The organism is Dickeya lacustris (genome assembly GCF_029635795.1).
Classification (GTDB): domain Bacteria; phylum Pseudomonadota; class Gammaproteobacteria; order Enterobacterales; family Enterobacteriaceae; genus Dickeya; species Dickeya lacustris.
Genome location: NZ_CP114280.1, coordinates 3,975,256 through 4,090,598, shown reverse-complemented (window position 1 = coordinate 4,090,598; position 115,343 = coordinate 3,975,256). Strand labels below are relative to the sequence as shown.

The following is a 115,343-nucleotide window of genomic DNA, read 5'->3' as shown; positions in this document are numbered from 1 at the left end:
CGAGTAAAAAGTTTAGCGTAAAATGATGGAATCAGCCTGTTTACCCGTAGCCAAGGTAACGCACTACCACCGCCACCTCTTCCGATGATATCGCTTTAGCGCACGCACCGTAACTGTTTTTTGTGTCAACCGCAGCCCAAACATTGACATACAATAACGACGCCAACCCAATGCTCTCTCGATTTTACTTAGACGAAACAGCTGCACGGTGATACTGCTACACCTGTCTTTTATGACGCAAGGTAGACATACCAGAGCAACGCATGGTGAGCACGATGCCAACGACACTAACAAAAAATATGCATTTTCTGCTATGGCACAGAGGTTCGCTAAAAATGGGGGCATGATTTCACGCGGCTATTGCTGCTATTTAGGTATTGGGCATCATCCTAAACAACATATTGCGAAGCGTAATGTCCTGCACAGTCTCCTATCATTTTCAAACAATAAGAAAAATCCACTATGGCAGTAAAAGAGCGCAAATTAGCCTATGATGAAAGTGCCGTCACGCGGGTCAGCACCCTTTACCGGCGAGTCGTTTACCGGCAGCACATCCGCGCGCTTTAACAAGGTAATGTGAGGACGGCTCATCAGCATCGATGTGTCACCCATAGACAAAGGAGATCGCGATATGGCAGGCAGTAAAAAGAAAAAAAGCCCGATTGGCCTGGATGTACAGCAATCTGAGAAGATTGCCGCCAAATTGAATACATTGTTGGCCAACTACCAGATTCTGTATATGAACGTACGCGGGTATCACTGGAATATTTCCGGCGCGGCATTTTTCGAATTGCACGCGAAGTTTGAGGAAATCTACAACGAGTTACTGTTGAAGATTGACGAACTGGCAGAACGCATTCTGGCGCTTGGCGGGCAGCCACTGCATGCCTATAGCGACTACCTGAAGGTCGCTGACATTCAGGAAGATGTAAATGCCACTGAGGGTAAAAAAACACTGGAAGGGTTGCTGGCAGGTTACGCCATATTACTGCAACAACAGCGAGAACTCCTGCCACTTGCTGCAGAAGCCAGCGATGAAGGTACGGCGTCCCTGATGACGGACTACATCAAGGAACAAGAAAAACAGATTTGGATGTTTAACGCTTATCTGAAATAACCCTCACGCTCCGGCTCTCTCTGTGGAGTAGAGCCGGCCCCGCTACTCTTTCACCACTAACGTTTCCATCACTAATAACGCCTGTTGTTCTCATCCAATGTAACTTGCAGGTGCTGATAACCTAGTTAGCGCCATCAGTAACAGACTTACACACCATAATACTTATTATCCCACCGCGAAGTTTAAATAAACACCAAACAAAGTTTTTATTTTTACTCTTTTATATTTTCACTAAATCAATACTCAACAAAAAACCCGTTGCGGTTTTACTTTTATTTCCCGTCTCTATAATCGCGGCAATTGATACAAACAGCCGGGGTGAGAACATAGCGAAAACATCGCTTCCCTCTGAGAGAATTGAGACTTATCCGAACGAGGAAATATATTAAATATATTTCTTATTTTATGGCTAAAGATATATGGTAAGAGAAAAATGGAAAACACATCTGCACTATCAGTTTTTTATCACTTATTAAACGGGAATTTCCTTGGCAAGAAAATCTGGTATAAAACTGATATTAAAGCCAAATTTTTTTTACGATCGTTGTTCATGCCATCAGTGACCCTGACGTATTTGCGCCATCTGATCAATAGCCCATCGATGCGCAGAGCCGTTCTGGTTCAGCCGGTACTACCGAGCAAGATTCATCGCCCTTATCTCTATGCCAGTTTGCGCGCGCATAGCCGGGCTGATGCCATTTGCGCTCATTACCACTTTGTCGATTCATTGGCTAACCCATTTCTTAAACAGGCGCTACTCAGTCAGGATGAATATTGTCTTGCGCGTTTTAGTGGTAAGAATAATGAGAATTTCTCGATTATTTGCAGCACCTCTCGTTACGATAAAGAAGGTGAAGCCACATTACGTATTCGCTTCAATGATATGGTGTTAGCCTCACTCACTTTTTCCGTACTGAACTATCAAAATATTCGCACAATTATCATCGGCGGCCTGCAAGGAAAGGGCAACGACCAAACGCGGGAATTAATTAAAGAGGCGTCAAAAGCCTGCTTTGGTTTATTTCCCAAACGGTTATTACTAGAAAGTTTGCTGACGCTTGCTAACCTGAATGGTATCAACACCGTGTTAGCGGTCGGCGATGAAAACCACGTTTATCAAAATCTACGCTATTGCCATCGCAAGCATAACGTTCGCTTTTCCAGTTACAGCGAATTCTGGTTGTCCGTCAGCGCCAATAAACGCGAATGTGGGCTGTATCAAATCCCAACCCATATCCCTCGAAAAACACCTGAGGAACTCCCAAGCCGCAAACGCGCACAATACCAGCGTCGCTATCAGTTACTTGATGAAATCGGCCAGCAGATCCAACAAACGCTCGGCCATGCCACTACTAGCGATACCTTGCCAGCACCAACAACCGCCAGCACGATGTTGCACCGACTGGCAAGTTGACTCACCAGGCCGGGGTTAACCCCCGGCTAAAATTGGCTGTCTGTCCGGCGTTGGCTGGCATACCGTACACCCTCGTCCGCGCGCCTTGGCCTGATACAACGCCACATCAGCGGCTTTCAGCCACCCCTGATAATCGGCAAACCCTGGCTGGAATTGCACAATGCCTACACTTATCCCCACGCGCAATAGCGGAGCCTGCTGCAACTGCATGCTAATCACATGCTCACGTAAGCGCTGGATGATGCGCTCGGCCTCAAGGGCGGATGTCTGCGGCAACACCATACCAAACTCATCACCGCCAAAACGCCCGATAATATCGGATTGACGCAGCACCGATTTCATCCCGTCACTCAGCATTAAAATGACATCATCACCCACACGGTGGCCAAAACTGTCATTAATGCCCTTAAAATGATCGACATCCAACAGCGCGAGCGAAGCCACATGTTGATGTTTTACACACTGTTCAAACTGATCCTTCAGACGTTGTTCCCAATGGAGGCGGTTGTACAGCCGCGTCATGCCATCATGAATACTCATCTCACGCAGTTGCTGTTTATGTTCGGCAAGTTTGATAGCGGTACGATACGTCACCAGCCCAACCGATATGGGGTAAATAAATAGCATTGGCAGGCAGAAATAGACCTGTTCTGGCGTGGTGGCAAACAAAGGATGCCCCCCTCTTAACCAGAACGCGACCCAGGCACTCGCCCCCTGAATCAGCAGACCGTGTGAGAAAAGCCGCACGCCGCCTGCGGCAATATTGTTCATTCCCATCATCGATACAATCAAAACCGATGGCAGAGCATTAAACCCCATCATACCTATCCACACGCCGCCCATGCAGGCATCCAAACGCAGATTACCAAACTCAAATCGTTTAGGGTCACGGGCACGGCAGGATAAGTAAAACGCGAGATGGGGCCAAATAAAACCGTTAAAAAACAGCACGCCCCATAGCCATAACGGCAAGGCGTGTGTGTTCAATGCTGCTGCAACATAAAAGAAACCTAACCCAAGGCCAATCGTTCTTGGTACATAAACCCGTCGGGCAAATGCCAGACCAGAGCGACGCTTATCAATATTGAGTGCAGGTGAAAAAGGCACGCCATTCTCCTTTTTAATAATTCTTATTTAAGGAACGTGCGTTTATTATTCCAAATAATTAGCCTGATAGCCTTATAAAGATGAGATTTTTCTCGTTGATAGCAAGGTGGCGTCATAGTGCCGCCACTCATCATCAACAGCGCTTGAACCGAATAAGAGCCATCGCTCGGGCCAAATAGCGGGAGGGAACCAAACAAGAAATGTTGCGGATGTTGCGGTTTTGGCCGCTTAAGGATGTTCCTGAATACCGGGGGTTTTCTGCTCGCCATAATGCAATCCTCCCGGAGCCGCGCCGTGACCACCATGTCCTCCCCCTGGCCCGCCAAACGGCGGAGGAAAGAGACACCCATTCAGGGTGGTTATCAGTGCCACGACACAGGCCAGCCGTATACTTTTTTTCATCTTTTACCTCGATATCAATATATGCGGCATCATAAAAAAGCCGCCAGCTGACAACAAGAGGCTGAAAAATAAAAAAACCTTTATTTACATAGAATTATATTCATTACATGGCGTTTTCGGTTGGCTTTCGGTTTCTTTACGGCCTGATGTTTTCTTCGGTTTACCCAAGGGATATCGCCACAACGCATCACACAACGGCATGCATACATAGCACAAATATAAAGGCGGGAATGTCTGGAGGAAAAGCCGCCTGGCAGAGCCAAGCGGCGAAGCGTGCAAGTCATCTGATTAGCCCAAACGGCTTGCTTGTATCAGCTTCAGAGCGATTATTCCAACCATTCCGTATGGAATACGCCTTCTTTATCGATACGCTTATACGTGTGCGCACCAAAGTAATCGCGCTGGGCCTGGATAAGGTTAGCGGGCAACACAGCAGAACGGTAGCTGTCGTAGTAGGCAATCGCCGCAGAGAACGTCGGCGTAGGAATACCTTGTTGCACCGCGTAAGAAACCACATCGCGCAGTGCCTGTTGATATTCATCGGCTATCTGGCGGAAATACGGCGCCAGCAGCAGATTGGCTATCTCTGCATTCTCGGTGTAGGCATCAGTAATTTTCTGCAAGAATTGAGCACGAATGATACAGCCTGCGCGGAAAATTCTGGCAATTTCGCCGTAGTTCAGGCTCCAGTTATTTTCATCAGACGCCGCTTTTAACTGAGAGAAGCCTTGCGCATAGGAAACAATTTTCCCCAGATACAACGCACGACGAACCTTCTCAACGAACTCAGCTTTATCACCACCGAACGCCTGCGCTACCGGGCCGCTCAATACGCCAGAGGCGGCAACGCGCTGGCTTTTAAGCGAGGAGAGGTAACGTGCAAACACGGATTCCGTGATCAGTGATAACGGTTCACCCAAGTCCAGTGAGCTCTGGCTTGTCCACTTACCGGTGCCTTTGTTGGCGGCCTCATCCAGAATCACATCAACCAGGAATTTGCCTTCCTCATCCTTCTTGGTGAAGATATCGGCAGTAATCTCAATCAGATAGCTACTGAGTTCGCCTTTGTTCCACTCAGCAAAGGTGCTTGCCAGCTCTTCGTTGGAGAAGCCCAGCGCCTGCTTGAGCAGTGCATACGCTTCTGCAATTAGCTGCATGTCGCCGTACTCAATACCGTTGTGAACCATTTTCACATAGTGGCCGGCACCATCAGCGCCAATGTAGGCCACGCAAGGTTCACCTTCAGCGCGAGCGGCAATTTTCTCCAGAATCGGCGCAACCAGTTCATAGGCTTCTTTCTGTCCGCCCGGCATAATTGATGGGCCTTTCAATGCGCCCTCTTCACCGCCTGAAACCCCAGTACCAATGAAGTTAAACCCTTCAGCCGACAATTCGCGGTTACGGCGAATGGTATCTTTGTAGAATGTATTACCGCCATCGATCAGGATGTCGCCCTTCTCCAGATAGGGCTTCAGGGATTCAATGGTCTTATCTGTCGCTTCCCCAGCTTTTACCATCAGCAGAATACGGCGTGGTTTTTCCAGCGAGTTTACGAACTCCTCGACGCTATAGCATGGCACCAATTTTTTGCCCGGATTCTCTGCAACCACCTCATCCGTTTTATCTGCAGAACGGTTAAAGATGGAAACCGTATAACCACGGCTTTCAATGTTCAGGGCCAGATTGCGGCCCATCACCGCCATACCGACAACGCCAATTTGCTGTTTGGACATTAAAGCAACTCCTGTCTGAAGGTTATCCGCCCGAGGCTATGTTCGCCACAGGCCATAAAAAGCAGGCTGACATGGTAACTCAGCTAACGCTGGGTGAATAGTGATTGGTGCAACAGGCGCACAGGTCGGAGTTTATAAACGATGATAGCCGCCGTAACCGATCGTTTTACCGGTAACAGCAGACACTCTTTATCGCACAGGAGCAGAAAGACGAGCAGGGAAAATCGCTCAAACCAGAAAAGAACAGAAACCCATAAACTATCGGCCTGACTGTAGCGAACAGGCAGGCCGATAGAATGATAAAAACAGCAATCTCAATGCACTAAATGGTCACATTTAAGCGTGGTACTTCTGCAAGAGCGAGGCTATCTTGGTTTTGAACGCGCCACCGAATTCCGGGTTACGCAGCCCGTAAGACACGAACGCCTGCACATAGCCCATCTTACGGCCACAGTTAAAGCTGCGCCCGGCCATTTGCACCGCATCAACCGGCTGGGTTTTGATCAGTTCAGCAATCGCATCTGTCAGCTGAATACGGCCCCAGGCACCCGGTAGAATTTTGTCCAAAATTGGCCAGGCATCTGCCGAGAGCACGTAACGCCCTACCGCAGAGAGGTCCGAACCTTCGACAGGGGCCAGTTCGGGTTTCTCAATCATTGAGACAATCGCCGCTGCATCCCCTTCTTGCGTCAACGGTTTTTCGCATTCAACAATGGAATACTCCGGCAACACTTCGTATGGACGATGTTTGACCAGCACCTGGCTGTGGCCGGTTGCCTCAAAACGGGCAATCAACTGGGCCAGATTGGCTTTTGACGGATCGGCTGAATGCTCGTCGATGACCACATCCGGTAACACGACGACAAACGGCGCATCGCCAATAATCGGACGCGCGCACGATACTGCATGCCCTAATCCAAGCGTCTGCCCCTGGCGAACGTTCATTATCGTCACCCCCGGCGGACAAATAGACTGCACTTCCGCCAGCAATTGACGCTTGGCACGCTCTTCCAGCAACGACTCCAATTCAAATGACGTATCGAAGTGGTTTTCAATCGCGTTTTTAGAGGCATGTGTTACCAACACAATTTCTTTAATTCCAGCGCTGACACACTCGTTGACGATTTTTTCAATTACCGGGCGATCAACCAACGGAAGCATCTCTTTAGGGATCGCTTTAGTAACCGGTAATAAATTCATCCCTAAACCGGCAACGGGAATAATCGCTTTTAATGCTGTCATGTGTATTCTCTCAAAAACATGCTACTTATCATCAAGGTAAAGAGTGCGCCTTACCAATGATGCTTCGGATGCAGACGGCCTTTAATATGTCACGATGGTTATGTCGCCATAGCGTATATCACCATAGCGACTAGATTACACTTAATCGGCCCCAAAGAGATCGCGGGTATAGACTTTTTCCATTACATCAGACAATTCTGGTGCCATACGGTTCGACAAAATCACATCAGACGTCTGTTTAAAGGTGTCTAAATCATGGATTACCCGTGAACGGAAAAATTCAGACTCGTTCAGCGCAGGTTCATAAACCACCACATCAATCCCTTTGGCTTTGATGCGTTTCATTACCCCCTGAATAGCAGAAGCACGGAAATTATCGGAACCGGTTTTCATGACCAGCCGGTAAATGCCGACCACTTTAGGGTTTCGCTTAATCACCGAATCTGCGATGAAATCTTTGCGTGTAGTGTTCGCATCAACAATCGCGCGAATCAGGTTATTGGGCACCGACTCATAATTCGCCAACAGTTGCTTGGTATCCTTAGGTAAACAGTAACCACCATAGCCAAATGATGGGTTGTTATAGTGTTGGCCGATGCGTGGGTCGAGCCCTACGCCTTCAATAATTTGTTTACTGTCAAGGCCTAACGTTTGTGCATACGTATCCAGCTCGTTGAAATACGCCACCCGCATCGCCAGATAGGTATTCGCAAACAGTTTGATTGCCTCAGCCTCTGTTGAGTCCGTAAACAGCACCGGAATCGATGTTTTAATCGCGCCTTCAATCAACAAATTAGCAAAGCATTCGGCGCGTTCTGAACGCTCGCCGACCACGATACGCGACGGGTAGAGATTGTCATAAAGGGCGCGGCCCTCACGCAGAAACTCGGGCGAGAAAATAATATTCTGGCAATTGAATTGCTCTCTCACCTGCTGGGTATAGCCTACGGGAATCGTGGATTTGATGATCATCACCGCATTCGGGTTTACCGCCAACACCTTGGCGATAACAGCCTCTACCGAGCGGGTATTAAAGTAATTGTTTTTCGGATCGTAATCTGTCGGTGTGGCAATAATGACAAAATCTGCGTCACGATAGGCAGCATCTGCATCCAGCGTAGCGCGAAAATTCAGCGCCGGATTGCGCAGGTACTCCTCAATTTCCTTATCGACAATCGGCGACACGCCTTGGTTGAGCCGTTCCACCTTTTCCGCGATGATATCCACCGCAACCACTTCATTATGCTGTGCTAACAGCATCGCGTTGGATAACCCAACATACCCCGTACCCGCAATTGCAATTTTCATCATCTGTTCACATTTATCCTACGAGGTACCCTGTCGTACCCGTCACAGAACAATGGCAGAAACGCAGGAATATGCGCTGCGCGTGCCATCTGGCCGTTGTATGTCCGCCATGCGCACATGGTCGGCACATTATATTCACACCTGATACCTGAATATTTACACCTGATAAAAGTCCCGATACCAGTCAACAAAAGCGCGCACGCCTTGCTCAACCCCAACTCGCGGACGATAACCCGTTAGCGTAAACAGATCCTGAGTATCTGCATATGTCTGGTAAACATCACCGGCCTGCATTGGCATAAAGTTCTTGATTGCTTCTATACCAAGCGCATTCTCAAGCGCCGTCACAAAATCCATTAGCCTCACAGGGCTGCCATGACCGATATTGTAAAGGCGATAAGGCGCGGAGCTGGTGGCCGGCGAGCCAGACTCTACCGTCCATCCTGCAACCGGTTCAGGCAGTCTATCCATCACGCGTAATACGCCTTCGACAATATCGGTGACATAAGTAAAGTCACGCCACATATCGCCTTGATTATAAATATCAATCGGCTCACCGGCTAACATCCGCCGGGTGAACTTAAACAGCGCCATATCTGGCCGCCCCCAAGGGCCGTACACCGTGAAAAAACGTAGTCCGGTGGTTGGCAGCCCATAAAGATGCGAATACGCATGCGCCATCAGTTCATTGGATTTTTTAGTCGCGGCATACAGTGAGATTGGGTGATCGGTTGAATCAGTCGGCGCGAATGGCGTTTTACTATTCAGGCCATACACCGAGCTTGATGACGCATAAATCAGATGCCCAACACCGTGATGACGGCAGCCTTCCAGCACATTTAAGTGCCCTATCAGGTTGCCTTCGGCATACACCATCGGATTTTCCAGTGAGTAAACGCACCCCGGCCTGAGCGGCCAGATGAATCACGCGGTCAAATTTTTCCGCCGCAAACAGCGCTCCCATCACCTGGCTATCCGCAATATCGATGCGTTCGAAACGAAAACCAGGCAACTCACGCAGCCGGGCCAGACGCGCCTCCTTGAGGGATACCTCATAATAACTATTGAGGTTATCGATCCCCACCACGGTATGTCCGGCCGCACAAAGCGACTGACAGGCATAGAAACCGATAAAGCCGACCGCGCCGGTAACAAGAACTTTCATTCAGCAACTCTTCATGTGACGTCAATGGCGCAGATGATACCATTCACGATAGGAATTCAGCACCCGCAAAGCATCGAAAACATGCCAAGGGTGACAGAACTATCCTCAATTCTAAGACAACAAATACCATCTTTACGCTATTTTCTTCTCTGGCAATAAGGAGATATACCCCAAATAATGCGAGTTGCAGGACAACACGCTCGCGCGTTGAACAACGCCATGCGTTGGCCCTTTGGCAAGCCTTGTCACGCCGCCCACACACCTGCAACGTGAAGTATGACGAGGATAGACATATTGATGACGGATAAAGCGCCATTGTCAGGCGAAGTTATGCCGTCTCCCGCAAAAACGGCGCTCAACTTGATATCCATCAATCCCACTGAGGCGCGTTATGGTTGAACGCCATCGCCCCTGATAGGCTATAGCGTTCTTAATCTGAAGATATGGGTGAGTTCTGCGTATGGAATGGATTGCCGATCCAACCATCTGGGCCGGTTTGGCAACACTGGTGGTGTTGGAGCTGGTTTTAGGCATTGATAATCTGGTTTTCATCGCTATTTTGGCTGAAAAACTGCCGCCGCAATCCAGAGACCGGGCTCGGGTAGTTGGCCTGCTACTGGCATTATTGATGCGTTTTGTTTTACTTTCATCGATTTCATGGCTGGTGTCGCTCACCCACCCGCTGTTCATTTTTCATCACCACCCATTCAGTGCCAGGGATGTGATAATACTGATTGGCGGTGTTTTTCTACTCTTCAAAGCCACGGTAGAATTGAATGAACGGCTCGAAGGTAAAGACGAGCCGCAACACGCACAGCGCAAAGGGGCACGCTTCTGGCCGGTTGTCGCCCAGATTGTCGTATTGGATGCCATCTTTTCACTCGACTCGGTGATAACGGCTGTTGGCATGACGGAACACCTGCCGGTGATGATGGCGGCTGTCACAGTGGCTATAAGCCTGATGTTATTGGCCAGCAAACCACTGACACGTTTCGTTAGCGCTCACCCAACCATTGTTATTTTATGCCTCAGCTTTCTACTGATGATAGGTTTCAGCCTGGTGGCTGACGCCTTCGGCTACCCCATACCCAAGGGGTATCTCTACGCCGCTATCGGTTTCTCCATCATGATAGAAATGCTCAATCAAACCGCGCAATTCAACCGCCGTCGATTCCTCTCCTCCGTGATGCCCCTGCGTCAGCGTACGGCTGAAGCCGTGCTGCGGCTACTTCGGGGGGAGCATGAGAAAACCGAATCAGAGCATGAAGCCAGCCACCGCGCGGCGACGTCTTTCGATAATCACACCCAGCCGGTCTTTAATCGTCAGGAACAGCGCATGATAGAGCGGGTGCTTGGTATGTCACAGCGATCCGTGAGCAGTATTATGACAACACGCCACGACATCGAGCATGTAGACGTCAACCTTCCAGCGGCGCAATTCTATTCGCTTATTGAAAAAAATCAGCACACCCGATTGGTGATTGTCGATAACCCGGTATCAGATGAACCACTAGGCGTCGTGCATGTCATTGACCTTTTACGCCAACAGCTACAAGGGCTGCCGCTGGATTTACGGGCGCTCATCCGCCAGCCACTGGTCTTTCCAGAACAACTCTCTTTGCTTTCTGCACTGGAGCAATTCCGTGAAGCCCATACGCATTTTGCCTTTGTCGCAGATGAATTCGGCTCAATAGAAGGCATTGTCACCCTGAGCGATGTCATGGAAACCATTGCAGGAAATCTGCCGCTCGAAGGTGAAGAGCTCGATGCCCGTCACGATATTCAGGAAACGGCAGATGGCGCGTTTATCGCGAATGGCTATCTTCCCGTAGAAGATTTACTCATGTATGTACCGCTACAACTGAGCGAAAAGCGCGAATATCACACGTTAGCGGGTTTAATCATGGAGTTGGCGCAGAAAATCCCGCAAAAGGGGGACGAAGTGCGCATTGACAATACCTTGTTCAGGGTATTGAGCGTAGAGAGTCACCGTATCACGAAGGTACTGATCACACATATTGCCGAATCACCGACCGACTACGAAGTGTGAATGTGTGAATGTGTGAATGTGTGAATGTGTGAATGCACTGTGTCGAAAACACGCGCCCGTACCCTACGAATTACCGAGATACGGGCGCGCTTAACCCAACCGTTAATCTGCTTTCGGCGCAGGGGTGATTTTTTCACTCCAGTCATTGAGGCGTTTTTTCACCTCATCCTGCAAACGCTTACGCAGCAACTGCTCTATCGGGAATTGATAATTCAGGTTGTCAAACTGACCATATAGCCGAAAGGGGATTGCATTGTCTTGCAACAATTGGCGCACCAAACTGTCCCCTTCCGTTTCATTGGGACGAATATCAACATGAATATCGCAACGTTGCGCCGATAAATCGAAATCCCCCTCGCCTTCAAGCGTTAGCGCCTGTGAGCGACCGGATAGCGATTGCAGTGTCAAATTACCCGCATCCAGCGTAGCGGCTGCGCTCATCTGCTGAATATCGGTGTAACGCGTAAACGTGTCAGGCATCGCCGAATTATTCGTACTGCGCGCAACGGCCTGCTGGATCAGTTGCTGAAGGTTTAATCCGGGCAACCGTAATGACGCAAATGAGACCTGTGCTTCGCCCTGCCACTGTGAAAGCAGCGCGGCTCGCGAGAGCTCATCACCGCGCAATTTACCGCTCAGGCTGATTTTCCCGTCCAGCGCAGGCAAGCCAAACAACGGCAGCAGGCTGGACATCTCCATTGACGTCAATGTCGGCTGCAACGTGATTGCCGGAGTGGCGTCAATATTAATACTTCCCGGTAGAGAAAACGCGCCGCTACCGATTTGCCCACTCAGCGTGTCAATAGACATCTTCCCATGCCAGTTATGGCCTTCAAGACTAAACTGATTTATCACAATGCCTTGATAAATCATTGATTTTGCCACAACCGACACCTGAGCTATCGAATCACGAATGTTTTGGTAAGAGGCAGGTGCCTGCTCTTGTGAAAACACCGGCGGCATCACCAGCGGTTTATCGCTATTGGCATGATGCTGAGAAGGTTTGACCCATCCTAGCAGCGCATCCAAATCCAGCTTTTCCGAGGTGAGCGATAACACATAATCAGGCGAGTTTTCAAAGGTTGCAGATAGCGCGCCGCTCAACTGGCTATTGTTGGCACTGAGCGCAAACTGGCTAACCGTAAGCTTTTCCGGCTGCCGCTGATATTTTCCCCGCAGCGAACCTTTGCCGCTGATGCCCTCCGCAGGCAATCCGGCACCTTGCAACTGGTAGCTCACGTTATCAATGGTCGCGGCAATTTGCTGTGGATAATTTTGCATCTCCAACAGCGCATGCAGCGTGAGCTGTAAGTCACGCTGATCGCGGTTCACGCGGCTGGATAATGACACCGATACCTGGCGGTCAGTATCTCTTTGCATACTAAATTGGATATCACGGACATTCAGCGCCGGCGCATTGCCGCGTTGAAACACCAACAAGCTGTCCGCCACATCGAGCTGGTTGATATCAAAACGCCACGATCCTTCCGGCTCCGGCAGCGACGACTTTGCCGGGGCAATCGGCACAGGGCCAGCGATGCGCGCCTCGCTTTCCGGCGTCAAACGAATGACGGCCCCCTTTAGCATGACTTGCTTTACTTCCAGACGGTGAGACAGCAGCGGCCAAAGTTTGACATCCAGCCGCATGTTCTCCGCGCTAACCACCGGCAAAGCCGCTCCGGGCGCGCTTAATGCCAGGCTATCCGAAAGGATGCTCAGTTGCGGCCAGACATGCCAGCGCAACTCGCCATCCAGCGTGAGCTTATACCCTGTGCGCGCTTCCACCTGACGCACCATATAAGCACGGAAATCATTAGGATTAATCAGTAGCACCAGCGCCGACATTCCAGCCGCCAGCACAACCAGCAGAATGATCAGCGTGGTAAACAGTCTTCTCATGCCATCCTCATTGTACCGAAATCTGCCGTCAGCTAATCTTTGTCAATTCGGCTTGCCACCGCGCCTTGCTGATCTTTGTACTTGGCATCCTCGCGACGATTATAAGGACGAGCCGCCGGGCCTGAGAGCGGTTCGAAACTCAACGCGCCGATAACCATGCCAGGACGCAGCGCCAGTGGCAGTTTGCCGGAATTATAGAACTCCAGCACAATGCACCCCTGCCAGCCGGGATCTATACGGTGTGCAGTCACATGCACCATCAACCCGAGACGAGCCAGCGACGAGCGCCCATCGAGCCAGCCGACAAGGTCGTCAGGCAGCGTCACCGACTCCAGCGTCACAGCCAGCGCCAGCTCCCCTGGATGCAGAAAAAAGGCCTCATGTTCCGCCAAATTAATTTCGTCACTCATCACGCGATCCAGCGCGGCGCTGACTTCATCTTTCGGCCCGCTGAGGTCAATAAATGGTGCAGTATGACCACTAAACACCCGAAATTGATTGCCCAGACGCACATCCACCGTCGCGCCGTTAATACGCTCAACCGGTGGACGAGGTGTAATCGTCAGTCGCCCATCATCCAGCCAGGCCTCAATATCGCGGTCACACAGTCTCATTTTGTTCTCCAGTCACATTCGTGCAGGCAGCCAAACTGCCACAGCACAGCCAGAAATACCATTCTACTCATAGATTTCGGGAGGCACATTCCAGAACGCACCTGTCAAAAACCGCCGTCTGGCCGTGTTGGTACTCTGGCTGTACCTCAAATCATTTTGTCTAACCGCCGGTCACTCGAAGAACTGGCTGATTTTTGCCTTCAATATGTCAATAGCAATACGGTTTTTCCCGCCTCGCGGCACGATGATGTCCGCATATTGCTTAGAGGGCTCAATGAATTGTAAAAACATCGGACGCACCGTCTTCTTGTATTGCTCCATGACGGAATCCATCGAGCGGCCGCGCTCGTTAACGTCGCGACGCATACGGCGCATCAGGCAAATATCCAGCGGGGTATCAACAAAAATCGAGAAATTCATCTCGCCACGTAAGCGCGCATCCGTCAGTAACAAGATCCCTTCCAGAATGATCACTTTTTTCGGCGCCAGTTGCACGGTGTCGTGAAGACGGGTGTGTTCAACATAACTGTATTTCGGTAACGCTATCGATTCACCGGCTTTGAGCATCTGAAGATGTTGCAACAGTAAGCTGTGATCCATGGCGCTCGGGTGGTCGTAGTTAGTTTTAACCCGCTCCTCCATAGTCAGGTGCGATTGATCCTTGTAGTAACTGTCTTCAGGAATAACACCAATATGTTCATCACCCACCTGCTCGCGCAACTCACGGTAGAGCGTACTGGCAATAAGACTTTTCCCTGAGGCAGATGCACCGGCAATTCCGATAATGACACACTGACGAGACTTATCAGTCATGATAATAAAGACCTGATTAAAAAATAAATAAAAGGAGGGATGCACACCGAACTGGCTGGACAGGGATTCACCGGGTAGGCTCCGGGGCATCGCCATCGGCCTCATTGATAAAACAGGGGATTCAGCCAGAAGTGCATGGACGCGGCAATTATAGGGAGTAAGGCGGGTTCACGCCAGCATTACGACCCGCATCTCCGCGAAACCCTCGTAATAATCGGGTTCAATGACTCATGTGTGGAATTTTTACTGCCAATACCGCCTGTTATGGATGCCACCCAACGTGGCATCCAGCAACAGTCGTTCCAGCGACAGCAATTATAGCGCGCGAAAAGCAATTTCCGTCGGGATAACCTCGCCCTGCCAGTAAAGTTGCGAGGCAACTTTTCCTGCCAGTTCGCGGTAAAGCTGGGTAAATTCGCTATCAGGCTGGCTGACCACCGTCGGCTCGCCCCGGTCAAGATCTTCACGTAACGAAATGTGCAATGGCAACTGACCTAACAGTGAGCAGTGATATTTTTCCGCCAGCTTCTGGGCACCGCCGGTGCCAAAAATCGGCTCCAGATGACCGCAGTTGCTGCAAATATGCACGCTCATGTTCTCGATGATGCCCAATACCGGCACTTTCACCTTCTCAAACATCACAATGCCTTTCATTGCATCCACCAGCGCAATATCCTGCGGCGTGGTCACCACCACCGCGCCAGTCACCGGCACGTTTTGCGAAAGCGTCAGCTGAATATCTCCGGTGCCCGGCGGCATATCGAGTACCAGATAGTCCAGTTCAGGCCATAAGGTGTCTTGCAATAACTGTAGTAACGCTTTGCTGGCCATCGGCCCACGCCACACCATGGCATTATCGTCAGTCACCAGATAACCAATGGAATTGGTGGCAAGTCCGTGCGCCATAATCGGCGCCATGTGTTGCCCATCGGGTGACGTCGGCCGCTCATTGGCTGCGCCGAGCATGGTCGGAATAGAAGGGCCGTAAATATCCGCATCCAGAATACCGACGCTGGCCCCTTCTGCCGCCAACGCCAAGGCCAAATTCACCGCCGTACTGGATTTACCCACACCGCCTTTACCCGAGCTGACGGCAATAATGTTCTTGACGCCATTAATGCCAGCCTGATTATTCACCCGGCGCAGGGTGGCAATCTGATGCGTCAAGCGCCACTCGACTTCATGCGCGCCGGACAAACGCAGCAACTCCTCACTGACGGTATCTTTTAGATAGGCAAGTCCACTGAGCCAGGCAAACGGCATTGTCAGCTCAATATGCAATACCCCATCAAGCAATGCACAGTGATGCAGGGCATTAAGTGCCGTCAGATTATTTTTTAGCGTCGGGTGCTGAAAAGAGGACAGCACACCATTGACCATGGCGCGCAACATCTCGGGGTTCTGCGCAGGGAGTTTATCGTTCATCCCGGCTCCTTGATTTAATGAGGCTATTATAAAAGCGTTCTAGCATAGCAGAACGATTGTCACGGGGTGTATCATCGCGCGGTATCTGCCGTGAAAAAATCCGGCTGTATCACCATCACCGCCGCGCGGGTATCGGCACAATATTCACCCCCATCGCGGTTTTATGGCAGGTGGTTGCGCCGCATGGTTTACGCATCAAGGCGCGATGGGGTAACATCATCGCTCCTTCTTAATTTTTCCACCAACCAAAGCAAGTTCCCCACTATGACTCAAGTCGCAAAGAAAATTTTGGTAACGTGCGCGCTGCCGTATGCTAACGGCCCGATTCACTTAGGCCACATGCTTGAACACATTCAGGCAGATATTTGGGTTCGTTACCAGCGAATGCGCGGCCATCAGGTGCATTTCATCTGTGCAGATGACGCCCACGGTACGCCTATTATGCTCAAAGCACAGCAGATGGGGCTGGAGCCTGAGCAGATGATTGCGGCAGTGAGTCAGGAACATCAGCAGGATTTCGCCGGTTTTAACATCAGCTATGACAATTACCACTCCACGCACAGCGAAGAGAACCGTGAGTTGTCCGGGCTGATTTACCGCCGCCTGAAGGAAAACGGTTTTATCAAGAACCGCACCATTTCCCAGCTGTTCGACCCGGAAAAAAGCATGTTCCTGCCGGATCGCTTTGTAAAAGGCACCTGCCCGAAATGTAAGGCAGCGGATCAGTATGGCGATAACTGCGAAGTGTGCGGCGCAACCTACAGCCCGACCGAGCTTATCGAGCCGAAGTCAGCCATCTCCGGCGCGACACCGGTGATGCGTGAATCCGAGCACTTCTTCTTCGACTTACCCGCATTTAGCGACATGCTGCAAAGCTGGACTCGCTCTGGCGCGTTGCAGGAACAGGTCGCCAATAAGATGCAGGAGTGGTTCGATGCCGGGTTGCAGCAGTGGGATATCACCCGTGATGCGCCCTATTTCGGCTTTGAAGTGCCGGATGCGCCGGGTAAATACTTCTATGTCTGGCTGGACGCGCCGATAGGTTACATGGGGTCGTTCAAAAACCTGTGTGATAAACGCGGCGACCTCAGTTTTGACGAATTCTGGCGCAAAGACGCCAGCACCGAGCTGTATCATTTCATCGGTAAAGACATCGTTTATTTCCACAGCCTGTTCTGGCCAGCGATGCTGGAAGGCAGCGGTTTTCGCAAGCCGACCAACCTGTTCGTACACGGCTATGTGACGGTAAACGGCGCGAAAATGTCAAAATCTCGCGGCACCTTCATCAAAGCAGAGACGTATCTGAAACATCTGGATGCCGACTGCCTGCGCTATTACTACGCCGCCAAACTGTCGTCACGCATTGATGACATCGACTTGAATCTGGAAGATTTTATCCAGCGCGTCAACGCCGATATCGTCAACAAAGTGGTCAATCTCGCCTCGCGCAACGCCGGATTTATCAACAAACGTTTTGATGGCAAGCTGGCCGCTACTCTGGCAGACAGCGCCTTATATCAAACCTTTATCGATGCCGCACAGACCATTGCTGACGCTTACAGCAGCCGTGAGTCCGGCAAGGCGATTCGTGAAATCATGGCGCTGGCCGATCTCGCCAACCGTTATGTCGATGAACAGGCACCATGGGTGGTCGCCAAACAGGAAGGCCGCGATGCCGACCTGCAAGCGATTTGCTCAATGGGCATCAACCTGTTCCGCGTGCTGATGACCTACCTGAAGCCGGTATTGCCTTCGCTGGCAGAACGGGCCGAAGCTTTCCTGCGCACCGAGCTTGGCTGGGACTCGCTGGCACAGCCGTTGTTGGATCATCAAGTCGGTACGTTTAAAGCGCTATTTAACCGCATCGACATCGCACAGGTTCAAGGCATGGTGGAGTCATCCAAAGAAGACGCGGCAGCAGCGGCTAAAACCGGTATCCGGCCCGCTGGCCGACAACCCGATTCAGGACACTATCGATTTTGCCGATTTCGACAAAGTCGATATGCGCGTGGCCTTGATTCAGAAGGCCGAGTTGGTCGAGGGCTCCGACAAGCTGTTACGGCTGACGCTGGATCTGGGCGGCCAAACCCGTCAGGTGTTCTCCGGTATTCGCGCCGCCTACCCAGAGCCGTCCGCGCTGGAAGGCCGCCTGACCGTGCTGGTGGCCAACCTGGCACCACGCAAAATGCGCTTTGGCGTGTCTGAAGGGATGGTGATGGCCGCAGGCCCCGGCGGCAAAGACATCTTCCTGTTAAGCCCGGATAGCGGTGCCCAACCAGGGATGCAGATTAAGTAATCGCGCGCCTCTCAGGTCGGCCTGCCGACCTGAGAGGCAATCCGTTCTCGGCGCATAGCCGCCGTGTTACCTTCCCTCTATTCCAGCCTTCATCCGACTTTTCCGATCTTATCCGACCTCATTTCTGACCCTCTTGGTTTTACTTTGCCTGACGCTAGCGCTTCTACGCCACATCCGCCCTTTTAAACAAAACGTTATAAGGTAAAGCCAAACGGCATAATGCCGCCTCTTTGCAGCCTGCAACGTTACCCGTTATGATTTCTGCCACACTTAAAATAGACATCCAGACATAAAGATATCCGAAAACACATCCACAAAAGATATCAACAAAAGATAGCCCCCATACCGGCAACACTTTTCACAACACCGAGGATTGATGATGAAAACATTCCCTGTCGCTTTACTGGCACTGAGTCTGAGCACCTCTTTCGCTACCTTTGCAACCGACACGCCGGCTACCGCTGTGCCAATTCCGGCAGCTCTCGCCAGCCATCAAGGACAGGTGCGTATCGCCGTCATTCGTAATCTCGGCTCGGATGACAACACCACCCAGTTCGTTTCCGGCGTGCTGGAAGAAGGCAAAAAGTTGGGCTTTAAAGTCAGCACCTTTCTCAGTAACGGTGACGACGCCAAGTTTCAGGATTTCGTCAATCAGGCCATCAGCCAGAAATATGACGGCATTATCCTGTCGCAAGGCCGCGCGCCCTACTCTACCGACCTGATTCAGCGCATTGTTGACAGCGGAATTAAAGTTGCGGTGTTCGATACCGCCGTCGATCGTGCGATTCCCGGCGTCACCGTCACCCAGCAGGATGATGCCTCACTGGCGAATGAATCCCTGGGGCAACTGGTTAAAGACTTCAACGGTAAAGCCAATATCATCAAACTGTGGGTCGCCGGTTTCCCGCCGATGGAGCGCCGTCAGGTCGCCTATCAGCAAATCCTCAAAGATAACCCCGGTATCAAGGAGCTGGAATCTATTGGTGCGGTGTCTTCTGATGTGCAGGGCGATACCGCCAATAAAGTCGGTGCCGTACTGGCGAAATACCCGAAAGGGAAAATTGATGCTATCTGGGGGGCCTGGGATGCATTCAGCCAGGGAGCCTATAAAGCCTTGAAAGAGAATGGCCGCACGGAAATCAAACTCTATAGCATCGATATTTCCAATCAGGACTTGCAACTGATGCGTGAAGCCAACAGCCCGTGGAAGGTCAGTGTGGCGGTTGACCCGAAACTCATCGGCAAGGTTAATTTGCGGCTGGTGGCCAATAAAATCGCTGGCGAGCCGACGCCTGCCAGCTACGAGTTTCGTGCCGCCAGTATTCCGCAGGCGCTGCTGGCCAGCCAGCCAGGCCCGGTTAACGTGACGGGGTTGGCAAAAATCATTCCCGGCTGGGGGCAGACCAGTGACTTTGTCGCGCCGTGGTTTGCTACACTGGAAGCCAAGAGCAAATAACCGTCTGTTATCACGGAGGCTTCTATGGCATCAATGCCCCTGCCCATGCCGGAGTACAGCCGCAATATGCGGCTGATTGGACACAGCGATCAGGGCGGGCGTCCTGATGGCGTACAAGTCATGGTGCATCGTGGTTACGCTTACATTGGCCACATGGTGTCGCAAGGTGTGTCGATTGTCGATGTGCGTGACCCGAAAAACCCGCGCGCCGCCGGGTTTATCGCCGCGCCGCCGGGCACCTGGAATATTCATCTGCAAACCCATGATGACCTGCTGCTGGTGGTCAACGCGCGCGATCTGTTCGCCGACGCGCGCTTCGCCGAAGAGAAAGTCTATTACACCCGCTCAGTCGCTGAGACCGTCGCTACCGGCTCACAGGACAAACACTGGAGCGCGGGGCTGCGTATTTTTGACATTTCAACGCCAGATAAACCGCGTGAAATCAGCTTCCTGCCACTGAACGGCATCGGGATTCACCGCATCTGGTATGTCGGCGGACGCTGGGCTTATGTCTCTGCACTGCTGGACGGTTATAGCGACTACATTTTTCTGACCATCGATTTGGCTGACCCGCGTAAGCCCGAAATCGCCGGGCGCTATTGCCTTCCCGGCATGCACACGGCGGGCGGTGAGCAACCCGACTGGCCGCAAGGTAAACGCTACGCACTCCACCACGCGATTGTCAGCGGCGATACCGCCTACGGTAGCTGGCGTGACGGCGGCCTGACGCTGCTGGATGTCAGTGACCGTGCCCAGCCGAAGCTCATCAGCCATCGCAACTGGAGCCCGCCGTTTGGCGGCGGCACCCACACAGCCCTGCCGCTGCCAGACCGCAACCTGCTTATCGTGCTCGATGAAGCCGTACTCGATAATCAGGAAGACGGCGAAAAGCTGATTTGGGTATTTGATATCCGCGAGCCCGCCAATCCGGTGAGTATCGCCACCTTCCCGCAGCCCAATGAAACCGACTATGTGAAAAAAGGGGCACATTTTGGCCCGCATAATTTGCATGAAAACCGGCCAGGCAGCTTCATCAGTTCCACACTGATTTTCGCCACCTACCAAAACGCCGGGGTACGCGCTTATGACATCAGCAATCCGTACCGCCCGAAAGAGACCGGTGCGCTGGTGCCTGCTGCGCCGGAGCGCATGATGGATAAGCGCCCGGGCCGCCCGCGCGTGATCCAGTCCTGTGATGTGTTTGTCGATGCCCAGGGCATTATCTACAGCACCGACTACAACGCCGGGTTGTCGATTATCGAATACCGTGGCTGACCGGCAGACAAAACACAGACAAAAAAAAGATGAACCCTGCGGGGTTCATCTTTTTTGCATGATGGCTGGTTTAGCGCTTTATGCCAGCGCCAGCACCGAGACCCACATCGGCCCCTGTCCCACCGGATAGCGCGCCAGCGGCGTCAGGCTGCCGTTATCCGGCGCAATGCGATAAACCTCAATGTGATGGGATTTTTGCCCGGCGGCTATCAGGAAGCGGCCGCTGTTATCGATGTTAAAGCCGCGCGGCTGGGTTTCGGTGGGCTGATGGCCGGTCAGCGTCAAGGTGCCGTCCTGTGCCGAGACCTGGAAAATACCGAGCAGGCTGGCGGTGCGATCGGTGATATACAGATGGCGGCCATCCGGCGTGATGTGAACATCCGCCGCCCAGCAGGTGGCGGAAGAAATCCGCAGGCATGGCGTTTATCGTCTGCACCCGTTGTCCTTCGCCTTGTGCATCCAGCGCAAACACATCCACAGTGCTATCCAGCTCATTCAGGCAATAGCCCACGCGCAGGCTCGGGTGATACGCCATATGGCGCGGCCCGGCTCCGGTGGCGCTGGCATAGCTGTCTGGCTGATGTTCGCTCAAGCGTCCCTCATCGCCCACCTTATACAACCGAATGCGGTCTTCTTTCAGGCAAGGAGCCCACAGAATCTGGTCATCCGGGTCGATATTGCTGGAATGACACCCTTCCAGACCGTCAAATTGCTGAACAGGTGCAGCAACCACCCCATCCTCACCAATCGGGCTGACACTCAGGCATGCGTTACTGTAAGACGCGCTGAACAGAACGCGACCTTGCTTATCGGTAGAGAGATGCGTCGGGCTGCCCGGCAACGGTGCTACGCCAGCCTGACTGAGTTTACCTTCTGCATCAATACGATAGCTGATAACACGAAATTCCGGGCGCACACCGACATACAGATGGCGCTTATCCGGCGCGACCACCATCGGTTGCACCTGACCGGGAACCGCCACCACCTGTAGCAGGCTCAGTTCTCCGCTCTCCCCCAGTTGCCAGACATGGATCTGCTGGCTGTCAGGACTGGCGACATACACCACTTGCTGCATTGCATTCTCCTTGTTAAACCCGGTCACGCACGACGGCAACACCGCCTTAACCGGTACGGCCCGCAAAAGAGCCTGTTGATCGCGATGGCTTCCAGTGTACCATCCCAATGATATGAACCTGATAATCTGATGAGCATACCATGAGCTATCGCATCATTGCCCTCGACCTCGACGGCACCCTGTTAACCGCCAAAAAAACCATCTTACCGGACTCGCTACACGCACTGGCCGAGGCCAGAGAAGCGGGTATTCGCGTGATTATCGTCACTGGCCGTCACCACTCGGCCATTCACCCGTTTTATCAGGCGCTGGCGCTGGATACGCCGGTTATCTGCTGTAACGGCACCTATTTGTACGACTATGCACAGGCGCAGGCGCTGCATGCCAACCCACTGAGTACCGGGCAGGCCAAACAGGTGCTGCACCGACTCCAGCAGTATGACATTCACGCCCTGATGTATGCAGACGATGCCATGTACTACCAGCAGGAAACCGGGCACATTACCCGAACCCAAACCTGGGCGCAGAATCTGCCGCACGCACAACGCCCGGTATTTCGTCAGGTATCGAGCCTGATGGATGCGGCGGATGAGGCAACGGCTATCTGGAAGTTTGCCACGCATCACGGTGACACCGCCGTACTCAATGACGCAGCCAGGCAGTTGGAGCATGAACTGGGATTGTCGTGTGAATGGTCATGGATGGATCAGGTCGATATCGCCCAAACCGGCAACAGCAAAGGGCGGCTGCTGCAACGCTGGGTCGAATCCCAGGGCATGAGCATGAGTCAGGTGGTGGCCTTTGGCGATAATTTTAATGATATTAGTATGTTGTCTTCGGCAGGCTTAGGCGTTGCCATGGGCAACAGCGCCGATGAGGTTAAAGCGCACGCGAATATGGTGATCGGGAATAACGAATCGCCGGGGATTGCCGAGGTTATCCGCCAGCGCATTCTGGCCTAAGCCGGCCGCTCGTGTCACCGGGCCGTCAGTACGGTGGCCCGGTTTCATTACTGGGTTTTCGGTACGACGCTATTTACGGCGTAATAGACACGCTTTTAATCTGGGCATACAACCACTGGCGCGGTTTGAGCGCCAGCTCGTCGCGCGCCCAGGGCGTAATGCGCGCCCACAGCACCTGACCGCCGATATCGAGCTTCACCTCCACCTGATCCTCAACATCCAGGCATTCGATAACAAACACCGCCAGCACATTGCGAATACTGCTCGCAGTTGGGCGCTGCGTCACCAGCGAGACATCGGCGGCATTGATACGAATACGCAATCGCGTGCCTGACGGCGCATCAACACGCCCCACCCACAGATGCTGTTCGCCCAATGACAGCGCCGTCATCGCATAATGCGAATGCTGCGCCATTACCGTCACCGTCAGAATACTGCTTTGCTCCTCGCGCGGCAGCCAGGCACGCAGCGCATTGCTTGACCAAACGGCCTCCAGCGTGCCTTGCGCTTTCACCTGCCCTTTGTCCAGCACCAGCACCCTGTCCGCCAGCCTGACGACCTCTTCCAGACTGTGGCTGACATAAAGAATCGGCGTGTTCACTTCGCGCGCCAGCCGCTCCAGATACGGCAGTAACTCGCGCTTACGTGGCGTATCCAGCGAGGCTAACGGCTCATCCATCAGCAATAGCTCCGGGGCGGTGAGCAGCGCCCGGCCAATTGCCACCCGCTGCTTTTCACCGCCGGACAGCGTGAGCGGATACCGCTTAAGCAGTGGTTCGATGCCAAGCAACTGCACGATGTCATCAAACTGCGCGCGCATCGGCGCAGCCATGCCGTAACAAAGATTGCCGCGCACCCGATAGTGCGGAAACAGGCGGGCATCCTGAAATACATACCCGATGCGCCGTTTTTCCGGCGGCAGAAACAGCTTGCGCCCGGTATCGACCAGCACCCGGTCATTGAGCTGGATGCGCCCCTTATCCGGGCGACTTAACCCTACAATGGCATTAATCAGCGAGGTTTTACCGGCACCAGACACGCCAAACACCGCGCTGATGCCGCTGGCGGGCAGTTCACTGGTAATGTTGAGTTGTAAATCACCCAATTGCTGTGTGAAGTCCAGTTGCAGCATTATCCCCCCAGCTTCCTGCGGCTCCAGCGCGTCAGCCATTCCGACAGCAGCAGGGAAATCAGTGACAAGCCGATGGCTATCGCACATAGCCGGGCAGCCTGCATTTCAGCCCCCGGCGTTTCTATCAAGGTGTACATGGCATTAGGAATGGTGCGCGTTTCCCCAGGAATATTCGACACGAAGGTAATCGTTGCGCCAAACTCGCCCAGCGAGCGGGCAAACGCCAGCACCGTGCCGACGATAATACCCGGTAACGTCAACGGTAGCGTAATGGTAAAGAAGACTCGCCAGCGCCCGGCTCCCAGCGTGCGCGCCGCCAGTTCCAGCCGGGTATCCACCGCCTCCAGCGCCAGCCGGATAGCGCGCACCATAAGCGGGAACGCCACCACAGCCGCCGCCAGCGCCGCGCCGTGCCAGCTAAAACTGAAGCTAAAACCGAACCACTGGTACAGCCACGCCCCCACCACGCCTTTTCGCCCCATGACGAGTAACAACAAGTAACCGATCACAACAGGCGGCAGCACCAGCGGCAGATGGATAATGCTGTCTACCAGGGATTTGCCGACAAACTGGCAGCGCGCCAATACCCAGGCCATCACAATACCCAATGGCAGGCTGAGTGTGACCGCTACCAGCGACACTTTCAGGCTTAACGCAACCGCCTGCCACTCATAGTCCGTGAGAAACATCGTCTTGCCACCTAATAGCATCAACACAAAACAGCATTAGCGCGGTGTAAATCCATATTGTTTAAATACGGCGGCGGCCTGCGGCGTTTTCAGATATTCAACAAAGGCATTCACCACCGGGGTGTTACGCCCTTTGATAACCGCCAGCGGATACTCCACCGGTTTGTGCGTGTTCTCAGGGAAAATGCCAACCACTTTGACTTTGGTGCTGGCAACAGCATCAGAGCCGTACACGATCCCAAGCGGTGCTTCTTCACGCTCCACCAGCGCCATCGCCGCGCGCACATCGTTGGCTCGCGCCATCAGCGGTGACAAGAGATCCCAGGCATTCAATTTTTGCAGCGCTTCTTTGGCATAGAGCCCGGCAGGGACATGATCCGGGTCGCCGACGGATAACCGCCCGCCCTTGAGCAAGTTTTTCCAGTCGGTACTTTCTTCGACTTTAAAGCCCTTGGTATCGGCTGACTTCGGTGCAATGACCACCAGTTGGTTGCCCAGCAGCGTATAACGGCTGCCCTCTTCCAGTAATTGTTTACCCTGCGCGTAATCCATCCATTGCTGATCGGCTGAGATAAACACGTCTGCCGGAGCGCCTTGCTCAATTTGACGCGCCAGCGTGGATGACGACGCGTAAGACGCGACAATCGATACCTGCTTATCTTTTTGATAGAGCGCGGCGATATCCTGCAAGGCATTGGTGAGTGAGGCGGCAGCGAACACCGTGACGGTGCCCTGTGTCTGGGTACTCTGCGCCTGCACGGTTGTGGCGCTCATGCCCAGCGTCAAGGTGGCGGCAGCAAGCCAATGCGTCCATGAAGCTTTCATTCTTTTCTCCCATCGTTATCGTTGTGTAGTTGATAATATAACGATAAATACAGAATATCGATGAGGTTGTCATTGTTTTGACGTAAAAATGTTTTGGCGCAGAAATGTTTAAGCGCAAAAAAATCCGGCCATTGGCCGGATTCATCATCACAGAAATCAGACTGCGATTATTTGCGCGCTGGCGCAGACTGGCGATGGCCGATGGCGGAAAACAGGTTAAATACCTCTCCCAAAGCGTAGATAGCCCCTAAAATCAGCGCCATCATCACCGGTACCATGCATACCGCAAACAGCAGGCTTTTCAGCAATTCCAACATATCCACCTCGCATTTCATGCCGATTCGCGCTTACGCGACCGGCGACTCATTAAACTCAGAAGGCGCATGCCATCTTCAGATTTGCTGACCAGTTTACCTGAATCGCCAAAACCGACGCGGCGATTTGTGCGGTTTGCCTGTTAAGCGCAAAACGATAACAATAGCCAAAAACCTCGACTCAAACAGGGATACTCCTCATGCAAGCAGAGATTCTTCTCACCCTAAAACTTCAGCAACGCCTGTTTGCCGACCCAAGGCGGATTGCACTACTCAAGCAGGTAAAACTAACCGGCTCCATCAGCCAAGGCGCACGCCTGGCCGACATTAGCTATAAAAGCGCCTGGGATGCCATTAACGAAATGAATCAACTGGCAGAGCAGACGGTGGTCGAACGCACCACCGGCGGCAAAGGCGGCGGCGGCGCTATGTTGACCCGTTACGGTGAACGCCTGATACAGCTGTATGATTTACTGGGTCAAATTCAGCAAAAAGCCTTCGATGTTCTGCAAGATGACGGCATACCGCTGGACAGCCTGCTCGGCGCTATCGCCCGCTTCTCACTGCAAACCAGCGCGCGTAATCAGTTTTTTGGCACCATTATCGACTGCGATCAGCAGCAGGTGCAGCAACATCTGTCCATGTTATTGGCTGACGGTCAGACGCGCATTCAGGCGGCATTAACCCAGCAGAGCGTTGCGCGTCTGGCATTAGCAAGCCACAAAGAGGTGCTGGCGCTGATTAAAGCCCCCTGGATTATCGTCACCCCACAAACCGCCGCTCGGCCCGCCCACGATAATGTACTAGCAGGCCACATCAGCCACCTGCAACCGGGCGAGACTCACAGTGAAGTGTTAGTGACGCTAGACGGCGGCGAAGTGGTATGCGCCACGCTCACCAACGAAGAGGTAGCACAGCGAGGCCTTCAGCCTGAGATGGCGGTCTACGCCAGCTTTAATGCCGATCAGGTGATTATCGCCACCCTATGTTAGGGGCAGACAAGTTCAATTATGAGGCTTACCACCACAAACCATTAAAAATATCTAAAGTTTTCATTCACTCTGCCATTTATTATAGCCACGAAACAGGCTGCTCCGGCCTGTATCGATTCATCGATAATCCATATCAAAATCAAAACATTACCAAGGATTGGCGAGAATGAAGAAGGTATTACGCTTAATACCTGCACTCATAACAACTGTGATAGCAACGCCGCCCCCACCAGCGGCGACAGGCAGCATCACAAAATCATCTTCCGCACATTCTTGATGACTTCACCAATCACAACATTTGGGCGAATAAAGGGTGACAACATGGAAATTCGCGCTGACAGCCCGCAGAAAGCCGACCAAAATGCGCTGTCACAAACGGGTTCTCAGCAAACGCCGTCGTCAACCGCCCCACAAACAACGTTCAGTAGCACGGGGCTGATGATGTCTCGACTGTTCGGTGATGCGCATCAGAGCGATAAACCGATGAGCGCCTCGTTTTCTGTTTACCAGGCACAGGGCAATCATAATTTTGTTGTGAATACCGCCAGTGACAGCCCCTCTCGGTTGAAGATCCCGATTTCAGCTCGCTTGACGGCGTTATTTCTATTACGCCAGGCGGAACAAAAAAAGGGGCTTCAATGGCTCAATGACACGCGGGTTCATGACGTCGGCTCAACGCTACTGGATGTCTTGATCTCAAGGGGAAGTCGAACATTAAAAAACCGGTGATCGTTCGCCACAATCCTGTCCAGAAAACGATATGCCAATGCAATTACTCAACCACGGTTAACAATGGCGGCTGATTAAAGGCCGCCTTTTTTGTACCTGAAAAACGACGGGTGCTGCCGCCATTTTGTCGCCACTTGCCAAATTACAGGCATAAAAAAACCGCCTTGAGGCGGTGAAGAGTTTTTATTTATTTCTATTTTTATCAGTCATTTATTGCATGGTGCCCAGAGCGGGACTTGAACCCGCACAGCGCGTACGCCGAGGGATTTTAAAAAGTTAGTGCCCGCCTTTTATATCATAGAGTTACGTTAATTCAATACATTAGCAGTATTCAATTCAGGTTAATGCGAGCTAATGCGGAAATCTGCTGCCATCGATTTAACGTGGCAGCGCCCCATGATTATTCATCTGTAGTTAACGAATCAAACGGGTTCAGGGTCACAGCCGCATCCAGATGATCCGGCGCGAAATGTGCATACCGCATGGTCATAGTGATAGAGCTATGACCAAGTATCTGCTGCAACACCAGAATATTGCCGCCACGCATCATGAAGTGGCTGGCAAAGCTGTGTCTGAGAACGTGGGTCAACTGCCCTTCTGGTAATTCAATGTGCGCTTTCTTTAAGGCGTGCTTAAATGCCTCATACGCTGGTTTGAAGAGTTGGCCGCGCCGCTTGGGCAACAAGGCGTGCATTCTTTCAGAAATAGGAATGGTTCGGTTTTTCTTCCCTTTGGTTTTGACGAATGTGATCCTGCCGGGAAGGATTTGCGATTGTTTCAGGGTCTGGGCCTCACCCCACCTCGCCCCTGTCGCCAGGCACAAGCGAACGATGATACCGAGATCTTTATTCTCTGATTCATCGCAGGCAGCAAGCAGGCGCTTAATTTCATCCGGGTACAGGAAAGCCAGTTCCTGATCGCCTTCCTTAAACTGGCGTATGCCGTCCAGTGGGTTTTCTTTTTCCCACTCCCCCATGCGCTTCAGCTCAGAGAACACCGCCCGCAGGTAGGAATATTCGCGGTTAACTGTGGCCTCTTTGATGGCCGTCTTCCCTTTTGGGTTCCATTCACCTTTTAACCGGCGTTCGCGGTAAACAGCGAACATATTTTTATCAACGTCTACCGCAAAGGGATTACCCAGCCGAACACAGATTGCCATCAGTTTAGCGTAGCGGTCTTCACCTGACTCCAGCGTCTGGCCGTGCATGTCATACCAGCGCTGGATCAGGTCTTGCAGCGTTGTACTGTTGGTTTCGGTCGATATCCCTTTTTTCTCCGCCATCAGGCGGCGCTCATACGCTAGAGCCTCACCCCTGGTAGCAAATTGTTTACGAACGCGCTGACCATCACGCCCATAGGGGAAGCATTGGCAAAGCCATTTGCCGGATGGAAGTTTGCTTACAGCCATGTAATATTATCCAGTAAAGCTCTGCCATTGTTCTTCACTGATTATTTTCAGTGGAATGCCACGATTATCCCGGTAGTCTATTGCTTTTTCGATTTTCCGACCGTGAGCCTGATATCTCCAATGTTTACAACTCAATGTACCAATAATAAGAAAATCAAGTTTTGCTGTTATATTATCAATCACCTTCCCGCCTGCGTCTTCAATCAGTTTTTTACACACTGATCTTTTTCCATAAAGGAATTCACCTGTCAGACAAACTGTTGCATTGGAAAGAACTAAGCTCTCTATATCATCCACTGGTAAGCGAGTTGCCAGCCCATCCACTACACCGGAATAGACATCACTTCCGGTAAAAGCGATTAACGCTTTTTTCAATTCATCACGTTCTTCTGATGTAATGATCCCATCGGCAAGAATCCGGTTAACCAATGCGTATAACTCTTTTCCAGGGTAATTAACTTTGAGCGAAGCATTAGATGATAGCCACCAATTTAAGTATCTTATTTCTGAATCATTAAGTTCATGATTCGCCATCATTCCTTTACATAGGCCTTCCAATAAATGCTTGTCCGCTTCATCAGAGTACAAATCAAGCTCAGGTAAATCAGACAGCTCTTTTTGCACCTTGATTAAATCAGCTTTCAAATAATTCAATTCATACGGCTCAATAACGCCATCAGACAATATATCGGAAAGTCTATTTGAAATCATCCGCACACAATAGTTTTTACTGATTAAATCAGCATCTTTTATCCATGTATCAAGAAACAAAACTTCTTTCTCATCTATATGACCATCACAGTTTATGCCCTCAATGATATTGATAAGGTTAATAAGTAATTTATCTTTATTCCTTTTATAGTTAAAAAAATCTAGTTTTTCATCTGCCATGATATTTTCCTTTGGTGATAATTTCAAAGTCAACTTATAACTACATTTCCAACCGGGAAATCATTTACTAAAAACAACATTGACAAATATTTCTAATTATCACCAAATAAATTTATACGCACTGGTTTTTGTCCTTCATCCTTCTTCCAGTAGTAGCCTGACTGAAGTAATGAGATAAGTTCGTCCTGAGTTATTTTTATCGTATCAAACAAGTCAAGGTTACTTCTATCAAGACTAGGCTTAAATATATCCAGTGTTATTTTCCCAGGGTCATAACTTTCACTTCTTATCATAATTGGTAGATTGGTTAGTTTTTTAGGCGTTAGCTGGTTATCTGGAATGAAGTCCCCTGAGAAAAAACCATCAATAGTTGCAACTGGATCATAACCAGAAAAACACTCATATTTGACTTGTAGTACAACCGCGTCAGGTATTTTTAAAAACTCACTCCACTCACTATAACCCAATTTATCACTATAAAAGACATCACCTCTACCGAAAGAAAAAGAGCTACCTTGCGTCCAATCCTCATATTGATGCTTATTAAAAACAAATTTAGTTAATTTTATATCTAGTGCATTACGGTGAGATTCTCTTATTGCAAAGCGCCAACCAATAGCATAACCATCAACAAAACGTGCAATAAGGGCTGTGCTCCTGCGCGGCTCTCTGATAGTACGAAATGTTGAAGTTATTTCATTGTGCAATATTTCTATTTTTTCATGTATATCCTTTTCGTCAGAGTCATAAACTTCTGTCGGTTCTATTGGAATCTCACCTGTATCAACAAATGAAAAAAATTGATCTTTGGAAAGGATGAAACAGTTTTTTTCATTTGCCTGTTTTATTTTCTTCCATCCGGCATTAGGGCCACAACACAGGAAATATAATTTTGCTGTAATACCTTTTCTGACTAACAGTCCTTTTTTTTCAGCGAGTGATTCTAGCTCATCCTTTATGTCTTTATCAAAACCAGTAAAACAAATCTCCAAACCACGGGGAGTATCTTTCACACGTCGATTTTCAATCTTGAGATCTACAATAGTTAAAGGACTAGCGGCAGAAACCATTTCTTCATTTGAAGAGTAGACATCCAGTATTCTTTCAAGTTTGAAGGTTCTAAAACCTTTCTTGTTTATGCAATACCCTTGAAGATAATTATCTTTATATACTGCATCGACAACGTAATTATTAGATACCTCATTATTAGCATTGGTATAAGTAAAGAATATTTCTTTCTCGTTTTTTGAAATCCATTCTTCAAATGTCATAAAAAGCCCTTCTATAAATAGCTATTTGATTTATCTATCTTTAGAGTTGAGATATTTTTTATGTTACTTATCGATACGTCTAACGAAAAAAAATAGCGCCCATAATTATTCCAGCAGTAAACACTACACTGAAAACCAATGGTTCTGCTTTAAGCACCTCTTGCCAGCTCTGGCGAGCATTAGGCGCAGTTTGTTCAGGAACGGTCGAACACTGGCGGTCATCCAACCATGAAAGCGCCTGCTGGAGCTGCGATCGGGTCAGCTCAGTTAATCGTCCAGTACCGAAATGAATATGGCAGTAATGAATTAATTGCTGCCGCTGATCTACCTGCTGGGTATTCTTCAACAGCAGATGAACCAGTGCATTACTGGCATCCTTTTCCCGGTATCTGTCGCGCAATGCCTGAAGATAACTGACCGCCGTTTGATACTGGTTGACCGTCATATCCTCAATGCTTTTGACGCCAATCTCAGCATGGACGCGCTGCCACACTGAAAACCCCTCTTCATAGCCGCCGTCAGTAATTTCTTTTACCAGTTGGTTTAACTGCTTACGCTGCGCGGGAACCAGTGGGCGTTTTTCTTCATTGGCCGCCGGAATGGCAATATTGAGCTGATCGACTGTGATGCTGCTTTCGTAAAAGTCACGCCCGGCTACCCGATTACTGTCACCTTGAGCTTCTGCATTCATCGATTATGTCCCTTATCACGGTCATATCACTTGCTACAGATTTTTTTTGATTGGCTGACTGATCCATCATTACAAACAAACCGACCATCGGGCGTGCAATGTGAAATACCTCCCTTTGACTTAGAGCATGGTGTATTTCTTGCGTATACCGATGAAGACAGGATGCTTAAAGCAATGGCGAGTGACAGGAATGCTGTGTGACTCTTTTTCATAAAAATATCCTTTTCTTATATCGAAATTTATTTCTTACCTTCGTAATAATCCCTACCAGCAACACGCTGGCCGCTACCGGTTACGTTTATCGAGCTTGTTGATGCAGAACTGCCCGCAGCCAATGCGCCAAGTGCAGCAGCTTTTACTGCCAAAGGGGCAGCTCTAAAGCTTTTGACCAATTCAATTTCATCTCGAGAAAGAGCAAAACCGCCCGACTCCTCACCGGTTAGAACAAATTGAATATTCGCTCCTGCCATAGAAAAAGAGAATAAAACATCTCCCCCGGGCACCATGGAGCCTCTCTCGTATTTGCCCCATGTTTCTCTTGATACTCCACACAACTCAGCGACATCGGCCTGATTTAAGGACAATCGCTTTCGCTCGGACTTCAATCTTTCGGCACATTGAGATCTAAAGGTCACTTCCACACCTTGACAAAAGAGATCTATTGATCCCATAATGATTTACATAGAACAATAGTGGATCACAACATACCATTATGACACAAGAAAATCATGATCAGGGCGCGCCGGTCAATACTGGAACGCCTAATGGTAATGCTGAATTAATGTGCGTAATCACAGAACAGCGTTCACGCTTGCCTCGCGGAATCGCATCAAAAAACCCAACGCCTATGCGTTTATCTGATGATGAACGCGCCAGGCTGGCCGCGTTGGCTGAAAAAGAAAGCCGCTCCCTCTCCAGCATGGCGAGACTGGTTTTTCTCCGGGGGCTGGAGTCGTTTAGCGCTGAAGGATAGGCGATATGAGTAAAGGACTAACCATCAATATCAATGTCCCGACGCCGTATGTTTCTCTCAAGAAATACTCAGAATTAACGGGTATCCCCTTTGAAACGTGTCGGGGCATGGTAAAAAGCGGAAAAATCATTATCCGGCCAAAAGAAAAAGCAAACGAGAAAGTAGAGGTGAATCTCGTTGCCATGCTGCGCGATGCCATCGCCAGCAGTGAAATATAAAGGAGCTACATGGAGAATAAAAAATCAGGCCACAAATACGCCATTACGCAATTAAGTAAACACACAAACGTATATCGTGGCTTCTCAATTATTAAATGCCCGCGAACAACATTAAACCCGACTACCCGATATCGTGTTAGTCAGGCGGGGCAGTCTTACGGTTTATTTGATGCAATGGCATTAGCCACCGGTTATATCGATAACCTTCACACTACGAGGTGAGAATATGATTTCCATAGCTCGTGTATTCATTTCTCAGCCACCAATAATCCCTAATCAGGGCAAAGGCTGGCTGGAACTGCCTAACGGCCAGCGCGTTAAGCCGTCCGTGAGTCAGGTCTATTTTGCCCCATGGAGCCAAAAACCTTACATGCCAGAACCTAGGGTGTGTCCCGTAACTGTTTTTTGTACAATCAGGGACATGATTTCATCACAAGAAGTGCTTTAATTTGGCTCGTTATGATTTTCCCGATGACGCTTGGGCGCTGATTTCTCCCATGCTGCCGCCTGAAAGAGGCTCTTCCCGAGGCGGGCGTCCTTACTTTGCGCACAGACATGTCATGAATGGCATATTTTGGGTGCTTTGCTCTGGCGCGCCGTGGCGGGATTTACCTGAGCGTTATGGTCAATGGAAAACCATTTACAACCGCTTCAATCGGTGGTCTAAAGCCGGAATAATGAACAGCATTTTCAATAAATTACTCCAGATTCTGGATGAAAAAGCGCTGATTGACTGGGATGTTATCGCGCTGGATGGCAGTAACGTTCGCGCCCTGAAAGCGGCCGCTGGTGCGAAAAAAAACATCCCGATGAATGCGAGGACCATGGGCTGGGTCGCTCTCGCGGCGGCTTTGGCACCAAAATCCATCTGGCGACAGATGGCACAGGATTACCGCTGAGTTTTTGCCTGAGCGGTGGACAGGCCCACGAAAGCCGATACGCGGAAACGTTGCTCAACCGGGTCGGGATTATCCGAAAAGGCGGGCACCTGAAATCACGTCCGAAAGCGGTGCTGGCGGATAAGGGTTATTCAGGTAAAAACCTTCGCATTCATTTGAAAATGAAAGGAATATAAAGCGGTTATTCCGTTTAAAATCGAATGAGAAGGCCAGTCGGGACGGACGTCGTCACCTCGACACGCGCCTGTACAAAAAAACGCAATGTCGTGGAGCGTTGCTTTGCGATACTCAAAGAAAATCGCCGTATTGCCACCCGCTCGGAAAAAACCGCCAGAAACTACCTGAGTATGCTAAAACTGGGAGCGATCAGGTTATTTTTGAAGCGGTTGTTAAGTTAAGGGACACGGCCTAAAAAGCGCCGCTGGTTTTCCCGCCTTATGGGTATTGCGGCGTAGCGTCATGGCTAATACCGAACCCGCTCGCGCCATTCCGCTCAGTATCGCGGAAAAAACAGAGGGGCTAAACCACATAGCCATGCTGAGAGGGAAACACTTCAGAACAAACAGTGAGAAAGAGATGTGCCGCTTTATTGACGATATGCGGGACAAGATTGATGACGATTACCATAAAAATATGCGCGTGCTGTCAGCAATATTTGAATTAGCGGATATTGATAAGGAACGGCATCACCTGAAATTTAATGAACTGACCACTGGCGAGAAAGAACGGCTAATTAGGGCAATGAATAAGCTCCGCGCAGTTGTGAGTTTATTCCCAAAAAACTTAATTCTTCCACTGTAATAAAAACCCCATTTTTAGGCGTAAACCCGCCGGGCTTTCTATTACCTGAAAAAAGGAAATCACAATGAAAAATACCGAAATAAAAACCATGACCGTCGCCGCTGATGGCGCACTGATCGAGCTGCTGAATAAAGCCCGTCTGGAGGAGCGCAAAGACCAGCATTTTTCTTTCTCACTGCGCCTCGCGGCACTGGCTGTCCGTGCTCAACAACGTGACCTCTCCGCCGCCGAGGTGGTGGAACTGATACGCCAGGAATCAGAGCGTTTTGAGCACTCCGCTCAGGAGTTGCACTGATGGCCAACAGAATCAGGGAGAACGTCAGTGACGAGCTGCTGCGAGAAATTTGCAACGGCTCGCCGTTCATTGGCGCGTTCAGTCATGAGGTCGTATTGATGGCTCGTGAATTAATTGAATTCAGAACCGCAGCGGCCAGAGACATGCAGAAATTAGCCGATCTGGAACGGGCTGTGGAGGTGTTGAGCGACAAGGTTGGTTCTGTATCGATATCGCGGAGTGCCTTATGAGCATTATTGCCACACCGCTGAAATGGGTCGGCAGCAAGGCCCGCATAATGGATATCCTGCGCGAGCATTTACCGGCTGGTGATCGTTTGGTTGAGCCGTTCGCCGGGTCGTGTTCGGTCATGATGAATACCGATTACCCGGAATACCTGATCGCGGATATCAACCCTGACCTGATTAACCTGTATCAGGTCATCAAAGAGGATGTGAAGGAGTTTATTGATACCGCAGAAGGTCTGTTTCGCACGGCGAATACAGCCGAAAGTTATTACCGTTTCCGGCAGGTATTTAACCGCAGCAAAGAGAATCGCACTACCTCTGCGGCGCTGTTTCTTTATCTGAACCGGCACGGCTACCGGGGCGTTTGTCGCTATAACCGCGCCGGTGGATTTAACGTCCCCTACGGGCATTATGCATCGCCTTATTTCCCGCTGGCCGAGATTCGGGCATTTGCCGAAAAAGCCCGCCGTGCAAAATTCATCTGTGCGGCGTTTGGTGAAACATTGCAACTAATCCACCCCGGCGATGTGGTGTACTGCGATCCGCCGTACATCCCGCAAACGCCAACGGCCAGCTTCACCAGTTATCACACCGATGGTTTCACCCATAACGATCAGTATGACCTGTGCAGCGCGTTATCACGCCTGGTCGAACGTGGGATACCTGTCATCGCCTCCAACAGCGACACTCACCACGCTCACAGCCTGTACCACCAGTTTGATATCTGCCGCTTCACCGCCCCGCGTAGCGTCGGTGTGGCGGCTGGGGAAAGCAAACAGGCCGGGGAAATCATCGCCAAGCGTCTGCCGGTGTCTGAACGGGGTACGGCATGATGAAGGCTATCGATCTCTTCGCCGGATTCGGCGGTTCATCAACCGGCGCACGGATGGCCGGTGCGCAAGTTGTCTGGGCCGCTAATCACTGGCCCGCTGCGGTTGACTATCATCGTTTAAACCATCCTGATGCAATCCACGTTTGTCAGGACTTGCATCAGGCCAACTGGAGTAATGTTCCCCCGCACGATCTTATGATGGCGTCACCATGCTGCCAGGGGCATAGCCGTGCGCGAGGGAAAGCCGCCGGGAATCCACAGCATGATGCGAGCCGCTCAACCGCTTGGGCTGTTGTGTCGGCCGTGGAATATCACAGGCCGTCAGCCGTGATTGTTGAGAATGTGCCTGAATTTCTGAATTGGGCGTTGTATCCGGCATGGGCGGCGGCAATGGCGGCGTTGGGTTATGCGTTATCGCCGCATATTGTTGATTGCGCTGATCTAGGGGTTCCTCAGAATCGCATCCGCCTATTTCTTGTATGTACCCTCAGCCGCTCCCCGCTATTACTCGATCTGCCTCGCATCAGTCATGTTTCCGCCGCCACATTAATTGATTTTGATGACGGGAAATGGTCACCAATAAATCGTCCGGGTCGTGCGATATCAACGTTAGAGCGTATCGAAAGTGGTCGCCGCCAGTTCGGTGAGCGATTCATTTTCAGCTATTACGGAAATACAAAAACAGGCCGCAGTCTGAACCGCCCCATCGGAACAATCACAACCAGAGACAGGTGGGCCATAGTGGATGGTGACCGTATGCGGATGATTACAAAACGGGAAGTAATGGCCGCAATGTCTTTTCCGCCATCGTATATCACGCCAGAAAGTCACCGCCTGACCGTCAATATGGCGGGTAATGCTGTGCCTCCCGTTGCCATGTGCCGGGTTGTTGAGGCCATAGGGGGTTGTCTGTGAGCATTCTACAACTCGCGGTGATGGGGGAATATTTCGCTGCAATGAAGGCTGGGATGAAGCCCTTTGAATACCGGTTGGACAATGCTTACTGGCGGCGTCGGCTGGTTGGTCGGGATTATGAACAACTGGTGATTACATGGGGCTATCCGGCCCGTTCTGATATGTCACGCCGCCTGATCCTGCCCTGGCTCGGCTATGAAATGCAGACGATTACACACCCGCATTTTGGCGATAAACCGGTAAACGTTTTTGCCATACGGATAGGTGACGGGGTTTGTGAGTGATGCCTGAACAGTGGGCCTATCCCTGGAACGCTCCACGCCCGGCGATCTCCGCACCGTCGGGCGTGGCTGATCTTCGCCCCTCTCTACTCGTTACCGATGCGGAACCGAATCCCGCCGTCACGCGGCATCTGAGCCGGATGGTTAAACGCGCTTTGGCCACAGGTGATGACCGGAATCTTAGTCAGGCCGTGGCGCAGTTGGAGCACAGGGAGCCAAACAGCACGCAGTTGCGTATCCGGCGCGCTCTGGCGGAAATAGAGCGTCAGGGCCATCAGGAAACGATTAGCGGCTGGATGAAAACGCCGGAAGGCGTGGCCGCACACTTACACGAGCAGCCGCCTTTTATCCGTGATGTTTACCGCCAAAAAATCGAATGGTTACGTGCGAACCGCGAGCCGCGACACACCAGCGCTTTTTTTATGGGAACCGTGAAAAAAGCCCTGTTGCGTTTGGATGCCGTGCGCGCACAGCAAGGTGTGCGTGATGGTTTTGCATCGGAACTTGCGGCCTATTGGGGGCCGCGTTGGTCACATCTGGCCGGGTTTACCAAACATGAGGTGATTAATGCCGCGCACACTCTGGCGGCCGCCGTCGCCGAAATGTTTGAAACCGAGTGCGGCAACACATCGCCGGAGGACATGACCAATGATGAAATGCAGTGGCTATATCGCCATCTGGGACGCGAACTGCTGGCATTACGTGTGACGCCGCCGTGCTGGGGGTTGGTTATCGGTGATGAACAAGCCCGGCACCGCATCTATTCCGCCATTTTGCGCATCACATCACCTGAATGGTGGGAGCGGAAGTTGTGGCGACTGCGTTGTGAATGGCGGGAAAACCAGTTCCGCGCCATCGGCGTTGTGCATAAAAAGCGTATGCCGTATGTCAGCCTTGATGCGCTTAACCTGTGGCAAGAGCAGCGCCGCAAAAACCGTGAGTATTTTAAAGCGCATGAACTGGTTGATGAAGATGGTAACGTCGCCTCGTTAGAGAGCATGGTGTATGCCAGCATCAGTAATCCCGTTATTCGCCGCCATGAACTGATGACGCGCATGGCCGGTGTTGAAATGGTGGCAATCGCGCGGGGTGATGAAGGTGTTTTCCTTACTATCACCTGCCCGTCGCGTTACCACGCTAACATCCAGAACGGTCATCAAAACCCTAAATGGGATCATGCTTCTCCTCGTCAAGGGCAGCGGTATTTGTGCCGCACCTGGGCTAAAGCGATGTCAAAACTAAATCGCCGAGGCCTGCGTCCCTATGGTTTCCGTGTTGCCGAGCCGCACCACGACGCTACCCCGCACTGGCATGTGTTGCTGTTTATGCCACCTGCCGACAGGAAGGCCATCACTGATATCTTGCGTGAGTATTTTATTGCTGAAGACCGTGCGGAGCTGGGGCGCAACACCGGCGCACGATTCAAGGCTAAAAAGCTCGATCCAAGAAAAGGCAGCGCGACGGCGTACGTGGCGAAGTACATCAGTAAAAATATCGACGGTTACGCGCTGGATGGCGAGCTGGATAACGAAACCGGTAAGCCGTTACGTGAAACGGCAAAGTTTGCGATGGCCTGGGCGTCACAGCATAACATCCGACAGTTTCAGCCGTTCGGGTTGCCGCCGGTAACGGTATGGCGTGAGCTGCGTCGCCTGGCAAACCAGCTTACCGCAGCCCAGAAAGAAAACGGCACGTTTAAACGCGGGGCCGCGCAGCTTGCTGACCCGGCAATGGATGCCGTGTTGGCATCGGCTGACGCCGGTTGCTTTGCCACGTACATCGAAAAGCAAGGCGGTGTGCTGATCCCACGCGAGCGCTACACCGTGCGCATTGCCTATGAAGACGCTGACGAACAAAACACCTACGGCGAGACACCGGAAAAAATCTTCGGTGTGTTCTCCCCACGTATGGGGGCGATATCCCGTATCTGCACCCGGTTAATCAAGTGGAAAATCCGCAAAAAACAGGCCATTGACGATGGTGCCAGCATTGGCACCGGGAGTGGTGTAGCCGTTACGTCGCCAACCGGCGACGCTTGGAGTTCTGTCAATAACTCTACGGGAGATGAAAAAACAGCCATTCCGGCAGGTATAGATGGGGATGGCTATGGTGGCCGTGAACCGCCAGATGGAGAAATTGACGATACATCCGCTCAAACCTTCACCGACTTTGACCACATGACCGACAAAGAACGGCGCGCCTTGCTCAATCGGTTGCGAACCCAGCCGCCAGATCGGCGGCATAACCATCACTCGTCTACAACTCAGCTACCTGAATCAACAGAAAAACAGACTGTTCGTAAGCGATCGGACGACTGGCGCGCGAGTATTGCCGATTTCGCCCGCTCAATAGGCTGGGATATCAGCATCGGAGAGGCCAGCAGGCTGGCTGCGGGTCATCCCATTGAGTTTTGTGGATATCGTTATTACGCCAGAAGAAACGGGGAACTGTATCGTGAAGCAGAGAAACAGCAGGTTGATAAAGCTGGTTTGATGCAGCGAGTCGCGGCGCTGCGTGAGTTGAGCCGCGAGTCATAAATGTCTGTGCTGGCCATCTATGAGCTATATGGGAAGCAAAGCTGCCAGCGAATGGTTAGCGATAATGGCTGAGATGATGAAAATAGACGGAGAGATATAAGATAATTAGATTAAAGATTAGATAATTGTTGCGTTAATTAGATAAATATCTTATTGTCGGTTCATCCCAAGCGGATATGCTCTTTAAAAACCGAGGAAACAGATGGTAAAGGTAATCTGGACAAGGAAAGCGTTGAAACAACGTTCAACGATAGACCGAAGATATCAGGACACCATTAGTGAGAAAGTCGCCGAGTTGGAGAATTTTCCCGCAGTCAAACTCGATATTACCGCGTTGAAAGGTGAGGCCGGTAAATTTAGGTTACGCGTGGGAGATTACAGAGTTATTTTCGAGATCATTAAGGGTGAGCCTGTTGTTTGCGAAGTGCAGGCGGTCAAGCGCAGAACCTCAACAACTTACTGACTATCAGGCGGGGAAACCCGCCCGTTTCCTTATGACATACACCGCGACTCACTGACACCCGGATGAAATTATGTCAAAACTACAATTTATCAATGACGTGAACGGCAAGCCTCAGTTTGTAGTGCTGCCAATCGGCGAATATGAAAAGCTGATGTCTGATAGCGACGCAGGCTATGAAGAGATCCCTTATCTTGCTGATGAGCATGATAACGAAACCGTGCCTAATGAAGTGGTAGAAATCATGTTTCGTGACGATGTAAGCCTGCTTGCTGCCTGGCGCATACATCGTGGATTATCACAATATGATGTGGCTGAAAAGCTGGGGACGACACAATCAGCGGTTTCACAGTGGGAAGCAAAAGACTCTCGACCGCAAAAGAAAACCCGCGAAAAATTGGCTGAACTGTATGGGTGTCGGCCTGAGCAGATGATTTTGTGATTTATGAGTGTGCATATCTATGTTCGCATGGTTTAAAAAGAATCAATGATGCCATGGCCCACCAGAGATAGTGGGCTTTAAAATCATGAGACACTGAATGAAAAAATTAAAAAAATGATTGAATGTTTTAAATATTTAGGTTAAGTTTAAAACATAATTAATTGCATTGAGCGAAAACAGACTATGGCAATCAGTCCAATACAAAAGCAACTAGCTGAATTAGAAAAAAAAGTTGAAATCCTAGACAGCATTATTGACATCGCAAAAACCTCAGGAGGTCGCATTACTGACGATGGTAAAAATCTAATTTACATACTGAGAAATGCAGGGATGAGTAAAACAGGTATAGCTAAATTGTTAGATGTATCACCGGCAGCTTTAACAAAATATCAATAATTACAAAAGGATTGGATAATGAAGATTACACCTGAAATCGCGGCAAGAATCGCGAAACTGTTTGGAATTTGGGAAATAAAAGCAGAACCGGGACAGTACAGAACAGTCTATAGAGATCCAAAATCAAATTTCGTATGTAATATACACAATGGGAAACGTGGGCTGACGTTAGAACTTCAGAACCCAACTAGCAATCCTTCATATGCACAGGCTATAGAAGAAGCTGCAACTGATTCTTGAACAAATCCGCACAATTTTGCACAACTTTTTTGATGCTATTTTTCCCCTTTCCGCCCGGTACGCACGCGCGCCGGGCCGGTTTCTGCACTTGCACAAAAAATGAAGCGAGAGCAGCGCGCAGGTGACGGGGGAACAGCCCCCGCGATGGGGGGTAGGCAGGGCTCCCCGTTGATGTGCCAAATCCGACCTATTTCCCGGCCTGCTGCGTGCGTATGTCCCTTCGGGAGACGCGGCGCGGCATCCGGTGTGAGCGCCCAATGGCGTGGCGCTGATGCGGTTTTATGTGGGTGGGAAATGGTGGCGTTAGCCGTTGATCTGAAAAGAGATTACGCGTGGGTGACGTGAAAGTTTTTGAATAAAAACCGCCGTGTGAGTACGGCGGCAGCGGCGGGGTATCACTCGGCTTTCAGCAGGGCGTAAGGGTTGAAGCGGATCACCTCCATACCAAGCCAGTCATTCACATGCTTCAGCGCTTCCATTACCGGCATTAATTCGTTGATGGCGAACACCCGCGCGGCCTTCTCCACATCGCCAAAAGAACCGTTGCCTTCCGGCATGGCCCCCATCAGTTGCGGCGGTACACGGTGCGCCGCGAGGATGTCGTCACGCGTCACCGATTTGATATTCAGGAATTCATCCTTGGCGGATATCTGGCTGAAGGGAATAATCTGCACCCCTTTTTCACCGCCGCCCGGCGCATGTAACAGCAGGTTTTTAAACGCGCCTTTACCGCGCGCTTCCTTCAGCGTTTTCTTCACGCTCTCCATACTCTCGTTATCCACCTGCGATGCGCCGATGTAGATAATGCACCCGGCGTGCGAACCGTTGTCATAGTAGAGCTTGCGGAACATATCGGCGGAGTGTGACAGGCTTGCCGACAGCAGCGCGCCCATGTACTCCGGCATACCGTAGATCTCCTGATGAATATCCGGGTTGATGACATGGCACACGCTGTCGGTATCAAACGTGTGTTCATCTTTCCACTGGCGGATAAACCAATAGGTATTCAGGTCGCTGCCGCGCCGGGTGTACTTGGCCGGAACGTGGCGCAGGGCAAGCACGCCGCCCAATCGGTTGACCCGTCGTTCAAGATAACCGTTGCCGAAAACAAACCAGTCGAGCACGAAGGCGGAGAACGCCTGACGCGACAATAACGGGTGCGGGATAAAGCACCCGGTCAGCGCATTGCGTTTGAAGTACAGCGCCGACTGGTGCCATGACGCGCTGCCAAATGCGCGAGCCAGCCCGTACCAGTCCACCGGGGTATCGTAATAACGGCCATTGTCGGCGCAATACATGTTATCCAGCAGGTCATGGCCGTCCATGACCGGATAGGGGCCGTCAAAGGTAAACGCACTCAGCCCCGGATCGCTTTTCAGGGCCGAGGCCATATCCGGCTGACTGGCGTTAGCCGCCTGATGTGTGCCGGATTTGTTTTTTCTTTTCATCAGAACTCCATCGCAAAGCCACCACCGCCCTGTTCCTGGCCAAGTGGTTCATTGATGACGGCCAGCATGGTTGCCCAGGCCAGATCGCCATGATTAGAGCCGCGTGCGCGGTCGGTGTCGTAAGTCATGATGCCACCCGGTGTCTTGACGCGCCGCACGGCGTTAAACGCATTAATCAGTGCGCGCTCGCTGTGGTCGTACTCCCAGCGACCGGCACGAATGACCTGAAGCATTTTCAGCACTAAGGCGCGTTTGGATGACACCGACATCAGGAAGCACACTGCCGCCGGGAAGAATTTCTTCACAATCTGGTAGACTGCTTCACCGATACCGGTGCCATCGATGGCGATGTGCTGCACGTTGTATTTGAAGGTCAGCGCCTCGATAACCTTCGCCTGCTCTTCGAACTCCAGGCCGCGTATCTGCTGGGTTTCGATGGTGCGGAACTTGCCGCCTGCCACCAGGGGGGGTACCACCACCGAGATGGCCCCGCTGTCGCCGTTACCGCTGCTGCCGTTGGCGTCATAACCAATCCAGACACCGCGATCGGCCATCGGGCGTGATGCGAACGGCTTCCAGTCCGGCCACTCGTCGTAACCGTCGGTACCGCAGCCGATCAGGGCGTTAAGATTAAACGCGGATTCGCCATCCCGGACGAACTCACACATATACAGGTTGAGAAAATCATCTCCGCTGTTTTCATCCTGAATTTCCTCCAGGTCGGTGTATTCCCAGCCGTGATCGATAACATCCTGTAACGTCACAATCTGCCGCCAGGTTTTATCCGGGCATAGCAAGCCGCTATTGAGCGCTTTCCAGGACACATCAAACTCAACTTTTTTCGCCTTGCTGCGCTTCTCATTCCAGCGTGCGCCCGTCCAGAACGGGTAGGCTTCATGGGTTTCGCTCGACGGGGTGGAAAAGTAGGTGCGCGTCAGCCCCTTCAGCGTCGCCATCGCTCCGGCTACCCTGCGCAGATTGGTGAAATTGCTGACCCAAAAAAACTCGTCAAACTTCAGATTGCCGGTGTAGGACTGCGCCGTTGCCGCAGACGTGCCGAGGAAATGCAACTCGGCCCCGTTGCTCAGGATGATTTTGTCACCGCCTTTCAGTTCAACGTCCACCTCTTCCGCCACCTTCTGGATAAAGCCCCGGAACTGGTGTGCCTGCCGACGTGACGCCGACAGAAAAATCTGGTTGCGCTGATAGGGGTATTTCACATCGTCGCGCAGTGCATCAAGCAATGCCTCGCGTGCAAAATACCAGGTGGCACCCACCTGGCGTGATTTCAGTATCATGCGGTTTCGGTGGTGACGTTGCTCATACCAGCCAAGTTGATGCCACGAAAGGGAATCCAGTATTTTTTCCCGCAGCGCGGTGATTTGCTCGTCCGTGAAGTGATTTTTCACTTTACGCTGGCGGGGTTTCTTGCCGCCTGCGGCATTGCCCGGCTGGCCGTCGTTCAGCGTTTTCAACTGCCGGGTTAGCGCGTCCATTTCCTTCAGGTCGCCACCGGTTTTAGTCGGCTTCTGGGCCAACTGGCACAACCGTGCATCGATAGAATGCGTTACGCGCTGGATAGGCGGCGTTTCGTCCCATTCGTCGCGCTTTTTCCAGGCGTACACCGTGTTTTGATTAATCCCCATCAGGCGCGAGATTTCCGCTGGCGGGTAGCCCTGCCAGTAAAGCTGTTTTGCTCGCTGCCGTACAAATGCATCCTGAATCATGCGCGGTTTCCCCCTCTGCCGGGAAGATTACCCGCGCGCGATCCGCCTTTCGCCCACTTTCGGCTCTGGCCCTCCGCCGACAACAAAACCGCGTTGAGACAGAGAGTTACGCTCTGCCATCATGACGCCACTGACACCACATGACAGGACAAACAGGCATGAGCGCAACAACCCAGCCCGCCCGTAAAAAATTCCGCGTTGCTGTCTCCGGCTCCACCGTTGACGGGCGTGAAATCAGCCCTGAACACTTGCGCGACGCCGCCGCCAGTTACCGCACTGATGTGTATGGCGCACGCGTCAACGTTGAGCACTACCTTTCCATGCTGCCCAATAGCGAATTTGGCGCGATGGGGGATGTGACCGCATTAAGTACGGAAGACATTACTGAAGGGCCGCTCGCCGGACGTACCGCACTCTATGCGGAAATCGAACCCTCAGCGCGCATGAAGCAACTGACTGATGAAGGCAAGAAGGTGTATTCCAGTATTGAGTTGCACCCTCAGTTTGCCCTCAACGGCAAGGCATATGTCGTGGGGTTGGCCATGACCGACACCCCGGCCAGCCTTGGCACTGAGCGCCTCAAGTTTACCGCCCAGCAACGCGCACAAATCCAGGCATTCAACAAGCAGCAAGGCGACGCGCCGCTGTTTTCTGACGCCATTGAAGCGGAAATCATCGAGCTTGCCAGTCAAAACAGCGACGCAGGGAAACAGTGGTTTTCCCGCGTGATGGGGATTATCGGCAAAGGCCGTAAGTCGGACAGTGAACAGTTTACCCAGGTGCACGAGGCAGTGGAGAACATCGCCCAGTCCCATGCTGACCTGCTGGACAGTTTCAACACGCTGAAAACCCAACAGCAGCAGGACAACCGCACTATCCAGACGCTGACCGGTGAACTGGCTGCACTCACGCAAAAACTGGCGACGCAGGATAACAGTTACAGCCAGCGCCCGGCGGCCAGCGGTGGTAACAGCAGCGTACAACTGGCTGACTTTTAACGACCGTTAAGCGAGACGAGACAAGCGAACATGGAAAACTCTACCCGTAATCTTTTTGATCAGTACATTTCACGTCAGGCGCAGCTGAACGGGGTGCAACCGAATGCGGTGGCAATGGCGTACAGTGTCACGCCTGCTGCCCAGCAGCGTATGGAACAGGCGGCACAGGAAAGCGATGAATTTCTGAAGCAGATTAACGTATTTGGTGTAAAAGCGCAGGAAGGTCAGAAAATCCTGATCGGCAGTAAAGGGCCGATTGCCAGCACCAACAACAGCAGCGACGGCACGGCCCGCCGTAACCCAACGGACAACCATTCCAAAGAGCCGAACAGCTATTACTGTCGCAAAGTAAACTATGACTCGGCGGTCAGCTACCCGCAGTTGGATGCCTGGGCGACACAGCCGAACTTTCAGGCGCTGATAAGCCAGGCCAATGCGCGGCAAATCGGCCTTGATCGCATCATGGTTGGTTTCAACGGCACCACTTATGCCGAGACATCCAACCGTAGCGTCAATCCGCTATTGCAGGATTGCGGTGTCGGCTGGCTGCAAAAAATCCGCAACGATGCGGCGCACCGCATTATCAAAAACGTCACGCTGACTGCCCGCGATGAAGACAACAAGATTGTCGCCAAAGGCACCTACGGCAACCTCGACACTGCCGTGTTTGACGCCAAAAACAGCCTGTTAGATCCGTGGCATCGCAAGGCACCGGATCTGGTGGTCATCATGGCGTCAGACCTGCTGACGTCCAGCAACTTTCCACGCCTCAATGCGCTAAGTCAGAGCAACCCCAATACCGAATTACTGGCCGGTCAGCTGATTGTCAGTCAGGATCGCGTGGGCGGCCTGCCGACCTTTCTGGCACCGTACTTCCCATCCAATGCGGTGCTGATCACTTCGTTTAAAAACCTGTCGGTTTACTACCAACTGGGGGCGCTGCGCCGCAGCATCGTCGAAGAGCCCCATTACAACCGGATAGCGACCTACCAGTCGTCCAATGATGACTTTGTGGTGGAGGACTACGGCAAGGTCGCCCTGATCGACGGGATTCAGTTTGCACAGGCAGCAGGTGACGGCCAGTAACAACCCGGCGGGGTAACACTCCGCCCCAACCGGAGAACACAACATGCTGACACCGGCACAGCGACACTTTCAGCGGGTCATGGCCGAGCGCCGGGGCCAGGCGGACACCGACGCCGAAACGGAGGTGTCGCGTACCGCCCATGAACAAATCCTTCACCGCCTGCGCCTGCATCAGGCCGCACTGAAACAGGTGCAATCCGCTGCAACCAAAGCGGAGATGAAAAAAGCCATGCTGCCGGAATACGACGGCTGGATTGATGGCACGCTGGCAAGCGACAGCGGCCGACAGGATGAGGTTGTCGTCACCCTGATGGTGTGGGCGATTGACTGCCAGGATAGCGCACTGGCGCTGAAGCTTGGGCGCTACGTCGTTAAACATGGCCTGTCTTTGCCTGGCGACAAGTTCCGCCGTGATGCGGTGACGGTACTGGCCGAAGAGGTGAGTAACCCGGTGCTGACGCTGGCCACCACCGATGCCGACGCCGACCTGAGCGGGTATACCGCCGTGCTGGATGACGTGGCCGCCATTGTGGACGGAAAAGACATGCCGGATGAAGTGCGCGCCAAGCTGTGCAAAGCCCGTGCCTTCTCACGCCGTGCGGCAGTGGATGCACAAACCAAAGCCGAGGCACTGACCCTGTTCCGGGAAGCGATGGCCCGCAATCCGAACGCAGGCGTGAAACGGGAGATTGCCACCCTGACGCGCGAGCTGAAAAAACTCATGCCGGGCAGCCGCAACGCACCGGAAGACGGCGCACCCGGCGACGATGAGACAAGCACGGCAACACCCGCCGGGGAGACACCGCCTGCGGCTTCAGCCGATGCCGCGCAGCCAGCGGTAAAAAAGAGCGCCGTGCGTAACACCACGGCGCGAAAAACCACACGGCCGACGGGCAAAAGCAAAACCGCCCGTCAGTCTGCCAAACGTTAACGACTTCGGCCCCGTCCGACAGGCGGCGCGCCGGGTGATCTGCCCGTATACGGTCTTTTTGCCCGGTGCCCACCGCCTGACTTTTGGGAGTGAGTATGAGCCTGGTGGCGTCAAAACGTGTCAGCGACAGCGGCGACGTACCGGAAATTGACGATGGTGCGGCATCGGTTAACGCCGGGGCGTTCTGGCCGGTGATTGTCCTGCGCGATCTCCGTCTGGCTGCCCGCATCACCGGCGGTATCACCACCACTCGCCTGATGCATGTCACCACGGAAGCGGTGGTGCATGTGACTGACCAACTGGCGAGCTGGCAGCAGACACAACAGGCCGCCGGATATGCCGCACTGGCGGACGTCCCGGCCGGACAGGTCAACGGCGAAAGCATCAAAGTGTACCGCTTCCAGCGTGCGGTTTATGCCATTGCCCGGGCGCTGCTGCTGGAGGGATACCGCGATGTGGATACCACGGCCAAAGGCGACAAAGCAACCGACACCTTTGACAGCCAGCGTGACGATTTGTGGCGTGATGCACGCTGGAGCATCGCCGATATACGCGGCACCCAGCGCCTTTTTGCGGAGTTGTGCTGATGGTCGTCCGGGCGCTTCAGGGCGATACGGTGGACTTGCTCTGTTATCGCCATTACGGCACATCCGCCGGTGTCACCGAGCAGGTGATCGCCGCCAATCCGGGGTTAAGCCGCCAGATGTTTCTGACGGCCGGGCAGGCTATCACGCTGCCCGACATTCCCCGCCAGACAAAACAGGAAACGGTGCAGTTATGGGATTAAACGATCTTCAGCGCCTCAATGATGGCGTGACCTATGGCCTGTCCGTCATGGTGACAGGCATCGGGGTAATGACCGTCAGTGAAAAAGTGGCGCTGGCGGGGCTGGTTATCGGTGTCGTCACTGCGTGGCGCGCCTGGTTATTCCGGCGTCGTATCGAGCGCGAACAACGTCGCCGCAATGAACTGATTGAACAGATTTTACAGCAGTCCGAGCGACGCACGCTGAACGTGTCGGAACGCCGTGCGGTGGCCATTTTGCATCAGGGTGATGTTGACGATGAAAACCGCGATTAAACGCTGTTCGATTGCGCTGATTGTCGCGCTCGGCGTCACGCTGTCCCCCGGCACCTTGCGCACTTCGCTGGAAGCACAGCAGAAAACGGCCAGTTGGGAAGACTGCCGCACGTCGCCGTATTACTGCCCCGCCGGGGTGCTGACGGTGGGCATTGGCTCTACCGGCAACGTGCAAAACCGGCCGTATGGCCAGGACGAGATTGCCCGCCGCTGGGTTAACGATATGCAGCGGGCAGAGAATTGCGTCAACGGCAATTTTAACGGCGCAGCCATGCCGCAATCGGCGTTTGAAGCCATGACCGACACGGCGTTTAACCTCGGTTGCAGCGGCCTGATGTGGTTTACCAACCGGCAGGGCAGCAAGCAGCGCACCACCATCTGGAAACACGCGCAGGCGCACGAATGGCCCGCGATGTGTGAGCGGCTGACCGATTTTGTCAACAGCGGTGGCCAGCGCTCCGCCGGGCTGGTCAATCGTCGCAACGATGTCAAAGCCTGGTGCCTGCGCGATCTGGCGGGGGTGCCATGAAGCTGGTCGCCACCCTTGCTGTACTGCTGGTGCTGGCCGTCAGTGGCGTGCTCTGGCAAACCTACCAGCGCGGCATCGACCGGGCGCATACCGAGGCACTGACTGACAGCGCCCGGCAACAGCGCGAGCTGTTAACTGAAGTCCGGGCACTGGCTGACGATGCCAGAAACGTGCTGGCGCAGGTGCGCGAGCGTGAGCAACAGCGTTATGCCGAAGGGGAAGAACGCCGTGAAAAAATGCGCGAGGGGATGCAGCCCGATACGTGTGCTAACACTGTGGTGCCTGCTGCTGTCAGCGACAGCCTGCAAAAACGCGCCGCCGTCGCCCAGCGTGCAGTTACTGCACGACACGGTGCCGTCCGGCCTGACGGCACCGACACCGACGCCCGTACTGAAAGCGCCGGTGACATGGGGCGCGGTCGCGCTCTGGAGTGATCAGCTTTTGGATGCGCTGGACACCTGCAACGCAGACAAGGCCGCCATCAACGATATGTACCTGCGTCGCCTTCAGCGCCTGAAGGACGCCGCCGCCACACCATAGGGGAATGCTCATGCTGAAAACCAACTCGCTGCGTGATGCACTGACGGCATCCAACACCTGGTGCCGGGCCAACCCGGAAGCCTTCACGGTGTTTGTGGAAGAAGGTGGTATTGAAACCACCGGGGAAACGCCGTCATTTCTGTATCGCTACTCGCTGGTGCTGTTCGTGATGAACTTCACCGGTGATATCGACGATTTCACTTTACCGCTGATGGCCTGGCTGTGGCAGAACCAGCCTGAGTTGCTGCTGAACCCGCAAAAGAACCGCGAGATGACATTCACCACGCTTATCAACAACGACGACAGCGCCGACATTCTGTTTGAAATCCCGGTGCGCGAGCGGGTTAAGGTCACGCGGGACGATAACGGCACTCTGCGCGCCGAACATCTGCCTGAACCTCGCCCGCGTCTCACCAGCGGGGTATGGGATGCGGTGCTTGAAGACGCCACCTGGGAGACACCGGCATGACGGAAAAAATAGCTCACGCGCTGGACCAGGTGTTTGATGACATCCTTTCCGGCCTGTCGCCCGCCGGGCGGCTGAAAACGGCGCGTCAGGCCGGGCAGGCACTGCGCCGCAGCCAGCAGCAACGCATCCGGTCACAGAAAAACCCGGATGCCTCGCCCTATGCGACCCGCCGCCGCAAGGTGCTGCGCTCGCAGAAAGGCATGGTCTTTGTCTGGGAGGGCCAGGTGCGCCACCTGAAGAACTGGCACAGTGGCCAGGGAAAACACGGCCGTACCATCACCGGTTTTGATGAAGATCGTAACGGCATCCGCACCTTTTACCGCAGTGACATTGAACGTTATATCGAGATTAATACGCAGGCAGTGCGCCGCTCGACCCGCAAGACAACCCCGATGTTTCAGCGCCTGTGCGGTTATCGCTTTCTCAGGATGCGGGCGGATAGCGGCGGGGCCAGTGTCGGCTTTGATGGTGTGGCTGCCCGTATTGCGCGCGTGCATCAGTACGGCGAGCGTGACAAGGTCGGGCCAAATACCTTTGCCCGTTACCCGGTGCGTGAGCTGTTGGGGATCACCCCGGCTGATGAGCGGTTGATCCATGAAGCGGTCATCAACAGTCTGGGGAGTGCCGCCACATGAGCGCAGAACTGATGCGATTACTGGAAAACCTGTTGCGTGTCGGCGTTGTCACGGCGGTTGACACAGAAAACTGGCGGGTACGCGTCAAGAGCGGTGAGTTGCTTACCGACTGGCTGCGCTGGAACACGCCCCGTGCCGGGGCGTTTAACACCTGGTTCCCGCCTGCCGTCGGGGAACAAGTGTTGTTGGGGTGTCTGGGCGGTCATCCAGAAACCGCCGTAATTATCGGCAGTCTGTTCAGTGAAACCCATCCGGCACCGGGTAACAGCCGCAAGGAAATGGTCATCACCGCGCCGGACGGTGCCCGCTTTCGCTATGACGCGGCAGCCGGTGCGCTGGACGTCACCGGCGTGAAAACCGTCAACGTGGTGGCCGCAGTCAGCGTCACACTGAGCACGCCGGTGGTGGAATGCACTCAGCACCTGAAGGCCCGCACCGTGGAAATAACCCACGGTGGTACCCTGGCCGGTAACGTGGCGCACTCGGGCGGCGCGCTGACGTCTAACGGCGTCCAGGTGGATAACCATCGACACGGTGGCATTCAGCCCGGTGGTAGCTGGACGAGTGGCACACAATGAGCGCGACCTATACCGGCATGAATCCGCATGGCGCTGGCACACTGAGCGATGCCGATCATCTCTGGCAGTCGGTGCGTGACATTCTGACCACGCCACTGGCCTCACGCGTGATGCGTCGCGACTATGGCAGCCTGATCCCCGACCTGCTGGATGCGCCGCAAAATAACGTGACCCGGCTTCAGTTAATGAGTGCGGCCGTTATTGCGCTGGCGCGCTGGGAGCCCCGCATCACGCTGACGACTGTGACCATTCGTTATTCAGCATCCGGGGCGGTGGATGCTGAACTGTCGGGGCTGATTACCACCACGATGCAGGAGATTCACTCCACCATTACGCTTGGGAGTCACAGTAATGGCAACGGTTGATTTATCGCAGCTACCCCAGCCGCAGGTAATCGAAGTGCTGGACTTCGAAGCCATCCTTCAGGATGTGAAAGCGGTGATGATTGCCGCGTTCCCGGCCACTCAGCGTGCATCGGTCAGTGCTGCGCTGGCGCTGGAGTCCGAGCCGTTAACGGTAATAGCGCAGGTGATCGCGTACCGGGAAATGATGCTACGCCAGCGGATTAACGAAGGCGCGGAAGCGTGTCTGCTCAGTCATGCAGTGTCATCCGATCTGGATAATCTGGCGGCCAACCTGAATACCCAACGACTGACCATTACAGACGCCACCGACACCGCTGATGCGGTGATGGAGAGCGACAGCGCATTGCGGTTACGGGCGCAGGCCGCCTTTGAGGGGTTGAGTGTGGCCGGGCCAACCGGTGCCTATGAGTATTTCGCCAGGAGTGCCAGCGGCAAGGTAGCCGATGCCAAAGCCTCCAGCCCCTCGCCAGCGGTGGTGGTGGTATCCGTGCTATCAACGGAGGGGGACGGCAGCGCCTCGGCTGACCTGCTGGCTGCGGTTGATACTGCGCTGTCCGCCGATGATAAGCGCCCGGTAGGCGACCGTCTGACAGTGCAGAGTGCCGGGATTGTGCGTTATACCATTCAGGCCGTGCTGTACCGCTACCCTGGGCCGGAATCAGAGCCTATCCAGCAGGCTGCACAGCAGGCGTTAACGTCATGGCTCGGTACGCAGGGGCGCATTGGGCGCGATGTGGCTCGCTCGGCGATTATGGCGGCGCTGCATGTGCAGGGGGTACAACGTGTTGATCTGCTGGAACCATCGCAGGACATCGCGATCAGCGACACGCAGGCAGCCTACTGCACCGGGTTCACTGTTACCGAGGGCGGCAGCGATGAATAACAGCCTGTTGCCCCCATCCGCCAGTGACTTTATGCGCAACGTCGCCAGCTCCACCCAACGCCTGAGTGAGATAGCGGTTGACCTCGATACGTTATGGAGCGCAGAGCGCTGCCCGGCGCAATTACTGCCGTACCTCGCCTGGGCGCTGTCGGTTGACCGCTGGGACAAACGCTGGTCGGAACAGACCAAACGTTATGTGATCAAGGCGGCCTGGCTTGTGCACCGCCAGAAAGGCACCCTCGCGGCGCTGCGCCGTGTCGTCGAGCCGTTTGGCTACCTGATTCGAATCACTGAGTGGTGGCAAACTGGCGACGCGCCCGGCACTTTCCGGCTGGATATCGGCGTACAGGATAGCGGCATTACCGAAGAGGTTTTTCTCGAGCTTGAGCGGCTGATCGCCGATGCAAAACCGGTGAGTCGTCACCTTCTAGGGCTTGCTATCCACCTCGACAGCATGGGCGTGCTGCCTGTCAGCGTAGGGCAGTACAGCGGCGATGCACTGACCGTTTACCCGTATGTCCCCGAAACAATTATCACCGGCGGTGCGGATATACACGCAGCGGCGGTACATCTGTCTGACAATGTGAGCGTGAACGCATGACAACAAAATATTTCGCCCTGCTGACGGCTACCGGCGCGGCGTTGCTGGCAAATGCCACCGCGCTGGGGCGGCAACTGCAAATTACCCAGATGGCACTGGGAGACGGTGGCGGCACCCTGCCGACTCCCGACCCGGCACAAACCAAACTGGTCAATGAGTGCCGCCGCGCGCCGCTAAACTCCCTGAGCGTTGACCCGGCCAACACCAACCAGATTATTGCCGAGCAGGTGATCCCGGAAGACGAGGGCGGCTGGTGGATCCGAGAGATTGGTCTCTATGACGCCAGCGGCAATCTGATCGCCATCGCCAACTGCCCAGAAACCTACAAGCCGAAATTACAGGAAGGCTCCGGCCGGGTGCAGACGGTACGCATGATTTTGATTGTCAGCAGTACCGACGCGGTAACGCTAAAAATAGACCCGTCTGTGGTTTTGGCCACGCGGTCATATGCTAATGCGCAAACTATTGATGCCAAGGCCTATGCTGACAATCAGGTGAATAACGCCAGAGCTGACCTCAAAACCTACACCGACAACTCACTGGCCGCGCATAGTGCAGCTGTCAATCCACACAAACAATATGCGCCGCTGGCCAGCCCGGCGCTAACGGGTGTGCCAACCGCGCCAACAGCGGCGGCGGGAACCAATAACAGCCAGTTGGCGACTACCGCCTTTGTGACGGCGGCGGCCAATAACACCTCTGCCAGCGTATTGGCGATGACAGCCGCAAACCTTGCCAAAAAACTGGATATTGCAGACATCGCGGGTATCCCGCTGCCGTGGCCGCAGGCTAGCGCGCCCGCAGGCTGGCTGAAATGTAACGGTCAGGCCTTTGATAAAACGCTCTACCCTAAACTGGCACAGGTTTACCCCTCCGGCACCTTGCCGGATTTGCGCGGCGAGTTTATTCGCGGCTGGGATGATGGGCGCGGGGTGGATGCCGGGCGCGCACTGCTGTCGGGGCAGTCGGATGCGGTGCAAGACCACGGGCACGGCGACATGCGGTACTCTGGTCAAGGTGCTGGGGGTGGGAATCTGCCGATTGTTGACGGCGGCGCGGCATTTAACGGCGGTGGAGACTTGATTGGCGCGATATCAAATCGGGCATTTAATGGAGCTCCGCGCGTGGCGGCTGAAACCCGCCCACGCAACATCGCCTTTAACTACATCGTGAGGGCTGCATAATGCAAACCAATGACATCGCTGTATTAGGCGAAAATGGACTGGCGCACACATCCGGCTGGCTGAGGGTTTATCACGCCGATGTACAAACCGGCGAGTATAGCGGCAGCAGTGAAGAGTACCTGATGACCGGCACCGGCGTGCCTGCACATAGCTACGCCGATGTGCCACCGGCCGATGTAGCGACCGGGCAGGCAGTGCGGCGCGCTGCCGATGGGTTGCACTGGGAGGTGGTGGCGGATTTTCGCGGTCAAACGGCGTATGACACCCGCACCCGCCAGCCGCAGGCAATTGGCACGCTCGGTGATTTGCCAGAGCACCTGACGCTGTTGCCGCCATCCGGTGAGTTCGACCGCTGGCAAGGCGATGCGTGGGTGACGGATGCGGCGGCACAGCATGCGGCAACGGTACTGGCGGCACAGTGCGACCTTGATGGCCGACGTCAGGCCGCCCGTGAGCGCATCAGCGAGCTGACCTATGCCGAAGAGCTGGCGATGGCAACAGAGGCGGAAACGCGCTTACTGAAAGAGTGGAAACGCTATCTGGTGCAATTAGGTCGCATTGACACTGCCGCCGCACCGGATATCGACTGGCCGGAAACCCCCTCCACCTGACCTACCCGGCCCCGCGACAGTGGGGCCGTCAGACCCAGCCTTTCACGGTATTCATCGCATCAGTGGCTGCCGTTTTGACGGTATTGACTGCTTTGTCTGCCGTCTTGCGTGCATTGTCCATCAAGTCGCTAAAGGAGGCGGATTGCAGTTTTTCACGCAGGTCTTCATCACAGCGCTGAAAGCTCAGTGAGAACTCAATCTTCTTTGCTTTTCCATAGCGATTCAGCTCTGTCCGTGTGGTTTGCATCCCGGTTAATACATACATGCCGTAAATCTGCCCGGTACCGTCAATCAGCGGCCAGGGGCGGCCAAGATAGGCTTGTGTGGTTAATACCGTTAACGATATTTCACCGCCGGTAATTTCGGGGTACAGCACGCCGCTTAACGTTATCTGGTCGTCACCGGCCCCGATATACTGCCATTTAGCCGAACGATTAATCCGCTCATTCTTGACATGTCGCCAGGCGCGCGACTGTTGCAGTTGCTGGTAAGGCAACGTGCGCAGCTCAAACACAAACAACCCGTATACCATCATCATCAGTTTTTCTCCTTACTCTCTGTCTCTGAAGCTGCCACGCTGAAGCCTGTCGCGGCGGGCCAGTTCGGCACTGACCGCATCGGCCACAATACGGCCCAACTCGCGGGCGTCCTGCCGTTCAACGCCGTGCAGGTGTATATGGATTTCCCCATTGAAACCACCCGCTGCGGGTGTTCTGGCCGCCGGACGACTGACCGGGGACGCGTCGGCCTGTTTGACGGGCTGTGTTGCCGCGACCACGGCGGGCCGGTCGCTCAGTGCCTGCATTGTCTGGGCGGATTGTGATGGGGTAGGCGGTGTACCGGCAAGTCTGGATTCCTGCCATTCGCCACGCACAGCCAGCGCTTTAGGCAGGTTTTTGAAAACGATATCGCCGGGGCCAATGCGCTTTTTGGTTTCTTCCAGCACGCCGCCGGTATTGTCAGCAATCTTCTGTAAACGGCGCTGCGTGCCGCTGTCTCCGGTTAACGGTTGTGTTGGGGCGGTGGTTTGGGGTTTTGTATTTGGTTTTGTATTTTCGTTTTTGTTCCCGTCGGTTTTAGGCGACCAGTTCCAGCCTTTTTGCACCATCTTTTTCTGTTGCGGATCCCATTCCCACATAACAGGATCTTTTTTCAGGCTTTCAGCTTTAGCGCTGGCGGCATCCAGTCCGGCTGGTATAAGTCCCAGCTTTTCAAGTATCCAGCCAATGCCTTTCATCAGCCCGGTGAGTGGCAACATTAACCCCTGAAGCACGATGCCCAGCACCTTGCCGAAGGTTTCCCCGGCGCTGGCACATTTCTCCAGTGAGTCTTTGCTGGTTTCTATTGGTGACAGCAGTTTTTTAAACCAATCCCATACCTGCTCAATACCGCGCCAGATAAGGTCAAATATCGGCGTCAGGCCGGAAAATGCACTTCGCAGCGGTGTCAGCGCCTGCATTATCCCGGCGAACATGCCGGTGAAAAATGCCTTGATGGGCTCCCAAAATCGCCAGATAAGCAAGCCTGCAGCCACAAACGCCGCGCCAATCAGCCCGATTGGGCTCAGTAAAAAAGACAATACGCCGCCTAACACCGAGACAGCCCCGGTGATAAGGCCCCATAGTGCAGGCAAACCCGTCATGCGTAGCAGCAAGCCGCCGATGCCTTTGGCCAACGAGCCAAGCGCTGATAAAGGCGAGGTAAATACGGCCAGCAACATGGCGCGCAGCGGGGCCAGTATCATTGTCAGTCGGCCCGCGCTGCCGGAGAACAGCTGTAGCCAGCCGCCCATGCGTGCCATCGGCCCGCCGAGCAGACTGCTTAACCCGGCAAACATCGACGCCGCCCCGCCGACGCCGCGCACACCCAGCAGCAGCGAAAAGCCGAGCTGGATCTTTGCCAGTGGCACCATCAGCAGGCCCAGAGTTAACGCCGCTGTGCCGATTGCTCCCGTTAGCGCAAGTGCGCTAACCGTCACCAGCACAATCGTCTGTGTCAGTTTCGGGTTTTCCTGTACCCAGTTGCGTGCGCGATTCACCAGGGCTGTGGCATCCTGTGTCAGGCCACGCAGACGAACGGATAGCCCGTCTATCACGCCAAAACGTAGTCCGTTCAGCGCACCGCCCAATTGCGCAATATCACCAGACAGGTTATCGCGCAATGTCGCGCCCATACGGTCAGCAGAGCCGTTTATATCCCCCAATTGGTTTGATACGCCGGCCAGCGCTGCCAGAAATTGCGGGATCTGATCGATAGATAAGTCTTCAATCGGCGTACCAAACAGCGCAATGGCCGCATTGGCACGTTCGGCTGGCTTCTGAATCGATAGCAGCCCTCGTGCTGTTTTCTGCATGGCCTCCCGTGCCTGCTGACCACCACTGGCGATAGCTGATGACATTTTTTCGGCATCCAGCCCGATTTTTTTGTACGCCTCCATGCTTTTTTTGGACATGTCCGAGCCGCGAATAGAAAACTCTTTTATTGCATCGCCGGTTTTGTCGAGGGCAAATTTACCCTGCTTTGCCATATCAACCAGCAACGACATCGCTTCGCTGCCGCTAAAGCCGAGGTTACGAAAGTGCGTGGAATACTCGTGTAGAATTTCAGGCAGTTCGCCGCGCATCTCAGTAGACACACGCTGCATACCGGCAACCATGAGATCGAATGCGTCATCACTGTTCTTCGCCAGCCCGTTTTTCATCATGATGGCTGCCATCTGAATACTCTCGGCAGTATCAGTACCGAGTGCCGTCTGCATATCCAGTGCTTTACGTGTGATACGTGTTAGCTCGGCATCGCCGACATTACCGAGTGCCCCCAGCGTACTGCGCACGGCTCCCAGTGCCTCCGCGATTTGATTCAGGTCAGCAATCACACCCGAACTGCCAATCTTCTGGATAATGCCTGAATACTGCTGCCCCCGGCTCGCTGACTCACCGTTTTGAGCCGCAACGCGAGCGCCGTTATTATCCGCCTCAACACCTGGTGCCATTGTCCGGGCACCGAGATAGGCTCCCGCAATGGTCGCCCCAACCGCAACAGTACCCGCAGCCCTTGATTTTCCGGCGGCATCAGTCAGGCGTTCGTAGCGCACATGCGCGCGGGTCACGGCAGCCAGTTGCTGCCGCTCTCGTTCCAGTGTCTGGTTATATTGCTCGGTGCGGCGAATGGCACTCTGAATGGTGGCATTGCCGCCAACCAGTGACACACCATGCCCGCGCAGTGCCTGTGAGACGGCACGCAGCTTGACCATTTCCTGATCGCGGGTGATGTTCAGCCGCTCCAGTTTAGCGGCCAGCGCTGCCATATGTTCCCGTTGCCGATCGGTCAGCACGGTGCCGCTTTGCTGGGCCTGTTTCAGGGCATTCAGGCTGCGGCTGGTTTCATCAATTGTCCGTGAGGTTTTTTGTACGCTGTCACGCAGGCGGTTGAAGGTTCTGGATTGATTATCCAGATCCTTAATCGCGGCCTGGGTACGTTTGAGGGATTCAGATAACCCGCCCGCACTCTGGCGGGCGGCGTTGACCGGGCGGGTCAGCCGGTCGATAGCACTGAAGGCTACGCGGATATCAAGGCTTCTCATCAGCTTCACTGGCTCCACTTCGGATAGCCGCCCGCGCGCGCCAGGCTATCACCTCGCCCAGATCCATACTGAACAGTTCAGAGGGCGGCCAGTTAAAAACAACGGCAATATCAGCGACCAGATCGTCTATCTGGTCGAACTGCACGACGGTTATGCTTCCTCCGTCACCTCCGCGTTCGGTTCGCCAGGCTCCGCATGCACTAAAAAAGGCGTGATGGCCTCTGCCAGCCGCATAAAATCGCGGGTATCCATCGCATTGATTTCGGCCATCTTCAACTTGGGCGAGGTCACGCGCGTCAACAGCGTGGTGATGGAATCCACATCCATATTCAGGACGTTGACCAGCCGCAGGCCACGCAGTGAGCCCGCCTGTTTAATGTCATCGGTAATGGCCACCTGGCTGATAGTGCTATCGCCCCGCACAATCGGGGTTGCCAGGGTGATGGTGTGTTCATTCGGTGTGTTCATGGTTACAGGCTCCGGGCGCGGGTATCGCTGCCATTGTTCAGGTTGTTCAGTTACTTAACCCCAGCGCAGACGAGATGCGATCCGGGTAGATGTTTTTGCCGTTTTTCTTGTAGATGAAATTCAGCAGGTCAATTTCAAGCACCGATTGATCGTCAATCGACAGCTTGTAGTAGGTATTTTTCAGCGCATAGGTGACTGACGTGTCTTCACCTTGCTTAGATTCGCCGCCATCAATCTCGGTAATACGGCCGCGCATCTCGACTTCAACCAGTTGGCTGTCGCCGTCGGTGTAGTATTCCCCGGCAAAGCGCAGGCGAATTTCATCAATATCGCCGCCGTATTCCTGCAACAGTTTTTTCTCCATGCCGCCCACCACCATCTGGGCTTCCAGCGCACCGGAGTCCATACCGAGATCGACCGCCACCGAGCCAATCATGCCCGCGCCCTGAAAATCCTCTGTCTTGCGGGTTAATTTTGGCAAGGTCACTGCTGTAACCTTGCCTATCTGGTTGTTGCCGTTCACAAAACAGGTGAACAGGCGCAATTTATGCGGTACAGCCATTTACACCCCTCCCAGCGATGAGAACGCGGAGTCAAAATAATCATCGGTGAACGTCTGGTATAACGTCAGGTCTTCCAGCGGCGGCACCGGTGTGTACTTGTAACGCACGCGCACTTGCCCCTGTCGCAGGCCGGTGGTGGGGTTGTCCTGAATATCGAACCAGCATTCCCCGCCGATAAGCCTGCCCGCCGTAACCAGGGCACTCAGCTTGCCGTTGATGCCGTTCACCACGTCTTTGACATTGGCCGGGGTCAGTGGCTCGTCAACAACCTCAAACTGCGCTTCTGCGATACTGTCAGCGAGGATTTGTGCGGTACGGGTGTACACCTCAAACAGGTAATCATGGGTGTCCGTGGTGCGGTTGCCCCAGAAGCGGAAACCATTGCGCTTAATCAACGTGGTGATCTCCTGATTGTTGAGTTCATTCGCGTCGCTGTCTTCGGCCTGAAGCGACCAGAACACATCCCGCGAAATGCCCAATACATTATTCACGGCCACGTTCGACAGCGACTTATGCCAGCCCTGATCGTTATCAATCGCTGCGCGCAGGCCGCAGGCATAGGCCGGAGCCGGAAAGGTTTCATTGCTGCCGGTCAGCGGGTTATAGGCGATAAAATCCGGCCAGATCAGCATCAGCTCCCGATACGCAAACTGCGCACGGTAGGTGATGGCCTCGGCCATCGTGGTGCAACCGTGACACCCGGCATAGACAAACGCGCGCAGGTTTTGCGCAATCACGCACAGCGCTGACGTCACTTCGGCGGTGTCATAGTCCGGTACCGCCAAAATCCGGGGCCGGTAATTAAGTTTTGCTTCTGCCGTCAGCAAGGCATACATGCCGGTATAACTGCCGTCAGCTGCCGTCCCGCCGATAATCAGCTGGGACTGGGTTTTGTCGCCGCCTTCGGTTGCTGCCGCCACCCGTACCACAATCACCTTCGTGCTGGCCTGGTCAGCAATCGCCTTCAGCGTCTTGTAGAGCGAGCCGGTTTTACCCGCCTTGCCCAACACGCTATTTACCCGTGTGATGAGCACCGGGGTATTCAGGGGAAAGGTGCCTGCATCCGCGTCTTCCGCCACGGCCACCACGCCAATCACACTGGAATCAATGTCATTGATTGCGGCCACCAGGTCGGTATTTTCACGAACACGCGCACCGTGGAAACGTGTCTCTGACATGTTCACCACCATTACGTTATTGAGTTCAGGGCGATAATCCCCGATATCCGCCGCGCACTCACGCGCTGGTGGGTCTGGCCGTCCGGCGACAACAAAAAGCCATTTTTCCCTACGCGCACGCGTGAAATCATGCGGCAAAAACAGGGGATGAAAATGGATATCAAAACACTCACTGACTCCGTTACCGATGCCGCGAAGCGCTACAACGACGCACTGACCGAGGCGGTAAAAATTCCGGCCTTCAGCATTACGCTGGGCGGGAAAGCGCTGAAGGAGTTGGGCGACCGGCTAATCTCGCTGTCGCTGACCGACAACCGGGGCTTTGAGGCTGACCAGCTCACACTGTCGATAGACGACAGCGACGGACGCCTGGAGCTGCCGCCGCGTGGCGCACAGATTGCGCTGTCCATTGGCTGGCAGGGTGAAGCGCTGACGTACAAAGGGCTGTATACCGTGGATGAAATTTCCCACGAAGGCCCGCCCAACGTGCTGGGCGTGACGGCCAGAAGTGCGGATTTCCGTGAAGAGTTCAACGTGAAGCGAGAGGTTTCATGGCATGACGTGACGGTAGAGCGTGTCGTGTCGGCGATCGCACACCGCTACGGCATGAAGGCGCAAATCAGTGACATGCTGATGAATATCGACATCGACCACGCCGACCAGACCGAAGAGAGCGATATGTCATTCCTGACCCGGATGGCCGAGCAACTGGGGGCGATTGCCACCATCAAAAACGGCACGCTGCTGTTTATCCTGCCCGGTGGTGGTGTGACGGCATCCGGCAAGGCGCTGCCATCGGCCAGCCTCACACGAGACAGCGGTGATAAACACCGTTTCCGCATTGCCGATCGGGATGCCTACACCGGCGTGCGCGCCTACTGGATGGATCTGCAATTCGGTAAGAAGAAAAAGGTCAGCGTGAAGCGCCGCCGGACAAAACCCAAACCGAAAAAGGAGAAGAGCAGCAATCGTGAAGGCGATTACATCACAGGCACAGACGGTAATGTATTTGTGATGCGCAAAACCTATCCCAATGAAGAGGCGGCCAAACGGGCGGCGGCGGCTAAATGGCGGCAGTTACAACGTGGAGCGGCTGAATTTTCGATAACCCTGGCGCGTGGCCGTGCCGAGCTGTATCCCGAAATGCACATGACGGTAAGCGGCTTTAAACCCCATATCGACAATCAGGACTGGATTATCGCCCGCGCAGAGCACGTTATTGATGGCAACGGCTTTACCACCCGTCTTGAGCTGGAAGCAAAAATCCCTGACTGGATAGCAGAAAGTGAATAAAATGGCGGCGAGTTCAACTCCCACAGGGGAGACCATTATGTTCAGATGTCCTTTCTGCGGGGCAACGGCCCGCACCCGTACCAGTCGCCGCCTGAGCGATATCACCATCCGGCAATATCACCAGTGCCAAAACCTGGAATGCAGCGAGACATTTACCACCCTCAACACGGTAGAACGGCGCGTATCAAAGCGCACACGGGAAGACCCGCTACCGCCTGACTTTATCCCGCAAGACGCCTTTCCGGCATCGCATTACGGCCGGGATCAATTGAATCTGGCGTTGTAAAACAAAAGCCCCGCAGGATGAGTGCGGGGCTTTGGGCTATTAGAGATTATAAGAGTGATAAATCTGTTCGTTATGGCCAACACAGATAATACTGTCTGTGCTCGATGATGCATTTGATAACATCGGTGATCATATTGATAGTGATGATGGGATAGGGATATGAAATCCTTATTTCAGGCCACCAGAAGCATATTTCCGTGCAACCATAGTGGAAAAAAATCAGCTTGCTCTGGCTCTTTAATTATTCAACCACGGTTAACAATGGCGGCTGATTGAAGACCGCCTTTTTTGTACCTGAAAAACGGGTGCTGCCACTTTGCTGCCATTTTGCTGCCACTTGCCAAATTCCAGGCATAAAAAAACCGCCTTGAGGCGGTGAAGAGTTTTTATTTATTTCTATTTTTATCAATCAGTTATTACATGGTGCCCAGAGCGGGACTTGAACCCGCACAGCGCGTACGCCGAGGGATTTTAAATCCCTTGTGTCTACCGATTCCACCATCTGGGCTTTGAATTTGGAGGCGCGTCCCGGAGTCGAACCGAGGTGGACGGATTTGCAATCCGCTGCATGGCCACTCTGCCAACGCGCCTTATTTATAACTAACTTGGAGCGGGAAACGAGACTCGAACTCGCGACCCCGACCTTGGCAAGGTCGTGCTCTACCAACTGAGCTATTCCCGCATTCGACTAAACATTTTGTTTATTAAGCAGTTTCACTTAGCAGTGCTGCTGTCGATGCGGTGCATTCTACTTACCTGACGCAGTGAGTCAATAAAATTATCGTCCTCACTGTACTGTTTGTTGTTTTTTAAGGCTGGACGATCAATGTTCAAGCAGATCGCGCCATGCAGCGCTTAAATATTGGAACATTAGACCAGAAAGTCAACACCGCTGCGATATACAATGCAAAGATTCCCGCCGCTTCAACCATACGTTCAGGCCGCCATAACAAACCCACTAAGGCTACCATCTGTGCCGTTGTTTTAATTTTACCAACCCATGATACGGCAACACTGCTACGTTTACCGAGTTCCGCCATCCACTCACGCAACGCAGAAATAATGATTTCTCGTGCAATCATGGTCGCTGCTGGCAACGTTATCCACCAAGAGTGGTAATACTCCGCGACCAAAACCAACGCAACAGCGACCATAACTTTATCTGCGACCGGGTCAAGAAATGCGCCAAAGCGCGTTGTCTGTTTCCAGAGACGAGCGAGAAAACCATCAAACCAGTCAGTTATCGCCGCGAAAACAAAAATACTCGCGCAGACCATCGGTGCCCAGTCGAACGGCAGATAAAATGCCAGAACAAAGAATGGGATGAGAACAACTCGAAACAGGGTAAGCCACGTGGGTATATTAAATCGCATAGCGTATGGGTAACTGTCTGGCTTGAAAGAGAATAAGGGTATGTTGCTACATTGGCTCTAGTGTTTCAATGCATGAAAGATTTTTTCTGCCAAAGCGAGTGAAATTCCGGGAACACCCGCAATTTCTTCGATACTGGCGTTCATCAAAGGTTGCAATCCGCCCATGAATTTTAGCAATGTTTGACGTCGTTTTGGCCCAACTCCTTCTATCATTTCCAGTGAGCTCGTATTTTTCACCTTTGCCCGCTGTTTACGATGCCCGCTAATAGCGTGATTGTGCGACTCATCGCGAATGTGTTGAATAACATGCAGTGCAGGCGAGTCAGCAGGTAAGGCAACCCCCTCACCCGTCGCTTCGAAGAATAGCGTTTCGAGCCCGGCTTTGCGATCACTGCCTTTGGCTACACCGAGCAGGAGAGGTTTCGTGATATCCCAAGGGACCTGTAAAGACGAAAAAACGGCTTTGGCCTGAGCGAGTTGACCTTTCCCGCCATCAATCACGATGACATCGGGAATTTTACCTTCATCGATAGCTTTACCATAACGGCGTTTAAGCACCTGAGTCATCGCCGCATAATCATCGCCCGGCGTAATCCCGGTAATATTATAACGTCGATATTCTGAACGCAGCGGGCCATTGGCATCGAAGACCACGCAAGAGGCTACCGTCTGTTCGCCCATCGTATGGCTGATATCAAAACACTCCATACGATGTATTTTATCAAGACCAAGCACGGCTGCCAGTGCCGTCAATCGTTGCCATACTGTTGATTGTTGAGCTAATTTCGTTGTCAGCGCCGTGTGGGCATTGGTTCGGGCCAGCTTGAGATAGCGGGCTCTATCTCCCCTAGGGCGGCTTTGAATGTGGATTTTACGCCCCGTCTGCTCACTGAGCGATTCAGCTAGCAGCTCACATTCAGGTAATGAGAAGTCCAGTAAAATATCAGAGGGCAAAGTACGGGCGGTGCTGCCCTGTAAGTAAAACTGCCCGACGAATGTTTGTACCACTTCGGCTAACTCAGTGCCGGCAGGAACCTTGGGAAAATAGCTACGGCTCCCTAACACATTGCCTTGACGCAGAAAGAGCACATGGACACAAGCGATACCCGCATCAAACGCTACGCCAATCACGTCGAGATCGTCACCATCACCAGAAACAAACTGTTTCTCGGTAACACGCCGTATTGCCTGAATTTGATCTCGAATACGAGCGGCCTCTTCAAATCGTAGTTCACGACTTGCCAACTCCATCTCAGCAACCAAATGGGTCAGCACTTGCTGGTCTTTGCCTGACAGGAACAGTCTTACATAATCAACCTGTTGCTGATACATTTCCTCACTAACCAGGCCACTAACACAAGGGCCGAGACAACGGCCAATTTGATATTGCAAACAAGGGCGGGAACGATTGCGGTAGACACTATTTTCGCACTGGCGTATAGGGAACAGCCTCTGTAATAACATCAAGGTTTCACGCACCGCATTGCCGTTAGGGAATGGGCCAAAATACTCACCTTTAGCGTGCCGTGCTCCCCGATGTATCGACAAACGCGGGTGAACATCGGCACTAAGAAAAATCAAAGGGTAGGATTTATCGTCGCGCAATAAAACATTATAGCGCGGCTGATATTGCTTGATGAAATTATGCTCAAGTAATAACGCTTCAGTTTCAGTATGTGTGATCGTAACGTCTATCTGTTGGATACTTTTTACCAACACCTCGGTTTTTCGGCTCGAAACCTGAGCTCGAAAATAGCTGGAGAGGCGTTTTTTTAAATCCTTGGCTTTACCAACATAGATAACCGTGTTCTCGGCATCATACATACGATAAACCCCAGGCTGACTGGTTACTGTCTTCAAAAAAGCCTGGGCATCAAAACGTTCAGTCACTACTAATCAACGTCTCCGCATTAAAAAGTCCATGGCGAATAGCAAGATGAGTGAGCTCAACATCACCATTAATGTTCAATTTGCTGAACATCCGATAGCGATAGCTATTGACCGTTTTCGGGCTGAGATTGAGTTTATCTGAAATCTCATTCACTTTCTGCCCTTTGGTGATCATCATCATAATTTGCAACTCACGCTCGGAAAGGCACTCCAGCGGAGTTTCCGTCTGAGGCTCCAACTGGCTTAATGCCATTTGTTGAGCAATATCGGAAGCAATATAGCGCTTCCCTGCATGCACCGAACGAATAGCATAAATCACCTCTTCTGGCGTGGCACCTTTACTTAGATAACCCGCTGCACCAGCTTGCATGACTTTTGCAGGTAAAGGATTCTCGGTGTGAATAGTCAGCATGATGATTTTCACTTCGGGAGAAAACCGAACAATTTTGCGCGTTGCCTCAAGACCGCCAATGCCTGGCATATTCATATCCATCAGTACAACGTCTACACTGTTGCTACGGCACCATCTGACCGCATCTTCACCGCATTGCGCCTCCCCAACAACCTTGAGGCCTTTGATATCGTCAAGAATGCGCCGTATCCCTGCCCGCACCAGTTCATGGTCATCAACAAGAAAAACGCTAATCAAAGAACAATTCTCCAAAAAGAGTAACACTTACAGACGAATTTGTTGCAGGTGGTACTATGTGGTTTAGAAAAAATGAATACACTTTTTTATTAAAAGTGTATTTTTATTCTACCGTGTGGTATTATTCTTTAAGCTTGTGAATGATAGCCTCTGTGCATCATTCTTAAAATGCGCTTCCATCACAGTATTCATATTTCCAACCTGGCTTTTTAGAGAAAGAGACGCAAAACGCGTCTAAAATTATAAAAAAATATCAATAATCAAAACATTATCAAGCTTTTGCAAAGTACGCAATCACGAGCATGTTACCGTTGTTGCATGATTATAACGCCTAAAATGCTTCGCCACAGCCTGTTATCTACAAATAATACACACGCCTTTAAATATCCATATAAAAATTGCGATATTGCTGCAAGAGCGCATTTAAAGGCTAAAACATACGTTAACAAAATATAATCAATTTGTGGCAATAGCAGATAAGAAAAATACAACTTCATTGTTCTTATCTTATTTTCAGTGCGCTGCGCCATTGACAGATATGGTACAATAACAAAAATTTTGGTTATGTTGCCGTATTATCAGGCAGTTTTTATCTTTGTCGATAGCATCGGCTTTATATTCATTACAGGAGATATTATGAACACCAACGACTTCCCGACAGCCGCCACCCCTGAATCTCTGGCCCATGAGGTCAGTTGTATGAAGGCGCTGATGACGCTGATGCTGAAGTCTATCGGTCAGGCTGATGCAGGCAAGATCATAGTCAACATGGAAAAGCATATTGCCCAACTCGATGATCCAACCCAGGCTGAAATCTTCAGTACAACAATTAAACAAATCAAGACGGTTTATCGTCGTTAGTCGTATTCGTATTCCCATCAGATGCTCATTATCTTGTGTTATTGTCTGATGGGAAACATACTTGCTTTGGCTCATCCTGCGTAAAATTAACCCTCATCTGAATAGCTGCGCTAATTACTGAATAATATTTAACCAATCGATAAACATTTCAGTTAATCGTATATTTTTAATATTTAAATAACAGCAGTTAGGAGAAAGAGTTATTTTTTGTATTTAGCCGGTTGAATTGAATACTGGATATGGCTTGAGAAGTGTTGGTGGGTCGTATAGGGCTCGAACCTATGACCAATTGATTAAGAGTCAACTGCTCTACCAACTGAGCTAACGACCCAACGCAGGGGATTATTCTCCTACTATCGCCATCTGTCAAACGATTCGTTCCTTTTTCTTTGAGCCGGTTAATTTGACTATCATCTCTCTCGTTTTTTTGATGTTATTGCGCTTTTAACTTCCGGTAACAGCATGTCGCATGTTGTTACCTCATGTGTATAGATTCATGATGCGCCAAATAGCGTGTTACTATTCGTGACCCTGACGTTTATGCATCCAGTCAGTGTATATTTCATTGGCACTGGTTGTATAACCTCATATTGTATAACCCCATACAGCTACAGTGTTAGCGTGTATGAGTTGATATTTTTTAGGGAATCGTTCTGGAAATCAGCTTTTGGGGTTGGTTTCCCCCATGCTTGACCCGCGCTGGAAATAACATTTTATGACAGATAAAACACAACATAACACCGAGGCTAATAGCCAGAATGACCTAAGGCGTAACCTGACAAATAGGCATATCCAATTGATTGCGATAGGCGGTGCGATAGGCACAGGCTTGTTTATGGGATCAGGCAAGACCATCAGTTTGGCGGGCCCATCGATTATTTTCGTCTACATGATAATTGGATTTATGCTGTTTTTTGTGATGAGGGCAATGGGTGAGTTACTCTTGTCTAACCTCAACTATAAATCATTTAGCGATTTTTCTGCCGATCTACTCGGCCCCTGGGCTGGTTTTTTTACCGGCTGGACATACTGGTTCTGCTGGGTTGTCACCGGGATTGCAGATGTTGTCGCAATCAGTGCTTATGCGCAGTTCTGGTTCCCTGAGTTCTCACAATGGATAAGCTCACTGCTTTGCGTATTGCTATTGCTTACTTTAAATCTGGCCACGGTTAAATTATTTGGTGAGATGGAGTTTTGGTTTGCAATGATAAAGATAGTGGCCATTGTGGCACTAATTGCAATAGGTGCCGGCTTGGTTGCTATGCAGTTTGTTTCCCCATCAGGCGCTGTCGCGTCTCTTAGCAATCTATGGCGAGATGGAGGGTTATTTCCTAAGGGTCTCAGCGGATTTTTTGCTGGCTTCCAAATAGCCATTTTCGCCTTCGTGGGTATTGAGCTAGTGGGTACTACTGCCGCTGAAACCAAAAACCCAAACGTGGTCTTACCTCGTGCCATTAATGCTATCCCTATTCGCATTATTATGTTTTACGTTTTCGCACTGATAATGATTATGTCGGTGACGCCGTGGAGCCATATTGCTGCAGATAAGAGCCCATTTGTTGAGATGTTTGTTTTAGTCGGGCTACCAGCGGCGGCTAGTGTGATTAACTTCGTGGTATTAACGTCTGCGGCATCATCGGCAAATAGTGGGGTATTTTCTACCAGCCGTATGTTATTCGGTCTTGCCAGGCAGGGAGATGCGCCAGCGTATTTTGGCAGGTTATCAAAACGTGCGGTTCCCTCGGGTGGATTACTGTTCTCCTGTATTTGTTTGTTATGCGGAGTGGTGCTTATCTACCTTATACCTGACGTCATGACTGTTTTTACGCTAGTCACCACGGTATCCGCGATTTTATTTATGTTCGTCTGGAGCATCATTTTGTGCTCCTATCTGGTCTACCGTAAAAAGCGCCCACAATTACATCGTCAGTCGGCTTACAAAATGCCCTGCGGTATTATCATGTGTTGGATGTGTTTGGCATTCTTTGCATTTGTGCTGGTATTACTGACATTACAGCCAGATACATTACAGGCGCTGATTGTCACCCCTGTGTGGTTTGTCGTATTGGCTATCGCTTATTACAGTATTCGTTATCGTCGGCAACAACGCACATAGCTGATGGCGTAACCAGAAAGTCTCCAGGCAACGGTATAACTGACACGCCTGCGAAAAATGGGGTATTCAATGCGGTCGGCTACGTCTTTACCATGTAGCTGACCGCATCCAATTTAAGCACTAATGGTTTGTCGAACGCCGTTCACTGCGCTCTTGGCTTGCTCACATTGGCTAAGAATGGTTTGGGCGTGCGAATACAAGATCTTACCAGCTTCGGTCGGCGTCACACCCCGGCGACTACGAACCAGCAGTTGCTTTTCCATTTCACTTTCAAGTGTCGCAACTTGCTGACTCAGCGCTGGTTGCGCAATGTGCAACATTTCAGCGGCTTGGGTCAGGCTACCGATATCAACAATTTTCACAAAATATTTTAGCCGTCTCAGATTCATGTGTACCTCCTGAATAGTTACAGTCAAATAAAAGCAAGAAGTACGCCAGATTTGTAGAGTGACGAAAAAAAACGTATTGATATGGCTTAAGCAGCTTAAAAATAAGTAAAAGCAATAGATGCGAGCCCCATAGTAACAATCCTAATCTCGCTCACCGATCGTGTTATCCACACGCAAGAATCATAGTTTGCACCAAAAAAGGGCGCGATGTGCTATATGAGAGTGCACTGGTCTGACAACATTGCCGTCATCTATGCTTACATTGTCTATTATTACATCATTTTCAATGGGTTGGTTATAAGTTCAGCAAACAGTCAATCTATATATGATGATGCTTTGACAAGCCCACAGGCTGCCGCTATTATCCACACCACTTAACCGATTCCTCTGTAGTTCAGTCGGTAGAACGGCGGACTGTTAATCCGTATGTCACTGGTTCGAGTCCAGTCAGAGGAGCCAATTTAAAGAAACCAGATGTCTACTGACGTCTGGTTTTTTGCTTTTTATCAATTGGTTATCCCCTTCTTTAGCTTCACCCTCGCTCACCCAAAAACGCTACTGCCCACCACTTTTGTTGGTAGAATCGTTGGTATCTCTGGTTCGATTTTGCTTATACCAACAACTCAAGGGGGCAAATCATGTCACTAACTGATTCCAAAGTAAAAAATGCCAAATCTCTTGAGAAGGAATATAAGCTTACTGATGGCTTTGGTATGCACCTGTTAGTGCATCCTAATGGATCTAAATACTGGCGCTTGTCTTATCGTTTCGAAAAGAAGCAAAGATTACTCGCTTTAGGCGTCTACCCGGCTGTTTCACTGGCGAATGCCAGACAACGCCGGGATGATGCCAAAAAGCTGTTAGCGGCTGGCATTGACCCCAACGCCAAAAAACAGGCTGACCACAAAATCGTTCAGGAACGACGTAACAACACCCACGCGTTCAAAACCGTTGCCAAAAGCTGGTTTGCCACCAAAACCACATGGTCGGAAGATTATCAGCGTTCTGTCTGGATCCGTCTTGAAACCGACCTGTTCCCTGATATTGGCAACAGAGATATTGCTGAACTGGATACGGGCGATCTGCTGGTTCCCATCAAAAAGATAGAGAAGCTGGGTTATCTGGAAATTGCTATGCGGGTGAAGCAATATGCCACTGCCATTATGCGTTATGCCGTCCAGCAAAAGATGATCCGTTTCAATCCTGCCTATGATTTGGAAGGTGCTGTTCAGAAGCCATAGACGGAACACCGCCCTGCTATTGAGCTGGAAGAGATACCTGCCCTACTGGAACGCATTGAAGGCTATCAGGGCCGTAGCAGGCTGACCCTGTTGGCGATAAAACTCACTCTGCTGATATTTATTCGCTCCAGCGAACTCCGCTTTGCCAGATGGTCAGAGATCGATTTTAACAGTGCCTTATGGGTTATCCCTGAACAGCGTGAAGCGATTGCAGGGATCAAACATTCAGGCCGTGGGGCTAAAATGCGCAGAAAGCACTATGTTCCTCTATGCGAACAAGCAGTGGCAATTTTAGAAGAGCTTAAAGACCTCACCTATGACGTTAACGGCGATGACGGCTTTATCCTGACGGGCTGTTATGATGCGATGAAGCCGATGAGTGAGAACACCATCAACAAGGCGCTACGAAAAATGGGCTATGACACCAAAACCGATCTGTGCGGTCACGGCTTTCGAACGCTGTCGTGTAGTGCGTTAATCGAATCGGGTATCTGGCCTGAAGACGTGGTTGAGCTTCAAATGAGCCATATGGAAAAGAACAACGTTCGCGCTGCCTATACCCATAAGGCCAAACACCTTGAGCAACGGGGAGCAGGTCAAAGATCATTTATCAACGGAGACTGAACCAGATGCCTATCCCACCCATTGCCAGCGACCCGCTGATGACTTTTTATGATCATTGCCATCTTGCTCTACACCTCATCAGCCTACCCGTGTGTTAGCGTTACATGAGTGCCTAAACAAATTTTTTTCCATCACCGATGAAAATTTAAAAAAAAACCTAAAGGTTGTTTTAACCAAGCCGATACACTTATCGACGGTGATGACACCGGGGGCAACAGCCCATCCCCATTAATAGAGATGAAAGGAATACAATTATGGCAGTCATTAACACTAATAGTATGTCGCTGTTGGCCCAGTCCAACCTGAACAAATCTCAATCTTCTCTGCAGACTGCTATTGAGCGTCTTTCTTCTGGTTCCGCTATCAATAGCGCCAAAGATAACGCTGCAGGTTCAGGTATCGTTAACGGCATGACCGCTCAGATTCGTGGTCTGACTCAGGCATCTAAAAATGCTAACGACGGTGTATCTCTGGTTCAAACCGCTGAAGGTAACCTGGACGAAATCAACAGCAACTTGCAGCGTGTTCGTGAACTGGCTGTACAGGCTGCGAACGATACCAACGGTACCAACGACCGTACTGCAATCCAGACTGAAATCAACCGTCGTGTTGATGAAATTAACCGTATTGCCTCTAGCGCAAACTTCAACGGCAAAAAACTGCTGGATGGTAGCGTAACTATTGGCTTTAACATTCAGGTTGGCGCAGGCACAACTTCTAACGATGCAATCACGGTTGGTAGCGCTGCACTGATCAACGCAACAACAGGCGGTCTGTCTGTTACTGCAACCGACGTATCTTCTGCTGCAAGTGCAACAGCACTGATCAGCGCCGTTGATACCGCTCTGCAGACTATCAACACTGCGAAAGCAAACATCGGTGCTACTCTGAACCGCTTCGAGTCAACCATCAATAACCTGAGTAACACCATCAACAACCTGAGCAGCGCACGTAGCCGTATTCAGGATGCGGATTATGCAACAGAAGTGTCGAACATGAGCCGTGCTCAGATTCTGCAGCAGGCTGGTACTTCTGTATTGTCTCAGGCGAACCAGGTACCTCAGACTGTACTGAAACTGTTACAGTAATATTTTACAGTATCCTTATTGCAAAAAAGCCAACCTTTCAGGTTGGCTTTTTTAATATATATACCGGATCCACTACATAAACACTCTGCAATTGGACTGTGTAAGCAAGCCCGTTTTGGGCTGTGCCCTTAAGGTGCATAGATTGATAAATAGTGTGGTAATCCATGCTGCTGAATCTTGACAAGCCGTCGGCTTCCCGTTACCCGTAAAGGTTATTTGCGGGCTATCAAGGAAATGGACATGTCAGTGTTACACATTCAGCAGGCGCAGTTTCGCTTAAGCGATACCCGGATGATGCGTCTGGAGGATTTCAGGCTAGATTCATCGCAGTGCTGGGCATTTGTCGGCGCAAACGGCAGCGGAAAATCGGCGCTGGCGCGTGCGTTGTCCGGTGAATTGTTACAATTGGCAGGCCTGCGTCAATGTGACTTTCAACGCCTCGCACGGCTCTCTTTCGAACAATTGCACCAGTTAATGGCGCAAGAGTGGCAGCGCAACAATACCGATATGCTCAGTGCCGATGAAGAGGACACCGGTCGCACCACTGCCGAGGTCATTCAGGAGTACATCCGCGATGCCGGGCGCTGTCAGCAACTGGCGACACAATTTGCTATAGCGCCGCTGTTAACTCGCCGTTTTAAATACCTCTCAACCGGTGAAACCCGCAAAGCGCTGCTCTGCCAGACGTTGATGGCGCAGCCTGATTTGTTAATTCTTGATGAGCCGTTCGACGGGCTGGATGTGGACTCACGCAGGCAATTGGCCATCCTGTTAGCCGAACTTGCCCGGCAGGGGCAAACAATGGTGTTGATACTCAACCGCTTTGAGGATATTCCCGCATTTGTCAGTCAGGTCGGAGTATTGGCTGACTGCGCGCTAGCCCGTCAGGGCACGCGCGAAGCGATGCTGGCTGATTCGCTGCTTGCTCAACTGGCCCGCAGCGAAACCCTTGCCAACACAACACTGCCAGAACCGGAACATCCGGCACAGCGCCCCTCATTTCCCGCTGAGAGGCCGCTGGTGCGCCTTATCAACGGCGTGGTGAGCTACAATGATAAACCGATCCTTCACCAGTTGAACTGGGAAGTGTTACCCGGTCAGCACTGGCAAATTACCGGGCCAAACGGTGCAGGCAAATCAACCTTATTAAGCCTGATTACCGGCGATCATCCACAAGGCTATAGTAATGATCTGACCTTATTCGGCCATCGTCGCGGCAGCGGCGAAACCATCTGGGACATCAAACGCCATATCGGTTATGTCAGCAGTAGCCTGCATCTGGAATACCGGGTGAGCACCAGTCTACGCCACGTCATTACCTCCGGTTTCTTTGATTCTATCGGCATTTATCAGGCGGTTTCCGACAGGCAGCGCTTTCTGGTCGCCCAATGGCTGTCGCTACTCGGCCTGCCTGACAACGTGGCCGATGCGCCTTTCCACGCCCTCTCCTGGGGGCAACAGCGGCTGGCCCTGATTGTGCGGGCGCTGGTCAAACACCCGGCGCTGCTCATTCTCGATGAACCGCTGCAAGGGCTGGACGCCATTAACCGTCAGTTAATTCGTCGCTGGCTGGATATTTTAATGGCGCAAGGGCACACGCAACTGCTGTTCGTTTCTCACCATGCCGAAGATGCGCCGGATTGTATTACCCACCGCCTGCATTTTATTCCCGACGGCGACAGCTATCGCTATGTGGTGCAGCAAGGTTAAGCATCCCCGCGTTTTCCTGCCGACAGGTACGCCAACGCGCCCGCAAGGCGTACCGTCGCCTGTCACCACACCGTGATAACGTTACCACAAAACTGATAAATGATTTATCCTGTCAGACAGCGCCAGACGGAGAACCCTCTCTCGTGGCGCTATCGGTGACAACACCGCAATATTGCTATATTACGGCGCTGATCACCTTTTTCCGCCATCGGTCATGCTATTTTTCCTATCAGTTTTCTGCGACAGAGGTCATTATGAAAGTATTGGTTACGGGTGGTAGCGGTTACATAGGAAGTCATACTTGCGTACAACTGATTGCCGCTGGTCATCAGCCGGTGATTCTCGACAACCTGTGCAACAGCAAAATCAGTGTGGCAGATGCTATTCATCGCGTCAGCGGGCAAGCCGCCGCGTTTTATCAAGGCGATATCCGCGATCGCGCGCTGTTACAACGCATTTTTTCCGAGCATAATATCGGCGCGGTAATCCATTTTGCCGGTCTCAAAGCTGTCGGAGAGTCCGTCCGTGAACCCATCAACTACTATGACAATAACGTCTACGGTACGCTGACGCTGGTCGAAGCAATGAAGCAGGCCGGTGTGAAAACGCTGATTTTCAGCTCGTCAGCCACCGTATACGGCGATCAGCCGCAAATTCCTTATCAGGAAAGCTTCCCAACCGGCACCCCAGCCAGTCCCTATGGCCGCAGCAAATTGATGGTCGAACAAATTCTGCAAGACCTGCACCGCGCCGAGCCCGACTGGAGTGTGGTGCTGTTACGTTACTTTAATCCGGTAGGCGCCCATCCCTCAGGCGAAATGGGCGAAGACCCGCAAGGCGTACCGAACAACCTGATGCCCTATATTGCACAGGTCGCCGTAGGCCGCCGCGACTCGCTGGCGATTTTCGGCAATGATTACCCAACGGCAGACGGCACCGGGGTACGTGATTACATCCATGTGGTTGATCTGGCCGATGGGCACGTCGCGGCCATGAACACACTGCACGGCAAAGCCGGTGTACATACCTACAACCTCGGTGCTGGCGTCGGGTACAGCGTACTGCAAGTGGTCGATGCTTTTAGCCGTGCTTGCGGCAAACAGCTTGCCTATCACTTTGCGCCGCGTCGCGATGGCGACCTGCCCGCCTACTGGGCGGATGCAGAAAAAGCCGCCCGCGAACTTCACTGGCGCGTTAGCCGCACGCTTGATGAAATGGCCGCTGACACCTGGCGTTGGCAGTCTCGTCATCCGACCGGCTTTCCAGACTAAGTGATGTACTCATAGATAGATGCACTCATAGATACATGAGCGATCCCATTGACCCGTTATCGATAACACCGTAAGGCATTCTCATGGCGAATTTTGACCCCGTTGAACATCCGCATCGTCGTTACAATCCACTGACCGATCAGTGGATATTGGTATCGCCACACCGTGCCAAACGCCCGTGGCAAGGGCAGCAGGAGAGCGTCGTTTCCGAGGCGCTGCCATCGCATGACCCCAGCTGCTTTCTGTGCCCGGGCAATCTAAGAGTCACCGGCGATACCAACCCGGATTACTCTGGCACGTTTGTGTTTACCAATGACTTCGCCGCCCTGATGTCCGATACCCCAGCCGCGCCGGAAAACCATGATGCGCTGATGCGCTGCCAAAGCGCGCGCGGCACCAGCCGGGTTATCTGCTTTTCGCCTGATCACAGTAAAACACTGCCGGAGCTACCGCTGGCAGCGCTGGAGCAGGTTGTTTTGACCTGGCAGCAGCAGAGCGCGGAGCTGGGGAAAATCTACCCGTGGGTGCAGGTGTTTGAGAATAAGGGCGCGGCAATGGGATGCTCCAACCCGCACCCGCATGGACAAATTTGGGCCAATGATTTCCTGCCCAACGAGGCCGAGCGCGAAGACCGCTTGCAACAAGCCTATTTTGCCGAGCACGGCTCACCGATGCTGGTCGATTATCTGCAACGTGAATTGCGCGACGGCGCTCGCCACGTGGTAGAAACCGAACACTGGCTGGCCGTGGTGCCTTACTGGGCGGCGTGGCCGTTCGAAACCCTGTTGCTGCCAAAAGCCCATACGCTGCGCCTGCCAGACCTTTCGGCGCAGCAGCGTCAGGATCTGGCGCTGGCGCTGAAAAAACTCACCAGCCGTTATGACAATCTGTTCCAGACGTCATTTCCTTACTCCATGGGCTGGCACGGCGCGCCGTTTACACAAGGCGACCAGCAACACTGGCAATTACACGCTCACTTCTACCCGCCGTTGCTGCGCTCTGCCAGCGTGCGCAAATTCATGGTGGGCTACGAAATGCTGGCAGAAACCCAGCGCGATTTAACCGCCGAGCAAGCCGCCGAGCGGCTGCGGGCAGTCAGCGATATTCATTACCGTGATTCAGGAGTTCAGGCATGACCTTATCAGCACGTACCCAGGCAGTGTTTCAGCAGCAGTTCGGCTATCCGGCCGCCCTCACCGTGCAGGCACCGGGACGGGTTAACCTGATAGGGGAACACACCGACTATAACGACGGTTTTGTGCTGCCTTGCGCAATTAATTACTCCACCACTATTAGCGCCGCTCCGCGTAGCGATCGCCAGATTCGGGTGATTGCCGTTGATTATGATAACCAGCAAGACCTGTTCTCGCTGGATGCGCCGATTGAGCACCATGCGCAGTGGCAGTGGGCCAACTACGTGCGCGGCGTTATCAAACACCTGAAAGCCCGTGATGGCAGTTTCGGCGGTGCAGACCTGGTGATAAGCGGCGATGTGCCACAGGGCGCAGGCCTGAGCTCATCAGCATCGCTGGAGGTGGCGGTAGGGAAAGCGATTCAGGCACTGTACCAATTACCGCTCGACAATGTGGCGCTGGCACTCAACGGGCAAGAAGCGGAAAACCAGTTTGTAGGCTGTAACTGCGGCATTATGGATCAGATGATTTCCGCACAAGGCCAGCGCGATCATGCCTTGCTGATCGACTGTCGCTCACTGGTTACGCGCGCAGTCTCAATGCCGAAAGATGTCGCGGTCGTTATCATTAACTCCAATGTGAAACGTGGTCTGGTTGACAGCGAATACAACACCCGTCGCCAGCAGTGTGAAGCGGCCGCACGCCATTTTCAGGTTAAAGCGCTGCGCGATGTCAGCGAAGCGGATTTCGCCGCCAAAGCCGCCGGGCTCGATGAGGTTGTCGCCCGCCGTGCCCGCCATGTGATTAGCGAAAATGCCCGCACGCTGGCTGCCGCCGATGCGTTAACACACGGAGATCTGCGCCTGATGGGCGAGCTGATGGCGGCTTCACACGCCTCCATGCGTGATGATTTCGAAATTACCGTTCCCGCTGTCGATACGCTGGTTGAGATAGTCAAAGCGGTGATTGGCGATGAAGGCGGCGTACGGATGACTGGCGGCGGTTTTGGCGGCTGCATTGTGGCATTAGTGCCGCAGCACTATGCCAATGCCGTACAGCAGGCGGTGTTACAAGAGTATCCGGCCAAAACCGGTTTACAGCCAACCTGCTACGTTTGTCAGGCGTCACCGGGAGCCGGTCATGTCGAATGATGCGCTCGCACCAGACGGCCAGCCGTTTCAACTCACGGTGCTGCAAAACCGCCACGGTATGCACGTCACCCTGATGGATTGGGGAGCCACCTGGCTCTCCTGCCAGTTGCCGTTAAGCGAAGACGAAACTCGCGAGGTGCTGCTCGGTTGCCAACCCGGGCAATACCCGCACCAGTCTGCCTATCTGGGGGCATCCGTCGGGCGTTATGCTAACCGCATCGCCCACGCCACATTGCAGCAAGGGAATAGCGTTATTGCGTTGCACGCCAATCAGGGCACACACCAGTTGCATGGCGGGCCGCAAGGATTTCACGCCCGACGTTGGCGTATCGTCGAGCAGCAGGCCGACCAGGTGATTTACCAGTTGTCATCACCCGATGGCGATCAAGGGTTTCCCGGTGCGCTAACCGCCCACGTGCATTATCAGTTAACAGAGCAGAATGCGCTGGAAATTGAGTATCAGGCGGTGGTGGACAAACCCTGTCCGGTTTGCCTGACCAATCACGCCTATTTCAATCTCGATGGCTCAATCAGCGATGTGCGCCAGCACCGGCTGCAACTGATGGCGGATTATTACCTGCCGGTAGGCAGTGATGGCATTCCGCTGTACGGACTGCGCGATGTGACCGCCAGCAGTTTTGACTTTCGCCAGCCGAAAACGCTGCAACAGGACTTTCTGGCCGATGCCGATCAACGTGCGGTTGGCGGTTATGACCATGCCTTTTTGTTGCACCGAAACGGCGATGCGCAAACAAGCCCGGTCGCCAGTCTGTGGTCAGCCGATAGCAGGGTACAGATGCAGGTCTATACCAGCGCGCCAGCGCTACAGCTCTATACCGGTAACTTTCTTGCAGGCACGCCGTCACGCGAAGGCGGATGCTATGAAAACCATGCGGGAGTGGCGCTGGAGAGCGAGTTTTTGCCAGACAGCCCCAACCACCCTGACTGGCCGCAGCCGGATTGCTGGCTCACCCCCGGCAAGCATTACCGCGCCCTGACGCGTTACGCATTCAGCGTTCACCCGGCGGACTCTCAACCCCCGTGCGATTGATCTTCCCTTGAGCCAGCAACGCTGGCTCTTTACAAATCTGTGCAAATTCCTGCTTGTCCGGCGTCAAGCCCGCCTCTTACACTGACACCACAATTAATAGGGATATCACCTTCATGACAGCACCACGCTATCGCTTACTCAGCCTGCACACGCTGCGCCATCGCAGCGCATGGGGCTGGTTGTTGGCAATATGCTGGCTGCTGCTCAACAGCCAATTGGCTATCGCCGGACACCGTTGCACCCTCACGCCCACTGCCGCACCGGTCGTGGTACAGCATGAAGCGCACCGAATGCCGCATCATGGCGCAACACCTGACGAGCAGAGCGTCTCACAGTTTCAGGCAAGCCCAGAGGCCAGCCCGCTTTGTGAGAAGCACTGTTTACCTGACTCCGCCAGCCAGGATTTACCCTCGCTATCGCTGCTGGCCCTGCCGGTCAATGATGAACTGTTACCGGTTAATGCCTCGCTATCGTCAGCCGTTGGCCGTCCTGATGCACTGACGCCTCCCGTTACCGGCCCTCCGGCCACCATTCGCTTTTGCCGCTTCAGAGAATAGCGCCCCCGATAAACAACAGCCGTGCGTAATTTCGCAATAACACTCTGTTATTTATCGTATTTATGGAGCTATTATCATGTTAAAACTGTCTGTGGCTATCGCCACCCTGCTCTTTTCTGTTTCGCCGTTCACCTTCGCAAGCACCCAGCCCCACAATACGGGTATGAGCCATACTATGGCTATGGACAATATGGGTATGGTCAATATGGGTATGGTCAATATGGGTATGGTCAATATGGACAACATGCCCCACACGCGCACCCAAGGGGCGCAACATCCTGATATCACATCACCGGATACCCCATCAGACAACGCCACACGCTACGACGCTAACGGCACGGTTAAACAGTGGGACAGCAGCACGGTAACGCTTTCCCATGAGGCCATCACCGCACTGCGCTGGCCTGCAATGACCATGCGCTTTCGTCTGCCGGAAAACCGTCAACTGACCGTATTGCCGCCGGGTAGCGCAGTGCGTTTCAGCTTTGTACAACGTGCGGACGGTTACACGCTTATCGATATTAGCCCGCGTCAGAATTAGTCGGAGACCACCATGTATACACGCACGTTTCGCGCTTTATGCGCGTGGCTGGCGATGTTGCTGTGGCTGCCTGCCGCGTCGTTTGCGGCAACGCTAACGCTTGAGGGTGCATTACAGGCGGCGGAGCGTTATTCCGCTGACCTGTCCGCCAATCAGCACCAGATTAGCGCGCTACAGAACATGGCTGAGGCCGCAACACAACTGCCTGATCCACAATTAAAATATGCGCTTGATAATGTGCCACTCGGTGGCAGTAATAACGCCCGTCTGACGCGCGAAGGCATGACCATGCAACGCATCGGCATTATGCAAACCTACGTCAGCACGACCAAACGCGAGCGTAAAGCGCAAACGCTAGTGGCCGAAGCCGAGGCGGTGCGCAGCAACAGCGACACCCTGCGCGCGCGCCTGCAACGCGATACCGCCCAAGCCTGGCTTGAGATGGCTATCTCAAACCAGACGCTACAAGAGATTGAAGCGCTGGTTAAAGAGAGCCAACAGCAACTGGTGGTGCAAAAAGCCGCTGTCGCAGCAGGCGGTGCGCCAGCCAGGGTGCTGGACGCGCAACTGGCGCTGACCGGTATGCAAGACAAACTGACCGATGCTCGCAGCGTATTGGCCGTCGCACGCGCGCGACTCACCGCACTGACCGGTGTAACCGATATGACGCTGCAAGGGGCGCTACCGCGCATTGAACGCCTGCCAGCAGAGCCGGCCGTGCTGTATGCCGCACTCGCACAACACCCCGATTTGCTGCAAGCCGAACAGACGCTCCGGCTGGCGCACGCACGCGCGGCACAATCGGAGGTTGCCGCCATACCGGATATCGGCGTTGAAGTGTATTACGGCAAGCGGGGCAACCGCTTTGATGATATGGCCGGTATTGCCATCAGCCTTGACCTACCGCTCTTCCAGTCTCGCCGTCAGGACAAAGACCACGCCGCCGACCTGGCTCGCGGCCTGGAAGCCCGTGACCGGGTGGCGCAGGTACAGCGAGAACACCGGGCGCAACTCGATATGTTGCTGGCCCAGTATCAGGCCGCGCAAACGCGCTGGCGGCGCTTAAATGATGAGGTGCTGCCCTTGCAACAGCAGCGTATTCGCCTGTTGCAGAGCCAGTATCAAAGCAACAGCAGCGATCTTTCCAGCCTATTGGAGGCGCGCCGCGCCCTGCTGGAAAGCCGCATCGCCACACAAAACACCGCCCGTGACATGGCCATGCTATGGGCGACGCTGCGCTATCTGACACCTCAGGGAGAGGGGGCAAAATGAATCGAACACGTATTACCAGCCTGATGGTGCTTGCAATTGCGCTGACTGCCGCAAGCGCCGGTTACATTATCGGCACACGCTCGCGCCACAGCACACAACCCGTTGCCACCCCACTCGCTCGCGAGCAGAACGCGCCCTCTTCGCCGGCTCCCGCAGCGGCTACCCCGTCCCGTCAGGTGCTTTACTGGTATGACCCTATGGTGCCGGATAAGCGCTTTGAGCAACCGGGAAAATCACCGTTTATGGACATGCCGCTGCGGCCTCGCTACGCCGATGAGGAACAGGATAGCGGCGGCGTGCGGGTCAGCGCCCGCCAACAACAAAACCTGGGGGTGCAAACCGCCAGCACCGAGCGTCGCACGCGCTCATCGGCGCTGAGTGGCTACGGCACGGTGGTTATCAATCAACACAGCCTGCGTACCGTGGTCGCACCGAGCGGTGGGGTCGTCGAGCAGTTGAACATCAACGCCGTACAGCAGCCGGTACAAGCCGGACAAACGCTGGCGATGCTGTGGAACCCCGGCTGGGCCGCCGCCCAGCAAGAATATCTGGCAGTACGCCAGTTGGGCGATGCCGCACTGAGCCAGGCCGCACGCCAAAAGCTGGCGCTGATGTTCATGCCTGAAAGCGTTATCCGCGATGTCGAGCGTAATGGCAAGCCACAGCCGCGTCTTGCGCTACGCGCGCCACAAAGCGGTTATGTTAACCGGCTGGATGTGCGCGTCGGCGCTCAACTCACCCCGGCACAACCGCTGTTTGAGCTGGCTTACGCCGACCCGGCCTGGCTTGAAATCGACTATCCGGCATGGCAGGCCGCCACCGTACACCAAGGCGATACCGTTCTCGCCACGAGCGATAGCTGGCCGGGCGAGGCGTTCCACGGCCAAATTAGCGAGGTGTTGCCGCAGCTTGACACCACCACCCGCACCCTGAAGGCGCGCATTGAGCTGGATAACCCCGGGCAACGACTCAAGCCCGGTATGTACCTGCGCGTGCAGCTCGCCGCCGCGCAGGCCCAAACGGCGCTCATGATCCCACAATCGGCCCTACTGATGAGTAGCCAGCAGAATCGAGTCTTGGTCAGTGAGGGGCAAGGTTATTTCACCCCTCGTCAGGTACAGACCGGCGCAATGCAAGATGGCTGGGTTGAGATTCTATCCGGCCTGAATGAAGGCGAGCACGTTGTCACTTCCGGCCAATTCCTGCTGGACTCAGAAGCCAGCCTGCACAGCGCGCTCGCGTCGTTTAGCAACGGCACGCCGCAGGAGGCCAAACCTGCCGCCTCTTCACCCGCGCGCGATTATCAGGCCACCGGCATCATCAACGCCATCAACGGCAGGCAGGTGACGATTGCTCATGACGCGATAGAGGCTCTCGGCTGGCCACCGATGATAATGGACTTTACCGCTGACGCCGCATTGCCTGACACCCTTCGCCCCGGCGTGCGGGTTACGTTCCGTTTTCTTGTGCAAGACAGCGGCGCCACGCTGCGAGCAATCCAACCGGTCGCCACGACACAACCTGACGTCACGACAACGCACGGAGGCCATCCATGATTGCCCATGTCATTCGCTGGTCTATCCAAAACCGGTTTTTGGTGCTCATCGCCACACTGCTGATGGCGATAGGGGGAGGAATATCATTGCAGCGCACGCCGCTGGACGCGCTGCCGGACTTGTCTGACGTTCAGGTCATTATCCGTGTCAACTACCCCGGTAAAGCGCCCCAGGTGGTGGAAAACCAAGTGACCTACCCGCTCACCACGACCATGCTATCGGTGCCGGGAGCCAAGACGGTACGCGGTTTTTCCATGTTTGGTGATGCCTATGTTTACGTGCTGTTTGATGATGGCACCGACCCCTACTGGGCGCGCTCACGCGTATTAGAGTACCTCAGTCAGGTGCAATCGACCTTACCTGCCGAGGCGAAGGCGACACTCGGGCCGGATGCCACCGGCGTCGGCTGGATCTACGAATACGCACTGATAGATAAAAGCGGCCAACACAGCCTGGCGGACTTACGCGCCATACAGGACTGGCAGTTAAAATATCAGTTGAAAACCCTGCCCAATGTGGCCGAGGTTGCCAGCATTGGCGGCATGGTACGCCAGTATCAGGTGGTGCTGCACCCGGAGCGCCTGCTGGCGCTTAATATCACGCATCAGCAGGTTATCGATGCCCTAAGAGCAGCAAATCAGGAAAGCGGCGGTTCCATTATTGAACAGGGGGAAGCGGAGTACATCGTGCGCAGCAGCGGCTACCTGCTAAAACCGGCTGATTTCCTCAACGTGCCGGTCGGCCTGCGTGAAGGCATTCCGGTGCTATTGCAGGATGTCGCCAGCGTGCGTCAGGGCCCGGAAATGCGACGAGGTATCGCCGAACTCAATGGCGAAGGTGAGGTCGCAGGCGGTGTGATTGTGCTGCGTTCAGGTAAAAACGCACTGGAAACACTGCGTGCCATTCATGCTCGCATGCAGCAAATCCGCCAGCAACTGCCCGCTGGCGTCGAGATTGTCACCACCTATGACCGTTCAGCGCTCATTGAGCGCGCCATCACCACCCTTAGCCATAAACTGCTGGAGGAGTTTGCCGTGGTCGCGGTGGTGTGTGCGCTGTTCCTGTTTCACTGGCGATCTTCGCTGGTGGCCGTCATTAGCCTGCCGCTTGGTATTTTGGGGGCGTTTATCATCATGCGCTATCAGGGCATTAACGCCAATATCATGTCGTTGGGCGGGATTGCGATTGCGATTGGCGCGATGGTGGATGCCGCTATCGTTATGGTCGAAAACATGCACAAGGTGGTTGAACAGTGGCGACACCAGCACCCCGACCGCGAGCCGGATAATGCCGTCTGGTGGCAGCTTGCCATGCAGGCCGCCACCGAGGTCGGGCCCGCGCTATTTTGCAGCCTGCTTATCATTACGCTGTCGTTTATTCCGGTGTTCTCACTACAAGCGCAGGAAGGCCGCATGTTTTCGCCACTGGCATTTACCAAGACCTACGCGATGGCGGTCTCCGCGATGCTTGGCATAACGCTGGTGCCGGTACTGATGGGCTATCTGGTACGTGGCCGTCTTCCCGATGAGCAGGCCAACCCCATCAACCGCTGGTTGATTGCGCTCTACCAACCGGTGTTAGCGCAGGTGCTGCGGTTTCCTAAAACGACCTTGTCGCTCTCGTTGATGCTGCTGTTGCTCACCGCCTTTCCGCTGATGCGTCTGGGCAGTGAATTTATGCCGACGCTTGATGAGGGCGATTTGCTGTATATGCCATCGACTTTGCCCGGCATTTCGCCTCGTGAAGCCGCAAGGTTATTACAACAAACTGACCGGCTTATCAAAACCGTACCGGAGGTCGATAGCGTGTTTGGCAAAGCCGGGCGCGCTGACAGCGCCACCGACCCGGCAGCCCTGACCATGTTCGAAACCACCATACGCCTGAAGCCGCGTGCGCAGTGGCGAGCGGGCATGACAATGGAAACGCTGATTGCCGAACTCGATAGCACAGTTAACCTTCCCGGTATCGCCAATGTCTGGGTGCCCCCCATCCGTAATCGGCTTGATATGTTGGCGACAGGTATCAAAAGCCCGGTGGGTATCAAGGTCAATGGTGATAATCAGCAGGATATCGAACACGTCGCAGCCCAGATAGAGCAAGTGGTAAAAGGTGTTCCCGGCGTCACCTCCGCACTGGCCGAGCGACTGACCGGTGGGCGATACATTGATATTGACATCGACCGCGCGCGCGCCGCGCGTTACGGCGTTTCCGTGCAAGAGCTACAGTCGATGGTCGCTACACTGATTGGCGGGCAGAATGTGGGAGAAACGCTGGAGGGCCGCAGGCGTTACCCGATTAATGTGCGCTACCCGCAGGAACGGCGAGATTCATTGGATGCGATAAAGAATCTTCCGGTCATTACACAGCGTGGCGCGCACCTGACATTATCCGAGCTGGCGGACATTCGAATCAGCGAAGGGCCGCCAATGCTAAAAAGCGAAAATGGCCGCCTGAGTGACTGGGTTTATGTTGACCTGCGCGGGCGCGATCTCAAATCAGCCGTTGAAGCAATGCAACAGTTGGTGGCGCAACAGGTCATACTGCCGCAGGGCGTCTCGCTGAGTTGGTCTGGTCAGTTTGAATATCTGGAGCGAGCCACGGCTACCATGAAGCTGGTGGTGCCTTTCACGTTGCTGATTATTTTTATCTTGCTATACCTGACCTTTGGCAAGATCAAAGATGCCTTGCTGATTATGGGTACACTACCCTTTGCACTGATTGGCGGAGTCTGGTTGTTATACCTGCTCGACTACTCTCTCTCGGTCGCCGGTGCGGTAGGATTTATTGCACTTGCCGGGGTAGCAGCCGAGTTTGGCGTCATCATGCTGCTCTACCTGAATCAGGCGGTGGAGAAATATAGCGTACCGGGGCAAGCGATAACGGAGCCTCAATTAATGGCAGCAATACGCGAAGGCGCCGTGTTGCGCGTGCGGCCTAAAATGATGACGGTAGCGACGATCATGGCCGGATTACTCCCGATCATGTGGGGCAGCGGTAGCGGCTCAGAAATGATGCAGCGCATCGCCGCACCGATGATAGGGGGGATGGTCAGTGCGCCGATACTCTCCATGCTGGTTATACCCGCGCTTTTCTTGCTACTCCAGCGCAATAACTTGCGTGATAGAGTGGAGAAACAGAGCAACTGAAACGATAAAGCTAGCGATTTTGTCATCATCATGCTGGCCGATAAATCACTCGGCCAGATGACTAGCGATTGCCGATAACCGCTCTGCGGCCCTATAATGAGCGCAGTTATCATAGAAATCTTAGTATATGAAGGAGTTAAGCTATGGCTGTAACGAAACTGGTACTGGTGCGACATGGTGAAAGCCAGTGGAACAACGAAAACCGCTTCACCGGCTGGATGGACGTTGAGCTGTCTGAGAAAGGCGTTAATGAAGCTAAACAGGCAGGTAAACTGCTGAAAGAAGAAGGCTTCAGCTTCGATTTCGCCTACACCTCTGTGCTGAAACGTGCCATTCACACCCTGTGGAACGTGCTGGACGAGCTGGATCAAGCCTGGCTGCCGGTCGAAAAAAGCTGGAAACTGAACGAGCGTCACTACGGTGCATTGCAGGGCCTGAACAAAGCCGAAACCGCTGAAAAATACGGCGACGACCAGGTCAAACTGTGGCGTCGTGGTTTTGCCGTTACTCCGCCAGAACTGACTCGTGAAGATGAGCGTTTTCCGGGCCACGACCCGCGTTACGCATCACTGAGCGACAAAGAGCTGCCGCTGACTGAAAGCCTGGCGCTGACTATCGAGCGCGTGGTGCCGTTCTGGAACGAAACCATTCTGCCGCGTCTGAAGACTGGCGAGCGCGTTATCATCGCCGCCCACGGCAACTCCCTGCGTGCGCTGGTGAAATACCTGGATAACATGAGCGAAGAAGAAATTCTGGAACTGAATATCCCGACCGCCGTGCCGCTGGTTTACGAATTTGACGAAAACTTCAAACCACTGAAACGTTACTATCTGGGCAACGCTGATGAAATCGCAGCCAAAGCGGCGGCAGTAGCCAATCAGGGTAAAGCGAAGTAATTCGTACAATCACTGCCGCTTTGCGGTGATGTGATGACAAAAAACCCGGCCAGGCCGGGTTTTTTTATTGTTTCAGGTTATTGTTTCAGCTTTCAGCCCCGACGCTGACGCACAGCCGCAGCCAACTGGCGCAGCAGGAGCTCGGTATCACTCCAACCGATACAGGCATCGGTCACGCTTTTACCATAAACCAGCGCATCACCGCTCTCCAGGCTCTGATTTCCCTCAACCAGATGGCTCTCGACCATCACGCCCATGATGGCGCGTTCGCCACCGGCAACCTGACGGCAAACATCTTCACAGACGTCCATCTGTTTCTTGAATTGTTTGCTGCTGTTGGCATGGCTAAAGTCAATCATGACCTGTGCGGCTAAACCGGCTTTTTCCAGGCCAACCTTAACGGCCTGCACATGCTCGGCACTGTAGTTAGGCTCTTTGCCGCCGCGCAGAATAATGTGACAGTCGTGATTACCGCTGGTATTCACAATCGCCGAGTGGCCCCACTTAGTCACAGAGAGGAAGCAATGTGGCGCACGAGCAGCGTTGATAGCATCAATCGCTACCTTGATGGTGCCATCCGTACCATTCTTGAAACCAACCGGGCAAGAAAGCCCGGAGGCCAGCTCACGATGCACCTGAGACTCTGTGGTGCGCGCGCCAATAGCGCCCCAGCTCATCAGGTCTGCCATGTATTGCGGCGTGATCATATCCAAAAATTCGCCCGCTGCCGGCAAGCCGGTATCGTTAATATCCAGCAACAGTTGGCGTGCGATTTTCAATCCATCGTTAATCTGGAAACTGTTATCCATATGTGGATCGTTGATCAACCCTTTCCAGCCAACGGTCGTGCGCGGTTTCTCAAAGTAGACCCGCATCACCACCTCTAAATCACCGCGCAGCTCTTCACGCAGCGACAATAGCCGTGCCGCATACTCTTTGGCGGCAACCGGGTCATGGATAGAGCAAGGGCCTATCACCACCAGCAGGCGATCGTCATTGCCCTTAAGGATTTTATGGATGGCGCTACGGGCATTAAATACCGTCTGTGCCGCACGCTCGGTAGCCGGGAACTTTTCCAACAATGCAACAGGGGGAAGTAATTCTTTAATTTCTTTGATTCTCAAATCGTCATTCTGGTAATTCATAATGGGCCCATATCCCCAAGGCAGCGCAGGGAGCCTTCCCTATCCGCCCGGAGTAAAAACAGAAAAATAAAAACGTCGTGAACATATTGCAGGCTGATGATGATAAGTCAAGCAGCGAGAAAATGACGCATCGCCACCATACGGGTTTTCACGCTATCGGCAACGCGCGCAATGGCGCCGCAAGGACGCCATGCATAATCGAAAACAACCGGTTAGATGAAGCCGAGGAGAAGTGCGGTGATATTTATGCCCAGCGCGCCAACGGACGGGACTGGTTCACTCTGGCGCTGTTTATCCACAGCCTACTGCCATTTAGCGCGATGCCCGTCAGGATTAGGTACTGCAATGACATGGCATACACACCCTGATAGGCGAAGACAAATACGCTGATTACGTCAATAACCACCCAAAGCAGCCAGTTTTCCACATATTTTCTTGTCATCAGCAGCATCGCAGCAATCGAGAGCACCGTCATGGCTGAATCCCAGAAGGGGAATGCATCCGGTTGCAGCTCAGGCAGGGTGACATCCAGCCCAATAGCCTGCATCAACGCCACCGCCACACGACTCAACACGGCAAAGAAAGCATCGATATAGCGTGACAAGAGCAGTGTCGCTATCACACACCCGCTGCCCCAGAGCGCGGCCTGGCGGCGCGACAACCACCGAATTCTCAGTTCAGCATGCCGTTCGCCGTTTTTTCGACTCCAGGCATACCAGCCGTATACATTGGCTGCGATAAAGAAGATTTGCAGTAGCAGACTGGCATACAGTTGGATCTGGAAGAAAATCAGCGCAAATAACGACACATTGATCAAACCAAACAGGTAGTTTTGCGTTTTTTCCAGACTGGCGAGCCAAATGCATGCCAGGCCAGATAACGTCCCTATCGCCTCAATCCATGACAAGTCATACCCCTTCGCGCCAAGGGGAATATGAACCAGAATATTGCTGGTACTAAAGAAATCCATGTGAACTCCTGATTCAGGCTAATCACCGTCGCCAATAGCTGGCCTCGCCCTTCGGATGGTGCGCTCAGTCATTGGCGTTAAGAAAAAATCAGGCCCTGAGTGTAGCAGCAAATGTCAGCATGCGATGTAGCGGCAGCAGGGCTTGCTCACGCAGCGATGCATCAACATCAATCACATGCTCAGAGATATCGTCGGACGTCAGCGCATCAGCGATAGCTTGTAAGCCATTCATTGCCATCCAGGGGCAGTGCGCGCAGCTTCGGCACGTGGCCCCTTCCCCTGCGGTCGGCGCCTCAAGCAATTCTTTTTCCGGGCAGGCCTGCTGCATTTTATAAAAAATACCGCGATCGGTGGCCACAATAAGCTGTTGGTGCGCTAGCGCTTTGGCTGCGTGAATCAGTTGGCTGGTCGAGCCGACGGCATCCGCCATCTCTACAATGCTCTGAGGAGACTCAGGATGGACTAATATAGCGGCTTGTGGATATAGCGCCTTCATCCGCTTTAGCGCCTCTGTTTTAAACTCATCATGAACAATGCATGCTCCCTGCCAGCACAATACGTCAGCCCCTGTCTGGCGTTGAACATAGCGGCCAAGATGACGGTCAGGCGCCCAAAGGATTTTTTCACCAAGGCTGTCGAGGTGCTCAATGAGCTCGACGGCAATGCTTGAGGTGACAACCCAATCGGCCCGCGCTTTAACGGCAGCGGAGGTGTTGGCATAGACCACCACTGTACGGTCTGGATGGCTATCGCAAAATGCCTGGAACGCCTCAGGCGGGCAGCCTAAATCCAGTGAACACTCCGCCTCTCGCGTCGGCATCAGTACCGTTTTCTCCGGGCTGAGGATCTTGGAGGTTTCCCCCATAAATTTTACACCGGCAACCAGCAACGTGCTGGCCGGATGCTGGCGACCAAAGCGCGCCATTTCAAGCGAGTCAGCCACACACCCGCCCGTTTCCTCCGCTAACGACTGAATTTCCGGGTCAGTGTAATAATGGGCAACCAATACCGCATCACGCTGCTTAAGTAGCTGTTTAATACGCTGACGATAATGCTGCTTCTCCTGATGTGATAGCGCCTTTGGGCGGGCAGGAAAAGGGTAGTCAATGACAGGATGTTCAACAAACAGGCTCATGATGAATCCCCAAACCGCTTAAGCGGCGGTGTACGGCCAACGATGTTTTATATACTAAACAAATAATGCTAAGAAAGCGAAGAAATCTGTAAAACAGATCGTCTTTCGCTGATTTTGTTTAGTTTATTAAAAACAGAGCGCCGTACAGGGCCATACGGCCCTGACGGAAACGATCAGGAAAACAAACGGTGCCAATACAACGAGAAAGGGATTATCAGCACTAATGCGGGAAGGAAGTTAACCACAGCGAAGGTTTTTATCTGGGCAATACGTAACCCAACGGCCATCATGACAATGCCGCCACAGGCAGCAAAATCGCCCATCGTGATTTCGTTCATAAAAGGCATAATAAGCCTGGCGGAAAAAAACAGCAGCGCTTGCACCAAAAACTGAGGAACTGCTATCGACATCACGGCAACACCAAGCGTAATAGCAAAGATTAGCGCAGTAAAAATATCAAGGGCTGATTTAATAATCAGCAACTGATAATCGCCCGTCAGTCCCTCTGTCATCGCGCCGACAACACCAGTACCGCTGGCACAAAATAAGACAATCAACGCAGTGAAATTCTGCGTATAAACATCCTGCGGCAGTTTATGGGCCGGAGCGGGAACGAGTCGGCTTAACAGGCGTTCAATCATAATCGCGCCCTTTTGCACCCCGGCCTCCAGGCGTAAAAACTCCCCCAGACCAACACCAAGAATAATCGCCAGCGCAACGGCAGGCAGTTGATGCACTTTGATAACCAGCGTAATCCCCATGGCAATCGACACCATGGCAAACGCTGGCGGCAAGCCATCACGCATACGCTGTGGAATAAAACGCTGTAATACGACGCCCAGCGCGCCTCCAGCTAAAATAGCAACGCCATTAATTACCGGACCAATCATCACGTCTCCCTTAAGGCTAATCCTTCAATAATGCAGCATACGAAGGGGCACAGCCCTCAATCAAACAATACGTTGCTACTATACGCCAAATGTCGCGAGGTGATTAAAGGGCCTACAGTGAAAAGAGATATAGCAACCTTGCTATCAGCAAGAGGATATGCGGCAAAACGCAGGCGAAAAGCTGATGGAGAAATCGTTGATGATGAGAGCATAACAGGCGCTGGTTATCGATAAGAAGAGGTGGTGCGCTTGAGCGGTGGTGGGTCGTGCAGGATTCGAACCTGCGACCAATTGATTAAAAGTCAACTGCTCTACCGACTGAGCTAACGACCCGCTGCATGGTGTGTTACACGAAATACGTTGTTTTGGTGGGTCGTGCAGGATTCGAACCTGCGACCAATTGATTAAAAGTCAACTGCTCTACCGACTGAGCTAACGACCCGCTGCATGGTGTGCTACACGGAAATACGCTGTTTTGGTGGGTCGTGCAGGATTCGAACCTGCGACCAATTGATTAAAAGTCAACTGCTCTACCGACTGAGCTAACGACCCAAAACAAGCATTGCTTTAGCGATGTTGTATTGCCTTGGCAACGGCGGCATATATTACTAATATAATTTTTCTGTGCAACCTATTTTCAGAAAAAAAAATCAACTGCTTATACCTTGAACGCTAAAGCACAAAAACCGCGCATATTGCGCAGTTTTTGTGTCAAGAAAGCCACTATAAACCCGACAACCGCTTCTGGGCTTGTTTGGCCCCATCCGTATTGGGATAGGTTTTTATCACCTGTTCATAGATAGCTTTCGCTTTCTCTGTCTGGCCTTTTTCCTGCATCACGACGCCAACCTTGAACATCGCTTCCGGGGCCTTAGGTGATTTTGGGTAATTTTTAACAACGTTGGCAAAGTAATAAGCAGCGTCGTCTTTTTTACCCTTATTGTAGAACAGTTGACCCAGCCAATAATTGGCATTCGGTTGGTAAGTCGAGTCAGGATACTTCTTGACAAAGTTCTGAAACGCCACTATCGCTTGGTCATACTGCTTTTTTTCCAGCACCAGTGATGCAGCCGCATTGTAATCGGTATTTGCATCTCCCGTCATTGCAGGGGCAGCAGCAGCGTCCGCACTTGGACTATTGGCTGCACCCGGGCCTGATGATGCAGACCCTGCTCCACTCGTTGCGGCCGATGACGCGGATGAGGATGAACCGCCCTGAGAGCTCAGGCTATCAATCTGCTGATAGATCTGCTTCTGGCGTTCAACCACTTGATTCAGTTGATACTGGCTTTCCTGAATTTGGCCGCGCAAACCATCGATATCGCGCTGAGTGTCGGCAAGTTGTTGCTGGAGTTGGGTTAATAGCTGGCTGTGAGCGTTGGAGATACGCTCTAATTGAGTGACTCGATCTTCTGTCGAGCCAGAGCCGACATTACTGATTGGCGCCTGGGCAGTAGCGGCCCAGGGGGCCACTACGCCAACCAGTAACGACAGACTCAACAAGTGATGTCTGAAGTTACTGTTCATGCAATTCTCTTAGTAAACCAGAACGGCACGACGGTTTTTGGACCATGCAGCTTCGTCATGACCCAGAACAGCAGGTTTCTCTTTACCGTAAGAAACGACAGAGATCTGATCGGCAGACACGCCTTTACCCTGCAGGTACATCTGAACAGCATTGGCACGGCGCTCACCCAGTGCAATGTTGTATTCCGGTGTACCGCGTTCATCCGCATGACCTTCAACAGTCACTTTGTAAGACGGGTTGCTACGCAGGAACGCAGCGTGTGCATCCAGCATCTGAGCAAAATCAGGACGAATGTCATATTTGTCCAGATCAAAGTAAACGATGTTGTTGCGTTGCAGTTCCTGCATTTGCAGACGAGCCTGTTCAGCAGAAGACATGTTGCCGCCATTGTTTTCCAGACCGGCACCGCCATTCAGAGAAGACTGGTCATTGTTAGCGTGTTTGTTGGAACTACATGCGGCAACAGCCAGCACCGGCAGAGCCAACATCAGGCCTTTCAGCACTTTATTAAATTGCATTTCTATGTCCTTTAAATAGGTTATTGTACATATTTTCATTACATATACGGCGACCAGGCAGGGAACCTCACCTGACCATCGGTTGCCGGAAGACGCGCTTTAAAACGCCCATCCGTCGAAACCAGTTGCAGCACGGAACCCAGCCCTTGTTTGGAGCTGTAGATTACCATGGTGCCATTTGGCGCGACACTCGGCGTTTCATCTAGGAACGTGTCCGTTAACACTTGAACGCCACCCGTTACCAGATCCTGCTTGGCGACATGTTGCGCGCCGCCGTTGGAGCTGATCATCACCAGGAATTTGCCATCGCTGCTGACTTCAGCATCCTGATTCTGTGCCCCTTCCCAGGTGACACGCTGCGGTGCGCCACCATTAACGCCGACCTTGTAAATCTGTGGCCGACCAGCCTGGTCAGAAGTATAAGCCAGCGTTTGGCTGTCAGGGAACCATGTCGGTTCGGTATTATTACTACGCCCATCAGTTACCTGAGAAATCTGCCCAGAACCCAGGTTCATCACATACAAATTCAGGCTACCGCTTTTGGAAAGCGCAAACGCCAGTTTGCTGCCATCAGGCGAGAAAGCCGGAGCACCGTTGTGACGAGGGAAAGAGGCAACCTGTCGGATATCACTGTTTGCCAATGTTTGGATAACCAGCGCCGAACGACCGCTTTCAAAGGTCACATACGCCAGCTTGCTACCATCAGGAGACCATACCGGTGACATCAGCGGTTCCGGTGAGCGGTGCACCACGAATTGGTTGTAACCGTCGTAATCCGCTACACGCAGTTCATAGGGATACTGGCCACCGTTGGTTTGCACCACATAAGCGATACGGGTGCGGAAAGCGCCTTTGATACCGGTCAGTTTCTCAAACACTTCATCGCTGGCGGTATGAGCCGCATAACGCAACCACTGTTTAGTCACTTTAAATTGATTCTGAGCCAGCACACTACCCGCGCTGCCAGAGGTATCGACCAACTGGTAGGAAACCAGATAGCCGTCAGCGGTAGGCTGAACCTGACCCACAATCACAGCATCAATGCCTAATGCAGTCCAGGCAGACGGCGTGACTTCTGCTGCGCTGCCTGGCTGTTGAGGCATACGGCTTGCGTCAATCGGGTTAAACTTACCGCTATTACGCAGATCGGCTGCAACAATGCTGCCAATCTCTTCAGGTACTGCACCGCCGGCAGACTTGAATGGCACTACGCCAATCGGTCGCGCCGAGTCCACACCTTGGGTAATTTCAATACGAACCTCTGCATGTAACACAGCGGTCCACAGCATCAGAAAACTCAATGCTATTTTTAATGCCTGCTTCATTTCATCTCCCTTATCACGGCTCCAGCGCCTACGATAATCTGGCAGCGTTTTAACAAACCCATATCAACAAGAACCCAAAGTGTACAACAGCCAATCCCTCATCGTTACAGATAATGGAGACAGACCATCGCGCTTACTGTGGTTTAAAGTCTATCGGTGCATTCTTGAAAGCGTCATAGACATCTGTGCTAGGCGGTTTCGGCATGCGCGCCTGCTTGGCTGCCGCAATCGCCGCCTGACATAACGCCGGGTCTCCCCCTTCCGTTTTCACATCGATCAGCAAGCCATCGGGAGCCAATTTGATACGTAATGTGCAGGTACGGCCTTTGTAGGATTCCCAGTCATAAAACTTACTCTGAATAGCTGCGCGCACCTGGCTGCCGTAACTATCAAGAGCAACGCCTGATGCCCCGCTCTTTTTATTATTGCCAACCCCAGCTGGGGCAGCGGCACCATTGGCTCCGCTCGAACCACCTTTAGGCGCATTCTTCGAGGAAGCAAGCCCACCCAGCAGATCATCAACTTCACCCGCCTGTTTCGCAGCGGCAGCAGCGGCTTTCTTTTTATCATCAGCCGCTTTCTTGGCGGCTGCGGCAGCTTCAGCTTTCTTGGCAGCTTCGGCAGCAGCCTTTTCTTTAGCCGCCTCAGCAGCGGCTTTGGCTTCTTCAGCTGCCTGTTTTTTAGCCTCAGCCGCCGCTTTTGCTTTCGCGTCTTCTTCTGCCTTTTTCTTGGCTTCAGCGGCTTTCGCTTTCGCTTCTTCCTCTGCTTGTTTCTTCACCTGTGCAGCGGCGGCAGCTTTCGCCTCTTCTTCCACTTTCTTTTTTGCCGCAGCCGCAGCAACGGCTTGTTTTTTCGCTTCTTCTTCAGCCTGTTTCTTCGCTTCAGCTGCTGCTTTGGCTTGCTGTTCAGCTTCTGCCTTCGCTTTCGCTGCCGCTGCTTCGGCTTGTTTTTGCTGTTCTTTAGCCTTCTGAGCAGCCTCTTCAGCTTGCTTTTTCGCATCAGCTTGTTGCTGGGCCTGCTCTTTCGCTTCTTCCTGAGCCTGCAAGCGCTCCTTTTCCAGCTCTTTTAAGCGCTGCTGTTCAGCCGCTTGTTTAGCCTGTAGCTCTTCGGCCTGCTGTTCAGCCTGTTTTTTCCGCAACTGCTCTGCACGGCGTGCATCACTCTGTTGCTGTTGCTGACGATTATACTGATCGACGACTGCACCAGGATCAACCATAACGGCATCAATCGATGAACCACCGCCGCCACCGCTGGCGTCATCCATCTTCTGATTCATTGAACTCAGTATCAGCAACGCAATCAAAATAACGTGCAAAACGACCGAGAGAGTAACGGCACGCTTTAGCTTATCGTTTCGTTCGTTTGCCTTTAACACAAGGGGTTCCCAAAAACAGTTTTGCCAGAAAAACGACGATGCATCCTCTAAAGGTCGTCAGTTAAATCGGTTGAGTCATTAACCCAACGGATTTGACACCCGCCTGATGCAACAAATTCAGTGCCTTGATTATCTCATCATAAGGAACCTCTTTCGCTCCTCCGATAAGAAACACCGTTTTCGGGTTTGCCGTCAGACGTGACCGCGCTTCAGCCACGACCTGCTCTGCCGGCAGTTGATTCATACGATTATGATCAACGACCAAACTATATTGCCCAACACCAGATACTTCGACAATCACCGGAGGATTATCATTGCTGGCAACGCTTTTAGACTCCGTTGCATCAGGCAAATCCACCTCTACGCTCTGTGTAATGATGGGCGCCGTAGCCATAAAAATCAGCAACAGTACCAGCAGCACGTCCAGCAGGGGGACAATATTAATCTCGGATTTCAGCGACCGACGGCCGCCACGCGCACGAGCCATATCACCTCCCGATTACCGGTTGCCTTCACTGGAAAATGCCTGACGATGCAGGATAGCAATGAACTCTTCCATGAAGTTATCGTAATTCTGCTCAAGCTTGTTCACACGCTGGTTTAAGCGGTTGTAGGCCATGACAGCCGGAATGGCGGCAAACAGACCTATCGCCGTCGCGATCAAGGCTTCCGCGATACCAGGCGCAACCATCTGCAACGTTGCCTGCTTCACTGCACCCAGGGCAATAAACGCATGCATAATCCCCCATACGGTACCGAACAAACCAATATACGGGCTGATAGACCCGACGGTGCCGAGGAAAGGAATATGGGTTTCGAGTGTTTCCAGCTCACGGTTCATGGAAATGCGCATGGCACGTGACGCCCCTTCCACCACCGCTTCCGGTGCATGGCTATTGGCTCGATGTAACCGTGCGAACTCCTTAAAGCCGGCATAAAAAATTTGTTCAGTCCCCGTCAAATTCTCACGACGAGTCTGACTCTCCTGATACAAGCGAGACAGTTCAATACCCGACCAGAATTTGTCTTCAAACGCTTCGGCGTCACGCGTCGCAGCATTCAGAATACGGGTACGCTGAATGATGATTGCCCATGAAGCAATAGAAAAACCGATTAAAATTAACATGATAAGTTTAACCAGAAGGCTTGCCTTCAGGAACAAATCAAGAATGTTCATTTCAGTCACTGCTTAAACTCCGCGACAATAGACTTAGGAAGCGCGATTGGCTTCATTTGAAATGGATCGATGCATGCGACTAACACCTCAGCATGGCTCAATAACGTGCCCTGAGAGTTAATAATGCGCTGTGTGAATGTCAGGGAAGCGCCGCGTATCATAACGATTTCACTTTGCACTTCCAGTAAGTCATCAAGACGCGCCGGGGCAAGATACTCAACCGTCATTTTACGAACAGCAAAGGCGACATGCTCATGCATAAGTTCATGCTGATGAAAGTCATGTGCGCGCAACATTTCGGTTCTGGCCCGTTCATAAAAGGCCACATAGCGTGCGTGATAAACCACACCACCTGCATCTGTATCTTCATAATAGACGCGTACTGGCCAGCGGAACACTGTATTACTCACTCTACATCCCGGTAATGCGATAAACCCCGCTACTATACGCAAGAGGGATAAGGTTTGGAATGGGTTCTATGTACAGGAGGGTAAATAATTATGGGTTGTGTGCAACCCATAACCAAAAGGAACGAAGGATTATTCTACAAGAAGTAGTAATACAATCCTGCGGCCAGGATCACAAAGGCTGGAAAGGGGCTAAAAATACCTCGCCATCTGACATGCAGAGGGCGAAACCCAATACCGTGTATCACGCCACTGCAAACCGCCCAAATCAGCGCCATGCCTTGCCAAATAGATAATGAGCTGGTTCTGGCAGCAAAACGCGCTGGCTCCCAAAACACGCACCCTGCCAGCAGTAGCGCCATGATCAGGGAAAGGGCCCTTAACGGGCCCTTGTCCATGTAGCGATAGAGACTCTCAATGAAAGCAATCATTGCAGTTTATCTTTATTCGCCTTGGTCGCCTCGCTCTGCTCTAACGCCAGAGCTGTAATGACGCCCAGCGAACAAGCAAGAAGCGTTCCCAATATCCAGGCAAAATACCACATAAATCAGGCTCCTTACTTAGTACAACGAATGAGTGTTCTGCTCGATATGCTCTTTAGTGATGCGACCGAACATCTTGTAGTAACACCAAATGGTGTAGGTCAGCACGATGGGCACAAAAATGATCGCAACCACCGTCATCACACGAAGCGTCAACAGACTGGAAGTGGCATCCCATATCGTCAGACTGACGTTCGGCACCGTTACCGAAGGCATAATGAATGGGAACATGGCAATGCCAGCCGTCAGGATAACGCAGGCGATACTCAGAGAAGAGAACAGAAACGCCATTGCGCCTCTCTCTGCACGCGCCATTATCACCGTGACTAACGGCAGCAGCACACCCAGCGACGGAATCGCCCACAGCACAGGATAATGATTAAAGTTAACCATCCATGCCCCTGCCTGACGCACAACTTCTTTGTGCAACGGGTTAGATTCACCTGCCGTGTTGATAACGGATGTGATTGCGTAACCATCAATACCGTATACCACCCACACCCCAGCCAATGCGAAGGTGACAGTCAGCGCCAGTGAAGACAGCTGGGCTGCTTTTTTGGCGCGAAAATGCAGTTCGCCAGCGGTTCGCATCATCAGATAGGTTGCACCCTGAGCAAGAATCATACTCAGGCTGACAATCCCTGCCAACAAGCCAAACGGGTTAAGCAGTTGGAAGAAATTACCGGTGTAATAGAGGCGCAAATACTCATCCACATGGAACGGCACCCCTTGCAACAGATTACCAAATGCAACACCAATGACGACTGGCGGGACAAAACTACCGATAAAAATGCCCCAGTCCCACATGTTGCGCCAGCGTGAATCTTCGATTTTCGAACGGTAGTCAAAACCAACCGGACGGAAATACAACGATGCCAGCACCAGAATCATCGCAATGTAAAAACCGGAGAACGCAGCGGCATACACCATCGGCCAGGCAGCAAACAGAGCGCCACCCGCCGTAATCAGCCATACCTGGTTGCCGTCCCAATGTGGTGCAATGCTGTTAATCATCACTCGACGTTCAACATCATTACGCCCCATCAGGCGTACAAGCATCCCGACGCCCATGTCAAAACCATCGGTGACGGCGAAACCGATCAGCAACACACCAATCAGCAGCCACCAGACAAAACGCAATACTTCATAATCAAACATAGTGGACTCCTGTTACCGTGCTTCCTGAGCCGCGATCGGCTGTTCGAAGTGATAAGCACCTGTTTTCAGGCTGCTTGGGCCAAGACGCGCATACTTGAACATCAGGTAGAGTTCAGCGACCAGGAACAGCGTGTAAAGACCGCAGATCAGCGCCATAGAGAACAGGATATCCCCCGCCGTCAGCGAAGAATTCGCCACCGCTGTCGGTAGCACCTCGCCGATAGCCCAAGGCTGACGACCATACTCAGCAACAAACCAGCCAGCTTCAACGGCAATCCACGGCAATGGAATACCATACAGCGCCACGCGGTGTAACCAGCGTTTTTGACCAATCTTGTTACGCAACACAGTCCAGAAAGACAGGCCGATAATCAAAAGCATCAGCACGCCGCACGCCACCATGATACGGAAAGAGAAGTACAATGGCGCTACACGCGGAATAGAGTCTTTTACCGCTTGTTTGATCTGTGTTTCGCTGGCATCCGCTACGTTTGGCGTGTAGCGCTTGAGCAGCAAACCATAGCCCAGATCCTGTTTGTTTTTGTTGAACGCATCGCGCACAGCAGGATCGGTATTACCAGAACGCAATTGCTGCAACAGGTGATAGGCTTGCATACCATTACGGATGCGCACTTCATGTTGCACCATCAGCTCTTTGAGGCCGGTTACTGTTTTCTCGGTAGAACGCGTTGCTATCAGGCCCAACATGTACGGGATCTGAATAGCGTACTTATTCTCCATCGTTTCCTGATTAGGAACGCCAAACAGGGTAAATGCCGCAGGCGCTGGCTGAGTTTCCCACTCGGCTTCAATTGCAGCGAGCTTGGTTTTCTGCACATCGCCCATCTCATAACCGGATTCATCACCCAGTACGATGACAGAGAGCACCGCCGCCATACCAAAGCTGGCTGCGATAGCGAAAGAGCGTTTAGCGAAAGCAATGTCACGCCCTTTTAGCAGGTAATATGAGCTGATGCCCAGAATGAACATCGCGCCAGTGCAGTAGCCAGAAGCGACGGTGTGGACAAATTTCACCTGTGCAACGGGGTTCAGCACCAGATCGGCGAAACTCACCATCTCCATGCGCATGGTTTCGAAATTGAAATCCGAAGCAACCGGGTTTTGCATCCAACCATTTGCGACCAGAATCCACAAAGCTGACAGGTTAGAACCTAACGCCACCAACCATGTCACGGCCATATGCTGAACTTTGCCCAGACGATCCCAGCCAAAGAAGAATAACCCGACGAAAGTAGACTCCAGGAAGAACGCCATCAGGCCTTCGATGGCCAGTGGAGCACCGAAGATATCACCGACATAGTGAGAGTAATATGACCAGTTAGTACCGAACTGAAACTCCATCGTCAGACCGGTAGACACACCAAGAGCAAAGTTGATGGCAAACAACTTGCCCCAAAACTTGGTCATATCTTTATAGATTTGTTTACCGGACAGGACATATACGGTTTCCATGATCGCCAACAAAAACGCCATCCCCAGCGTTAATGGTACGAACAGGAAGTGATACATCGCGGTCAAGGCAAACTGTAAACGTGACAGTTCGACTACATCAAACATCTTAACTCCTTGCTCCTCGCAGGAGGGTCTTTAGCTCGCTATACAAATAAGCCACTAAATACCCGGCAGTTAGTAACCTAAAGAAAACACAACAATTGCTTTAGCACAGGCCTTAATATGCGCTACCACGTCGCTATGCGCATTTGGAAAGTGAGCCAAAAATTACAGAATGACAAATAACATACCCAAATATGGGTATCGGTATATTACGCCTCTGAATCCCTACAATAAATAGGTTTTTACGTGATATGGATTGAGTTTTTTGCTTCCACGTCAACCCTTACACTACAGCAAACCGAAGACGTAATTGACCTACAGCCAATTTAATCTTATTTCTTAAATGATATCCAGCCCACTTTTTTGATCCAAGACAATAATTCACCGAGATGTTAAAAAAAATGAAGTTTGTTTTTACACGACCAGTCATTGTTAATTTAATGTAATAACCGGGTTTGTGAGAGGTGTCGTTAATGGTGTATTTTTAAGTTTAATTAAAAATAATAGAAATTGATCTATAAATACTAATTTTTTTAATCAAATGGCATATTGTTATTTTGTTGTTATTTTATTTGTCATTTTTGTTTTCATGAAAACTAATTTTTTGCGACGGCAATCAATAAAATTTGCAATAAATTAAAACGACATCTCATGATATCGCGGCAGCCTCAAGAAACATCGCATGTTGAGACAACACGCACTGGTGCTGTAATAAAAAAGGCCACTACTAAGAGTGGCCAACCATGTCGAACGTAGAAAACGTTGCTTACTGCATTTTTATCTTAGCTATCCTGCCGGGCAGGAAGGGCTTGACCTAGCGGCTCAGGACAGCTTTGACCGCATCGCCAATGTCAGCCAGGCTACGTACTGTTTTCACGCCAGCGGCTTCTAATGCAGCAAATTTATCGTCTGCCGTCCCCTTACCACCGGCAATGATTGCGCCAGCATGGCCCATACGTTTGCCTTTAGGGGCGGTTACACCTGCGATATAACCAACCACTGGCTTGGTAACATGCTCTTTAATGTAGGCCGCAGCTTCTTCTTCAGCGGTACCACCGATTTCACCGATCATCACAATCGCTTCTGTCTGTGGGTCTTGCTCGAATAACTTGAGGATATCAATGAAATTAGAGCCAGGAATCGGATCACCGCCAATCCCGACGCAGGTGGACTGCCCCAGGCCGGTATCCGTGGTTTGTTTCACCGCTTCATAGGTCAGTGTCCCTGAGCGAGAAACAATCCCTACTTTGCCCGGTAAATGGATGTGGCCAGGCATGATACCAATCTTGCACTCACCAGGGGTGATAACCCCCGGGCAGTTAGGGCCAATCATGCGCACGCCACTTTGTTCAAGCTTCATTTTCACCGTCAGCATATCAAGTGTAGGGATGCCTTCAGTAATACAGATGATGAGCTCGATACCGGCATCAATCGCTTCCAGAATGGAGTCTTTACAAAATGGTGCGGGTACATAGATAACCGATGCGGTTGCGCCTGTTGCTTCTACTGCTTCACGTACAGTATTGAATACTGGCAGACCAAGATGCTCGCTTCCGCCTTTACCCGGCGTTACCCCACCCACCATCTGCGTTCCGTAAGCCAGCGCTTGCTCAGAATGAAATGTACCTTGACTGCCGGTAAATCCCTGGCAAATAACTTTAGTATTTTTATCGATCAGAATAGACATTATTTACCCTCCACGGCTGCAACCACTTGTTGAGCCGCATCCGTCAGGCTGGTCGCAGCAATGATGTTCAAACCACTATCCGCCAGTTTCTGCGCACCCAGTTCCGCATTATTTCCTTCCAGACGAACGACTACCGGAACATTCACGCCAACCTCGGCAACGGCACCGATAATACCGTCGGCAATCAGGTCACAGCGCACGATGCCACCGAAAATATTCACCAGAACGGCTTTCACCTTGTCATCAGACAAAATGATTTTAAACGCTTCAGTCACACGCTCTTTGGTCGCACCACCGCCCACATCAAGGAAGTTAGCCGGAGAGCCGCCATGAAGTTTAACGATATCCATCGTCCCCATCGCCAGACCAGCACCGTTGACCATGCAACCGATGTTACCGTCTAATGCGACATAGTTCAGTTCCCACTGCGCGGCATGAGCTTCACGGGCATCTTCCTGGGACGGATCACGCATTTCACGCAGTTCCGGCTGGCGGAATAACGCATTGCCGTCAGCACCCAGTTTGCCGTCCAGACAAATTAAATCGCCCTGCTTGGTAATAACCAGCGGGTTAATTTCTACCAGCGCCAGATCGCGCTCCAGGAACAGCGTTGCCAATCCCATGAAAATTTTGGTGAACTGAGCAACCTGCTTGCCTTCCAGACCCAGCTTAAACGCCAGCTCACGTCCTTGATACGGCTGTGGCCCGGTGAGCGGATCAAGCGCGACTTTATGAATCAGATGCGGCGTTTCCTCAGCCACTTTCTCAATCTCGACGCCACCCTCTGTCGAAGCCATAAAGACGACGCGACGGCTGCCACGGTCTACGACCGCACCGAGATAGAGCTCTTTATCGATATCAGTCGCACCTTCCACCAGGATTTGGTGGACAGGCTGGCCATTAGCATCTGTCTGATACGTCACCAGACGTTTACCCAACCAGTTTTCAGCAAAGGTGCGAATCTCTTCTTTACTGTTAACCAGTTTCACGCCACCCGCTTTACCGCGACCGCCTGCGTGTACCTGACATTTGACTACCCAAGGACCGGCACCAATTTTTGATGCAGCTTCTTCCGCTTCACGCGGTGTTGTGCAGGCATAACCAGTTGGGGCAGGTAAACCATACCGAGCAAAGAGTTGTTTTGCCTGATACTCATGTAAATTCATGATGTTCTATCCATTTAGGTTTGCAGATAAGTCTCGCGACTTTCTATCGTGGATAATGCCGCTACATTCATTTCATCATTCATTCGCGCAGCGGCCTGCATAGCACTTGTTGTCGAGGCGGTCAGACGCAGGCCAACCGCCTTTCTTTCACCGTAGTGTGTCAGACGTCCAGCAGCAAACGTGCCGGATCTTCGAGCATCTCTTTCACGGTGACAAGGAAACCGACCGACTCACGGCCATCAATCAGGCGATGATCGTAGGACAACGCCAGATACATCATCGGCAGGATAACAACCTGACCATCAACGGCCATTGGACGATCTTTAATGGCATGCATACCCAAAATCGCGCTCTGTGGCGGGTTGATAATCGGCGTAGACATCAGCGAACCGAACACGCCACCATTGGTGATGGTAAAGTTGCCGCCAGTCAGTTCCTCAACGGTTAATTTACCGTCGCGGCCTTTCACTGCCAGTTCTTTAATTTTCTTCTCTATCTCTGCCATGCCCAGCAGATCAACATCTTTCAGCACCGGAGTTACCAGCCCGCGTGGGGTCGATACCGCGATACTGACATCGAAGTAATTGTGGTACACCACGTCTTCGCCATCGATAGATGCATTCACTTCTGGATAGCGTTTCAGTGCCTCGACAACAGCCTTGATATAGAACGACATGAAACCCAAACGAACGCCATGGCGTTTCTCGAAGGCTTCGCCATACTGCTTGCGCAGTTCCATAATCGGCTGCATGTTGACTTCATTAAATGTCGTCAACATCGCGGTGCTGTTTTTCGCTTCCAGCAAACGCTCGGCAACACGCTTACGCAGGCGAGTCATTGGCACACGTTTTTCACTGCGCCCCGCCAGTACCGGTGCTGAAGCAACCACATCAGGCGCTGCCGCTGGCGCTTTTTTCTGGCTGGCCAAATGCTTCTCGACATCCTCGCGCGTAATACGGCCACCGACTCCGCTGCCTTTAATAGCCGCAGCATCCAGATCGTGTTCAGCAATCAGGCGACGAATTGCCGGGCTGAGGGCCTCATTATTCTCATCTTCCAGTCCTGCGGTATGACGCTGTGCTGGGGTTGACTCTTTGCTTTGTGCTTTCTCACTGGTTTCTTTGCCGGAGTTATCTCCCGGGCGAAGACGCCCAAGCACTTGACGTGAAGTCACCGTCGCGCCTTCGGCCTCCAGTACCACCTCCAGCACACCCGCTTCAATGGCTGGCACTTCTAACACCACTTTGTCTGTTTCAATTTCAACCAGCACTTCGTCACGCTGGACGCTATCGCCCGGTTTCTTGTGCCAGGTCGCCACAGTGGCATCAGCGACTGACTCAGGCAGATCAGGAACAAGAATGTCTACGCTACTCATTATCTATCCTTATTTATTTAATTAACGTTCAGCGCGTCATTAACCAGAGCTTGCTGTTGTTTCTGGTGTACGGACATATAGCCGACGGCGGGTGAAGCAGAGGCCGGACGACCGGCATACCGCAACGAGGCACCAAATGGAATGACCTCACGGAAATGGTGCTGGCTACAGTACCATGCCCCCTGATTCAACGGCTCTTCCTGGCACCAGACAAAATCATGCACATGGGCAAAAGGCTCCAGTGCAGCCTGTACCGCTTGATGCGGGAACGGGTATAACTGCTCAATACGTACAATCGCCACATCGTTCTGCTCGTTTTTACGACGTTGCTCCAGTAAATCATAGTAGACCTTGCCAGAGCACAGCACGACGCGCTTCACTGCTTTTGGATCAAGTGCATCAATTTCACCGATGGCCGGCTGGAACTGACCATTCGCCAATTCATCCAGTGACGAAATAGCCAGAGGATGGCGCAGCAGCGATTTGGGGGACATGACAATCAGCGGACGGCGCATACCACGCAGCGCCTGACGACGTAGCATGTGATACACCTGCGCCGGCGTAGACGGCACACAGACCTGCATATTTTGCTCTGCACACAATTGCAGATAGCGCTCAAGACGCGCCGAGGAGTGCTCCGGCCCCTGACCTTCGTAACCGTGCGGCAGTAACATCACCAGACCGCACATACGTCCCCATTTCTGCTCACCGGAACTAATGAACTGATCGATAACAACCTGTGCGCCGTTGGCAAAATCGCCGAACTGTGCTTCCCAGATAGTCAACGTGCGCGGTTCTGCCGTGGCATAACCATATTCGAATGCCAGAACCGCTTCTTCCGACAGCACCGAGTCCCAGACATTAAACACGCCTTGCGCATTGTGAACATGCATCAGCGGTGTATAAGTAGAACCGCCTTTCTGGTTGTGTACCACGGCATGCCGATGGAAAAACGTACCACGACCGGCATCTTCACCCGATAAACGCACCGGGATGCCCTCGTCAACCAGCGTCGCATAGGCCAATGTCTCGGCACCGCCCCAGTCAAACGCTTTCTCACCTGCGGCCATTTCCGCCCGATCATTGTAAATCTTGGCCACGCGCGGCTGCATCTCCAGCGCCGTTGGCACTTCACTGATGCGGCGAGCCAATTCCTGTAAGCGTTTGGTTTCCACCGTATGTGGGTAAGGCTCATCCCACTCATGGTTGAGATAAGACATCCAGGCGAAAGAGTGCATATCCATTGGTCGCCATTCGTCTACCACACATTCACCAGCGTCCAGCGCATCGCGATAGAGGTTCACCAACTCCGTTGCATCTTCAAGCGTAGCAAGCTTCTGCTGCTCAAGACGATCGGCGTAGATTTTACGCGGCGTCGGGTGCTTTTTAATTTTCTGGTACATCACCGGTTGAGTCGCACTCGGCTCATCGGCTTCGTTATGACCATGGCGGCGATAACACACCAGATCGATAAAGACATCACGCTTGAACGTATTGCGGAAATCCAGAGCCAAGCGGGTAACAAACGCGACAGCTTCGGGATCGTCGGCATTAACGTGGAAAATGGGGGCCTGCACCATCTTGCCAATATCGGTACAGTATTCCGTTGAACGGGCATCACGAGGGTTGGACGTGGTAAAACCTACCTGATTGTTAATCACAATACGGATAGTCCCGCCAACTTCATAGCCACGAGCCTGAGACATGTTCAGCGTCTCTTGCACAACGCCCTGCCCAGCAATCGCAGCGTCACCGTGAATCGTAATCGGCAACACCAGCGAACTGCTTGGTTTATCGAGACGGTCAATACGCGCACGAACCGACCCCATCACCACCGGGCTGACAATTTCCAGGTGCGACGGGTTAAACGCCAGCGCCAGATGTACTTTGCCGCCTTCGGTTTCCATATCCGATGAGAAACCCTGATGATATTTCACGTCACCTGTGCCGAGGTGATCTTTATGCTTACCAGAGAATTCATCGAACAGATCCTGGGGTTTTTTCCCCATGACATTGACCAGCACATTGAGACGACCACGGTGGGCCATCCCCATAACAACTTCGCGTGTGCCGTTTTTCCCTGCATGCCGGATCATCTCCTTAAGCATCGGGATTAATGCGTCGCCGCCTTCCAGCGAAAAGCGTTTCGCGCCGGGGAATTTGGCTCCCAGATAACGCTCCAGCCCTTCTGCCGCCGTTAACTCTTTCAGAAAGCGTTTTCTTTCTTCATTGCTAAAACTGGGCTGCCCAACAACTGACTCAATACGCTGCTGAATCCAGCGCTTTTCATCGGTGTTGGTAATGTGCATGTATTCCGCACCAATCGAGCCGCAATAGGTTTGCTTGAGGGCCGCATAAAGCTCGCCCAGTTGCATAGTGTCTTTACCTATCGCGAATGACCCGACATTAAAGCTCTCTTTGAGGTCGTCATCCGTCAAATTGTGATAAGCCAAATCCAGATCGGCAACGCGTTCCTGTTTCCATAAACCGAGTGGGTCAAGATTGGCATGCTGATGCCCACGGAAGCGGAATGCGTTGATCAATTGCAGGACTTTAACCTGCTTTGCATCGCTGTCAGGATCGGTAATCGAAGACGTATAACGCGCCGCATCTTTCGCCAGGCGACGGAAATAATCCCGTGTTTTAGAGTGCAGTTGATCGGGTTTAACCCCAGTGGTAGGAAGTTGTTGAAAGATCGAACGCCAGCTCTGATCAATAGAATCTGGATCCGTTAAAAAATCTTCATAGAGCTGCTCTATGTAGGACTGGTTTGCGCCCGCCAGATAGGAGGAATCCAGCCAGGCCTTCATTGCGCCGTTCTGCATTGTGATCCCTTAAGCTAATAAGCCTTCAGTTTTCGCCGTGGTTAACATGTTTTATCTTGCCGTTATCAAACGGAAAGCCGTAAAAACGGTTCATTTACAGTGCCTTCTGACGCACGAGGCAGATATTCCTATCCAGAAGGAACCTTTAAAAAACGGTTCGGCGCCTGAGCCGGTTTTTAAAGATTTCCTATCAGCTCCCCTGTTGCGACAGGGGAGCTGCGATAGTGTCCTGAGTAATCAGGCGCTACGTTGTAGCAACATCGATTTTATATGCCCTATCGCCCGCGTCGGGTTTAGCCCTTTAGGACACACGCTGACGCAATTCATAATGCTGTGGCAACGGAAGACACTAAAAGCATCATTCAAATCATCCAGACGCGACTGGGTTTCCGTGTCACGACTATCAATCAGGAAACGGTATGCCGCCAGCAATCCCGCAGGCCCGATAAACTTATCCGGGTTCCACCAGAATGACGGGCATGAGGTGGAGCAACAGGCACACATGATGCACTCGTATAATCCATCCAATTTTTCGCGCTGTTCCGGTGCCTGCAAATGTTCACGTGCGGGTGGATTTTTCCCATTATTCAACAGGTAAGGTTTAATTTTCTCATATTGAGCATAGAACTGGCCCATGTCCACCACCAAATCGCGTACAACCGGTAATCCAGGTAATGGTCGGATCACAATTTTGTTATTACCGTTACGCAATGTGGAAACCGGTGTGATACACGCCAGGCCATTCTTGCCATTCATGTTCAGGCCGTCGGAGCCACACACCCCTTCACGGCACGAACGTCGAAAGGCCAGCGTCGGGTCCTGCTCTTTCAGGAGAATCAACGCATCGAGCAGCATCATGTCTCGGCCATCTTCCGCGTCCAGCGTATAGTCCTGCATGCGCGGCGCGTTATCGACATCCGGGTTATAACGATAAATGGAAAATTCAACTTTCATCGCTTTCTCTCCGCACAATTAATAGGTACGCACTTTCGGCGGGAACGCCGGGCGCAGTTTTGGCTGCATGTTCACCTCACGGCGGGTCATGCTTTCAGTTTGCGGTTGATACAGCGAATGGCATAACCAATTTTCGTCATCACGATCAGGATAGTCGAATCGGCTATGAGCACCACGGCTTTCGGTACGGAAGTTCGCCGATACCGCAGTGGCGTAGGCCGTTTCCATCAGGTTATCCAGTTCCAGACATTCAATACGCTGGGTATTGAAATCACTTGATGTGTCATCCAGCCGAGCATTTTTCAGGCGCTCACGGATCACTTTCAACTCTTCCAGCCCTTTCGCCATGGCGTCGCCTTCACGGAATACCGAGAAGTTATTCTGCATGCAAGATTGCAACGCTTTGCGGATTTCTACCGGATCTTCGCCGGAGCGTGTGGTATTCCAACGGTTAAGTCTGTCCAGTGAAGCCTCGATATCCGAATCGCTGGCATCACGGCTTGCGCCCTGTTCAGCCAAAGACTCTTGCAAATGCATGCCAGCAGAACGGCCAAACACCACCAGATCAAGCAGGGAGTTGCCACCCAAACGGTTCGCACCGTGTACCGATACGCAGGCGATTTCACCCACAGCAAACAGCCCCGGGATCACAACATCTTCGCCCTTCTCGTTTACCGTCAATGCCTGACCGGTCACTTTGGTTGGGATTCCCCCCATCATGTAATGGCAGGTTGGAATGACCGGAATTGGTTCTTTGACCGGATCGACATGGGCAAACGTGCGTGATAATTCAAGAATCCCCGGCAAGCGAGACTCCAGCACCTCTTTACCTAAGTGATCCAGTTTCAGCTTGGCATGCGGCCCCCACGGGCCTTCACAACCTCGTCCTTCACGAATTTCAATCATGATAGAACGGGCAACCACATCACGGCCGGCCAGGTCTTTAGCGTTTGGCGCATAGCGCTCCATGAAACGCTCACCGTGTTTATTCAGCAGATAACCGCCTTCGCCACGGCATCCCTCTGTCACCAGCACCCCGGCACCGGCGATACCGGTCGGGTGGAACTGCCACATTTCCATATCTTGTACCGGCACACCGGCACGCAGCGCCATGCCGACGCCATCGCCGGTATTGATGTGCGCATTGGTCGTAGACTGATAAATACGGCCAGCGCCACCGGTGGCCAGCACCGTGGCACGGGCTTTGAAATAAACAACCTCGCCGGTTTCAATACAGATAGCGGTGCATCCCACTACCGCGCCATCCTGATTTTTCACCAGATCAAGCGCATACCATTCGGAAAAGATGGTGGTGTGATTTTTCAGGTTCTGTTGATACAGCGTATGCAACAAGGCGTGACCGGTACGGTCTGCCGCTGCCGCCGTACGCGCCGCCTGCTCGCCGCCGAAATTTTTGGACTGGCCACCAAACGGACGCTGGTAAATACGGCCATCATCTAAACGAGAGAACGGCAATCCCATGTGTTCCAGCTCCAGAATAGCTTCCGGGCCGGTTTTACACATGTACTCAATCGCATCCTGATCGCCGATATAGTCTGACCCTTTAACGGTGTCATACATATGCCATTCCCAGTTATCTTCATGGGAATTCCCTAATGCGACCGTGATCCCACCCTGCGCTGAAACGGTATGAGAGCGGGTCGGAAAGACTTTTGATAACAGCGCGCACGACAATCCCATTTGGGAAATCTGCAATGCGGCACGCATTCCCGCGCCGCCTGCGCCAACAACAACAGCATCAAATTCTCTGATTGGCAAATTCATCATGCACCCCATACCACAACAGTTCCATAAATGACGTACACCAATAGCGCCACCACAATCGCCAACTGTAACGTCAGGCGAATAGCCAGCGGTTTGATGTAGTCAGTCAACACCTGCCACATGCCAATCCAGGCATGGATCAAAATCGCAAACAGCGTCAGCAGGGTGAATACTTTGGTGAGATGCATGGCGAAGAAACCATGCCAAACTTCATAGGTAATCTTACCGGCGCTGGCTACAAAGCCAACGATATAAAGCACATACAGCACGATGACGATGGCGGAAGCGCGAATTAACAACCAATCGTGTACGCCATTACGCCCCAATGCGGAGGCATTGCTTACCATACGAGGACTCCAGCCAAAAATGAAAGCACGACAGTAATAACGAAAGAGGCTTTTGCTGACCGCGATCCGGCCTCGAAGTTTTCTTCGATATAGCCAAAATCCATCAGCAAATGACGCAGGCCGCCCACAATATGGTAAGCCAGCGCCGTCATGATGCCCCAGACAATGAATTTCACGATGAAGCTGCTCATAATGGCCGACGCTTGCGCAAACCCTTCAGCAGAAGAGAGGGAGAGGCCAAGCAGCCATAACAAAATACCCACAGCCACAAACGTAATAACGCCGGAGACACGGTGAAGAATAGATGCTATCGCAGTAACAGGAAATCGGATCGTTTGCAGATCCAGATTGACAGGTCTTTGTTTTTTCACGGGTTTGCCCACACAGCTTTTATTATTTTCTTCCTCCGGACCTGTTGTGGGGTCAGACAGTGTGGACGATGAGATGGTGTTTGTCTCTGTTCATGCGCAACTGAGTCACTATCCTTAATTATTCAGCTACACAAACCGATCACACTGGGTGCTCCTACTGCAGGGTATTCCGGAGACCTGGCGGCAGTATAGGCACTTCACATTCCCATTACAATTACCCTACAAACGGTTTGGACACATTTGCCTTGAACAGTGATTGAGATCACGAATTTCACAATTTATATAAAATTAATTATCTGATTTGACAAATCTTAAACATTTAAATTACAACTAGGGCCCAAGAATACGTTGACCCTGTTAAAGCTTGTCAGTAGCTCTTTCCCATTCACCAAAGTTATGTAACAGTGGGGAAATAAAGTCCCCGGAAAAGTTATAACTACTAGCTACAATTAGAGCAGGACAGGGTCAAATACCCTAGCTGGGAGAACAACACGTTCGAGAACAACGGTTTCGAAAGCGACTGTTTCAAAAACAACAGTTCCAAAAACAACTGTTTAAAAAGCAATTGTTTCGAAAACAACAGGTTCGAGAGCAGCAAAATGTGTTCATCCTGACAGTGGCCGCCTGACGATAACGGTCAACTCTGTACCCAGTCTTGTTCCTGACGACAGAGCGACGTCTGGTCTGTTTACTTTGTCCAGCGTGCGGGCATGACGGTATTTCTGCAGTGACGAATTTTTAAAATTAAAGATTAAAGCGCTAAGGAGACTGTAAATGGCTGATAAGAAAGCAACGCTTACAATAGACGGCAAAGAAGCGATTGAGCTGAATGTTTTGTCTGGTACGCTTGGCAACGATGAAATTGATATTCGTAGCCTGGGTTCTAAAGGTTACTTCACGTTTGACCCCGGTTTTACCTCCACCGCCTCCTGTGAATCTAAGATTACCTACATTGATGGCGATCAGGGTGTGTTGCTGCACCGTGGGTATCCGATTGCACAACTGGCTGAAAAATCTAACTATCTTGAAGTTTGCTATATCCTGCTGTTTGGCGAAGCGCCCACTCAGGAACAGTATGATACCTTCAAGACGACCGTCACTCGCCATACCATGATCCACGAACAGATTACCCGTCTGTTCCACGGTTTCCGTCGCGACTCGCACCCGATGGCGGTATTGTGCGGCGTCACCGGCGCACTGGCTGCGTTCTATCACGATTCGCTGGATATCGGTAATGAACGCCACCGTGAAATCGCCGCTTATCGTCTGCTGTCAAAAATGCCGACCGTGGCGGCGATGTGTTACAAATACTCCATCGGCCAGCCGTTTGTGTACCCGCGTAATGACTTGTCTTATGCCGGTAACTTCCTGCATATGATGTTCGCCACCCCTTGCGAACAGTATGTGGTTAACCCGGTGCTGGAACGCGCAATGGATCGCATCCTGATTCTGCATGCTGACCACGAGCAGAACGCATCAACGTCTACTGTGCGTACCGCTGGTTCATCAGGCGCTAACCCGTTCGCGTGTATCGCCGCCGGGATTGCCTCGCTGTGGGGGCCTGCTCACGGTGGTGCTAACGAAGCCTGTTTGCGCATGCTGGAAGAAATCAGCTCTGTAGAGCACATTCCGGCGTTCATCAAACGCGCTAAAGACAAGAACGACTCGTTCCGTTTGATGGGCTTTGGTCATCGTGTTTACAAGAACTACGACCCGCGCGCGACCGTCATGCGCCAGACCTGCCATGAAGTATTGAAAGAGCTCGGCACCAAAGATGATCTGCTGGAAGTCGCTATGGAGCTTGAGAATATCGCGCTCAACGACCCGTACTTCATTGAGCGTAAACTCTACCCGAACGTGGATTTCTACTCAGGCATCATCCTGAAAGCGATGGGAATTCCTTCATCCATGTTCACCGTTATCTTTGCTATGGCGCGCACCGTCGGCTGGATTGCCCACTGGAGCGAAATGCATGGCGAAGGGCTGAAAATCGCACGTCCGCGCCAGTTGTATACCGGCCATAACGAGCGTGATTTCGACTCCTCGGTCGAAAAACATTAATCACGTTTTATCCGTTAAAAATACCCTGCAACAGGCCGGAGCTATCCGGCCTTTCTTATTTGCTGTTTCGTCATTATTCGATTATCGCGCCGCACTGCTACGGCTGGCAGTGAGGGCAGGCGTAAAATGGCCGGGAGGCGACCTGGCTTTTCACGATTAATTCACCACACCGCTCACAGGGCTCGCCATCACGGTGGAAAACGTGGAAACGAAAATGCGCGCCATGATAACGATCGTCATCGTTGGCACGGCCACGGGTTGTGTAAGAGAGGCGGGGAATATCCAACAGCGTCTGGCTGAATGTTGTCAGTTCATTGTCAGTTAAATCCACCGCACGGCGTGTCGGGCTCAGTGCGCATGCCCATAAAATCTCCACCCGCAGATAGTTACCCAGCCCCGCCAGAAACCCCTGATCCAATAACAATGCCCCGAATCGCCTGCGACAAAAACGCGCTGACAGCAATCGCTCGCATACCTCGTCGGCATGCAACGCCTCATCCAGGACATCAGGCCCCAGACGTTGTAAAAAGGGATGAGACTCCAGTTGGGAAACGTGTAACAGGTTGATATCCGAAGCACTGTAAAGCGATACGGCATTATCTTCCGTCTCTAGCCTGACGCGTAATTCCCGACGCGTATCAACATCAGCTTTACCGATACGCCAGACGCCATACAGCTGATTATGGCTGTACATAACCAGTCCGTTCGAAAACCACGTCAACAACGCCTTACCCCGGCTGCTAATGCGTTCAACCTGCGTACCGACCAGCATGGCTTCATAATCTTTGAGGGCAGGAAAGGCGAACCACACTGCCGTCAGCGTCTTTCCTGCCACCGCAGCGGCAAGGCTATCGGCAGCACGCCGGATTTCGGGGCCTTCTGGCATGCGTCCTCCTACTCCTGACGGGCGCTGACGTGGATACCGTACTGGGTAAAGCACTGGCGCAAGCGTCTGGCAAATGTCAGCGCATGTTGATTATCGCCATGCAGACATACCGTTTGCGCCACCACCGCGACCCAGTTGCCATTGCTGGCGCGTACCCGCTGGCGCTGTACCATTTCAAGCGTTTGCGCCAGCGCCAGCTCGTCACTGCTGATCACCGCAGAGGGTTGATCGCGCGGCACCAGCGAGCCATCGGCCTGATAGCTGCGATCGGCAAACACCTCTTCACGGGTCGCTAATCCGGCGCGTTTACCGGCACGAATCAGCTCACCGCCTGAAAGCCCGACCAGATATAACGCCGGGTCTACCGCCGCGACAGCCTGGGCTATCGCATCCGCCAACGCCGCATCGCGCGCCGCCTGGTTATATAACATGCCATGAGGTTTAACATGGAATAGCCGCCCGCCTTCGGCGTTGGCGATGGCCGCCAGCGCACCTATCTGATACACCACCTGGGCATAAACCGTTTCGGCCGGCAGATTCATGGCGGTGCGACCAAAATTTTCGCGATCGGGAAAGCTGGGGTGCGCCCCAATAGCCACGCCATATTGCAGCGCCCAGCGCACCGACTGGCGCATGGTTTGCGCATCACCGGCATGAAAACCACAGGCGATGTTGGCCGAGCTCACACACTGGAGTAATGCTTCATCGTGCAACCCGCCTTCACCCAGATCGGCGTTTAAATCAATAACCATGCAGCCTCCAGGCCAGTTGTTCCAGAT

110 protein-coding genes, 8 tRNA genes and 7 pseudogenes (1 of these 125 running past the window's edge) are annotated in these 115,343 nt (G+C 52.5%); 59 read left to right on the top strand and 66 right to left on the bottom strand.

Going from position 1 to position 115,343, the window contains the following annotated elements; genetic code table 11:
• The first annotated feature begins 631 nt into the window (after positions 1-631).
• Together O1Q98_RS18590 and O1Q98_RS18585 are read left to right on the top strand one after the other, a co-directional pair.
• Positions 632-1,117, top strand: a complete 486-nt coding sequence (locus O1Q98_RS18590) for a Dps family protein (RefSeq protein ID WP_125258951.1) — start codon at positions 632-634, stop codon at positions 1,115-1,117.
• A gap of 550 nt (positions 1,118-1,667) precedes the next feature.
• Positions 1,668-2,531 carry a VirK/YbjX family protein gene (locus tag O1Q98_RS18585; RefSeq protein WP_240632738.1) on the top strand — a complete coding sequence of 288 codons (864 nt, stop codon included), beginning with the start codon at positions 1,668-1,670 and terminating at the stop codon, positions 2,529-2,531.
• Positions 2,532-2,546: 15 nt separating this feature from the next.
• On the opposite strand, the gene O1Q98_RS18580 is transcribed toward O1Q98_RS18585, so the two are convergent.
• The 6 genes and pseudogenes from O1Q98_RS18580 to O1Q98_RS18555 form a co-directional block, all read right to left on the bottom strand.
• A complete protein-coding gene (locus O1Q98_RS18580) occupies positions 2,547-3,638 on the bottom strand; it encodes a diguanylate cyclase (RefSeq protein ID WP_125258949.1) in 1,092 nt (363 codons plus the stop codon).
• A gap of 228 nt (positions 3,639-3,866) precedes the next feature.
• On the bottom strand, positions 3,867-4,040 hold the full coding sequence (locus O1Q98_RS18575; RefSeq protein ID WP_164512973.1) for a hypothetical protein: 174 nt from the start codon (positions 4,038-4,040) through the stop codon (positions 3,867-3,869).
• A gap of 326 nt (positions 4,041-4,366) precedes the next feature.
• Complete coding sequence (gndA, locus tag O1Q98_RS18570; RefSeq protein ID WP_125258948.1) at positions 4,367-5,773, bottom strand: NADP-dependent phosphogluconate dehydrogenase; 1,407 nt, start codon at positions 5,771-5,773, stop codon at positions 4,367-4,369.
• 336 nt (positions 5,774-6,109) lie between these two features.
• Positions 6,110-7,015 (bottom strand): sugar phosphate nucleotidyltransferase, encoded by a 906-nt coding sequence (locus tag O1Q98_RS18565; RefSeq protein ID WP_125258947.1) that lies wholly within the window; start codon positions 7,013-7,015, stop codon positions 6,110-6,112.
• Positions 7,016-7,156: 141 nt separating this feature from the next.
• On the bottom strand, positions 7,157-8,323 hold the full coding sequence (locus O1Q98_RS18560; RefSeq protein ID WP_125258962.1) for a nucleotide sugar dehydrogenase: 1,167 nt from the start codon (positions 8,321-8,323) through the stop codon (positions 7,157-7,159).
• A gap of 156 nt (positions 8,324-8,479) precedes the next feature.
• Positions 8,480-9,488, bottom strand: a pseudogene (locus tag O1Q98_RS18555) (NAD-dependent epimerase).
• A 460-nt stretch (positions 9,489-9,948) separates the two neighbouring features.
• Between O1Q98_RS18555 and O1Q98_RS18550 the strand changes: the two are divergent.
• A complete protein-coding gene (locus O1Q98_RS18550; protein WP_125258945.1) occupies positions 9,949-11,538 on the top strand; it encodes a TerC family protein in 1,590 nt (529 codons plus the stop codon).
• Positions 11,539-11,640: 102 nt separating this feature from the next.
• Here O1Q98_RS18550 and asmA read toward each other — a convergent pair whose 3' ends face one another.
• The 4 genes from asmA to apbC form a co-directional block, all read right to left on the bottom strand.
• Entirely contained in the window at positions 11,641-13,437 is a 1,797-nt protein-coding gene (asmA, locus tag O1Q98_RS18545) for an outer membrane assembly protein AsmA (protein ID WP_125258944.1), read from the bottom strand.
• Positions 13,438-13,469: 32 nt separating this feature from the next.
• Positions 13,470-14,051: a dCTP deaminase gene (gene dcd / locus O1Q98_RS18540; protein WP_125258943.1), complete on the bottom strand. Its 582-nt coding sequence runs from the start codon at positions 14,049-14,051 to the stop codon at positions 13,470-13,472.
• A gap of 171 nt (positions 14,052-14,222) precedes the next feature.
• Positions 14,223-14,864, bottom strand: coding sequence for a uridine kinase (udk, locus tag O1Q98_RS18535; protein WP_125258942.1), 642 nt, complete (start codon positions 14,862-14,864; stop codon positions 14,223-14,225).
• Positions 14,865-15,179: 315 nt separating this feature from the next.
• Positions 15,180-16,289 (bottom strand): iron-sulfur cluster carrier protein ApbC, encoded by a 1,110-nt coding sequence (apbC, locus tag O1Q98_RS18530; RefSeq protein WP_125258941.1) that lies wholly within the window; start codon positions 16,287-16,289, stop codon positions 15,180-15,182.
• A gap of 264 nt (positions 16,290-16,553) precedes the next feature.
• Between apbC and metG the strand changes: the two are divergent.
• The 3 genes and pseudogenes from metG (at position 16,554) to O1Q98_RS18515 (ending at position 21,316) form a co-directional block, all read left to right on the top strand.
• Positions 16,554-18,585 (top strand): annotated as a pseudogene (gene metG / locus O1Q98_RS18525) (methionine--tRNA ligase).
• Between the two features lie 379 nt (positions 18,586-18,964).
• Positions 18,965-20,041, top strand: coding sequence for a sugar ABC transporter substrate-binding protein (locus tag O1Q98_RS18520; RefSeq protein WP_125258939.1), 1,077 nt, complete (start codon positions 18,965-18,967; stop codon positions 20,039-20,041).
• A gap of 24 nt (positions 20,042-20,065) precedes the next feature.
• Complete coding sequence (locus O1Q98_RS18515) at positions 20,066-21,316, top strand: LVIVD repeat-containing protein (RefSeq protein WP_125258938.1); 1,251 nt, start codon at positions 20,066-20,068, stop codon at positions 21,314-21,316.
• Between the two features lie 78 nt (positions 21,317-21,394).
• Here the strand turns inward: O1Q98_RS18515 and pgl are convergent.
• A pseudogene (pgl, locus tag O1Q98_RS18510) lies at positions 21,395-22,391 on the bottom strand (6-phosphogluconolactonase).
• A gap of 140 nt (positions 22,392-22,531) precedes the next feature.
• Between pgl and O1Q98_RS18505 the strand changes: the two are divergent.
• Entirely contained in the window at positions 22,532-23,353 is an 822-nt protein-coding gene (locus O1Q98_RS18505) for a pyridoxal phosphatase (protein ID WP_125258936.1), read from the top strand.
• A gap of 73 nt (positions 23,354-23,426) precedes the next feature.
• Here O1Q98_RS18505 and modC read toward each other — a convergent pair whose 3' ends face one another.
• The 4 genes from modC to O1Q98_RS18485 form a co-directional block, all read right to left on the bottom strand.
• Positions 23,427-24,485 (bottom strand): molybdenum ABC transporter ATP-binding protein ModC, encoded by a 1,059-nt coding sequence (gene modC / locus O1Q98_RS18500; RefSeq protein ID WP_125258961.1) that lies wholly within the window; start codon positions 24,483-24,485, stop codon positions 23,427-23,429.
• Entirely contained in the window at positions 24,485-25,174 is a 690-nt protein-coding gene (modB, locus tag O1Q98_RS18495; RefSeq protein ID WP_125258935.1) for a molybdate ABC transporter permease subunit, read from the bottom strand. The genes modC and modB overlap by 1 nt, the downstream gene beginning before the upstream one ends.
• A gap of 36 nt (positions 25,175-25,210) precedes the next feature.
• A complete protein-coding gene (gene modA / locus O1Q98_RS18490) occupies positions 25,211-25,999 on the bottom strand; it encodes a molybdate ABC transporter substrate-binding protein (RefSeq protein ID WP_125258934.1) in 789 nt (262 codons plus the stop codon).
• 167 nt (positions 26,000-26,166) lie between these two features.
• A complete protein-coding gene (locus tag O1Q98_RS18485) occupies positions 26,167-26,316 on the bottom strand; it encodes an AcrZ family multidrug efflux pump-associated protein (protein WP_125258960.1) in 150 nt (49 codons plus the stop codon).
• A 197-nt stretch (positions 26,317-26,513) separates the two neighbouring features.
• Here O1Q98_RS18485 and modE point away from each other — a divergent pair, with 197 nt between their 5' ends.
• Both modE and O1Q98_RS18475 read left to right on the top strand, forming a co-directional pair.
• Positions 26,514-27,305 carry a molybdenum-dependent transcriptional regulator gene (modE, locus tag O1Q98_RS18480; protein ID WP_125258933.1) on the top strand — a complete coding sequence of 264 codons (792 nt, stop codon included), beginning with the start codon at positions 26,514-26,516 and terminating at the stop codon, positions 27,303-27,305.
• 321 nt (positions 27,306-27,626) lie between these two features.
• Positions 27,627-28,034, top strand: coding sequence for a hypothetical protein (locus O1Q98_RS18475; protein ID WP_125258932.1), 408 nt, complete (start codon positions 27,627-27,629; stop codon positions 28,032-28,034).
• A 400-nt stretch (positions 28,035-28,434) separates the two neighbouring features.
• Here O1Q98_RS18475 and O1Q98_RS18470 read toward each other — a convergent pair whose 3' ends face one another.
• From O1Q98_RS18470 to O1Q98_RS18450, 5 genes are all read right to left on the bottom strand, one after another.
• Complete coding sequence (locus tag O1Q98_RS18470; RefSeq protein WP_125258931.1) at positions 28,435-29,442, bottom strand: phage integrase; 1,008 nt, start codon at positions 29,440-29,442, stop codon at positions 28,435-28,437.
• 6 nt (positions 29,443-29,448) lie between these two features.
• On the bottom strand, positions 29,449-30,333 hold the full coding sequence (locus tag O1Q98_RS18465; protein WP_125258930.1) for a BRCT domain-containing protein: 885 nt from the start codon (positions 30,331-30,333) through the stop codon (positions 29,449-29,451).
• Positions 30,334-30,425: 92 nt separating this feature from the next.
• Positions 30,426-31,604 (bottom strand): BRCT domain-containing protein, encoded by a 1,179-nt coding sequence (locus O1Q98_RS18460; RefSeq protein WP_125258929.1) that lies wholly within the window; start codon positions 31,602-31,604, stop codon positions 30,426-30,428.
• A gap of 79 nt (positions 31,605-31,683) precedes the next feature.
• The gene (locus tag O1Q98_RS18455; protein WP_125258928.1) at positions 31,684-32,295 is read right to left on the bottom strand and encodes a hypothetical protein; all 612 of its coding nucleotides are present in this window, start codon (positions 32,293-32,295) and stop codon (positions 31,684-31,686) included.
• Between the two features lie 239 nt (positions 32,296-32,534).
• Entirely contained in the window at positions 32,535-32,966 is a 432-nt protein-coding gene (locus tag O1Q98_RS18450; RefSeq protein WP_125258926.1) for a helix-turn-helix domain-containing protein, read from the bottom strand.
• Positions 32,967-33,273: 307 nt separating this feature from the next.
• On the opposite strand from O1Q98_RS18450, the gene O1Q98_RS18445 reads away from it, so the two are divergent.
• From O1Q98_RS18445 to O1Q98_RS18375, 14 genes and pseudogenes are all read left to right on the top strand, one after another.
• Positions 33,274-33,486, top strand: coding sequence for a DNA-binding protein (locus tag O1Q98_RS18445; protein WP_125258925.1), 213 nt, complete (start codon positions 33,274-33,276; stop codon positions 33,484-33,486).
• A gap of 226 nt (positions 33,487-33,712) precedes the next feature.
• Positions 33,713-33,934 (top strand): phage filamentation protein Fil family protein, encoded by a 222-nt coding sequence (locus tag O1Q98_RS18435; protein WP_125258923.1) that lies wholly within the window; start codon positions 33,713-33,715, stop codon positions 33,932-33,934.
• 1 nt (position 33,935) lies between these two features.
• Positions 33,936-34,783 (top strand): annotated as a pseudogene (locus tag O1Q98_RS18430) (IS5 family transposase).
• A gap of 61 nt (positions 34,784-34,844) precedes the next feature.
• Positions 34,845-35,186, top strand: coding sequence for a DUF5347 family protein (locus O1Q98_RS18425; protein WP_125258906.1), 342 nt, complete (start codon positions 34,845-34,847; stop codon positions 35,184-35,186).
• Positions 35,187-35,250: 64 nt separating this feature from the next.
• Positions 35,251-35,481, top strand: coding sequence for a DUF2732 family protein (locus O1Q98_RS18420; RefSeq protein ID WP_125258905.1), 231 nt, complete (start codon positions 35,251-35,253; stop codon positions 35,479-35,481).
• On the top strand, positions 35,481-35,711 hold the full coding sequence (locus O1Q98_RS18415) for a hypothetical protein (protein WP_125258904.1): 231 nt from the start codon (positions 35,481-35,483) through the stop codon (positions 35,709-35,711). Before O1Q98_RS18420 ends, O1Q98_RS18415 begins: the two co-directional genes overlap by 1 nt.
• Positions 35,708-36,541 (top strand): DNA adenine methylase, encoded by an 834-nt coding sequence (locus O1Q98_RS18410; protein WP_125258903.1) that lies wholly within the window; start codon positions 35,708-35,710, stop codon positions 36,539-36,541. Before O1Q98_RS18415 ends, O1Q98_RS18410 begins: the two co-directional genes overlap by 4 nt.
• Entirely contained in the window at positions 36,538-37,455 is a 918-nt protein-coding gene (locus O1Q98_RS18405; protein ID WP_125258902.1) for a DNA cytosine methyltransferase, read from the top strand. The genes O1Q98_RS18410 and O1Q98_RS18405 overlap by 4 nt, the downstream gene beginning before the upstream one ends.
• Positions 37,452-37,739, top strand: coding sequence for an ASCH domain-containing protein (locus O1Q98_RS18400; RefSeq protein WP_164512971.1), 288 nt, complete (start codon positions 37,452-37,454; stop codon positions 37,737-37,739). The genes O1Q98_RS18405 and O1Q98_RS18400 overlap by 4 nt, the downstream gene beginning before the upstream one ends.
• Positions 37,739-40,273 (top strand): replication endonuclease, encoded by a 2,535-nt coding sequence (locus O1Q98_RS18395; protein ID WP_125258901.1) that lies wholly within the window; start codon positions 37,739-37,741, stop codon positions 40,271-40,273. The genes O1Q98_RS18400 and O1Q98_RS18395 overlap by 1 nt, the downstream gene beginning before the upstream one ends.
• Positions 40,274-40,475: 202 nt before the next feature.
• Positions 40,476-40,736, top strand: coding sequence for a type II toxin-antitoxin system RelE family toxin (locus tag O1Q98_RS18390; RefSeq protein ID WP_042871369.1), 261 nt, complete (start codon positions 40,476-40,478; stop codon positions 40,734-40,736).
• 70 nt (positions 40,737-40,806) lie between these two features.
• Entirely contained in the window at positions 40,807-41,175 is a 369-nt protein-coding gene (locus O1Q98_RS18385; protein WP_125258900.1) for a helix-turn-helix domain-containing protein, read from the top strand.
• Positions 41,176-41,358: 183 nt separating this feature from the next.
• Positions 41,359-41,571 (top strand): hypothetical protein, encoded by a 213-nt coding sequence (locus O1Q98_RS18380; protein ID WP_019843869.1) that lies wholly within the window; start codon positions 41,359-41,361, stop codon positions 41,569-41,571.
• 18 nt (positions 41,572-41,589) lie between these two features.
• Positions 41,590-41,811 (top strand): hypothetical protein, encoded by a 222-nt coding sequence (locus O1Q98_RS18375; protein WP_125258899.1) that lies wholly within the window; start codon positions 41,590-41,592, stop codon positions 41,809-41,811.
• A gap of 395 nt (positions 41,812-42,206) precedes the next feature.
• Here the strand turns inward: O1Q98_RS18375 and O1Q98_RS18370 are convergent, their stop codons facing one another.
• Together O1Q98_RS18370 and O1Q98_RS18365 are read right to left on the bottom strand one after the other, a co-directional pair.
• Positions 42,207-43,259 carry a phage portal protein gene (locus tag O1Q98_RS18370; protein WP_125258898.1) on the bottom strand — a complete coding sequence of 351 codons (1,053 nt, stop codon included), beginning with the start codon at positions 43,257-43,259 and terminating at the stop codon, positions 42,207-42,209.
• Positions 43,259-44,986, bottom strand: coding sequence for a terminase large subunit domain-containing protein (locus tag O1Q98_RS18365; RefSeq protein ID WP_125258897.1), 1,728 nt, complete (start codon positions 44,984-44,986; stop codon positions 43,259-43,261). Before O1Q98_RS18365 ends, O1Q98_RS18370 begins: the two co-directional genes overlap by 1 nt.
• A 158-nt stretch (positions 44,987-45,144) precedes the next feature.
• Between O1Q98_RS18365 and O1Q98_RS18360 the strand changes: the two genes are divergently transcribed.
• From O1Q98_RS18360 to O1Q98_RS18285, 17 genes are all read left to right on the top strand, one after another.
• Complete coding sequence (locus tag O1Q98_RS18360; RefSeq protein WP_125258896.1) at positions 45,145-45,984, top strand: GPO family capsid scaffolding protein; 840 nt, start codon at positions 45,145-45,147, stop codon at positions 45,982-45,984.
• Between the two features lie 30 nt (positions 45,985-46,014).
• Entirely contained in the window at positions 46,015-47,070 is a 1,056-nt protein-coding gene (locus O1Q98_RS18355; RefSeq protein WP_125258895.1) for a phage major capsid protein, P2 family, read from the top strand.
• A gap of 43 nt (positions 47,071-47,113) precedes the next feature.
• The gene (gpM, locus tag O1Q98_RS18350; RefSeq protein WP_125258894.1) at positions 47,114-48,001 is read left to right on the top strand and encodes a phage terminase small subunit; all 888 of its coding nucleotides are present in this window, start codon (positions 47,114-47,116) and stop codon (positions 47,999-48,001) included.
• Positions 48,002-48,096: 95 nt separating this feature from the next.
• Complete coding sequence (locus O1Q98_RS18345) at positions 48,097-48,588, top strand: head completion/stabilization protein (RefSeq protein WP_125258893.1); 492 nt, start codon at positions 48,097-48,099, stop codon at positions 48,586-48,588.
• The gene (locus tag O1Q98_RS18340; protein ID WP_125258892.1) at positions 48,588-48,788 is read left to right on the top strand and encodes a tail protein X; all 201 of its coding nucleotides are present in this window, start codon (positions 48,588-48,590) and stop codon (positions 48,786-48,788) included. Before O1Q98_RS18345 ends, O1Q98_RS18340 begins: the two co-directional genes overlap by 1 nt.
• Positions 48,779-49,081, top strand: a complete 303-nt coding sequence (locus tag O1Q98_RS18335; RefSeq protein ID WP_125258891.1) for an HP1 family phage holin — start codon at positions 48,779-48,781, stop codon at positions 49,079-49,081. Before O1Q98_RS18340 ends, O1Q98_RS18335 begins: the two co-directional genes overlap by 10 nt.
• Positions 49,065-49,610 carry a lysozyme gene (locus O1Q98_RS18330; RefSeq protein WP_125258890.1) on the top strand — a complete coding sequence of 182 codons (546 nt, stop codon included), beginning with the start codon at positions 49,065-49,067 and terminating at the stop codon, positions 49,608-49,610. Before O1Q98_RS18335 ends, O1Q98_RS18330 begins: the two co-directional genes overlap by 17 nt.
• Positions 49,607-50,044 (top strand): DUF2570 domain-containing protein, encoded by a 438-nt coding sequence (locus O1Q98_RS18325; RefSeq protein WP_125258889.1) that lies wholly within the window; start codon positions 49,607-49,609, stop codon positions 50,042-50,044. Before O1Q98_RS18330 ends, O1Q98_RS18325 begins: the two co-directional genes overlap by 4 nt.
• Complete coding sequence (lysC, locus tag O1Q98_RS19825) at positions 49,962-50,150, top strand: Rz1-like lysis system protein LysC (protein WP_420810494.1); 189 nt, start codon at positions 49,962-49,964, stop codon at positions 50,148-50,150. Before O1Q98_RS18325 ends, lysC begins: the two co-directional genes overlap by 83 nt.
• Before the next feature lie 10 nt (positions 50,151-50,160).
• Positions 50,161-50,619 carry a phage tail protein gene (locus O1Q98_RS18320; protein WP_125258887.1) on the top strand — a complete coding sequence of 153 codons (459 nt, stop codon included), beginning with the start codon at positions 50,161-50,163 and terminating at the stop codon, positions 50,617-50,619.
• On the top strand, positions 50,616-51,254 hold the full coding sequence (locus tag O1Q98_RS18315) for a phage virion morphogenesis protein (RefSeq protein WP_125258886.1): 639 nt from the start codon (positions 50,616-50,618) through the stop codon (positions 51,252-51,254). Before O1Q98_RS18320 ends, O1Q98_RS18315 begins: the two co-directional genes overlap by 4 nt.
• Positions 51,251-51,832 (top strand): phage baseplate assembly protein V, encoded by a 582-nt coding sequence (locus O1Q98_RS18310; RefSeq protein WP_125258885.1) that lies wholly within the window; start codon positions 51,251-51,253, stop codon positions 51,830-51,832. The genes O1Q98_RS18315 and O1Q98_RS18310 overlap by 4 nt, the downstream gene beginning before the upstream one ends.
• The gene (locus O1Q98_RS18305) at positions 51,829-52,197 is read left to right on the top strand and encodes a GPW/gp25 family protein (RefSeq protein ID WP_125258884.1); all 369 of its coding nucleotides are present in this window, start codon (positions 51,829-51,831) and stop codon (positions 52,195-52,197) included. The genes O1Q98_RS18310 and O1Q98_RS18305 overlap by 4 nt, the downstream gene beginning before the upstream one ends.
• Positions 52,184-53,080 (top strand): baseplate assembly protein, encoded by an 897-nt coding sequence (locus O1Q98_RS18300; protein WP_125258883.1) that lies wholly within the window; start codon positions 52,184-52,186, stop codon positions 53,078-53,080. Before O1Q98_RS18305 ends, O1Q98_RS18300 begins: the two co-directional genes overlap by 14 nt.
• Complete coding sequence (locus O1Q98_RS18295) at positions 53,073-53,681, top strand: phage tail protein I (RefSeq protein ID WP_125258882.1); 609 nt, start codon at positions 53,073-53,075, stop codon at positions 53,679-53,681. The genes O1Q98_RS18300 and O1Q98_RS18295 overlap by 8 nt, the downstream gene beginning before the upstream one ends.
• The gene (locus O1Q98_RS18290; protein WP_125258881.1) at positions 53,678-54,865 is read left to right on the top strand and encodes a phage tail-collar fiber domain-containing protein; all 1,188 of its coding nucleotides are present in this window, start codon (positions 53,678-53,680) and stop codon (positions 54,863-54,865) included. The genes O1Q98_RS18295 and O1Q98_RS18290 overlap by 4 nt, the downstream gene beginning before the upstream one ends.
• Positions 54,865-55,476 (top strand): tail fiber assembly protein, encoded by a 612-nt coding sequence (locus O1Q98_RS18285; protein WP_125258880.1) that lies wholly within the window; start codon positions 54,865-54,867, stop codon positions 55,474-55,476. Before O1Q98_RS18290 ends, O1Q98_RS18285 begins: the two co-directional genes overlap by 1 nt.
• Positions 55,477-55,504: 28 nt before the next feature.
• On the opposite strand, the gene O1Q98_RS18280 is transcribed toward O1Q98_RS18285, so the two are convergent.
• Genes O1Q98_RS18280 through O1Q98_RS18255 form a run of 6 tightly spaced genes read right to left on the bottom strand, consistent with a single transcriptional unit; the run spans position 55,505 to position 61,268 of the window.
• Positions 55,505-56,014: a phage tail protein gene (locus O1Q98_RS18280; protein WP_125258879.1), complete on the bottom strand. Its 510-nt coding sequence runs from the start codon at positions 56,012-56,014 to the stop codon at positions 55,505-55,507.
• 12 nt (positions 56,015-56,026) lie between these two features.
• Complete coding sequence (locus O1Q98_RS18275; protein ID WP_125258878.1) at positions 56,027-59,059, bottom strand: phage tail tape measure protein; 3,033 nt, start codon at positions 59,057-59,059, stop codon at positions 56,027-56,029.
• Positions 59,046-59,204, bottom strand: coding sequence for a GpE family phage tail protein (locus O1Q98_RS18270; protein ID WP_125258877.1), 159 nt, complete (start codon positions 59,202-59,204; stop codon positions 59,046-59,048). The genes O1Q98_RS18275 and O1Q98_RS18270 overlap by 14 nt, the downstream gene beginning before the upstream one ends.
• A 5-nt stretch (positions 59,205-59,209) precedes the next feature.
• Complete coding sequence (locus tag O1Q98_RS18265; RefSeq protein ID WP_125258876.1) at positions 59,210-59,527, bottom strand: phage tail assembly protein; 318 nt, start codon at positions 59,525-59,527, stop codon at positions 59,210-59,212.
• Positions 59,528-59,573: 46 nt separating this feature from the next.
• A complete protein-coding gene (locus O1Q98_RS18260; protein WP_125258875.1) occupies positions 59,574-60,089 on the bottom strand; it encodes a phage major tail tube protein in 516 nt (171 codons plus the stop codon).
• Complete coding sequence (locus O1Q98_RS18255; RefSeq protein WP_125258874.1) at positions 60,090-61,268, bottom strand: phage tail sheath subtilisin-like domain-containing protein; 1,179 nt, start codon at positions 61,266-61,268, stop codon at positions 60,090-60,092.
• A 153-nt stretch (positions 61,269-61,421) separates the two neighbouring features.
• On the opposite strand from O1Q98_RS18255, the gene O1Q98_RS18250 reads away from it, so the two are divergent.
• On the top strand, positions 61,422-62,561 hold the full coding sequence (locus O1Q98_RS18250; protein ID WP_125258873.1) for a phage late control D family protein: 1,140 nt from the start codon (positions 61,422-61,424) through the stop codon (positions 62,559-62,561).
• Between the two features lie 37 nt (positions 62,562-62,598).
• Positions 62,599-62,847, top strand: a complete 249-nt coding sequence (locus O1Q98_RS18245; protein ID WP_035342528.1) for an ogr/Delta-like zinc finger family protein — start codon at positions 62,599-62,601, stop codon at positions 62,845-62,847.
• A 241-nt stretch (positions 62,848-63,088) separates the two neighbouring features.
• On the opposite strand, the gene O1Q98_RS18240 is transcribed toward O1Q98_RS18245, so the two are convergent.
• The 7 genes and pseudogenes from O1Q98_RS18240 to uvrY form a co-directional block, all read right to left on the bottom strand.
• Positions 63,089-63,256, bottom strand: a complete 168-nt coding sequence (locus O1Q98_RS18240; RefSeq protein WP_164512970.1) for a hypothetical protein — start codon at positions 63,254-63,256, stop codon at positions 63,089-63,091.
• 12 nt (positions 63,257-63,268) lie between these two features.
• Positions 63,269-63,355: transfer RNA gene (locus tag O1Q98_RS18235), tRNA-Leu, on the bottom strand.
• A gap of 8 nt (positions 63,356-63,363) precedes the next feature.
• A tRNA-Cys gene (locus tag O1Q98_RS18230) sits at positions 63,364-63,437 on the bottom strand.
• Positions 63,438-63,453: 16 nt separating this feature from the next.
• Positions 63,454-63,529: transfer RNA gene (locus tag O1Q98_RS18225), tRNA-Gly, on the bottom strand.
• Positions 63,530-63,670: 141 nt separating this feature from the next.
• Positions 63,671-64,220: pseudogene (pgsA, locus tag O1Q98_RS18220) on the bottom strand (CDP-diacylglycerol--glycerol-3-phosphate 3-phosphatidyltransferase).
• Positions 64,221-64,277: 57 nt separating this feature from the next.
• On the bottom strand, positions 64,278-66,110 hold the full coding sequence (gene uvrC / locus O1Q98_RS18215; RefSeq protein WP_125258871.1) for an excinuclease ABC subunit UvrC: 1,833 nt from the start codon (positions 66,108-66,110) through the stop codon (positions 64,278-64,280).
• On the bottom strand, positions 66,103-66,759 hold the full coding sequence (gene uvrY / locus O1Q98_RS18210) for a UvrY/SirA/GacA family response regulator transcription factor (RefSeq protein WP_125258870.1): 657 nt from the start codon (positions 66,757-66,759) through the stop codon (positions 66,103-66,105). Before uvrY ends, uvrC begins: the two co-directional genes overlap by 8 nt.
• A gap of 636 nt (positions 66,760-67,395) precedes the next feature.
• On the opposite strand from uvrY, the gene O1Q98_RS18205 reads away from it, so the two are divergent.
• Entirely contained in the window at positions 67,396-67,620 is a 225-nt protein-coding gene (locus tag O1Q98_RS18205; RefSeq protein WP_125258869.1) for a DUF2594 family protein, read from the top strand.
• Positions 67,621-67,875: 255 nt separating this feature from the next.
• Here O1Q98_RS18205 and O1Q98_RS18200 read toward each other — a convergent pair.
• Positions 67,876-67,951: transfer RNA gene (locus O1Q98_RS18200), tRNA-Lys, on the bottom strand.
• Positions 67,952-68,335: 384 nt separating this feature from the next.
• Here O1Q98_RS18200 and cycA point away from each other — a divergent pair.
• On the top strand, positions 68,336-69,736 hold the full coding sequence (gene cycA / locus O1Q98_RS18195; RefSeq protein ID WP_125258868.1) for a D-serine/D-alanine/glycine transporter: 1,401 nt from the start codon (positions 68,336-68,338) through the stop codon (positions 69,734-69,736).
• Between the two features lie 122 nt (positions 69,737-69,858).
• On the opposite strand, the pseudogene O1Q98_RS18190 reads toward cycA, so the two are convergent.
• Positions 69,859-70,125 (bottom strand): annotated as a pseudogene (locus tag O1Q98_RS18190) (LysR family transcriptional regulator); the annotation flags it as partial.
• Between the two features lie 383 nt (positions 70,126-70,508).
• Between O1Q98_RS18190 and O1Q98_RS18185 the strand changes: the two are divergent.
• The 14 genes and pseudogenes from O1Q98_RS18185 (at position 70,509) to gpmA (ending at position 87,362) form a co-directional block, all read left to right on the top strand.
• Positions 70,509-70,584: transfer RNA gene (locus O1Q98_RS18185), tRNA-Asn, on the top strand.
• 179 nt (positions 70,585-70,763) lie between these two features.
• Positions 70,764-71,954, top strand: a pseudogene (locus O1Q98_RS18180) (tyrosine-type recombinase/integrase); the annotation flags it as partial.
• Positions 71,955-72,244: 290 nt separating this feature from the next.
• On the top strand, positions 72,245-73,078 hold the full coding sequence (locus O1Q98_RS18175; protein ID WP_125258866.1) for a flagellin N-terminal helical domain-containing protein: 834 nt from the start codon (positions 72,245-72,247) through the stop codon (positions 73,076-73,078).
• 240 nt (positions 73,079-73,318) lie between these two features.
• Positions 73,319-74,788: a molybdate ABC transporter ATP-binding protein ModF gene (gene modF, locus O1Q98_RS18170; RefSeq protein WP_125258865.1), complete on the top strand. Its 1,470-nt coding sequence runs from the start codon at positions 73,319-73,321 to the stop codon at positions 74,786-74,788.
• Between the two features lie 254 nt (positions 74,789-75,042).
• Entirely contained in the window at positions 75,043-76,059 is a 1,017-nt protein-coding gene (galE, locus tag O1Q98_RS18165; protein WP_125258864.1) for a UDP-glucose 4-epimerase GalE, read from the top strand.
• A gap of 83 nt (positions 76,060-76,142) precedes the next feature.
• Positions 76,143-77,195, top strand: coding sequence for a galactose-1-phosphate uridylyltransferase (gene galT / locus O1Q98_RS18160; RefSeq protein WP_125258863.1), 1,053 nt, complete (start codon positions 76,143-76,145; stop codon positions 77,193-77,195).
• Positions 77,192-78,343 carry a galactokinase gene (gene galK / locus O1Q98_RS18155; RefSeq protein ID WP_125258862.1) on the top strand — a complete coding sequence of 384 codons (1,152 nt, stop codon included), beginning with the start codon at positions 77,192-77,194 and terminating at the stop codon, positions 78,341-78,343. The genes galT and galK overlap by 4 nt, the downstream gene beginning before the upstream one ends.
• On the top strand, positions 78,333-79,394 hold the full coding sequence (galM, locus tag O1Q98_RS18150) for a galactose-1-epimerase (protein ID WP_125258861.1): 1,062 nt from the start codon (positions 78,333-78,335) through the stop codon (positions 79,392-79,394). The genes galK and galM overlap by 11 nt, the downstream gene beginning before the upstream one ends.
• A gap of 113 nt (positions 79,395-79,507) precedes the next feature.
• Complete coding sequence (locus O1Q98_RS18145; RefSeq protein ID WP_240632734.1) at positions 79,508-79,951, top strand: hypothetical protein; 444 nt, start codon at positions 79,508-79,510, stop codon at positions 79,949-79,951.
• 76 nt (positions 79,952-80,027) lie between these two features.
• Positions 80,028-80,492: a copper-binding protein gene (locus tag O1Q98_RS18140; RefSeq protein WP_125258860.1), complete on the top strand. Its 465-nt coding sequence runs from the start codon at positions 80,028-80,030 to the stop codon at positions 80,490-80,492.
• Positions 80,493-80,504: 12 nt separating this feature from the next.
• On the top strand, positions 80,505-81,764 hold the full coding sequence (locus O1Q98_RS18135) for a TolC family protein (RefSeq protein ID WP_125258859.1): 1,260 nt from the start codon (positions 80,505-80,507) through the stop codon (positions 81,762-81,764).
• The gene (locus O1Q98_RS18130; protein ID WP_125258858.1) at positions 81,761-83,320 is read left to right on the top strand and encodes an efflux RND transporter periplasmic adaptor subunit; all 1,560 of its coding nucleotides are present in this window, start codon (positions 81,761-81,763) and stop codon (positions 83,318-83,320) included. The genes O1Q98_RS18135 and O1Q98_RS18130 overlap by 4 nt, the downstream gene beginning before the upstream one ends.
• A complete protein-coding gene (locus O1Q98_RS18125) occupies positions 83,317-86,466 on the top strand; it encodes an efflux RND transporter permease subunit (protein ID WP_125258857.1) in 3,150 nt (1,049 codons plus the stop codon). Before O1Q98_RS18130 ends, O1Q98_RS18125 begins: the two co-directional genes overlap by 4 nt.
• Before the next feature lie 143 nt (positions 86,467-86,609).
• Positions 86,610-87,362 (top strand): 2,3-diphosphoglycerate-dependent phosphoglycerate mutase, encoded by a 753-nt coding sequence (gene gpmA, locus O1Q98_RS18120; RefSeq protein WP_035340854.1) that lies wholly within the window; start codon positions 86,610-86,612, stop codon positions 87,360-87,362.
• Positions 87,363-87,454: 92 nt separating this feature from the next.
• Here the strand turns inward: gpmA and aroG are convergent, their stop codons facing one another.
• From aroG to sdhC, 26 genes are all read right to left on the bottom strand, one after another.
• The gene (aroG, locus tag O1Q98_RS18115; RefSeq protein WP_125258856.1) at positions 87,455-88,507 is read right to left on the bottom strand and encodes a 3-deoxy-7-phosphoheptulonate synthase AroG; all 1,053 of its coding nucleotides are present in this window, start codon (positions 88,505-88,507) and stop codon (positions 87,455-87,457) included.
• A gap of 244 nt (positions 88,508-88,751) precedes the next feature.
• Positions 88,752-89,477: a nicotinamide riboside transporter PnuC gene (gene pnuC / locus O1Q98_RS18110; protein ID WP_125258855.1), complete on the bottom strand. Its 726-nt coding sequence runs from the start codon at positions 89,475-89,477 to the stop codon at positions 88,752-88,754.
• An 88-nt stretch (positions 89,478-89,565) separates the two neighbouring features.
• The gene (gene nadA / locus O1Q98_RS18105; RefSeq protein ID WP_125258854.1) at positions 89,566-90,612 is read right to left on the bottom strand and encodes a quinolinate synthase NadA; all 1,047 of its coding nucleotides are present in this window, start codon (positions 90,610-90,612) and stop codon (positions 89,566-89,568) included.
• Between the two features lie 173 nt (positions 90,613-90,785).
• Positions 90,786-91,502 carry a DUF554 domain-containing protein gene (locus O1Q98_RS18100; RefSeq protein ID WP_125258853.1) on the bottom strand — a complete coding sequence of 239 codons (717 nt, stop codon included), beginning with the start codon at positions 91,500-91,502 and terminating at the stop codon, positions 90,786-90,788.
• A 257-nt stretch (positions 91,503-91,759) separates the two neighbouring features.
• A tRNA-Lys gene (locus O1Q98_RS18095) sits at positions 91,760-91,835 on the bottom strand.
• A gap of 33 nt (positions 91,836-91,868) precedes the next feature.
• Positions 91,869-91,944 (bottom strand) — tRNA-Lys (locus tag O1Q98_RS18090).
• Between the two features lie 34 nt (positions 91,945-91,978).
• Positions 91,979-92,054, bottom strand: a tRNA-Lys gene (locus O1Q98_RS18085).
• Positions 92,055-92,225: 171 nt separating this feature from the next.
• Positions 92,226-93,029: a cell division protein CpoB gene (gene cpoB / locus O1Q98_RS18080; protein WP_125258852.1), complete on the bottom strand. Its 804-nt coding sequence runs from the start codon at positions 93,027-93,029 to the stop codon at positions 92,226-92,228.
• A gap of 9 nt (positions 93,030-93,038) precedes the next feature.
• Entirely contained in the window at positions 93,039-93,548 is a 510-nt protein-coding gene (pal, locus tag O1Q98_RS18075) for a peptidoglycan-associated lipoprotein Pal (protein ID WP_035340839.1), read from the bottom strand.
• A gap of 38 nt (positions 93,549-93,586) precedes the next feature.
• Complete coding sequence (gene tolB, locus O1Q98_RS18070) at positions 93,587-94,873, bottom strand: Tol-Pal system beta propeller repeat protein TolB (protein ID WP_125258851.1); 1,287 nt, start codon at positions 94,871-94,873, stop codon at positions 93,587-93,589.
• A 133-nt stretch (positions 94,874-95,006) separates the two neighbouring features.
• Entirely contained in the window at positions 95,007-96,248 is a 1,242-nt protein-coding gene (tolA, locus tag O1Q98_RS18065; RefSeq protein ID WP_125258850.1) for a cell envelope integrity protein TolA, read from the bottom strand.
• A 61-nt stretch (positions 96,249-96,309) separates the two neighbouring features.
• Entirely contained in the window at positions 96,310-96,735 is a 426-nt protein-coding gene (gene tolR, locus O1Q98_RS18060; protein WP_125258849.1) for a colicin uptake protein TolR, read from the bottom strand.
• 12 nt (positions 96,736-96,747) lie between these two features.
• On the bottom strand, positions 96,748-97,434 hold the full coding sequence (gene tolQ, locus O1Q98_RS18055) for a Tol-Pal system protein TolQ (RefSeq protein ID WP_125258848.1): 687 nt from the start codon (positions 97,432-97,434) through the stop codon (positions 96,748-96,750).
• Positions 97,431-97,835: a tol-pal system-associated acyl-CoA thioesterase gene (gene ybgC, locus O1Q98_RS18050; RefSeq protein WP_125258847.1), complete on the bottom strand. Its 405-nt coding sequence runs from the start codon at positions 97,833-97,835 to the stop codon at positions 97,431-97,433. The genes tolQ and ybgC overlap by 4 nt, the downstream gene beginning before the upstream one ends.
• Positions 97,836-97,969: 134 nt before the next feature.
• The gene (gene ybgE / locus O1Q98_RS18045; RefSeq protein ID WP_125258846.1) at positions 97,970-98,263 is read right to left on the bottom strand and encodes a cyd operon protein YbgE; all 294 of its coding nucleotides are present in this window, start codon (positions 98,261-98,263) and stop codon (positions 97,970-97,972) included.
• Positions 98,260-98,376, bottom strand: coding sequence for a cytochrome bd-I oxidase subunit CydX (gene cydX, locus O1Q98_RS18040; RefSeq protein WP_125258845.1), 117 nt, complete (start codon positions 98,374-98,376; stop codon positions 98,260-98,262). Before cydX ends, ybgE begins: the two co-directional genes overlap by 4 nt.
• A 16-nt stretch (positions 98,377-98,392) precedes the next feature.
• Positions 98,393-99,532: a cytochrome d ubiquinol oxidase subunit II gene (cydB, locus tag O1Q98_RS18035; RefSeq protein WP_125258844.1), complete on the bottom strand. Its 1,140-nt coding sequence runs from the start codon at positions 99,530-99,532 to the stop codon at positions 98,393-98,395.
• Positions 99,533-99,544: 12 nt separating this feature from the next.
• Positions 99,545-101,110: a cytochrome ubiquinol oxidase subunit I gene (gene cydA / locus O1Q98_RS18030; protein ID WP_125258843.1), complete on the bottom strand. Its 1,566-nt coding sequence runs from the start codon at positions 101,108-101,110 to the stop codon at positions 99,545-99,547.
• 811 nt (positions 101,111-101,921) lie between these two features.
• Positions 101,922-102,794, bottom strand: a complete 873-nt coding sequence (gene sucD / locus O1Q98_RS18025; protein WP_125258842.1) for a succinate--CoA ligase subunit alpha — start codon at positions 102,792-102,794, stop codon at positions 101,922-101,924.
• The gene (gene sucC / locus O1Q98_RS18020) at positions 102,794-103,960 is read right to left on the bottom strand and encodes an ADP-forming succinate--CoA ligase subunit beta (protein ID WP_125258841.1); all 1,167 of its coding nucleotides are present in this window, start codon (positions 103,958-103,960) and stop codon (positions 102,794-102,796) included. Before sucC ends, sucD begins: the two co-directional genes overlap by 1 nt.
• A 160-nt stretch (positions 103,961-104,120) precedes the next feature.
• Entirely contained in the window at positions 104,121-105,335 is a 1,215-nt protein-coding gene (odhB, locus tag O1Q98_RS18015) for a 2-oxoglutarate dehydrogenase complex dihydrolipoyllysine-residue succinyltransferase (protein ID WP_125258840.1), read from the bottom strand.
• Between the two features lie 17 nt (positions 105,336-105,352).
• Positions 105,353-108,160, bottom strand: a complete 2,808-nt coding sequence (sucA, locus tag O1Q98_RS18010) for a 2-oxoglutarate dehydrogenase E1 component (RefSeq protein WP_125258839.1) — start codon at positions 108,158-108,160, stop codon at positions 105,353-105,355.
• Between the two features lie 237 nt (positions 108,161-108,397).
• Positions 108,398-109,114, bottom strand: coding sequence for a succinate dehydrogenase iron-sulfur subunit (locus O1Q98_RS18005; protein WP_125258838.1), 717 nt, complete (start codon positions 109,112-109,114; stop codon positions 108,398-108,400).
• Between the two features lie 18 nt (positions 109,115-109,132).
• The gene (sdhA, locus tag O1Q98_RS18000; protein ID WP_125258837.1) at positions 109,133-110,899 is read right to left on the bottom strand and encodes a succinate dehydrogenase flavoprotein subunit; all 1,767 of its coding nucleotides are present in this window, start codon (positions 110,897-110,899) and stop codon (positions 109,133-109,135) included.
• Positions 110,899-111,246 carry a succinate dehydrogenase membrane anchor subunit gene (gene sdhD / locus O1Q98_RS17995; protein ID WP_125258836.1) on the bottom strand — a complete coding sequence of 116 codons (348 nt, stop codon included), beginning with the start codon at positions 111,244-111,246 and terminating at the stop codon, positions 110,899-110,901. Before sdhD ends, sdhA begins: the two co-directional genes overlap by 1 nt.
• Positions 111,240-111,629 carry a succinate dehydrogenase cytochrome b556 subunit gene (gene sdhC / locus O1Q98_RS17990; RefSeq protein WP_125258835.1) on the bottom strand — a complete coding sequence of 130 codons (390 nt, stop codon included), beginning with the start codon at positions 111,627-111,629 and terminating at the stop codon, positions 111,240-111,242. Before sdhC ends, sdhD begins: the two co-directional genes overlap by 7 nt.
• A 762-nt stretch (positions 111,630-112,391) precedes the next feature.
• On the opposite strand from sdhC, the gene O1Q98_RS17985 reads away from it, so the two are divergent.
• A complete protein-coding gene (locus O1Q98_RS17985; protein WP_125258834.1) occupies positions 112,392-113,678 on the top strand; it encodes a citrate synthase in 1,287 nt (428 codons plus the stop codon).
• Positions 113,679-113,775: 97 nt separating this feature from the next.
• Here the strand turns inward: O1Q98_RS17985 and nei are convergent, their stop codons facing one another.
• The 3 genes in view from nei to pxpC are tightly spaced (at most 8 nt apart) and all read right to left on the bottom strand, a layout consistent with a single transcriptional unit that may run on beyond the window.
• Positions 113,776-114,564: an endonuclease VIII gene (nei, locus tag O1Q98_RS17980; protein WP_125258833.1), complete on the bottom strand. Its 789-nt coding sequence runs from the start codon at positions 114,562-114,564 to the stop codon at positions 113,776-113,778.
• A gap of 8 nt (positions 114,565-114,572) precedes the next feature.
• Positions 114,573-115,316 (bottom strand): 5-oxoprolinase subunit PxpA, encoded by a 744-nt coding sequence (gene pxpA / locus O1Q98_RS17975; protein WP_125258832.1) that lies wholly within the window; start codon positions 115,314-115,316, stop codon positions 114,573-114,575.
• A protein-coding gene (pxpC, locus tag O1Q98_RS17970) for a 5-oxoprolinase subunit PxpC (protein ID WP_125258831.1) crosses the window boundary here: on the bottom strand, positions 115,306-115,343 show its final stretch. The gene runs 892 nt beyond the window's last position; the window shows 38 of its 930 coding nt (coding positions 893-930); its start codon lies beyond the right edge, outside the window; its stop codon occupies positions 115,306-115,308. Before pxpC ends, pxpA begins: the two co-directional genes overlap by 11 nt.

Coding starts and splice junctions, on each gene's coding strand:
- O1Q98_RS18590 (WP_125258951.1), top strand. CDS start 632: ATGGCAGGCAGTAAAAAGAAAAAAAGCCCGATTGGCCTGGATGTACAG.
- O1Q98_RS18585 (WP_240632738.1), top strand. CDS start 1,668: ATGCCATCAGTGACCCTGACGTATTTGCGCCATCTGATCAATAGCCCA.
- O1Q98_RS18575 (WP_164512973.1), bottom strand. CDS start 4,040: ATGAAAAAAAGTATACGGCTGGCCTGTGTCGTGGCACTGATAACCACC.
- gndA (WP_125258948.1), bottom strand. CDS start 5,773: ATGTCCAAACAGCAAATTGGCGTTGTCGGTATGGCGGTGATGGGCCGC.
- O1Q98_RS18565 (WP_125258947.1), bottom strand. CDS start 7,015: ATGACAGCATTAAAAGCGATTATTCCCGTTGCCGGTTTAGGGATGAAT.
- O1Q98_RS18560 (WP_125258962.1), bottom strand. CDS start 8,323: ATGAAAATTGCAATTGCGGGTACGGGGTATGTTGGGTTATCCAACGCG.
- O1Q98_RS18550 (WP_125258945.1), top strand. CDS start 9,949: ATGGAATGGATTGCCGATCCAACCATCTGGGCCGGTTTGGCAACACTG.
- asmA (WP_125258944.1), bottom strand. CDS start 13,437: ATGAGAAGACTGTTTACCACGCTGATCATTCTGCTGGTTGTGCTGGCG.
- dcd (WP_125258943.1), bottom strand. CDS start 14,051: ATGAGACTGTGTGACCGCGATATTGAGGCCTGGCTGGATGATGGGCGA.
- udk (WP_125258942.1), bottom strand. CDS start 14,864: ATGACTGATAAGTCTCGTCAGTGTGTCATTATCGGAATTGCCGGTGCA.
- apbC (WP_125258941.1), bottom strand. CDS start 16,289: ATGAACGATAAACTCCCTGCGCAGAACCCCGAGATGTTGCGCGCCATG.
- O1Q98_RS18520 (WP_125258939.1), top strand. CDS start 18,965: ATGAAAACATTCCCTGTCGCTTTACTGGCACTGAGTCTGAGCACCTCT.
- O1Q98_RS18515 (WP_125258938.1), top strand. CDS start 20,066: ATGGCATCAATGCCCCTGCCCATGCCGGAGTACAGCCGCAATATGCGG.
- O1Q98_RS18505 (WP_125258936.1), top strand. CDS start 22,532: ATGAGCTATCGCATCATTGCCCTCGACCTCGACGGCACCCTGTTAACC.
- modC (WP_125258961.1), bottom strand. CDS start 24,485: ATGCTGCAACTGGACTTCACACAGCAATTGGGTGATTTACAACTCAAC.
- modB (WP_125258935.1), bottom strand. CDS start 25,174: ATGTTTCTCACGGACTATGAGTGGCAGGCGGTTGCGTTAAGCCTGAAA.
- modA (WP_125258934.1), bottom strand. CDS start 25,999: ATGAAAGCTTCATGGACGCATTGGCTTGCTGCCGCCACCTTGACGCTG.
- O1Q98_RS18485 (WP_125258960.1), bottom strand. CDS start 26,316: ATGTTGGAATTGCTGAAAAGCCTGCTGTTTGCGGTATGCATGGTACCG.
- modE (WP_125258933.1), top strand. CDS start 26,514: ATGCAAGCAGAGATTCTTCTCACCCTAAAACTTCAGCAACGCCTGTTT.
- O1Q98_RS18475 (WP_125258932.1), top strand. CDS start 27,627: ATGGAAATTCGCGCTGACAGCCCGCAGAAAGCCGACCAAAATGCGCTG.
- O1Q98_RS18470 (WP_125258931.1), bottom strand. CDS start 29,442: ATGGCTGTAAGCAAACTTCCATCCGGCAAATGGCTTTGCCAATGCTTC.
- O1Q98_RS18465 (WP_125258930.1), bottom strand. CDS start 30,333: ATGGCAGATGAAAAACTAGATTTTTTTAACTATAAAAGGAATAAAGAT.
- O1Q98_RS18460 (WP_125258929.1), bottom strand. CDS start 31,604: ATGACATTTGAAGAATGGATTTCAAAAAACGAGAAAGAAATATTCTTT.
- O1Q98_RS18455 (WP_125258928.1), bottom strand. CDS start 32,295: ATGAATGCAGAAGCTCAAGGTGACAGTAATCGGGTAGCCGGGCGTGAC.
- O1Q98_RS18450 (WP_125258926.1), bottom strand. CDS start 32,966: ATGGGATCAATAGATCTCTTTTGTCAAGGTGTGGAAGTGACCTTTAGA.
- O1Q98_RS18445 (WP_125258925.1), top strand. CDS start 33,274: ATGAGTAAAGGACTAACCATCAATATCAATGTCCCGACGCCGTATGTT.
- O1Q98_RS18435 (WP_125258923.1), top strand. CDS start 33,713: ATGATTTCCATAGCTCGTGTATTCATTTCTCAGCCACCAATAATCCCT.
- O1Q98_RS18425 (WP_125258906.1), top strand. CDS start 34,845: ATGGCTAATACCGAACCCGCTCGCGCCATTCCGCTCAGTATCGCGGAA.
- O1Q98_RS18420 (WP_125258905.1), top strand. CDS start 35,251: ATGAAAAATACCGAAATAAAAACCATGACCGTCGCCGCTGATGGCGCA.
- O1Q98_RS18415 (WP_125258904.1), top strand. CDS start 35,481: ATGGCCAACAGAATCAGGGAGAACGTCAGTGACGAGCTGCTGCGAGAA.
- O1Q98_RS18410 (WP_125258903.1), top strand. CDS start 35,708: ATGAGCATTATTGCCACACCGCTGAAATGGGTCGGCAGCAAGGCCCGC.
- O1Q98_RS18405 (WP_125258902.1), top strand. CDS start 36,538: ATGATGAAGGCTATCGATCTCTTCGCCGGATTCGGCGGTTCATCAACC.
- O1Q98_RS18395 (WP_125258901.1), top strand. CDS start 37,739: ATGCCTGAACAGTGGGCCTATCCCTGGAACGCTCCACGCCCGGCGATC.
- O1Q98_RS18390 (WP_042871369.1), top strand. CDS start 40,476: ATGGTAAAGGTAATCTGGACAAGGAAAGCGTTGAAACAACGTTCAACG.
- O1Q98_RS18385 (WP_125258900.1), top strand. CDS start 40,807: ATGTCAAAACTACAATTTATCAATGACGTGAACGGCAAGCCTCAGTTT.
- O1Q98_RS18380 (WP_019843869.1), top strand. CDS start 41,359: ATGGCAATCAGTCCAATACAAAAGCAACTAGCTGAATTAGAAAAAAAA.
- O1Q98_RS18375 (WP_125258899.1), top strand. CDS start 41,590: ATGAAGATTACACCTGAAATCGCGGCAAGAATCGCGAAACTGTTTGGA.
- O1Q98_RS18370 (WP_125258898.1), bottom strand. CDS start 43,259: ATGAAAAGAAAAAACAAATCCGGCACACATCAGGCGGCTAACGCCAGT.
- O1Q98_RS18365 (WP_125258897.1), bottom strand. CDS start 44,986: ATGATTCAGGATGCATTTGTACGGCAGCGAGCAAAACAGCTTTACTGG.
- O1Q98_RS18360 (WP_125258896.1), top strand. CDS start 45,145: ATGAGCGCAACAACCCAGCCCGCCCGTAAAAAATTCCGCGTTGCTGTC.
- O1Q98_RS18355 (WP_125258895.1), top strand. CDS start 46,015: ATGGAAAACTCTACCCGTAATCTTTTTGATCAGTACATTTCACGTCAG.
- gpM (WP_125258894.1), top strand. CDS start 47,114: ATGCTGACACCGGCACAGCGACACTTTCAGCGGGTCATGGCCGAGCGC.
- O1Q98_RS18345 (WP_125258893.1), top strand. CDS start 48,097: ATGAGCCTGGTGGCGTCAAAACGTGTCAGCGACAGCGGCGACGTACCG.
- O1Q98_RS18340 (WP_125258892.1), top strand. CDS start 48,588: ATGGTCGTCCGGGCGCTTCAGGGCGATACGGTGGACTTGCTCTGTTAT.
- O1Q98_RS18335 (WP_125258891.1), top strand. CDS start 48,779: ATGGGATTAAACGATCTTCAGCGCCTCAATGATGGCGTGACCTATGGC.
- O1Q98_RS18330 (WP_125258890.1), top strand. CDS start 49,065: ATGAAAACCGCGATTAAACGCTGTTCGATTGCGCTGATTGTCGCGCTC.
- O1Q98_RS18325 (WP_125258889.1), top strand. CDS start 49,607: ATGAAGCTGGTCGCCACCCTTGCTGTACTGCTGGTGCTGGCCGTCAGT.
- O1Q98_RS18320 (WP_125258887.1), top strand. CDS start 50,161: ATGCTGAAAACCAACTCGCTGCGTGATGCACTGACGGCATCCAACACC.
- O1Q98_RS18315 (WP_125258886.1), top strand. CDS start 50,616: ATGACGGAAAAAATAGCTCACGCGCTGGACCAGGTGTTTGATGACATC.
- O1Q98_RS18310 (WP_125258885.1), top strand. CDS start 51,251: ATGAGCGCAGAACTGATGCGATTACTGGAAAACCTGTTGCGTGTCGGC.
- O1Q98_RS18305 (WP_125258884.1), top strand. CDS start 51,829: ATGAGCGCGACCTATACCGGCATGAATCCGCATGGCGCTGGCACACTG.
- O1Q98_RS18300 (WP_125258883.1), top strand. CDS start 52,184: ATGGCAACGGTTGATTTATCGCAGCTACCCCAGCCGCAGGTAATCGAA.
- O1Q98_RS18295 (WP_125258882.1), top strand. CDS start 53,073: ATGAATAACAGCCTGTTGCCCCCATCCGCCAGTGACTTTATGCGCAAC.
- O1Q98_RS18290 (WP_125258881.1), top strand. CDS start 53,678: ATGACAACAAAATATTTCGCCCTGCTGACGGCTACCGGCGCGGCGTTG.
- O1Q98_RS18285 (WP_125258880.1), top strand. CDS start 54,865: ATGCAAACCAATGACATCGCTGTATTAGGCGAAAATGGACTGGCGCAC.
- O1Q98_RS18280 (WP_125258879.1), bottom strand. CDS start 56,014: ATGATGATGGTATACGGGTTGTTTGTGTTTGAGCTGCGCACGTTGCCT.
- O1Q98_RS18275 (WP_125258878.1), bottom strand. CDS start 59,059: ATGAGAAGCCTTGATATCCGCGTAGCCTTCAGTGCTATCGACCGGCTG.
- O1Q98_RS18265 (WP_125258876.1), bottom strand. CDS start 59,527: ATGAACACACCGAATGAACACACCATCACCCTGGCAACCCCGATTGTG.
- O1Q98_RS18260 (WP_125258875.1), bottom strand. CDS start 60,089: ATGGCTGTACCGCATAAATTGCGCCTGTTCACCTGTTTTGTGAACGGC.
- O1Q98_RS18255 (WP_125258874.1), bottom strand. CDS start 61,268: ATGTCAGAGACACGTTTCCACGGTGCGCGTGTTCGTGAAAATACCGAC.
- O1Q98_RS18250 (WP_125258873.1), top strand. CDS start 61,422: ATGGATATCAAAACACTCACTGACTCCGTTACCGATGCCGCGAAGCGC.
- O1Q98_RS18245 (WP_035342528.1), top strand. CDS start 62,599: ATGTTCAGATGTCCTTTCTGCGGGGCAACGGCCCGCACCCGTACCAGT.
- O1Q98_RS18205 (WP_125258869.1), top strand. CDS start 67,396: ATGAACACCAACGACTTCCCGACAGCCGCCACCCCTGAATCTCTGGCC.
- cycA (WP_125258868.1), top strand. CDS start 68,336: ATGACAGATAAAACACAACATAACACCGAGGCTAATAGCCAGAATGAC.
- O1Q98_RS18175 (WP_125258866.1), top strand. CDS start 72,245: ATGGCAGTCATTAACACTAATAGTATGTCGCTGTTGGCCCAGTCCAAC.
- modF (WP_125258865.1), top strand. CDS start 73,319: ATGTCAGTGTTACACATTCAGCAGGCGCAGTTTCGCTTAAGCGATACC.
- galE (WP_125258864.1), top strand. CDS start 75,043: ATGAAAGTATTGGTTACGGGTGGTAGCGGTTACATAGGAAGTCATACT.
- galT (WP_125258863.1), top strand. CDS start 76,143: ATGGCGAATTTTGACCCCGTTGAACATCCGCATCGTCGTTACAATCCA.
- galK (WP_125258862.1), top strand. CDS start 77,192: ATGACCTTATCAGCACGTACCCAGGCAGTGTTTCAGCAGCAGTTCGGC.
- galM (WP_125258861.1), top strand. CDS start 78,333: ATGTCGAATGATGCGCTCGCACCAGACGGCCAGCCGTTTCAACTCACG.
- O1Q98_RS18145 (WP_240632734.1), top strand. CDS start 79,508: ATGACAGCACCACGCTATCGCTTACTCAGCCTGCACACGCTGCGCCAT.
- O1Q98_RS18140 (WP_125258860.1), top strand. CDS start 80,028: ATGTTAAAACTGTCTGTGGCTATCGCCACCCTGCTCTTTTCTGTTTCG.
- O1Q98_RS18135 (WP_125258859.1), top strand. CDS start 80,505: ATGTATACACGCACGTTTCGCGCTTTATGCGCGTGGCTGGCGATGTTG.
- O1Q98_RS18130 (WP_125258858.1), top strand. CDS start 81,761: ATGAATCGAACACGTATTACCAGCCTGATGGTGCTTGCAATTGCGCTG.
- O1Q98_RS18125 (WP_125258857.1), top strand. CDS start 83,317: ATGATTGCCCATGTCATTCGCTGGTCTATCCAAAACCGGTTTTTGGTG.
- gpmA (WP_035340854.1), top strand. CDS start 86,610: ATGGCTGTAACGAAACTGGTACTGGTGCGACATGGTGAAAGCCAGTGG.
- aroG (WP_125258856.1), bottom strand. CDS start 88,507: ATGAATTACCAGAATGACGATTTGAGAATCAAAGAAATTAAAGAATTA.
- pnuC (WP_125258855.1), bottom strand. CDS start 89,477: ATGGATTTCTTTAGTACCAGCAATATTCTGGTTCATATTCCCCTTGGC.
- nadA (WP_125258854.1), bottom strand. CDS start 90,612: ATGAGCCTGTTTGTTGAACATCCTGTCATTGACTACCCTTTTCCTGCC.
- O1Q98_RS18100 (WP_125258853.1), bottom strand. CDS start 91,502: ATGATTGGTCCGGTAATTAATGGCGTTGCTATTTTAGCTGGAGGCGCG.
- cpoB (WP_125258852.1), bottom strand. CDS start 93,029: ATGAACAGTAACTTCAGACATCACTTGTTGAGTCTGTCGTTACTGGTT.
- pal (WP_035340839.1), bottom strand. CDS start 93,548: ATGCAATTTAATAAAGTGCTGAAAGGCCTGATGTTGGCTCTGCCGGTG.
- tolB (WP_125258851.1), bottom strand. CDS start 94,873: ATGAAGCAGGCATTAAAAATAGCATTGAGTTTTCTGATGCTGTGGACC.
- tolR (WP_125258849.1), bottom strand. CDS start 96,735: ATGGCTCGTGCGCGTGGCGGCCGTCGGTCGCTGAAATCCGAGATTAAT.
- ybgE (WP_125258846.1), bottom strand. CDS start 98,263: ATGATTGCTTTCATTGAGAGTCTCTATCGCTACATGGACAAGGGCCCG.
- cydX (WP_125258845.1), bottom strand. CDS start 98,376: ATGTGGTATTTTGCCTGGATATTGGGAACGCTTCTTGCTTGTTCGCTG.
- cydB (WP_125258844.1), bottom strand. CDS start 99,532: ATGTTTGATTATGAAGTATTGCGTTTTGTCTGGTGGCTGCTGATTGGT.
- cydA (WP_125258843.1), bottom strand. CDS start 101,110: ATGTTTGATGTAGTCGAACTGTCACGTTTACAGTTTGCCTTGACCGCG.
- sucD (WP_125258842.1), bottom strand. CDS start 102,794: ATGTCTATTCTGATCGATAAAAATACTAAAGTTATTTGCCAGGGATTT.
- sucC (WP_125258841.1), bottom strand. CDS start 103,960: ATGAATTTACATGAGTATCAGGCAAAACAACTCTTTGCTCGGTATGGT.
- odhB (WP_125258840.1), bottom strand. CDS start 105,335: ATGAGTAGCGTAGACATTCTTGTTCCTGATCTGCCTGAGTCAGTCGCT.
- sucA (WP_125258839.1), bottom strand. CDS start 108,160: ATGCAGAACGGCGCAATGAAGGCCTGGCTGGATTCCTCCTATCTGGCG.
- O1Q98_RS18005 (WP_125258838.1), bottom strand. CDS start 109,114: ATGAAAGTTGAATTTTCCATTTATCGTTATAACCCGGATGTCGATAAC.
- sdhA (WP_125258837.1), bottom strand. CDS start 110,899: ATGAATTTGCCAATCAGAGAATTTGATGCTGTTGTTGTTGGCGCAGGC.
- sdhD (WP_125258836.1), bottom strand. CDS start 111,246: ATGGTAAGCAATGCCTCCGCATTGGGGCGTAATGGCGTACACGATTGG.
- O1Q98_RS17985 (WP_125258834.1), top strand. CDS start 112,392: ATGGCTGATAAGAAAGCAACGCTTACAATAGACGGCAAAGAAGCGATT.
- nei (WP_125258833.1), bottom strand. CDS start 114,564: ATGCCAGAAGGCCCCGAAATCCGGCGTGCTGCCGATAGCCTTGCCGCT.
- pxpA (WP_125258832.1), bottom strand. CDS start 115,316: ATGGTTATTGATTTAAACGCCGATCTGGGTGAAGGCGGGTTGCACGAT.